General features: G+C 71.7%; 99 protein-coding genes, 2 tRNA genes, 1 other RNA gene, 2 pseudogenes and 1 riboswitch (1 of these 105 running past the window's edge). Of the genes and pseudogenes, 31 read left to right on the top strand and 73 right to left on the bottom strand.

The features are described 5' to 3' along the window. The first annotated feature begins 48 nt into the window (after positions 1-48). Positions 49-1,524, top strand: coding sequence for a glycoside hydrolase (locus AC0665_RS05495; protein ID WP_478704475.1), 1,476 nt, complete (start codon positions 49-51; stop codon positions 1,522-1,524). Positions 1,525-1,672: 148 nt separating this feature from the next. Continuing rightward, a complete protein-coding gene (locus AC0665_RS05490) occupies positions 1,673-2,686 on the top strand; it encodes an SEC-C metal-binding domain-containing protein (RefSeq protein ID WP_478704474.1) in 1,014 nt (337 codons plus the stop codon). Here AC0665_RS05490 and AC0665_RS05485 read toward each other — a convergent pair. The 4 genes and pseudogenes from AC0665_RS05485 to AC0665_RS05470 form a co-directional block, all read right to left on the bottom strand. Continuing rightward, positions 2,659-3,021, bottom strand: a pseudogene (locus AC0665_RS05485) (dihydrofolate reductase family protein); the annotation flags it as partial. The gene AC0665_RS05490 and the pseudogene AC0665_RS05485 sit on opposite strands and share 28 nt — an antisense overlap. A 27-nt stretch (positions 3,022-3,048) precedes the next feature. Then, positions 3,049-4,164, bottom strand: a complete 1,116-nt coding sequence (locus AC0665_RS05480; protein WP_478704473.1) for an MrcB family domain-containing protein — start codon at positions 4,162-4,164, stop codon at positions 3,049-3,051. 493 nt (positions 4,165-4,657) lie between these two features. Continuing rightward, positions 4,658-5,116, bottom strand: a complete 459-nt coding sequence (locus AC0665_RS05475) for a DUF2267 domain-containing protein (protein WP_478704472.1) — start codon at positions 5,114-5,116, stop codon at positions 4,658-4,660. A 114-nt stretch (positions 5,117-5,230) separates the two neighbouring features. Then, positions 5,231-5,653 carry an Hsp20/alpha crystallin family protein gene (locus AC0665_RS05470; RefSeq protein WP_363122027.1) on the bottom strand — a complete coding sequence of 141 codons (423 nt, stop codon included), beginning with the start codon at positions 5,651-5,653 and terminating at the stop codon, positions 5,231-5,233. A gap of 170 nt (positions 5,654-5,823) precedes the next feature. Between AC0665_RS05470 and AC0665_RS05465 the strand changes: the two genes are divergently transcribed. Then, the gene (locus tag AC0665_RS05465) at positions 5,824-6,126 is read left to right on the top strand and encodes a hypothetical protein (protein WP_478704471.1); all 303 of its coding nucleotides are present in this window, start codon (positions 5,824-5,826) and stop codon (positions 6,124-6,126) included. A 453-nt stretch (positions 6,127-6,579) separates the two neighbouring features. Next, a pseudogene (locus AC0665_RS05460) lies at positions 6,580-7,996 on the top strand (alginate lyase family protein). Positions 7,997-8,166: 170 nt separating this feature from the next. Here the strand turns inward: AC0665_RS05460 and AC0665_RS05455 are convergent. The 5 genes from AC0665_RS05455 to AC0665_RS05435 all read right to left on the bottom strand — a co-directional run bounded on the left by AC0665_RS05455 (position 8,167) and on the right by AC0665_RS05435 (position 13,981). Then, positions 8,167-9,279: a sensor histidine kinase gene (locus tag AC0665_RS05455; RefSeq protein WP_478704470.1), complete on the bottom strand. Its 1,113-nt coding sequence runs from the start codon at positions 9,277-9,279 to the stop codon at positions 8,167-8,169. Beyond that, a complete protein-coding gene (locus AC0665_RS05450; RefSeq protein ID WP_478704469.1) occupies positions 9,272-9,976 on the bottom strand; it encodes a response regulator transcription factor in 705 nt (234 codons plus the stop codon). The genes AC0665_RS05455 and AC0665_RS05450 overlap by 8 nt, the downstream gene beginning before the upstream one ends. 286 nt (positions 9,977-10,262) lie before the next feature. After that, positions 10,263-10,967 (bottom strand): VanZ family protein, encoded by a 705-nt coding sequence (locus AC0665_RS05445; RefSeq protein WP_478704468.1) that lies wholly within the window; start codon positions 10,965-10,967, stop codon positions 10,263-10,265. Between the two features lie 100 nt (positions 10,968-11,067). Beyond that, positions 11,068-12,543 carry an MFS transporter gene (locus tag AC0665_RS05440; protein WP_478704467.1) on the bottom strand — a complete coding sequence of 492 codons (1,476 nt, stop codon included), beginning with the start codon at positions 12,541-12,543 and terminating at the stop codon, positions 11,068-11,070. A gap of 94 nt (positions 12,544-12,637) precedes the next feature. Continuing rightward, the gene (locus AC0665_RS05435) at positions 12,638-13,981 is read right to left on the bottom strand and encodes a DUF445 domain-containing protein (protein WP_478704466.1); all 1,344 of its coding nucleotides are present in this window, start codon (positions 13,979-13,981) and stop codon (positions 12,638-12,640) included. 195 nt (positions 13,982-14,176) lie between these two features. Here AC0665_RS05435 and AC0665_RS05430 point away from each other — a divergent pair, with 195 nt between their 5' ends. After that, positions 14,177-15,511, top strand: coding sequence for an SGNH/GDSL hydrolase family protein (locus AC0665_RS05430; protein WP_478704465.1), 1,335 nt, complete (start codon positions 14,177-14,179; stop codon positions 15,509-15,511). A 40-nt stretch (positions 15,512-15,551) separates the two neighbouring features. Here AC0665_RS05430 and AC0665_RS05425 read toward each other — a convergent pair whose 3' ends face one another. Genes AC0665_RS05425 through AC0665_RS05410 form a run of 4 tightly spaced genes read right to left on the bottom strand, consistent with a single transcriptional unit; the run spans position 15,552 to position 18,928 of the window. Further along, the gene (locus AC0665_RS05425; protein WP_468409580.1) at positions 15,552-16,277 is read right to left on the bottom strand and encodes a DUF1707 SHOCT-like domain-containing protein; all 726 of its coding nucleotides are present in this window, start codon (positions 16,275-16,277) and stop codon (positions 15,552-15,554) included. A 33-nt stretch (positions 16,278-16,310) separates the two neighbouring features. Then, complete coding sequence (locus AC0665_RS05420) at positions 16,311-17,312, bottom strand: ABC transporter ATP-binding protein (protein WP_478601953.1); 1,002 nt, start codon at positions 17,310-17,312, stop codon at positions 16,311-16,313. A 1-nt stretch (position 17,313) separates the two neighbouring features. After that, positions 17,314-18,078: an ABC transporter permease gene (locus AC0665_RS05415; RefSeq protein ID WP_478602789.1), complete on the bottom strand. Its 765-nt coding sequence runs from the start codon at positions 18,076-18,078 to the stop codon at positions 17,314-17,316. Positions 18,079-18,127: 49 nt separating this feature from the next. Then, positions 18,128-18,928 carry an ABC transporter permease gene (locus AC0665_RS05410; protein WP_478602787.1) on the bottom strand — a complete coding sequence of 267 codons (801 nt, stop codon included), beginning with the start codon at positions 18,926-18,928 and terminating at the stop codon, positions 18,128-18,130. Between the two features lie 481 nt (positions 18,929-19,409). Here AC0665_RS05410 and AC0665_RS05405 point away from each other — a divergent pair, with 481 nt between their 5' ends. After that, complete coding sequence (locus AC0665_RS05405; protein WP_478601952.1) at positions 19,410-21,818, top strand: transglycosylase domain-containing protein; 2,409 nt, start codon at positions 19,410-19,412, stop codon at positions 21,816-21,818. A gap of 12 nt (positions 21,819-21,830) precedes the next feature. On the opposite strand, the gene AC0665_RS05400 is transcribed toward AC0665_RS05405, so the two are convergent. The 3 genes from AC0665_RS05400 to AC0665_RS05390 form a co-directional block, all read right to left on the bottom strand. Beyond that, entirely contained in the window at positions 21,831-22,151 is a 321-nt protein-coding gene (locus AC0665_RS05400; RefSeq protein ID WP_356447652.1) for a DMT family transporter, read from the bottom strand. 34 nt (positions 22,152-22,185) lie between these two features. Beyond that, positions 22,186-22,253, bottom strand: a riboswitch (guanidine-III (ykkC-III) riboswitch). A gap of 62 nt (positions 22,254-22,315) precedes the next feature. Next, positions 22,316-22,672, bottom strand: a complete 357-nt coding sequence (locus AC0665_RS05395; RefSeq protein ID WP_031140106.1) for a GroES family chaperonin — start codon at positions 22,670-22,672, stop codon at positions 22,316-22,318. A gap of 44 nt (positions 22,673-22,716) precedes the next feature. Further along, positions 22,717-23,046, bottom strand: a complete 330-nt coding sequence (locus tag AC0665_RS05390; RefSeq protein WP_363122014.1) for a DUF3618 domain-containing protein — start codon at positions 23,044-23,046, stop codon at positions 22,717-22,719. 96 nt (positions 23,047-23,142) lie between these two features. Between AC0665_RS05390 and bcp the strand changes: the two genes are divergently transcribed. Together bcp and AC0665_RS05380 are read left to right on the top strand one after the other, a co-directional pair. Beyond that, positions 23,143-23,610 carry a thioredoxin-dependent thiol peroxidase gene (gene bcp, locus AC0665_RS05385; protein WP_468409586.1) on the top strand — a complete coding sequence of 156 codons (468 nt, stop codon included), beginning with the start codon at positions 23,143-23,145 and terminating at the stop codon, positions 23,608-23,610. Between the two features lie 39 nt (positions 23,611-23,649). Then, positions 23,650-23,736: transfer RNA gene (locus tag AC0665_RS05380), tRNA-Leu, on the top strand. A gap of 4 nt (positions 23,737-23,740) precedes the next feature. On the opposite strand, the gene rdgB is transcribed toward AC0665_RS05380, so the two are convergent. From rdgB to AC0665_RS05360, 4 genes are all read right to left on the bottom strand, one after another. After that, positions 23,741-24,343 carry an RdgB/HAM1 family non-canonical purine NTP pyrophosphatase gene (gene rdgB, locus AC0665_RS05375; protein ID WP_468633315.1) on the bottom strand — a complete coding sequence of 201 codons (603 nt, stop codon included), beginning with the start codon at positions 24,341-24,343 and terminating at the stop codon, positions 23,741-23,743. Between the two features lie 133 nt (positions 24,344-24,476). Next, positions 24,477-24,875: a hypothetical protein gene (locus AC0665_RS05370; protein ID WP_468409594.1), complete on the bottom strand. Its 399-nt coding sequence runs from the start codon at positions 24,873-24,875 to the stop codon at positions 24,477-24,479. Between the two features lie 144 nt (positions 24,876-25,019). Beyond that, the gene (gene rph / locus AC0665_RS05365) at positions 25,020-25,757 is read right to left on the bottom strand and encodes a ribonuclease PH (protein ID WP_468409596.1); all 738 of its coding nucleotides are present in this window, start codon (positions 25,755-25,757) and stop codon (positions 25,020-25,022) included. Between the two features lie 121 nt (positions 25,758-25,878). Then, positions 25,879-26,112, bottom strand: a complete 234-nt coding sequence (locus AC0665_RS05360; protein ID WP_363122008.1) for a PTS sugar transporter subunit IIB — start codon at positions 26,110-26,112, stop codon at positions 25,879-25,881. A gap of 176 nt (positions 26,113-26,288) precedes the next feature. Between AC0665_RS05360 and AC0665_RS05355 the strand changes: the two genes are divergently transcribed. Next, the gene (locus tag AC0665_RS05355; protein ID WP_478508085.1) at positions 26,289-27,602 is read left to right on the top strand and encodes a PTS transporter subunit EIIC; all 1,314 of its coding nucleotides are present in this window, start codon (positions 26,289-26,291) and stop codon (positions 27,600-27,602) included. Positions 27,603-27,778: 176 nt separating this feature from the next. Continuing rightward, positions 27,779-29,041, top strand: a complete 1,263-nt coding sequence (locus tag AC0665_RS05350; RefSeq protein ID WP_478704464.1) for a PTS transporter subunit EIIC — start codon at positions 27,779-27,781, stop codon at positions 29,039-29,041. 65 nt (positions 29,042-29,106) lie between these two features. Here AC0665_RS05350 and AC0665_RS05345 read toward each other — a convergent pair whose 3' ends face one another. Next, entirely contained in the window at positions 29,107-29,859 is a 753-nt protein-coding gene (locus tag AC0665_RS05345) for an MBL fold metallo-hydrolase (protein ID WP_363122005.1), read from the bottom strand. 211 nt (positions 29,860-30,070) lie between these two features. Here AC0665_RS05345 and AC0665_RS05340 point away from each other — a divergent pair, with 211 nt between their 5' ends. Next, positions 30,071-30,520, top strand: a complete 450-nt coding sequence (locus AC0665_RS05340) for a type II toxin-antitoxin system PemK/MazF family toxin (RefSeq protein WP_468409604.1) — start codon at positions 30,071-30,073, stop codon at positions 30,518-30,520. Between the two features lie 66 nt (positions 30,521-30,586). Here AC0665_RS05340 and AC0665_RS05335 read toward each other — a convergent pair whose 3' ends face one another. The 7 genes from AC0665_RS05335 to clpS all read right to left on the bottom strand — a co-directional run bounded on the left by AC0665_RS05335 (position 30,587) and on the right by clpS (position 35,444). Next, positions 30,587-31,537 carry a PLP-dependent cysteine synthase family protein gene (locus AC0665_RS05335; protein ID WP_468409606.1) on the bottom strand — a complete coding sequence of 317 codons (951 nt, stop codon included), beginning with the start codon at positions 31,535-31,537 and terminating at the stop codon, positions 30,587-30,589. Between the two features lie 6 nt (positions 31,538-31,543). Then, on the bottom strand, positions 31,544-31,822 hold the full coding sequence (locus AC0665_RS05330) for a MoaD/ThiS family protein (protein ID WP_363122002.1): 279 nt from the start codon (positions 31,820-31,822) through the stop codon (positions 31,544-31,546). A gap of 116 nt (positions 31,823-31,938) precedes the next feature. After that, complete coding sequence (locus tag AC0665_RS05325; protein WP_363122001.1) at positions 31,939-32,034, bottom strand: putative leader peptide; 96 nt, start codon at positions 32,032-32,034, stop codon at positions 31,939-31,941. A gap of 98 nt (positions 32,035-32,132) precedes the next feature. Further along, positions 32,133-32,555: a M67 family metallopeptidase gene (locus AC0665_RS05320; RefSeq protein ID WP_031140077.1), complete on the bottom strand. Its 423-nt coding sequence runs from the start codon at positions 32,553-32,555 to the stop codon at positions 32,133-32,135. 132 nt (positions 32,556-32,687) lie between these two features. Beyond that, positions 32,688-34,115 (bottom strand): amino acid permease, encoded by a 1,428-nt coding sequence (locus AC0665_RS05315; RefSeq protein WP_478704463.1) that lies wholly within the window; start codon positions 34,113-34,115, stop codon positions 32,688-32,690. A gap of 364 nt (positions 34,116-34,479) precedes the next feature. After that, entirely contained in the window at positions 34,480-35,094 is a 615-nt protein-coding gene (locus tag AC0665_RS05310) for a DUF2017 domain-containing protein (protein WP_468409610.1), read from the bottom strand. A 32-nt stretch (positions 35,095-35,126) separates the two neighbouring features. After that, positions 35,127-35,444: an ATP-dependent Clp protease adapter ClpS gene (gene clpS, locus AC0665_RS05305; protein WP_020270284.1), complete on the bottom strand. Its 318-nt coding sequence runs from the start codon at positions 35,442-35,444 to the stop codon at positions 35,127-35,129. 107 nt (positions 35,445-35,551) lie between these two features. On the opposite strand from clpS, the gene AC0665_RS05300 reads away from it, so the two are divergent. Then, positions 35,552-36,898, top strand: coding sequence for a nicotinate phosphoribosyltransferase (locus AC0665_RS05300; protein WP_468409612.1), 1,347 nt, complete (start codon positions 35,552-35,554; stop codon positions 36,896-36,898). A gap of 113 nt (positions 36,899-37,011) precedes the next feature. Continuing rightward, a complete protein-coding gene (locus AC0665_RS05295) occupies positions 37,012-37,602 on the top strand; it encodes a nicotinamidase (RefSeq protein ID WP_363121997.1) in 591 nt (196 codons plus the stop codon). A 27-nt stretch (positions 37,603-37,629) separates the two neighbouring features. Here the strand turns inward: AC0665_RS05295 and AC0665_RS05290 are convergent, their stop codons facing one another. Both AC0665_RS05290 and AC0665_RS05285 read right to left on the bottom strand, forming a co-directional pair. After that, positions 37,630-37,974 carry a hypothetical protein gene (locus AC0665_RS05290; protein WP_468409615.1) on the bottom strand — a complete coding sequence of 115 codons (345 nt, stop codon included), beginning with the start codon at positions 37,972-37,974 and terminating at the stop codon, positions 37,630-37,632. Positions 37,975-38,096: 122 nt separating this feature from the next. After that, positions 38,097-40,445, bottom strand: a complete 2,349-nt coding sequence (locus AC0665_RS05285) for an immune inhibitor A domain-containing protein (RefSeq protein WP_478704462.1) — start codon at positions 40,443-40,445, stop codon at positions 38,097-38,099. A gap of 417 nt (positions 40,446-40,862) precedes the next feature. Here AC0665_RS05285 and AC0665_RS05280 point away from each other — a divergent pair, with 417 nt between their 5' ends. Beyond that, the gene (locus AC0665_RS05280; RefSeq protein ID WP_478704708.1) at positions 40,863-41,141 is read left to right on the top strand and encodes a hypothetical protein; all 279 of its coding nucleotides are present in this window, start codon (positions 40,863-40,865) and stop codon (positions 41,139-41,141) included. 41 nt (positions 41,142-41,182) lie between these two features. Here the strand turns inward: AC0665_RS05280 and AC0665_RS05275 are convergent, their stop codons facing one another. Next, positions 41,183-41,926, bottom strand: a complete 744-nt coding sequence (locus AC0665_RS05275) for an RDD family protein (protein ID WP_468633299.1) — start codon at positions 41,924-41,926, stop codon at positions 41,183-41,185. A 60-nt stretch (positions 41,927-41,986) separates the two neighbouring features. Then, the gene (locus AC0665_RS05270) at positions 41,987-43,879 is read right to left on the bottom strand and encodes an RDD family protein (RefSeq protein WP_478704461.1); all 1,893 of its coding nucleotides are present in this window, start codon (positions 43,877-43,879) and stop codon (positions 41,987-41,989) included. Positions 43,880-44,124: 245 nt separating this feature from the next. On the opposite strand from AC0665_RS05270, the gene AC0665_RS05265 reads away from it, so the two are divergent. Beyond that, positions 44,125-44,535 carry an SsgA family sporulation/cell division regulator gene (locus AC0665_RS05265; RefSeq protein ID WP_478508089.1) on the top strand — a complete coding sequence of 137 codons (411 nt, stop codon included), beginning with the start codon at positions 44,125-44,127 and terminating at the stop codon, positions 44,533-44,535. An 11-nt stretch (positions 44,536-44,546) separates the two neighbouring features. On the opposite strand, the gene AC0665_RS05260 is transcribed toward AC0665_RS05265, so the two are convergent. Then, a complete protein-coding gene (locus tag AC0665_RS05260) occupies positions 44,547-45,962 on the bottom strand; it encodes an FAD-binding oxidoreductase (RefSeq protein ID WP_478601938.1) in 1,416 nt (471 codons plus the stop codon). A gap of 92 nt (positions 45,963-46,054) precedes the next feature. Between AC0665_RS05260 and AC0665_RS05255 the strand changes: the two genes are divergently transcribed. Further along, complete coding sequence (locus tag AC0665_RS05255; RefSeq protein ID WP_478704460.1) at positions 46,055-47,488, top strand: tetratricopeptide repeat protein; 1,434 nt, start codon at positions 46,055-46,057, stop codon at positions 47,486-47,488. Positions 47,489-47,585: 97 nt separating this feature from the next. Here AC0665_RS05255 and hppD read toward each other — a convergent pair whose 3' ends face one another. Next, positions 47,586-48,731 carry a 4-hydroxyphenylpyruvate dioxygenase gene (hppD, locus tag AC0665_RS05250; RefSeq protein ID WP_468409629.1) on the bottom strand — a complete coding sequence of 382 codons (1,146 nt, stop codon included), beginning with the start codon at positions 48,729-48,731 and terminating at the stop codon, positions 47,586-47,588. 123 nt (positions 48,732-48,854) lie between these two features. Between hppD and AC0665_RS05245 the strand changes: the two genes are divergently transcribed. The 7 genes from AC0665_RS05245 to AC0665_RS05215 are packed head-to-tail and all read left to right on the top strand — an operon-like array spanning position 48,855 to position 53,837. Further along, on the top strand, positions 48,855-49,325 hold the full coding sequence (locus AC0665_RS05245; protein WP_031140050.1) for an Lrp/AsnC family transcriptional regulator: 471 nt from the start codon (positions 48,855-48,857) through the stop codon (positions 49,323-49,325). Between the two features lie 18 nt (positions 49,326-49,343). Beyond that, positions 49,344-49,991 (top strand): ABC transporter permease, encoded by a 648-nt coding sequence (locus AC0665_RS05240; protein WP_478508093.1) that lies wholly within the window; start codon positions 49,344-49,346, stop codon positions 49,989-49,991. After that, positions 49,984-51,243 carry a betaine/proline/choline family ABC transporter ATP-binding protein gene (locus AC0665_RS05235; protein WP_366051981.1) on the top strand — a complete coding sequence of 420 codons (1,260 nt, stop codon included), beginning with the start codon at positions 49,984-49,986 and terminating at the stop codon, positions 51,241-51,243. Before AC0665_RS05240 ends, AC0665_RS05235 begins: the two co-directional genes overlap by 8 nt. After that, positions 51,240-52,064: an ABC transporter permease gene (locus AC0665_RS05230; protein ID WP_478704459.1), complete on the top strand. Its 825-nt coding sequence runs from the start codon at positions 51,240-51,242 to the stop codon at positions 52,062-52,064. Before AC0665_RS05235 ends, AC0665_RS05230 begins: the two co-directional genes overlap by 4 nt. Further along, the gene (locus tag AC0665_RS05225; protein WP_478704458.1) at positions 52,061-53,026 is read left to right on the top strand and encodes a glycine betaine ABC transporter substrate-binding protein; all 966 of its coding nucleotides are present in this window, start codon (positions 52,061-52,063) and stop codon (positions 53,024-53,026) included. The genes AC0665_RS05230 and AC0665_RS05225 overlap by 4 nt, the downstream gene beginning before the upstream one ends. Before the next feature lie 51 nt (positions 53,027-53,077). Beyond that, complete coding sequence (locus AC0665_RS05220) at positions 53,078-53,653, top strand: helix-turn-helix domain-containing protein (protein WP_468409638.1); 576 nt, start codon at positions 53,078-53,080, stop codon at positions 53,651-53,653. Positions 53,654-53,666: 13 nt separating this feature from the next. Then, positions 53,667-53,837 carry a hypothetical protein gene (locus AC0665_RS05215; protein WP_478601919.1) on the top strand — a complete coding sequence of 57 codons (171 nt, stop codon included), beginning with the start codon at positions 53,667-53,669 and terminating at the stop codon, positions 53,835-53,837. Here the strand turns inward: AC0665_RS05215 and AC0665_RS05210 are convergent. The 6 genes from AC0665_RS05210 to AC0665_RS05185 form a co-directional block, all read right to left on the bottom strand. Then, positions 53,834-54,625, bottom strand: coding sequence for a S16 family serine protease (locus AC0665_RS05210; RefSeq protein WP_478601916.1), 792 nt, complete (start codon positions 54,623-54,625; stop codon positions 53,834-53,836). The genes AC0665_RS05215 and AC0665_RS05210 overlap by 4 nt on opposite strands. 260 nt (positions 54,626-54,885) lie before the next feature. Further along, positions 54,886-55,527, bottom strand: coding sequence for an IclR family transcriptional regulator (locus tag AC0665_RS05205; RefSeq protein WP_363121981.1), 642 nt, complete (start codon positions 55,525-55,527; stop codon positions 54,886-54,888). Between the two features lie 333 nt (positions 55,528-55,860). Next, positions 55,861-57,660, bottom strand: a complete 1,800-nt coding sequence (locus AC0665_RS05200) for a DEAD/DEAH box helicase (protein ID WP_468409644.1) — start codon at positions 57,658-57,660, stop codon at positions 55,861-55,863. A gap of 136 nt (positions 57,661-57,796) precedes the next feature. Next, positions 57,797-58,180 carry a type II toxin-antitoxin system death-on-curing family toxin gene (locus AC0665_RS05195; protein WP_478704457.1) on the bottom strand — a complete coding sequence of 128 codons (384 nt, stop codon included), beginning with the start codon at positions 58,178-58,180 and terminating at the stop codon, positions 57,797-57,799. After that, positions 58,177-58,377 (bottom strand): hypothetical protein, encoded by a 201-nt coding sequence (locus tag AC0665_RS05190; protein WP_478704456.1) that lies wholly within the window; start codon positions 58,375-58,377, stop codon positions 58,177-58,179. The genes AC0665_RS05195 and AC0665_RS05190 overlap by 4 nt, the downstream gene beginning before the upstream one ends. A gap of 624 nt (positions 58,378-59,001) precedes the next feature. After that, positions 59,002-60,660 (bottom strand): MFS transporter, encoded by a 1,659-nt coding sequence (locus AC0665_RS05185; RefSeq protein WP_478704455.1) that lies wholly within the window; start codon positions 60,658-60,660, stop codon positions 59,002-59,004. 189 nt (positions 60,661-60,849) lie between these two features. On the opposite strand from AC0665_RS05185, the gene AC0665_RS05180 reads away from it, so the two are divergent. After that, positions 60,850-60,921: transfer RNA gene (locus AC0665_RS05180), tRNA-Cys, on the top strand. A 6-nt stretch (positions 60,922-60,927) separates the two neighbouring features. Here AC0665_RS05180 and AC0665_RS05175 read toward each other — a convergent pair. Beyond that, the gene (locus tag AC0665_RS05175; RefSeq protein WP_468409652.1) at positions 60,928-61,335 is read right to left on the bottom strand and encodes a hypothetical protein; all 408 of its coding nucleotides are present in this window, start codon (positions 61,333-61,335) and stop codon (positions 60,928-60,930) included. Positions 61,336-61,608: 273 nt separating this feature from the next. Here AC0665_RS05175 and AC0665_RS05170 point away from each other — a divergent pair, with 273 nt between their 5' ends. Continuing rightward, entirely contained in the window at positions 61,609-62,898 is a 1,290-nt protein-coding gene (locus AC0665_RS05170) for an LAETG motif-containing sortase-dependent surface protein (protein WP_478704454.1), read from the top strand. A 10-nt stretch (positions 62,899-62,908) separates the two neighbouring features. On the opposite strand, the gene AC0665_RS05165 is transcribed toward AC0665_RS05170, so the two are convergent. From AC0665_RS05165 to AC0665_RS05135, 7 genes are all read right to left on the bottom strand, one after another. After that, on the bottom strand, positions 62,909-64,078 hold the full coding sequence (locus AC0665_RS05165) for an SUKH-4 family immunity protein (protein ID WP_478704453.1): 1,170 nt from the start codon (positions 64,076-64,078) through the stop codon (positions 62,909-62,911). A gap of 334 nt (positions 64,079-64,412) precedes the next feature. Further along, positions 64,413-66,731, bottom strand: a complete 2,319-nt coding sequence (locus AC0665_RS05160; RefSeq protein ID WP_363121970.1) for a xanthine dehydrogenase family protein molybdopterin-binding subunit — start codon at positions 66,729-66,731, stop codon at positions 64,413-64,415. Next, positions 66,728-69,124: a 2Fe-2S iron-sulfur cluster-binding protein gene (locus AC0665_RS05155; protein ID WP_478704452.1), complete on the bottom strand. Its 2,397-nt coding sequence runs from the start codon at positions 69,122-69,124 to the stop codon at positions 66,728-66,730. The genes AC0665_RS05160 and AC0665_RS05155 overlap by 4 nt, the downstream gene beginning before the upstream one ends. After that, entirely contained in the window at positions 69,121-70,014 is an 894-nt protein-coding gene (locus AC0665_RS05150) for an FAD binding domain-containing protein (RefSeq protein ID WP_468409658.1), read from the bottom strand. The genes AC0665_RS05155 and AC0665_RS05150 overlap by 4 nt, the downstream gene beginning before the upstream one ends. A 259-nt stretch (positions 70,015-70,273) precedes the next feature. Beyond that, positions 70,274-71,896, bottom strand: coding sequence for a beta-N-acetylhexosaminidase (locus tag AC0665_RS05145; RefSeq protein WP_478704451.1), 1,623 nt, complete (start codon positions 71,894-71,896; stop codon positions 70,274-70,276). 205 nt (positions 71,897-72,101) lie between these two features. Beyond that, positions 72,102-72,383 carry a DUF3039 domain-containing protein gene (locus AC0665_RS05140; protein ID WP_010039914.1) on the bottom strand — a complete coding sequence of 94 codons (282 nt, stop codon included), beginning with the start codon at positions 72,381-72,383 and terminating at the stop codon, positions 72,102-72,104. A 29-nt stretch (positions 72,384-72,412) separates the two neighbouring features. Next, a complete protein-coding gene (locus AC0665_RS05135; protein WP_352119173.1) occupies positions 72,413-72,985 on the bottom strand; it encodes a YqgE/AlgH family protein in 573 nt (190 codons plus the stop codon). 252 nt (positions 72,986-73,237) lie between these two features. Between AC0665_RS05135 and murA the strand changes: the two genes are divergently transcribed. Then, positions 73,238-74,578, top strand: coding sequence for a UDP-N-acetylglucosamine 1-carboxyvinyltransferase (gene murA / locus AC0665_RS05130; RefSeq protein ID WP_356445774.1), 1,341 nt, complete (start codon positions 73,238-73,240; stop codon positions 74,576-74,578). Positions 74,579-74,737: 159 nt separating this feature from the next. Here the strand turns inward: murA and AC0665_RS05125 are convergent, their stop codons facing one another. From AC0665_RS05125 to AC0665_RS05055, 15 genes are all read right to left on the bottom strand, one after another. Further along, the gene (locus tag AC0665_RS05125) at positions 74,738-75,019 is read right to left on the bottom strand and encodes an HU family DNA-binding protein (RefSeq protein WP_003990598.1); all 282 of its coding nucleotides are present in this window, start codon (positions 75,017-75,019) and stop codon (positions 74,738-74,740) included. A gap of 339 nt (positions 75,020-75,358) precedes the next feature. After that, positions 75,359-76,792: an NAD-dependent malic enzyme gene (locus AC0665_RS05120; RefSeq protein ID WP_363122182.1), complete on the bottom strand. Its 1,434-nt coding sequence runs from the start codon at positions 76,790-76,792 to the stop codon at positions 75,359-75,361. Between the two features lie 342 nt (positions 76,793-77,134). Continuing rightward, a complete protein-coding gene (locus AC0665_RS05115; protein ID WP_478601886.1) occupies positions 77,135-79,432 on the bottom strand; it encodes a HelD family protein in 2,298 nt (765 codons plus the stop codon). A gap of 125 nt (positions 79,433-79,557) precedes the next feature. After that, positions 79,558-80,385 carry an anti-sigma factor family protein gene (locus AC0665_RS05110; RefSeq protein WP_468409665.1) on the bottom strand — a complete coding sequence of 276 codons (828 nt, stop codon included), beginning with the start codon at positions 80,383-80,385 and terminating at the stop codon, positions 79,558-79,560. Next, entirely contained in the window at positions 80,385-80,906 is a 522-nt protein-coding gene (locus AC0665_RS05105; protein WP_010039908.1) for a sigma-70 family RNA polymerase sigma factor, read from the bottom strand. The genes AC0665_RS05110 and AC0665_RS05105 overlap by 1 nt, the downstream gene beginning before the upstream one ends. Before the next feature lie 352 nt (positions 80,907-81,258). After that, positions 81,259-81,852: a CGNR zinc finger domain-containing protein gene (locus tag AC0665_RS05100; protein ID WP_478704450.1), complete on the bottom strand. Its 594-nt coding sequence runs from the start codon at positions 81,850-81,852 to the stop codon at positions 81,259-81,261. Between the two features lie 203 nt (positions 81,853-82,055). Next, positions 82,056-83,207: a uroporphyrinogen-III synthase gene (locus AC0665_RS05095; protein ID WP_468409669.1), complete on the bottom strand. Its 1,152-nt coding sequence runs from the start codon at positions 83,205-83,207 to the stop codon at positions 82,056-82,058. A gap of 115 nt (positions 83,208-83,322) precedes the next feature. After that, a complete protein-coding gene (locus AC0665_RS05090; protein WP_468409671.1) occupies positions 83,323-84,708 on the bottom strand; it encodes a nitrate/nitrite transporter in 1,386 nt (461 codons plus the stop codon). Positions 84,709-84,863: 155 nt separating this feature from the next. Then, a complete protein-coding gene (locus AC0665_RS05085; RefSeq protein WP_478704449.1) occupies positions 84,864-85,814 on the bottom strand; it encodes a hypothetical protein in 951 nt (316 codons plus the stop codon). A 101-nt stretch (positions 85,815-85,915) separates the two neighbouring features. Continuing rightward, positions 85,916-87,205, bottom strand: a complete 1,290-nt coding sequence (locus tag AC0665_RS05080) for an acyltransferase family protein (RefSeq protein WP_468409674.1) — start codon at positions 87,203-87,205, stop codon at positions 85,916-85,918. Next, complete coding sequence (locus AC0665_RS05075; protein WP_468409676.1) at positions 87,202-89,400, bottom strand: polysaccharide deacetylase family protein; 2,199 nt, start codon at positions 89,398-89,400, stop codon at positions 87,202-87,204. The genes AC0665_RS05080 and AC0665_RS05075 overlap by 4 nt, the downstream gene beginning before the upstream one ends. A gap of 451 nt (positions 89,401-89,851) precedes the next feature. After that, complete coding sequence (locus AC0665_RS05070; protein WP_478704448.1) at positions 89,852-90,763, bottom strand: hypothetical protein; 912 nt, start codon at positions 90,761-90,763, stop codon at positions 89,852-89,854. Positions 90,764-91,034: 271 nt separating this feature from the next. Further along, a complete protein-coding gene (locus AC0665_RS05065; protein WP_478508133.1) occupies positions 91,035-92,000 on the bottom strand; it encodes a LysR family transcriptional regulator in 966 nt (321 codons plus the stop codon). 544 nt (positions 92,001-92,544) lie between these two features. Next, entirely contained in the window at positions 92,545-93,387 is an 843-nt protein-coding gene (locus AC0665_RS05060) for a hypothetical protein (RefSeq protein WP_478704447.1), read from the bottom strand. A gap of 12 nt (positions 93,388-93,399) precedes the next feature. Beyond that, entirely contained in the window at positions 93,400-93,645 is a 246-nt protein-coding gene (locus tag AC0665_RS05055) for a hypothetical protein (RefSeq protein ID WP_363122194.1), read from the bottom strand. Between the two features lie 249 nt (positions 93,646-93,894). Here AC0665_RS05055 and AC0665_RS05050 point away from each other — a divergent pair, with 249 nt between their 5' ends. The 3 genes from AC0665_RS05050 to AC0665_RS05040 all read left to right on the top strand — a co-directional run bounded on the left by AC0665_RS05050 (position 93,895) and on the right by AC0665_RS05040 (position 98,435). Next, positions 93,895-95,100, top strand: a complete 1,206-nt coding sequence (locus AC0665_RS05050) for an MFS transporter (protein WP_478704446.1) — start codon at positions 93,895-93,897, stop codon at positions 95,098-95,100. A gap of 75 nt (positions 95,101-95,175) precedes the next feature. Beyond that, positions 95,176-97,425, top strand: a complete 2,250-nt coding sequence (yicI, locus tag AC0665_RS05045; protein WP_478704445.1) for an alpha-xylosidase — start codon at positions 95,176-95,178, stop codon at positions 97,423-97,425. Beyond that, a complete protein-coding gene (locus AC0665_RS05040) occupies positions 97,425-98,435 on the top strand; it encodes a LacI family DNA-binding transcriptional regulator (protein ID WP_478704444.1) in 1,011 nt (336 codons plus the stop codon). Before yicI ends, AC0665_RS05040 begins: the two co-directional genes overlap by 1 nt. Here AC0665_RS05040 and AC0665_RS05035 read toward each other — a convergent pair. The 6 genes from AC0665_RS05035 to ftsE all read right to left on the bottom strand — a co-directional run bounded on the left by AC0665_RS05035 (position 98,415) and on the right by ftsE (position 102,812). Beyond that, entirely contained in the window at positions 98,415-98,834 is a 420-nt protein-coding gene (locus AC0665_RS05035; RefSeq protein WP_478601862.1) for a hypothetical protein, read from the bottom strand. The two genes, AC0665_RS05040 and AC0665_RS05035, sit on opposite strands and share 21 nt — an antisense overlap. Before the next feature lie 74 nt (positions 98,835-98,908). Then, positions 98,909-99,297: a transfer-messenger RNA gene (ssrA, locus tag AC0665_RS05030) on the bottom strand. A gap of 100 nt (positions 99,298-99,397) precedes the next feature. Beyond that, positions 99,398-99,880, bottom strand: coding sequence for an SsrA-binding protein SmpB (gene smpB / locus AC0665_RS05025; RefSeq protein ID WP_468409690.1), 483 nt, complete (start codon positions 99,878-99,880; stop codon positions 99,398-99,400). 46 nt (positions 99,881-99,926) lie between these two features. Further along, positions 99,927-101,096: a S41 family peptidase gene (locus AC0665_RS05020; RefSeq protein ID WP_468633240.1), complete on the bottom strand. Its 1,170-nt coding sequence runs from the start codon at positions 101,094-101,096 to the stop codon at positions 99,927-99,929. Between the two features lie 68 nt (positions 101,097-101,164). Then, positions 101,165-102,082, bottom strand: a complete 918-nt coding sequence (gene ftsX / locus AC0665_RS05015; protein WP_363122201.1) for a permease-like cell division protein FtsX — start codon at positions 102,080-102,082, stop codon at positions 101,165-101,167. Between the two features lie 40 nt (positions 102,083-102,122). Beyond that, positions 102,123-102,812 carry a cell division ATP-binding protein FtsE gene (gene ftsE, locus AC0665_RS05010; RefSeq protein WP_003990615.1) on the bottom strand — a complete coding sequence of 230 codons (690 nt, stop codon included), beginning with the start codon at positions 102,810-102,812 and terminating at the stop codon, positions 102,123-102,125. Between the two features lie 257 nt (positions 102,813-103,069). Here ftsE and AC0665_RS05005 point away from each other — a divergent pair, with 257 nt between their 5' ends. Continuing rightward, entirely contained in the window at positions 103,070-103,261 is a 192-nt protein-coding gene (locus tag AC0665_RS05005; RefSeq protein ID WP_363122202.1) for a hypothetical protein, read from the top strand. Between the two features lie 108 nt (positions 103,262-103,369). Here AC0665_RS05005 and AC0665_RS05000 read toward each other — a convergent pair whose 3' ends face one another. From AC0665_RS05000 to AC0665_RS04985, 4 genes are all read right to left on the bottom strand, one after another. Continuing rightward, positions 103,370-104,014, bottom strand: coding sequence for an LPXTG cell wall anchor domain-containing protein (locus AC0665_RS05000; protein WP_478601856.1), 645 nt, complete (start codon positions 104,012-104,014; stop codon positions 103,370-103,372). 290 nt (positions 104,015-104,304) lie between these two features. Beyond that, the gene (gene prfB, locus AC0665_RS04995) at positions 104,305-105,408 is read right to left on the bottom strand and encodes a peptide chain release factor 2 (RefSeq protein WP_363122204.1); all 1,104 of its coding nucleotides are present in this window, start codon (positions 105,406-105,408) and stop codon (positions 104,305-104,307) included. 58 nt (positions 105,409-105,466) lie between these two features. Further along, complete coding sequence (locus AC0665_RS04990; RefSeq protein ID WP_468409697.1) at positions 105,467-106,714, bottom strand: serine/threonine-protein kinase; 1,248 nt, start codon at positions 106,712-106,714, stop codon at positions 105,467-105,469. Between the two features lie 122 nt (positions 106,715-106,836). Then, positions 106,837-108,549 (bottom strand): serine/threonine-protein kinase, encoded by a 1,713-nt coding sequence (locus tag AC0665_RS04985; protein WP_468633233.1) that lies wholly within the window; start codon positions 108,547-108,549, stop codon positions 106,837-106,839. Between the two features lie 362 nt (positions 108,550-108,911). Between AC0665_RS04985 and AC0665_RS04980 the strand changes: the two genes are divergently transcribed. Further along, positions 108,912-112,336, top strand: partial view of an FHA domain-containing protein gene (locus AC0665_RS04980; RefSeq protein ID WP_478704707.1) — the 5' portion only. 679 nt of this gene lie beyond the right edge of the window; only the first 3,425 of its 4,104 coding nucleotides appear in the window; its start codon is at positions 108,912-108,914; the stop codon falls past the right edge of the window.

Raw genomic sequence — 112,336 nt, 5'->3', positions numbered from 1 at the left:
GCCGGGCCGGGGACCGGCGTGCGCCCTCATCTCCCTTACGGAGGAGCCGTGATCCGACGCAGAAGTCTGCTGGCCGCAGCAGGCGGAACGTTCCTCGGCAGCGCCCTGGCGACGGGCACCGCACGCGCGGACGCCACGATCGCCGTCAACCCGTCGACGACCTACGGCACCTGGGAGGGCTGGGGCACCTCCCTCGCCTGGTGGGCCAACGTCTTCGGCGCCCGGGACGACTTCGCCGACCTGTTCTTCACCACCAAGTCCGTGACGTACAACGGCCGTTCCCTGCCCGGTCTGGGTCTCAACATCGCCCGCTACAACCTCGGCGCGTGCAGCTGGAACAGCGTCGGCGGCGAGACGATGGTCAAGTCGCCCAACATCCCCGCCTTCAAGCAGATCGAGGGCTTCTGGCAGGACTGGAACAACGAGGACCCCACCTCCTCGGCGTGGAAGTGGACGGCGGACGCCAACCAGCGCGCGATGCTGGTGAAGGCGACACAGCGCGGCGCGATCACCGAACTGTTCGCCAACTCCCCGATGTGGTGGATGTGCGCCAACCACAACCCCTCGGGCGCCTCCGGCGGCGGCAACAACCTCCAGACCTGGAACTACCGCCAGCACGCGAGCCACTTGGCCGCGACGGCCCTGTACGCGAAGAACAACTGGGGCGTGAACTTCGCGACGGTCGACCCCTTCAACGAGCCGGCCTCCACCTGGTGGACCGCGACCGGCACCCAGGAGGGCTGCCACATGGACCCCGCGGTCCAGGCGGCCGTCCTGCCCTACATGCGCAGCGAACTGGACAAGCGTGGCCTCACGGGCCTGCGCATCGCCGCCTCCGACGAGACGAACTACGACACGGCCCGCTCCACCTGGTCGTCGTTCAACTCCACGACCAAGGGCCTGGTCTCGCAGGTCAACGTGCACGGCTACCAGGGCTCGGGCGGCCGCCGCGACCTGCTCTACACGGACGTGGTGACCACGTCCCGCAAGAAGCTGTGGAACTCCGAGACGGGCGACAGCGACGGCACCGGCCTGACCATGGCCTCGAACCTCTGCCTCGACTTCCGCTGGCTGCACCCCACGGCCTGGTGCTACTGGCAGGTCATGGACCCGTCGACGGGCTGGGCGATGATCGCCTACGACGCGAACACCCTCCAGCCGACCACCGTCCAGACCAAGCACTACGTCATGGCCCAGTTCAGCCGCCACATCCGCCCGGGCATGACGATCCTGACCACGGGCGTGGACAACGCGGTGGCGGCGTACGACGCGACGGCCCGCCGCCTGGTGATCGTCGCGGTCAACACGGCGACCTCGGCCCAGAACCTCACCTTCGACCTGTCCCGCTTCTCGACGGTCACGGGCGGCTCGGGAGGCCTGGTCCCCCGCTGGAACACGGTCACCACGGGCGGCGGCGACCTCTACACGGCCCGCTCGGACATCCGCCTGTCCGGCAAGTCCGTGAGCGTCCCCTTCGCGGCGAAGTCGGTCCAGACCCTGCAGATCGACGGCGTGACCCCGTAGTCACGCTGCGGTCCGGCCGCGGTCCCGCGGCGGCGGTTCGGGACGAAACGTGAAGCCCGGGGTGGCGAGCGGGGGAAAGTCGGGAGGCCGAGTGGTCTGGCCTGCGCATCTCTCACGCTCGTCACCTCCCGGCAGTACGGTGTCCCCCATGCGCCCCGACACGCCTGCCGAAAACGTCGACCACACCGCCGAGGCGGCACGCCTGGAGCGGACCGCCGGCCTGTATCCCGAGGACGCCGAGGCCCTGCTGCTGCGGGCAGCGGCCCATCTGGAGCTCTCCGGCGACCGCCCCACCGCGACGAAGCTCTACGACCGCCTCCTCGCCTCCCCCGAGGCCCTGGACAACCCGCTCCTGGTACGGGCGCTCAAGGCCTCCAACCTCTGGGAGTACGGTCACGAGGCCGAGGCCCGCGCGATCATCGAGGGCGTCCGGGCGGCGTCCCCCAAGGACCCGGCCGCCTGGGTCATCGTGGCGGAGTCCCTGGAATCCCACGACGAACTGGAAGCGGCCCACGACACGTTCACGGAGGCCGTACGCCACCTCCTGACGGACGTCCCGGAACCCCCGCAGCCGACCCACCCCCTCCTCTTCGGCCGCCACCGGGTCCGCCGCATGCTGGGCCGCTCCCACGACGAGTGGGACGCCCTGGCGGACTCGGTGCACTCCCTGCCGATCTCCCTGGACGAGCTCCACGACCCCAGGCGCGTGTGGTCCCTGGGCTCGGAGAACCCCGCGGAACTGGAGGCGGAGATCCTGCGCCTGCGAGCAGAGGTCGGCGCGTACCGGGAGGCCCTGTCCCGCCCGTTCCCGGTGGCGATCCTGCACTGGCCGGCGGGCGAGCTCACGGAACTCCTGGAGGCGTACCCCGCCCTGTCGACGGAGTACCCGTCCCACGCCGACCACCTGACCTCGATAGAGCAGTCGCTCCGCGAACTGTCCACCTCCGGCACCCCGAACCTGGGCATCGTCACGGGCACGGTCCCGTCCTACGAGGCCTTCGCAGCTTCGGAGGGCGCGTCCCCGAACGACCCGACGCTCCTGCCGCAGTACGCGACGACACTGGCGGCGCGGGGGCGGGCGGTGGCTTGGCCGCCGCAGCGGGGGGCGGCTTGCTGGTGTGGGTCGGGGTTGGGTTATGGGGAGTGCCACGGGGCAGCCTGAGACACACACCGCTTCCATACAAGTACCGGGGAGAGCTTCCGCCAGAACAGGTGGTGCGTTACGCCGCTGGGCTGGGCACCACCTTCAGGTGGAACTGGTCGCGCAGTTCCTCCGGTGGCTCCGAGAGCTGCGGCCAGGACCTGATTTTCACCGGCGAGACCGCCACGTGCAGGGGTGTCTAGGAGGTCGGCGTCGAGGAACTCACCGATGGTGATGCCCCACCCGCAAGCCTCCCGTCCCTCCCTTGCGCGGATTTCCGGACTACTCAAGAACCAGTAGGCCAGATCATCCTCGACGAGGTGCAAGGTAGCGCCGGAGAGCGTGTACGAGGGCCGCGTGGGTCAATGTCACTGGGCGTTCAGTCACGTACAGATGTTATCCACTAGCCCCCACGCCGTGGCCTTAGGCGAACCACCCCAACCATCACCGGAGCGCCAGATTGAGGCGATTCCATGGCCTTCCAGGTACTCAGCGTATTGCCCTATGTCGTCAGTGAAGAGAGCTATGAGGTGAGGTCGGGGTTCCCCTCGTAGCTCATGCCAGAAGTAGCTGTACTCGAAGAGCTGACCGACGGCCTGACGCACCGCGTGGGTGGTGTTGCCGTTTTTCACCGTCTTACCCTCGACAAGCCAACTAGATTGTGAGCTTCCATCACCACGGCGCAGAACCAGGTCACGTGGATGCATCCCGGCAATCACGGGTGTGTACCCACAAGTTACGGAGTGGTAGCCGAAGTCCTTGATGAGTTCTTCATGGACCCTCGTCCTCCGCTGCCTGCCCCCTTGTAGACGCACGTAGTAGTCACCACTGTCCTTGGGGCAAAAATCGTCGAGAGGGTCGCCTGGTGGGCGTTCCTCGGGGAGGTACTCCACGCGAAGATCGTCTTCGCCTGGCGTCTGAAGATGGATCCGCTGTGCCACAGTCACGTCCCGAAGGAGCTTCGACGCTTCCAGCAAGTCGGCGCGAAGCGTCTCTTCTGTCGGGAGGTTCGCTATTTCATAGCACCTAGCTACCACGCTGCCGGCTTCGTACGACCGAGGGCGCCACTCTTTAGATCCGAGATCCAGTCGATGCCTCCAACTCGGTGCCAGGGCTGGCGGGAGCGCGGCTCGCAGTCGCCGCGCACGCGCCCGCAACTCACGCCGAAGGTCTTGGCGCCGAGGGAAGCTCTTCTTGAGGCCAGTCACACCCTGTTGTAGCGTCAGCGTCACAGTGGAGAGATCGGCGCTGAAGATATAGGCGAGATATAGACCATCATGCGGTTCCGTGTTGATCGCGGGGTCATAGACGCCGATCCATGGGGTGCTACTAGCGAAGCCTTGGCCCCCGTGACCATCTGCGGTGAAGCCAGGAGGCAATGGGAGGTCGCCCCTGTCCTTCACGCCACGGAGCAGAGTCTGGCCCGGCACGTCATTGGAAGCCAAGGCAGCGGCATCGTAGGTATCTGCGATCCGGGTGAGCAAATCACGAAGTGGCATGCGTCAAAAGCTAACCCCTTCCGTCACCCATGATCCATGCCGATGCGGCAACCCACTTGGAGACGCGCAACTTTGTCCGGTACGCCGCATGCCCGCTCGCTGGCCCGCGCCACTCGTGCTAGGAACTGACTTCGGGATAGAGATGGCGCCTAGTAGGGCGCCCGACGCCCAACAGGACTGCGCATCAACCGTCGTTCCGATCGTCGTCGACCTCTCCAAGATCGTTACCATCGAATGAGCGCGCGGTGTCTGTCGTACGCGTCAATCTCACCGATATCGGGCCCGGTCTGGCCTTCGCGTTCCGCCTCGGCAAGGAGGCCCCTGTGTGGCGTGGGCGACTGCGCACATCGACGCCCTCCTGGTTCAGCTCGGTGGCTTCCGACCGTAGGCGTTGTCGCGCGCTCGCGCTCCGGGTTATCGCCTCGGCTGCGGCCACCCCCTGGGCAGCTGTCACAAGGGGTGGCCGTCCGCCATGCCGATCCGGCTCAGGGGCTCACGACGCCGGCGTCAGGTCCGCTCGGCCGAACAGGAGGGCGTAACCGGGCGGGAGTTGGGTGAGGACGCGGGTGACCAGGTCGTCGCCGACCAGGGACGACAGGACGCCCAGGACCGAGCTGACGTCCCAGCGGGCCGTGGCGGGGGTGGCTCCTGGTGTGCGGGACGCGACCTCGTCGACGAACTGCGCGGCTGTCAGGCGGCGCGTGGCCGGGAGCTGCGAGGCGATCAGGCGGGCGGCTTCCCCGGGCAGGGCGCGGGCCAGGTCGACCCGTTCGTCGCCGGTGACGTGGGTGCCGAGGGCGGCCAGGACGGTACGGGTGACCTGTTCCGCCTTCGACCGGGTGGGGTAGAGGCCCGACTCGCGGACCGCGTCGATCAGTCGGGGCCAGCCGTCTACGTCGTCGGGGCGGGGGGCGTGTCCTGTCGTCACACGGGGCACCGTCGGCGTGCTCATGTGTGGGGTTTTCCTCCGGGTGTGTGCGGGGGCGTGGGTGTGGGTGTCGCGCCGCCGGTGGGATCGGACCGGCGGCGCGACCTGCGTACGGGCGGTTGTCGCGTGCCGTGAGGTTCAGCCGCTGATCTGCCTACGGCTGTCGCCGCCCGAGATCTGGATGCGGCGGGGCTTGGCCTGCTCGGCCACCGGGATGCGCAGGGTCAGGACGCCGGCCTCGTAGGAGGCGTCGATGCGCTCGGTGTCGAGCGTGTCGCCGAGGAAGAGCTGGCGGGTGAAGGTGCCGGTGGGACGCTCGGCGACCAGCGGTTCCGCGCCCTCGGGGGCGGGGGACCTGCGCTCGGCTCGCACGTTCAGGACGTTGCGCTCAACGTCCAGCTCGATCGTCTCGGGGTCGATGCCGGGGAGGTCGAAGTGGACGAAGAAGTCGTCTCCGGAGCGGTAGGCGTCCATCGCCATCGCGGACGGGCGGCCGGCGGAGCCCAGGACCTGCTGGGTGAGGCGGTCGAGTTCACGGAAGGGATCCGTGCGCATGAGCATCACTGGTCACTCCTCTCTTCGGGTGCAGTGGGTGCGATGCCATACGGTCTGCGTCTTCTTATATAGCTCGGAGGAGGAAACTTGACAAGCCCAGGCTCAGGTTCGGGTTTCGGGGGTCTACGGGGCTAGCCTCAAGATCCCGAGCAGGGCGTAGAACGCAGGAGGCAGGCATGGCGAAGGTTCCCAGTGCGGTGGTCGCCGCGAGCGGGCTCGTGGGCGGGTACGGCGTGGCCCGCTGGACCAGGCAGCGACCGCTCGGCGGGGTCGTGCTGGCCGCGGCCGGAGTGGCGGCGGCACGCCAGTGGCGGCAGCAGGCGGGCGGGGTGACCGCCGGGGCGTTGTCGGCCGCGTACGTCGCCGCCTTCGCCGGGTCTCATCCGCTGGCGAAGAAGGTGGGTGCCTGGCCCGCCGTCTTCGGGGTGGCGGGGGCCGTGGGTCTGGCGTCGTGGGTGGCGGCGGACCGGCGCGGCTGACCGTCGATCGACCGGCGGAACGGCCGGCCTGGCGGCCGAGGGGACTGGTGACCCGTCGGCCGGTAGGGCGGTGGGACGGTTGACCGGCCGATGGCCGGCCGGTGTGAGGGTCCGCCGTCTGCGTGTCTGCCGTCTGCCTGCCTGCCGGGTGGGCGATGACCGGCTGTCTCCGCACAGACAGCAAAGAACCCGGCCCTGAGATCAGGGCCGGGTTCTTGTCAGAGCGCCGGGCAGGCCTTGCACCTGCATCTCCCCACAGGAAGTGGGGCGTCTTTCCTTGGACCACCAACGCATCGTCCGTCTGCCGGAGTCCCGGCGACCGGATGCAGATCAACTATAGCGCAGTTTCTGTTATCGCCCCGCCACCCGGCCGTCTCCTCACCGTCCCCCGCAGGTACGCGACTTACGACGCTGAGGTACGACGACGTGACACAACGGATCAGCCGCCGGAGCATGATGAAGGCAGCGGGCATCGGTATCGGTGCCGGTGTGGGTGCCGCTATGGGTGCCGGTATGGGTGCGGCCGTGCTCGCCACCCCGGCTCACGCTGCCGGCGCCCCCTTCGCTCATCCCGGGCTGCTGCACACCCGTGCCGATCTGGACCGTATGGCGGCCAAGGTGAAGGCCGGTGCCAGACCGTACGCCGCCGGGTTCGCCAAGCTCACCGCCAACCGGCACGCGCAGAGCGGCTGGCAGGCGAATCCGCAGGCCGTCGTGTACCGGGGGTCGGGCTCGCCCGAGAACTACAGGCTCCTCTACAACGACCTGCACGCCGCCTACCAGAACGCCCTGCGATACCACGTCAGCGGCGAGGAGGCCCATGCCGACACGGCCGTCGCGATCCTCAACGCCTGGTCGGGGAAGCTGACCCGGCTGGAGGGCAGCGCCGACCGGTTCCTCGCGGCCGGGTTGTACGGGTACCAGTTCGCGAACGCCGCCGAACTCGTGCGGGGTCACGCGGATTTCGAGCTCGGGCGGGCGCGGGAGTTGCTGCTCGGCGTGTTCCATCCGCTCAGTGACGACTTCCTGACCCGTCACAACGGCGCGGTCGTCACCAACTACTGGCCCAACTGGGATCTGGCGGCGCTCGCCTGTGTGCTCGCGACCGGGATCTTCTGTGATCAACGGGCTGTCGTGGAGCGGGCCGTGGAGTACTTCAAGCACGGCGACGGGTTGGGGTCGGTGAAGCACGCCATTCCGGTCGTGCACGAGGACGGGCTCGCGGAGTGGGTGGAGGCCGGGCGCGACCAAGGCCATGCGCTGCTCGGGGTCGGGCTGATGGGCACGGTGTGCGAGATGGCGTGGAACCAGGGGATCGACCTGTACGGGTACGACGACAGCCGGTTCCTCAAGGGGGCGCAGTACGTGGCCAAGTGGAGCCTCGGCGGGGACGTGCCGTACACGGCGAACACGCGGAAGAAGGGGGCGATCGGGGGGTGGTCGGGGAGCGAGACCGCCTCCGGTGTGGCCGGGGTGGACCCGGGGATGACCCGGCCGATCTGGGCGATGATCGCCAACCACTACACCAAGCGGCGGGGGTTGCCGGCCTCGTACGTCACACGGGCTGCGGCCAAGGCGGCGCCTGAGGGCGGGGGCGGGGACTACGGGCCGAACAGCGGGGGGTTCGACCAGCTCGGCTTCGGGACGCTCGCGTTCAGCCGGGAGCGGCAGGAGGCGCCTGCCGGAACGCCGAGTCCCGGTCCGGCCGGTGGCGGTGTCCGGACCGCGGGCTTCGGCGTCTCCGACGGCGGCGGGAGACGACCTCGCCGCCACCGGGACCGGCGATGCGGCGGGGTGGATCGCGGCGGCGGGCGTGAGTGCGGTGGCCGGTGGGCTGCTGATGCTGCGGCGCCGGGGGCGGGCCGGATAGCGGCCGAGCGTCTGCGGGGTGGGCCGCCGACCTCGTCGACGGGGGCGGCCCGGGTAGCGGCTGGCGTGTGCGGGGCGGACCGCCGACCTCGTCGACCGGGGCCCGCGCGGCTGGGACCGCACGCCGGGCCCGCACAGCCGGGACCGCACGCCGGGCCCGCACGGCCGGGATCACCTGCCGTCACCCCCGCGCACCCCAGCCGGAGGCGACGCGGTGGGGAGGCGGACCGTGACAAGGAGGCCGCCTCCGGGGCGGAGCGTGAGGGTGAGGGATCCGGCGTGGGCGCGGACGACGCTGTGCACGATGGCCAGGCCGAGGCCGACGCCGGCGTGTCCGTCGGTGCGGACGCGTTCCGTTCCGCGCTGGAAGGGCTCGGTGAGGGTCGGTACCAGTTCCGCCGGCACCGTAGGGCCGGTGTTCTCGATCCGCAGCACGCTCGCGTCGTGCCGTGTCTCGGTGTGGACCGTCACTGTGCCGTCGGCGGGGACGTTGTGGACGATGGCGTTCTGGACGAGGTTCGTCACCATCCGCAGCAGGAGTTCGGCGGAGCCGCTGGTCGGGGCGGCCCCGCCGGTGACGTCGAGGATGATCCGGCGCTGTTCGGCGAGGGGAAGCAGCGTTTCGGCGGCCTCTTCGGCGACGAGGGAGAGGTCGACGCCGACGCGGGTGAAGGTGCCGCGGTCGCTGCGGCTGAGCAGCAGGAGGGCCTCGGTGAGGCCGATCGCGCGGGTGTTGACGGCCTGGAGGCGGGCGAGGAGTTCGTCCCGGTCGCGGGTGGGGTCCTTGCGGGCGACGTCCAGCAGTGTCTGTGAGATGGCGAGCGGGGTGCGCAGTTCGTGGGAGGCGTTGGCGGCGAACCGCCGCTGTTCGGCGACGTGCGACTCGAGTTGTTCGAGCATGGTGTCGAAGGCGTCGGCGGCTTCGCGGAATTCGTCCCGGCGGCCTTCCAGTCGGATCCGGTGGGACAGCGATCCGTTCCCGGCCGTCCGTGCCGCGGCGGCGATCCGCGTGAGGGGCGCGAGCATCCGGCCGGCGAGGAGCCATCCCCCGACGAGTCCGAAGAGGAGCAGGAAGCCCATCGCCACGGCCGCGGCGGGGACGAAGGTGCGCACCAGGAGGTAGCGGTTGGGCGAGATCCCGAGCAGACCCTGGGAGTTGTCGGGTACGTAGCGCAGCAGATACGCCCACACCACGGCCAGCAGGAGCGCCCCGGCGACGGCGAGGAACCCGGCGTAGCTGAGGGTGAGCCTGAGCCGGACGCTGAGCCCAGGGCGTCTACGCATGCCCATGCCCATGCCCATGCCCGGGGCCGGAGCCGTGGTCGCCGTCGATGCGGTAGCCGACGCCCGGCACCGTGGCGATGATCCAGGGTTCGCCGAGCCGTTTGCGCAGGGCGGAGACGGTGATGCGGACGGCGTTGGTGAAGGGGTCGGCGTTCTCGTCCCAGGCCCGCTCCAGCAGTTCTTCGGTGCTGACGACCCCGCCCTCGGCGGCGACGAGGACGTCGAGCACGGCGAACTGCTTGCGGGTGAGCGCGACATAGCGGCCGTCGCGGAAGACCTCCCGGCGGAAGGGGTCGACGCGCAGGCCCGCGATCTCGCGGACCGGGGGGCGGGCGTAGGCGCGTCTGCGGTCGAGCGCCCGCAGCCGTATGACGAGTTCCCGCAGCTCGAACGGCTTGGTGAGGTAGTCGTCGGCGCCGAGGCGGAAGCCCGACTCCTTGTCGTCGATCCGGTCGGCCGCGGTGAGCATGAGGATGGGGATGCCGCTGCCGGAGGCGACGATGCGCCGGGCGACCTCGTCGCCGGAGGGGCCGGGGATGTCGCGGTCGAGGACCGCGAGGTCGTAGGAGTTGACGCTCAGCAGTTCCAGAGCGGCGTCGCCGTCGTTCGCGATGTCGGCGGCGATGGCCTCCAGCCGCAGACCGTCACGGACGGCTTCGGCCAGGTAGGGCTCGTCCTCCACGATCAGTACGCGCATGTCGGCAGCCTAGGCAGCACGGCATACCGCCGGCGTATGCAAAGACGGGGCCCGTGCCTCAGCCCGCCGGCGCCGGCTCGGGGCGCGGCCGGTCCGAGGGCACCTCAGCCCGCCGGCGCCGACCCGGGGCACGCCCGGCCCCACGGCACCTCAACCCGCCGGCGCCGCCCCAGGACACCCCGGCCCCACGGCACCTCAACCGCCGCTGCCAGCCCTGGACACGCCCCGCCCCACGGCACCTCAACCCGCCGGCGCCGCCCCAGGACACCCCCGGCCCCACGGCACCTCAGCCCACCGCTGCCGGCTCGCGACACGCCCCGTCCGACGGCGAAGCCACCCCGGTGCGCCACCAGCGGCGTGACGCCAGCGCGGCCAGGGCGGCGCCGGTGGTGTTGACCAGGACGTCGTCGACGGAGGACACCCGGTCCAGCCGCAGGACGTACTGGGCCGTCTCGACCAGGGCCGAGCAGCCCGCCCCGAGGGCCACGATCCGCGGCACGGACGCCAGGGCCGCCCACCGCATCGGGCCGAAGAAGCCCAGCGCGGCGAAGACCAGCAGGTTGCCGGCGATGCCGAGCGCCCCCATGGTGGCCAGGTCCCGCAGCGGTACCAGGCTGACCCGGGCGGGCGCGGTGCCGGCCGCGCCGCCCGGCATCATGGTCAGCCACAGGAACGGGACCGTGCCGTGCACCATGCCCACCTCGGCCAGCGACTTCGGCCAGGCCCCGGGGACACCGGCTGCCCGTCGGCGGTGGGCCAGCGCCCACGCCACCAGCGCGGACAGCGGCAGGGCGACCAGTGTCATGAGCACCACGCCGTTGAAGGTGTCGAAGCAGCCGTGCCACCGCCCGGCCACGCAGTCCGGGGCGGACATCATGAGCGGCCGCCGCAGGGTGAACGCGGCGGCCGCCAGGCCGGTCAGCAGCAGCACGGGGATCACGATGCCGCGTGTGCGGCGGGGTGGTGCCGTCAGGTCGGTGTGGGGTGTCATGCCTCCATTGCAGAGGGGGAGCCGTTGCGGGGGCGTATGCGGTTTCGCATACGCCCCCGATACACCGTCCGCGGCGGACGGACGCTCCGGCCGGCTGTCCTCAGGTGCCGGCGCCCGCCCGCTTCTCCCCCGCCGTGAGCGGCTTGGCGATGTCCTCGAGGGAGCGGCGTTCGGCGTTGACCGCGAGCAGCGCCGCGACCAGGCCCGCCAGGCACATCAGCGTCGCGCCGATCGAGAAGGCGAGGACCGTGTCCCCGACGACACCGGTCTCGGTGAGCTTGGCGAAGAGCAGCGGGCCGCTGATGCCGCCGGCCGCGGTGCCGATGGCGTAGAAGAAGGCGATGGACATGGCGCGGGTCTCCATCGGGAAGACCTCGGAGACCGTCAGGTAGGCGCTGGAGGCGCCGGCCGAGGCGAAGAACAGGACCGCGCACCAGCAGGCGGTCATGGTGGCCGCGCTCAGCGAGCCCTGGTCGAAGAGCCAGGCCGTGCCGAAGAGGAGCAGGCCGGACAGGATGTAGGTGCCGGAGATCATCACGCGGCGGCCGACCGTGTCGAACAGCTTGCCCAGGATCAGTGGTCCGACGAAGTTGCCGATGGCGATGACGGCGAAGTAGTAGCCGGTGTTGCCGCTCGGGACGTCGAAGAACGTCGTCAGGATCGCGCCGAAGCCGAAGGTGATCGCGTTGTAGAGGAAGGCCTGGCCGATGAAGAGGGAGAAGCCGAGGACGGCGCGCTTGCGGTAGTCGGAGAAGACCGTGCGGCCGATCTCCAGGAAGGAGACGCTGCGGCGCTGGTGGATGGTGATCTCGCCCTCCGCGGGCGGCAGCGGCTCGCCGTTGTCCCGTTCGATCTTCTGCTCGATGGAGGAGACGATGCGTTCCGCCTCGTCGTCGCGGCCGTGGATCAGCAGCCACCGGGGGCTCTCCGGGACGTGCCGCCGGACGAGGAGGATCACCAGGGCGAGGACGGCGCCGAGTGCGAAGGTGAGGCGCCAGCCGACGTTCGCCGCGAAGATGTCCGTGTCCAGCGCGACGATCGACAGCAGCGAGCCGAAGACCGCGCCCAGCCAGAAACTGCCGTTGATCATCAGGTCGGTGCGGCCGCGGTACTCCTTGGGGATCAGTTCGTCGATCGCGGAGTTGATGGCCGCGTACTCGCCGCCGATGCCGAAGCCGGTGAGGAAGCGGAAGAGGAAGAACCACCAGGTGTCGAAGGAGACCGCGGTCAGGGCGGTGGCCGCGAGGTACACCGCCAGGGTGATCATGAAGAGCTTTTTACGCCCCCAGGTGTCGGTCAGGCGGCCCCAGAAGAGGGCGCCCAGGCAGGCACCCGCCACGTACAGGGCGGCCGCCATGCCGGTGACCTCGCCGGACGTGATGGGCAGACCGCTGCCGGGCTCCGACAGGCGGCTGGCGATGTTGCCGACGACGGTGACTTCGAGACCGTCGAGGATCCACACGGTGCCGAGGCCGAACACGATCGTCCAGTGCCAGCGCGACCACGGCAGGCGGTCGAGGCGGGCGGGAATGTCGGTGGTGATGGTTCGGCCTCTTTCGGCCTGCGCGGTGCCCATGGGCTCCCTCCTCGTCGAGCGGAACCCGGTTCTAGTGCCCTGAGCGGTTTCTCTTACGCCCTGAGCCACCTCGCCCACGCCGTGATCCGGCCTCTCACGCGCCGAGCGCGTGAGACACCGTGTAGATGAGCAGACCGGCCAGTGAGCCGACCACGGTGCCGTTGATGCGGATGAACTGCAGGTCGCGGCCGATGTTGGCCTCGATCTTCTTCGTGGTGTGCTCGGCGTCCCAGCTCGCCACGGTGTCGGTGATCAGGGAGGTGATCTCCTTGCGGTAGGTGGTGACGACGTAGACGGCCGCGTCCTCCAGCCACCGGTCGACCTTGTCCTGCACCTTGCGCTCGGCCGCCATGCGCGAGCCCAGCGACAGCAGGGAGGCGCGCACCCGCAGCCGCAGCTCGCTGCGCTCGTCCTCCGCCGCCGCGACGATCATGGACCGGACGGCCGTCCAGGCGCTGGCGATGAGGTCCTGCACCTCGCCGCGGCCCAGCACCTCGCCCTTGAGCCGTTCGACGCGGGCGCGGGTCTCGGTGTCGGACTGGAGGTCGGCGGCGAAGTCGGTGAGGAAGCGGTCGAGGGCGCCGCGCGCGGGGTGGCCGGGCATGTCGCGCATCTCGGTGACGAAGCGCAGCAGTTCCTTGTAGACGCGCTCGCCGACCTTCCTGTCGACGAACTTCGGGGTCCAGCCGGGCGCGCCGCCCTGCACGGCGTCCATCACGGAGTCGCCGTGCAGCACGAGCCAGTCGTGGGCGCGGGTGACGACGAGGTCGACGACCCGTTTGTGGCCGCCGTCGGCGACGACCTTCTCCAGCATCTTGCCGATGCCGGGCCCGATCTCCTGGGCGTTCGCGCGGCGGGTGATGGCCTCGCCGACCACGGCCTGGACGTCGGAGTCGCGCAGGACCCTCAGGGCGCCGCGCAGGGCGGTGGACAGCTCGGCGGTGACCCGGTCGGCGTGCTCGGGGACGGCGAGCCAGGCGCCGAGCCGGCTGCCGATGCCGACGGCGCGCAGCCGCTGCCGTACGACGTCCTCGGAGAGGAAGTTCTCACCGACGAACTCGCCCAGGGAAACGCCGAGCTGGTCCTTCTTGGTGGGGATGATCGCGGTGTGCGGGATGGGGATGCCGAGGGGATGCCGGAAGAGGGCGGTGACGGCGAACCAGTCGGCGAGGGCGCCGACCATGCCCGCCTCGGAGGCCGCGGCGACATAGCCCGCCCAGGGCCCCGCGCCGGAGTTCTGCGCCCACTTGGCGAGGACGTAGACCACGGCCACGAACAGCAGGAGTCCGGTGGCGGTGAGCTTCATCTGCCGTACGCCACGCCGCTTTTCCTCGTCCGCCGGGCTGAAGGTCGTCATCGCACGGTTCACGGCGGCTCCGGGCCGGGCATGCTGCCCTCCGACACCGGCACCCTTTTCTTCCACTTTCGTCCGTTCCATCCGCTCCACCCGCTTGGTGATCCCGCACACATTGTCCCTTCCTGACCGACTCCTGGAACGGAACAGGAGTTCCCGGCGTCTGTCAGGAGGGGGTATTTGCCACGGGGTCCTGTGAGCTTCCCCCGGTCCATGACGCATCATGGGCACATCAGATCGGAGCCTTGGGCTCCCATCGCCCGAGGAGAACAACACAGCATGACCCGAGGACGTGGTTACGCCCTCCTGGGCGTGGTCGTCGCAGCGATCATGGCCCTTTCCGCCGCCATATACATCGGAGTGGCATCCGACGACGGCACACGCGACCGGACCGCCCTCGGCGACGGCCGTGTCCCGCACAACTCCGCGGCCCCGGCCTCCACCGGCACCTGGGTCGGCACCTGGTCCACGTCCCCGGCCGCCGCCGAACCCGGCACCGAGACGACGGGCATGGCGGACCGATCGGTGCGCAACGTCGTCCACACCAGCGTCGGCGGTACGAGTGCCCGCGTGACGCTGTCCAATCTCTACGGCCAGGCGCCGCTGAACATCACGCGGGCGTCGATCGCCGTCTCCGCGGGCAGCGGCACGGCGGCGGCACTCGCGGACACCATGCGGCAGCTGACCTTCGGCGGCGGCCCCTCGGTCGTCGTCCCGCCCGGCCGGCAGGTGATGAGCGACGCGGTCCGGGTCGTCGTCCCGCACGACTCCGACGTCCTGGTGACCACGTACACCCCGACCAGCTCCGGCCCGGTCACCTATCACCCGCACGCCCGGCAGACCTCCTACGTCGCCCAGGGCGACCACGCGCAGGACACCACGGGCACCCCGTACACCGAACAGAGCGTCTACTGGCGCTACCTGACCGCGCTGGACGTGCTGAGCAACGAGTCCGACGGCACGCTCGTGGCCCTCGGCGACTCGCTCACCGACGGCATCACCTCCACCCCGGGCGCCAACAACCGGTGGACCGACGTGCTCTCCGACCGGCTGCGCGCGCAGATCGCGGCCGGACGGGACCTGCCCCGCTACAGCGTCGTCAACCAGGGCATCAGCGGCAACCGGGTCCTCACCGACGGCCTGGGCCGCCCCGCGGACAACCCCAGCGCCCTCAACCGCTTCCAGCGGGACGTGCTGGAGCGGACGAACGTCAAGGTCGTCGTCATCGACCTCGGCGTCAACGACATCCTGCGCAACCCGCGCCTCGCCGACCCGAACGCGATCCTCGCCGGACTGCGCACCCTGGTCGGGCAGGCGCACGCCCGGGGCGTCAAGGTCGTCGGGGCGACCCTGATGCCGTTCCACGGCCACCGCGGGTACACCGACGCGCGTGAGGCGGTACGCCAGACGATCAACGCGGAGATCCGCGCCGGGAAGGTGTACGACGCCGTGGCCGACTTCGACAAGGCGCTGCGCGACCCGTACGACCCTCGGCGGCTGCGCCCCGACTACGACTCGGGGGACCATCTGCACCCCAGCGACAAGGGGTACACCCGCATGGCGGAGTCCTTCGACCTGGAGACGCTGAAGGGGTCGGCTCCGGCGGAGCTGTAGCCCCCGTCCGCTGCCGGGCGTCACAGCCCGGCAGCAGCCCTCAGTGCTCCCAGTGGGAGTCCCGGCGGCGGGACCCGTCCAGCTCCCGCCGCCCCGCCTCGCGCTCCAGCTTCTCCTGGCGGCGCTCCTCGCGGACGCGCAGCTTCTCCGCCCGGGTGAGCTTCCGCTGCACCCCGACGCCGCCCCAGAACGCGAAGCCCGTGACGACGACCCGCGGGGCGCCCGGCTCCCCCGCCACGCCCTCCTCGCGGTGGTCGAAGCCGCCCATGACGCCGATACCGCGGACGACGACCTCGACCCCGGGCGGCACGATCACATCCACCCCGCCCATGATCGCGATAGCGTTCACCTCGACCTCGCGGTCCGCGAAGTTCGCCTCGCGCAGGTCGATCTCCCCGCCGCCCCAGAAGGCGAAGCAGGTGAACCGCCGGGGCATCGTCCAGCGCCCCTTACGCTGGAAGCCGGACATCACGGCGACCGCCCAGCTGGAGGACCCCTCGCCGCCGACGATCCGCCCGGACCAGTCCGGGCCGGCCGCGGGGTCCTTCGTCAGGGACACCGCCGGAGCAGTGACACCCGCGGCCGGCAGGTCCCGGGTGATCGGCTCCAGCTCCCCGTAGGTCCGCGCCCGGTACGTCGCGTCCAGCCGCTCCTCGAACTCCGCCATGTCGAGACGGCCCTCGGCCACGGCGTCCCGAAGGATCTCGGCGACCCGTTCACGGTCGGCGTCGGAGGCGCGGAGGTCCGGGACTGCGTCGTCGGTCATGCACAGCAGATTACGAGTTCACCCCGCCGGGGGCTACGAGATCGACCGCTCGGCCTGTTCCGCGTACATCTTCGCGATCACCGCCTCGATGTCCGGCTCCCGCACCGACAGGTCCACCAGCGGGTAGTCGGCCGCGATCCGCGCCACCAGCGGCGCCGCCGACTCCGACGCCGGGAACGCCAGCCACTGCCGCGGACCGTCCACCCGCACCACCCGCGCGGGCGCGGGCGCCTCGATCGGCGGCAGCTCCCGCTCCAGGTCCACCACCAGGGTCCGTTCGCCCTCCCCCGCCTCGTGCAGCCCGGCGAGCGGACCGTCGTACATCAGACGCCCGTGGTCGATGACCATCACCCGCTTGCACAACTGCTCGATGTCCTGCAGATCGTGCGTGGTCAGCAGCACCGTCGTGCCGCGCTCGGCGTTCAGCTCCCGCAGGAACTCCCGCACCCTCGACTTGGAGACGACGTCCAGCCCGATGGTCGGCTCGTCCAGGTACAGCACCTCCGGGTCGTGCAGCAGCGCCGCCGCGATGTCACCGCGCATCCGCTGCCCCAGGGAGAGCTGCCGGACCGGCACGTCCAGCAGGCCGCCCAGGTCCAGGAGATCGACCAGCCGGCCGAGGTTCTCCCGGTAACGGGCGTCCGGGATCCGGTACATGCGGTGCATCAGCCGGTAAGAGTCGATCAGCGGCAGGTCCCACCACAGCGTCGTGCGCTGCCCGAACACCACGCCGATCCGGTGCGCGAGCCGCGTCCGCTCCTCGGAGGGGTTGATACCGGCCACCCGCAGCCGTCCCGCGCTCGGCGTGAGGATGCCCGTCAGCATCTTGATCGTGGTGGACTTGCCGGCCCCGTTCGGCCCGATGTAGCCGACCATCTCGCCGCGCTCCACCCGGAAGGAGATCGAGTCCACGGCCCGCACCCGCCGCCGCTCCCGCTTCATGAAGCCCGTCTTCTTGCGCACCTCGAAGACCTTCTCCACACCGTCGAGTTCGATGAACCCGCCGTGCGCGGTCCCGCTCGCCGAATCGGTCAACTCAACTCCCTGTACTCCGGTACGAACGAAGCCCCGTACGCCACGCCAGCCCGGCGAGCACACAGCAGGCCACTGCCACCAGCGGCGAGGCGAAGGCCGCCCACCCGGGCAGCCCGACCGGGTACGGCCGCCCCAGCACATAGGAGGCGGGCACCCAGTTGACGAAGGCCAGCGGCACCATGAAGGTCACCCCCCGCACCAGGTCCTTGCCGAACACCGACGGCGGATACTGCAACAGCGTGGTCCCGCCGTAGGTGAAGGCGTTCTGCACCTCCGCGGCGTCCTGCGCGTAGATCTGGAAGGCCGCCCCGGCCACGAACACCGCCGAGAAGATCGCCGCGCCGCTCACCACCATCACCGGCACCAGCAGCACCCTGCCCGCGCCCCAGTCGACGTCCACCGACACCAGCGCCCAGCCCAGCACCACCGCGCCCTGCGTGATCCGGCCCAGCCGCCGCAGCGCGAACCGGTCGGCCCCGACCTGGGCCAGCACCGGCGCGGGACGCACCAGCAGCGTGTCGAACGAACCGTCGCGTATCCGGGCCCCCAGGACGTCCATCGAGCCCAGCGCCAGATCGGCGATCCCGAACGACGTCACGGACAACCCGTACAGGAAGGCCACCTCCGGCAGCGACCAGCCGCCCAGCGAGTCCACCTGCGAGAACATCAGCAGGATCCCCACGAAGTCCAGGCAGGTCACCGTCAGGTTCCCGATCACCGTGACCACGAAGGAGGCGCGGTAGGTCATGCTGGAGCGCACCCACATCCCCGCGATCAGCCGGTAGGCCCGCAGCCCCTCGGCGACCGCACCGCGCTCACCCACCCTGCACCACCACCCGCCGCGTCGCGGCCGACTGCACCAGCCGGCCCACCCCCAGCAGCGCCACCGCCCACGCCGCCTGGAAGGCGAACGCCCCCAGCGGGTCCGTCTCCCCCATCAGCACATCCGCCGGCATCTGGATCTGCGCCGCCCACGGCAGCACCCGCACCACCTCGCCGAGCACACCGGGAAAGGCGTTCAACGGCAGCACCATGCCCGAGAAGAAGACCCCCGTGACCATCAGCACCTGATTGACGCCCATGCCGTCCATCAGCCAGAACACGCTCAGCGCCGCCAGATAGCGGATCGCGAAGCTCACCACCGTCGCCAGCAGCAGCGTGACCACGAAAGCCGCCCAGCGCGTGACGTCCGTCGGCAGCGCCATCGTGAAGAACACCGCGCCGAACAGGAACGGAACCACCCCCCGCCCCAGCATCTGGAACAGCGCCCGCCCCACGTCCCCCGCCAGCCACCACACCTGAAGATCGGCCGGCCGGTACAGATCGACGGCGATCTCACCGGTGCGGATGCGCTCCATCAGCTCCTTCTCCGCGCCCCCGCCCTGGATCGCCAGCGTCGCGTACAGGCACTGCCCCAGCCACACATAGGTCACGGCCTGCGCCTGGTCGTACCCCCCGAGGTGCGGCTTCTCCTCCCACAGCGCCAGATACGTGTGGACGAGGATGACGCCGAAGACCGTGTTCGTGAACACCCCGGCCAGCGTCGCCGCCCGATACGTCGCGTACCGCCGGAAAGCCCCCGCCGTGACGGCCGCGTACAACCGTCCCGAGCCCACATCCACCGCCCTCCTCGCCACCCGGCACCGAAGCGCAGGAGCCTAGTGGCCCGGCGAACGGGCGTGCCACGCAATTTCACGGACCCGCGCAGGCGGCGCACGGCGAGCGGGCACCGGCCCAGACGGTACGATCCGTTGCGTCCGCGCGGGCCGAGGCGCCCGTGGTCAGGGCGAGCAGCGTGGCGGCGGTGCCGGCCGGGCGGAGCGCGAGAGCCGTCACGATCCACGGTCGTGTCACCCTGCGGGCCGGTGCCGCACGGAAGAGTGGCCCTGCGGGCAGGCGTACGGAACAGCGCGGTTCACCCCGAGCCCGCCCCTCACGCGCTCACCCGCACACGGCCCACCGCACCACACGCCTCACAGCCCGGCCCTCGATCAGGGAACTGATCAACGAATGGGACAGTCTTCATCCCAGGGGCACAAGAGCGAGCAGAGACGTACGGGAACGACGTACGACGCGAAACAGGAGTCCGTGCACGACATGAGTGACGAGCCTCAGCCGCAGCAGCCGAACCCGGGCTGGGCACCGAGCAAGCCGCAGGCGGACGCCGGCGGCGACCCGGGCACGCCCGCGGCCACCGCGGCCGGGAAACCGAAGCGGACCGGCTGGCGCCGGCTGATCCCGACCTGGCGCATGACGCTCGGCGCGTTCATCGTCGCCGGGCTCCTGCTGGTCGGCGGCTTCTTCCTCGGCTACTCGCTGGTGCAGATCCCGCCCGCCAACGCGCTCGCCACCAAGCAGGCCAACGTCTACCTCTACGCGGACGGCTCCGTGATCGCCCGCGACGGCGAGGTCAACCGGGAGAACGTCACCCTCCCGCAGATCTCCAAGGACGCCCAGCACGCCATCCTGGCCGCCGAGGACCGCGACTTCTACACCGAGTCCGCCGTCGACCCCAAGGCCATGGTCCGCGCCGCCTGGAACACCGCCCTCGGCAAGGGCAAGCAGTCCGGCTCCACCATCACCCAGCAGTACGTGAAGAACTACTACCTGCGCCAGGACCAGACCGTCACGCGCAAGGCCAAGGAGTTCTTCATCTCGATCAAGCTGGACCGCGAGGTCAGCAAGGACCACATCCTCGAGGGCTACCTCAACACCAGCTACTTCGGCCGCAACGCCTACGGCATCCAGGCCGCCGCCCAGGCCTACTACGGCAAGGACGCCAAGGACCTCGACCCGGCCCGCGCCGCCTACCTCGCCGCGCTCGTCAACGCCCCCAGCCAGTACGACGTCGTCGCCCACCCCGAGAACCGGGGGGCCGCCGAGTCCCGCTGGAACTACGTCCTGGACGGCATGGTCAAGAAGGGCTGGCTCAGCGAGTCCGAGCGGACCGGCATGAAGTTCCCCATGCCGAAGGAGTCCACCCTCTCCACCGGCATGTCCGGACAGCGCGGCTACATCGTGCGGATCGTCAAGGACTACCTGGTCCAGAACAAGATCATCGACGAGAGCAAGCTCGACGCCGGCGGCTACCGCATCACGACCACCCTGCAGAAGGGCAAGCAGGACGCGTTCGTGAAGGCCGTCAACGACAAGCTGATGTCCAAGCTCGACAAGAAGAACAAGGTCGACACCTACGTCCGCGCCGGCGGCGCCTCCGTCGACCCCAGGACCGGCAAGGTCGTGGCGATGTACAACGGCATCGACTACGTCAAGCAGTACACCCCCAACGCCACCCGCAGGGACTTCCAGGTCGGCTCCACCTTCAAGCCGTTCGTGTTCACCTCGGCCGTCGAGAACCACTCCGAGACCCAGGACGGCCGCGTCATCACCCCGAACACCATCTACGACGGCACCAACAAGCGCCCCGTCCGCGGCTGGACCGGCGACCCCTACGCCCCCGAGAACGAGGACCAGCACTCCTACGGCGACATCACCGTCACCGAGGCCACCGACAGCTCCGTCAACTCGGTCTACGCACAGATGGCCGCCGACGTCGGCCCCGCCAAGGTCAAGCAGACCGCGATCGACCTGGGCGTCCCCGAAAGCACCCCCGACCTCGCCGACGGCCCCGCCATCGCGCTCGGCACCGCCACCGCCAGCGTCCTCGACATGGCCGAGGCCTACGCCACCCTCGCCAACCACGGCCGGCACGGCACCTACACCATGGTCGAGAAGGTCACCAAGGAGGGCACGCCCATCGACCTGCCCGCCCGGCGCACCCGGCAGGCCGTGAGCCGCGAGGCCGCCGACACCACCACCTCGATGCTGCGGAGCGTCGTCCAGAACGGCACGGCCTCCGCCGCGCAGGCCGCCGGCCGCCCCGTCGCCGGCAAGACCGGCACCGCCGAGGAGGACACGGCCGCCTGGTTCGCGGGCTACACCCCCGACCTCGCCACCGTCGTCTCCGTCATGGGCCAGGACCCGGTCACCGCCGCCCACAAGTCGCTGTACGGCGTCATGGGCCTGCCCCGCATCAACGGCGGCGGCGCACCCGCCGAGATCTGGACCCAGTTCACCCAGGACGCCCTCAAGGGCAAGCCCGCCAAGGAGTTCGACCTCAGGCTCCAGCCCGGCGCCGACGTCTCGCAGGCCCCCAGCAGCGAGGCCCCGGCCGACCCCACCACCGGCGGCACCACCGACGGCGGCACGACCACCGGTGGCGAGGAGACCGCCACCCAGACCCCCGAACAGTCCCCCAGCGCCCCCGAAGGCCAGACCGAGGGCCAGACCGACGGCGGCACCACCGACGGCGGCACCGACGGCCAGTCCCCCACCGGCGGCGGCACCGCGGACGGCGGAACCACCGACGGCGGCACGACCGACGGCGGGACCACCGACGGCGGCGCGACGGACGGCGGAGGCGGCGACGCGAGCGACGGCGGCGCGACAGGCGGCCCGACCGGCCCCGGCTGGGGCGTCGTCCCGCAGGGCGCCCGCCGCGAATAGCCCGACGCCCGCTCAGTGCCCGCTGGTCGCCTTCAGCCCCACCACGGCGACCAGCAGCAGGCACACGAAGAAGATCCGGGCGGCGGTCGCCGGCTCCCCCAGCACCACCATGCCGAACACCGCCGCCCCGGCCGCACCGATGCCCACCCACACGCCGTAGGCGGTCCCGATGGGCAAGGTCCTCGCCGCCTGCGACAGCAGCAGCATGCTCGCGACGATCCCGGCACCCGTGAGGACACTGGGCACCGGACGCGTGAAGCCGTCGGTGTACTTCATGCCGACCGACCACCCCACCTCGAGCAGACCGGCGACGACGAGCAGAACCCAGGCCATGACGGGCACCTTTCGGAAACGGGCTGACGGTGAAGGTGCGTCGTCTTTGCCTTGATCCCGGTACGGCGCGTCTCGTCGGGGGTCCCTCCAACGTAGCAAAGCCGCACGACACGGCGAAGGGGCCGGTGACCCGGGTCACCAGCCCCTTTCCACTGCCGCCGGTCCTACAGGTAAAGGCCCGTCGAGTCCTCGGCACCCTCGAACCGGTCCGCGGCCACCGCGTGCAGATCACGCTCGCGCATCAGCACGTACGCGATCCCCCGCACCTCCACCTCGGCCCGGTCCTCCGGGTCGAACAGCACCCGGTCACCCGCCTCCACAGTCCGCACGTTCTGCCCCACCGCCACGACCTCGGCCCACGCCAGCCGCCGGCCGACCGCCGCCGTGGCGGGGATCAGAATGCCACCGCCGGAACGCCGCTCGCCCTCGCTGGTGTCCTGCCGCACGAGGACCCGGTCGTGCAACATCCGGATGGGCAGCTTGTCGGGATGGGTGCTGTGCTCGTTTCTCTTGGCGCTCACGCCCTGAAACCTACCTGTCTTCCCGGCGAACGTCCGCAGTCGGGTCAGCCCTTGCGCCGCCGCGCACTGACCGCGAGCAGCCCGACCACGCCCACGACGACGAGCGCCACCGGCACGACCCTCTCCAGCCGGGGCGCGCCGTCCTCGTCCACGAACCGGGCCCGCACGTCGGTGACGGCCTTGTTGACCCCCACGTAGGCCCGCCCGAGGGTGTGGTCGATGTTCGAAGCCACCTTGGCCTTGGCATCCCCGACGATCGTCTTCGGGTGCACCCGCACCCCGATCTCGTCGAGGGTCTCGGCCAGGGTCGCGCGGCGGCGCCTGATGTCCGCCTCGATCTGCGCCGGGGTCCTGGTGTCCGCCGTGTCCGCCACCGTGTCGCCTTTCGAAGTCGGTGTGAAGCCTGTGCCGGACAGTCTGTCAGCTCCACGGCCCGTCGCACTGCCCCGACCCCCGGTTACGCTGGTCCGATGAGCGAGCGACTCCAGCCGGGGGACGTGGCCCCCGCCTTCACCCTGCCCGACGCCGACGGCACCGAGGTGTCCCTGTCGGACCACAAGGGCCGCAAGGTCATCGTGTACTTCTACCCGGCCGCCCTCACGCCGGGCTGCACGAAGCAGGCCTGCGACTTCACGGACAACCTGGAGCTGCTGGCGGGCGCGGGCTACGACGTCATCGGCATCTCCCCCGACAAGCCGGAGAAGCTGGCCAAGTTCCGCGAGAAGGAATCCCTCGAGGTCACGCTGCTGGCCGACCCGGACAAGCGGGTCCTGGAGTCCTACGGCGCGTTCGGCGAGAAGAAGCTCTACGGCAAGACGGTCGTCGGCGTCATCCGCTCCACGATCGTCGTGGACGAGGAGGGCAAGGTCGAACGGGCCCTGTACAACGTCAAGGCGACGGGCCACGTCGCCAAGATCATCAAAGACCTGGGAGTCTGAGGACGTTGCCCGACCAGTAGCATGGCCGGGCAACGCCAGGCGGCCGTGGTGGAACTGGCAGTCACGCTGGGTTTAGGTCCCAGTGGGGTAACTCCCGTGAGGGTTCGAGTCCCTCCGGCCGCACCAGACTTCAGCCGAGCAGCTCACGCACGACGGGCACCAGCGCCCGGAACGCCTTCCCCCGGTGGCTGATCGCGTTCTTCTCCTGGGGGGTCAGTTCCGCGCAGGTGCGGGACTCGCCCTCCGGCTGGAGGATCGGGTCGTAGCCGAAGCCGCCCGTGCCGGCCGGCTCACGGCGCAGCACCCCGCGCAGCTGTCCCTCGACCACCCGCTCGGTACCGTCGGGCAGGGCGAGCGCCGCCGCGCAGGCGAAGTGGGCGCCGCGGTGTTCGTCGGCGATGTCGGAGAGCTGGGCGAGGAGGAGGTCGAGGTTGGCCTTGTCGTCGCCGTGGTGGCCGGACCAGCGGGCGGAGAAGATGCCGGGGGCGCCGTTGAGGACGTCGACGCAGAGGCCCGAGTCGTCGGCGACGGCGGGGAGGCCTGTGGCCTGGGCGAGGGCGTGGGCTTTGAGGAGCGCGTTCTCGGCGAACGTCACGCCCGTTTCCTTGACGTCGGGGATGTCGGGGTAGGCGTCGGCGCCGACGAGTTCGTGGGGCAGCCCGGCTTCGGCGAGGATGGCGCGAAGTTCGGTGATCTTCCCGGCGTTGCGGGTGGCGAGGATCAGGCGACTCATGCCCCCAGTATTGCCGGGGCGCAGTCGCGCCCCGTCAGGGGCGCGGGGAACTGCGCGATCAGCCCCCGCACACCCGCACGCACCCACCGTCAGGAACCCGGCACATGAGATGCCCTGCCCAGTCGGCGCGGTGTTACGGCGTGCAGACCTTGGTCAGTTCGCCCGCCGCGTCCGTGACCGGGCTGATGTCGGGTGTCTCGTCGCCGTTCTTGATCGACGTGCGGACGTTGTCGACGGCCTTGTTGAGGTCGTCGACGGCCTTGCTGACGTCCGCGTTGTCGGTCTTGTCGCCGATGTCGCCGAGGTTCTTGTCGATGGAGTCGAGGGACTCGTCGAGCTGCGTGGGGTCGTTGGCCGCGCTGTCGACCGCCTGCTGGAGTTCGGTGACGCTGTCGGCGATGGCGTCGGCGGTCTGGACGCAGTCCAGTGCTTTGTCGACGGCGGCGCAGCCGGTGGTGAGTCCGGCGGTCAGCGCGATGGCCGCCAGGGTGGCGGCGACGGCTGCGGTGCGGCGTCGGCGGCTCGCGGCCATGGAGCGGTCCCTCTCGTTCGGTGGGGCCGGTCGGGCCCGCGTGGCTGGCCGGGCGCACAGGGATGAGCCGTGCGCCCGTACTCCTTCAGACGCGAGTGTGCTCGGCGCGGTTGCCCGCACCGAGCGCTCTTCTTGGTGTGCCCTTTACTTTCCGAGGACGGTATCAAGGGCGGTGCGCTGGTGGGCGGCGAGTTCTTCGCAGCCGGCGACGGCGAGGTCGAGGAGGGCGTTCAGTTCGTCGCGGGCGAAGGGTTCGGCTTCGGCGGTGCCCTGGACCTCGACGAAGCGGCCGTCGCCGGTGCAGACGACGTTCATGTCGGTGTCGGCTTTGACGTCTTCCTCGTAGCAGAGGTCGAGGAGGGGGACGCCGCCGACGATGCCGACGGAGACGGCGGAGACGGTGCCGGTGAGGGGCTTGCGGCCGGCTTTGATGAGCTTCTTGCCCTGGGCCCAGGCGACGGCGTCGGCGAGGGCGACGTAGGCGCCGGTGATGGCGGCGGTGCGGGTGCCGCCGTCGGCCTGGAGGACGTCGCAGTCGAGGACGATGGTGTTCTCGCCGAGGGCCTTGTAGTCGATGACGGCGCGCAGGGAGCGGCCGATGAGGCGGCTGATCTCGTGGGTGCGGCCGCCGATGCGGCCCCTGACGGATTCGCGGTCGCCGCGGGTGTTGGTGGAGCGGGGCAGCATGGAGTATTCGGCGGTGACCCAGCCTTCGCCGCTGCCCTTGCGCCAGCGGGGGACGCCTTCGGTGACGGAGGCGGTGCAGAAGACCTTGGTGTCGCCGAAGGAGACGAGGACGGAGCCTTCGGCGTGCTTGCTCCAGCCGCGCTCGATGGTGATGGGGCGAAGCTGCTGGGGGGTGCGGCCGTCGATTCGAGACATGGCGCTGAGCCTATCCGTACGTGCGGGACGGGCCCCTTCCGCGGTGGGGAGGGGCCCGTGCGGGTGACGTCGGGTGGCGTCAGGGTCCGTCAGGGGTGAAGCCCGGCACGATTCCCGCTCTTCACATCATGTCTTCGATCTCGGCCGCGATGGGGTCGGCGTCGGTACCGATGACGACCTGGATCGCGCTGCCCATCTTGACGACGCCGTGGGCGCCGGCGGCCTTCAGTGCGGTTTCGTCGACCTTGGAGGGGTCCACGACCTCGGTGCGGAGGCGGGTGATGCAGCCTTCGACCTCTTCGATGTTGTCGATGCCGCCGAGCCCGGCAACGATTTTCTCAGCCTTGCTGGCCATGTTCGTTCTCCCTGATCCGAACCGCTTTGTCGCAGTAACCCACAGTTGGCCCATCTTCGCGAGCGGTCGTGCCGTGTGTGCCGAAGGATGGCGTCACGTCTGCGCGACCGTGCGTTCGACTGGTCTACACCACGAGCCCGTGTCTCGACAAAAGTCTCTCGGTGAAGGGGACCGGAATGAGTGCCGACAGCTCTGCCGGCGCCGGGGCCGCCGAGGGTCCGGCGCGGGTGCGCTGGAACCGGGTGTTCCAGGGTTTGCAGAAGATGGGGCGCAGTCTGCAGCTGCCGATCGCGGTGCTGCCGGCGGCGGGGATCCTCAATCGGCTGGGGCAGCCGGATGTGTTCGGGGAGGACGGGCTGGGCTGGACGAACGTCTCGAAGGTGATGGTGGGGGCGGGCGGGGCGCTGCTGGACAGTTCGCTGGGGTTGCCGCTGCTGTTCTGCGTGGGCGTTGCGATCGGGATGGCGAAGAAGGCGGACGGTTCGACGGCGCTGGCGGCGGTGGCCGGGTTCCTCGTGTACTTCACGGTGTTGCGGCAGTTTCCGGAGGGGTGCCCTGAGGGGTCGGTGGCGGTGCCGAACGTGGGGTGCCAGGTGACCGACGGGGACCGGGCGGTGACGGCGTTCACGTTCCAGAATCCGGGGGTGTTCGGCGGGATCGTGATGGGGCTGCTGGCGGCGTTCTTCTGGGCGCGTTTCCACCGGACGCGGTTGGTGGACTGGCTCGGGTTCTTCAACGGGCGGCGGCTGGTGCCGATTCTGATGGCGTTCGTGGCGATCGCGTTCGCGGCGTTGTGTCTGTGGGTGTGGCCGCCGATCGGTGACGCGCTGGAGGGTTTCAGCGACTGGATGAGTGGTCTGGGCGCGTGGGGCGCGGGTGTGTTCGGGGTGGCGAACCGGGCGTTGCTGGTGGTGGGGCTGCATCAGTTCCTGAACGTGCCCATCTGGTTCCAGTTCGGTTCGTTCACGAAGCCGGACGGCACGGTGGTGCACGGTGACATCAACATGTTCCTGGCGGGTGACCCGGACGCGGGGCAGTTCACCTCGGGTTTCTTCCCGATCATGATGTTCGCGCTGCCGGCGGCGGCCCTGGCGATCACGCATTGCGCACGGCCGGAGCGGCGCAAGGAGGTCGGCGGTCTGATGCTGTCGGTGGCGCTGACGTCGTTCGTCACGGGCATCACGGAGCCGATCGAGTACTCGTTCCTGTTCGTCGCGCCGGCGTTGTACGTGGTGCACGCGTTGCTGACGGGTGTGTCGATGGCGTTGACGTGGGGGCTGGGGGTGCATGACGGGTTCAGCTTCTCGGCGGGGCTGATCGACTACGTCATCAACTGGAATCTGGCCACGCGGCCGTGGCTGATCGTCCCTGTCGGGCTGGGTTTCGCGCTGGTCTATTACGTGATCTTCCGGTTCGCGATCACGAGGTTCGACCTGAGGACTCCGGGGCGGGAGCCGGCGGAGGACGTGGAGGACAGCGCCAAGGCGTGATCGCCGCGGGGGGCGGAATTGGCGGGTTCCACTCGTTCGGCCTACCGTGCTACAACTGGTCTACACCACTCACCGGTGGAGGTCGCGCGGCGATGTCCGCGTTCCCCTTTCTTTGAGACGCCGCCGTCCCCCTTCGCATGCTTCCTGGGCGGCGCCGTGCCCCCTGGAGGAAGTTCATGTCCACAGACACAGCCGCGCCCGCGGGCCCGAGCAGAGGCTCGGCCGTGATGGCCGTCCTGCAGCGCATCGGCCGCAGCCTGATGCTGCCGGTCGCCGTGCTGCCCGCCGCCGCCCTGCTGGTCCGACTCGGCAACACCGACATGCTCGGGCGCGAGTCGTTCCCCGCCTTCATCACGAAGATCGCGGGCTTCATGGCGGCCGGCGGCAACGCGATCCTCGACAACATGGCGCTGCTGTTCGCGGTGGGCATCGCGATCGGCTTCGCCAAGAAGTCGGACGGCTCCACGGCCCTGGCCGCCGTCGTGGGTTACCTGGTCTTCAAGAACGTGCTGGCCACCTTCACCGACAAGAACCTGCCGAAGGTCGCCACGGCGGTCGACGGCAAGGTCGTCATGGTCGACGCCCCCGTGGACGCCAAGGTCCTGGGCGGTGTGGTCATGGGCATCGTCGTGGCCCTGCTCTACCAGAAGTTCTACCGGACCAAGCTGCCCGACTGGGCGGGCTTCTTCGGCGGCCGCCGCCTGGTGCCGATCCTGTCCGCCTTCGCGGGCCTGGTCATCGGCATAGTCTTCGGTTACATCTGGCCGGTCCTCGGCACGGGCCTGCACAACTTCGGTGAGTGGCTGGTCGGCTCCGGCGCGGTCGGCGCGGGCATCTTCGGTGTCGCCAACCGTGCGCTGATCCCGATCGGCATGCACCACCTGCTGAACTCCTTCCCCTGGTTCCAGGCCGGCACCTACGAGGGCAAGAGCGGCGACATCGCCCGGTTCCTGGCGGGCGACCCGAGCGCCGGACAGTTCATGACCGGCTTCTTCCCGATCATGATGTTCGCCCTGCCGGCCGCCTGCCTGGCGATCGTGCACTGTGCCCGGCCCGAGCGCCGCAAGGTCGTCGGCGGCATGATGTTCTCCCTCGCCCTGACCTCGTTCGTCACCGGCGTCACCGAGCCGATCGAGTTCACCTTCATGTTCATCGCCCCGGTGCTGTACGCGATCCACGCGGTGCTGACCGGTGTCTCGATGGCGCTGACCTGGGCCCTGGGGATGAAGGACGGCTTCGGCTTCTCGGCCGGCGCGGTGGACTACTTCCTCAACCTGGGCATCGCGACCAACCCGTGGGGCCTGGCCCTGGTCGGTCTGTGCTTCGCGGCGGTCTACTACGTGGTGTTCCGCTTCGCGATCACCAAGTTCAACCTGCCCACGCCGGGCCGGGAGTCCGACGAGGAACTCGCCGAGCTGCGGAAGGCGGAGGCGAAGTAGCCCGCTGACACGTGAAGGGGCCCCGGAACCGATCGGTTCCGGGGCCCCTTCGCGTGGGTCGGGCCTCAGATCTCGTACGTCTGACCCGGCGCCGCCAGGTCCACCCGGCCGTCGTAGACCTCGCGGGCGTCGGCGAGGTTGACCTGGGGGTCCGTCCACGGCGGGATGTGGGTGAGAACCAGGCGCCGGGCTCCGGCCCGGGCCGCCGTCTGCCCCGCCTCGCGGCCGTTGAGGTGCAGGTCGGGGATGTTCTCCTTGCCGTGCGTGAACGCCGCCTCGCACAGGAACAGGTCGGCGTCGCGGGCGAGTTCGTCGAGGGCGGGGCTCACGCCGGTGTCCCCGGAGTACGTCAGCGTCCGGCCGCCGTGCTCGATCCGGATGCCGTACGCCTCCACGGGGTGGGCCACCCGCTCGGTGTGCACCGTGAACGGGCCGAGCTCGAAGGTGGACGGCTTGACCGTGTGGAAGTCGAAGACCTCGCTCATGGAGGAGGCGGAGGGGGTGTCCGCGTAGGCGGTGGTCAGCCGGTGTTCCGTGCCTTCGGGGCCGAAGACGGGCAGGGGGTCGCAGCGGCCGCCGTCGTGTCGGTAGTAGCGCGCGACGAAGTACGCACACATGTCGATGCAGTGGTCGGCGTGCAGGTGGCTGAGGAAGATCGCGTCGAGGTCGTAGAGACCGCAGTGGCGCTGCAGCTCGCCCAGGGCACCGTTGCCCATGTCGAGAAGCAGCCGGAAGCCGTCGGCCTCGACGAGGTAGCTCGAGCAGGCCGATTCCGCGGACGGGAACGACCCCGAGCAGCCGACGACGGTGAGCTTCATGAAGCAGAAACCTCCGCTGGCGGGAATGTCGGAGAGGGGCGTCGGGGGTCGTGCGGTCCGTCGAGGGTAAGGCGCGAAACCTCCGGTAGCTCCTCCACAAAGGCCTGTTGTGGGCGAACTCACCTGTGCTGTCACCGGTATGGCTGGCAGGGCCGGGAGTGATCCCTGCGAGGAGGGCGCGTGGCGGGGGCGGCGCCGGTAACGTCTCAGTATGGACACGTCCTGGTGGCTGGCGCTCGCCGCGGTGGTGCTGCTCGCGCTCATCGCCACACTCGTCGACGGCTGGGGCCGGGGGCGGCGGCCGTCGGCCCGGCGGGGGCGCACGGCGGCACCGGTGCTCACGCCGGAGAGCCGGCCGCAGCCCGCGGAGATCTGGTGGGCCGACGTGCCCTACGAGGACGAGGCCCGCACCCAGGACCGGCCCTGCCTGGTGCTGGCGGTGCGCGGGGAGCGCGCGACGGTCGCGAAGATCACCACCCGGTTCCGCGCCGAACGCGCCGGGGTGATCCCGCTGCCTCCGGGGTCGGTCGGTGACACGCAGGGCCGGGCGAGCTTCCTGGAGACGGACGAGCTGCGGGAGGTCCCGGTGTGGGGGTTCCGGCGGCGGGTCGGCGTGGTGGATCCGGCGCTGTGGGACCAGGTGCGGTACCTGGCGGGCTGAGCACGGCACAAGGGAAAGGGCTGGAGTCGTCGACCCCAGCCCCTTGTCGTCGGTTCTCGCCGTCGGCTACGCCCAGAGCTGGCCCTGGAGCGTGTCGATGGCCTCCTCCGTGGTGGCCGCCGTGTAGACGCCCGTCGAGAGGTACTTCCAGCCGCCGTCGGCAACGACGAACACGATGTCGGCGGGCTCCCCGGCCTTGACGGCCTTCTTGCCGACGCCGATCGCGGCGTGCAGCGCGGCGCCCGTGGAGACCCCGGCGAAGATGCCCTCCTGCTGGAGCAGCTCGCGGGTGCGGGTGACCGCGTCGGCCGAGCCGACCGAGAAGCGGGTGGTGAGCACGGACGCGTCGTACAGCTCGGGGACGAAGCCCTCGTCGAGGTTGCGCAGGCCGTAGACCAGGTCGTCGTAGCGCGGCTCGGCCGCGACGATCTGGATGTCCGGCTTGTGCTCGCGCAGGAAGCGGCCCACGCCCATGAGGGTGCCGGTGGTGCCGAGTCCGGCCACGAAGTGGGTGATCGACGGCAGGTCCGCGAGGATCTCGGGGCCGGTCGTGGCGTAGTGGGCGCCGGCGTTGTCCGGGTTGCCGTACTGGTAGAGCATCACCCAGTCCGGGTGCTCGGCCGCAAGCTCCTTGGCGACGCGCACGGCGGTGTTGGAGCCGCCCGCCGCCGGGGAGGAGATGATCTCCGCACCCCACATGCCCAGCAGGTCCCGGCGTTCCTGCGAGGTGTTCTCCGGCATCACGCAGACGATGCGGTAGCCCTTGAGCTTCGCCGCCATCGCGAGCGAGATGCCGGTGTTGCCGGACGTCGGTTCGAGGATGGTGCAGCCCGGCGTCAGGCGGCCGTCCTTCTCCGCCTGCTCGATCATGTGCAGGGCCGGACGGTCCTTGACCGATCCCGTCGGGTTGCGGTCCTCCAGCTTCGCCCAGATGCGGACGTCGGCGGACGGCGACAGCCGCGGCAGGCACACCAGGGGGGTGTTGCCGACCGCGGCCAGGGGCGAGTCGTAGCGCATGGTCGATCAGACCATGCCGCCGGCCACGGCCGGCAGGATCGTGACGTTGTCGCCGTCCGACAGCTTGGTGTCGATGCCGTCGAGGAAGCGGACGTCCTCGTCGTTCAGGTAGACGTTGACGAAGCGGCGCAGCTGACCGCCGTCCACGATGCGGGCCTGGATGCCGGCGTGCCGGGTCTCGAGGTCGGTGAAGAGCTCGGCGAGGGTGTCTCCCTTGCCCTCCACTGCCTTCTGACCGTCGGTGTAGGTGCGGAGGATGGTCGGGATGCGGACCTCGATGGCCATGGCTTCAGGGCTCCTGTCGGGAGTAGTCGATCGGGGCGCGCGGCAGCGCAGGAACAGCGGGGTGGTGCGTGTGTGCGGCGCCGCGGCTCACGGCCGTACGGCGGCAGGGTGCTGCGTCAACAGATGGCGCTGGCGAGCCTGCACAGGTCGACGTGCAGCCGCGCCACGAGCAGATCGCCCGGCGTCTTTTCGCTCACGTCAAGGAAAACCATGGGCTCATCGTATCGATTCCCGGTCCGGGTCCTGGAATGTGATCCCACATGGCGGACGCTTTCGGGCCGGAGAGTGAGACCGCCCTGCTCAGACGCCCTCAGTAGGCCTCGACGACCTGGACTTCCTCCTCCGTGACCTCGCCCTCGACGATGCGGAAGGAGCGGAACTGGAACTCGCCGGCGCCGTCGGTGTCGGCGGTGGAGACCAGGACGTAGTGCGCGCCGGGCTCGTTGGCGTAGGAGATGTCGGTGCGCGAGGGGTAGGCCTCGGTGGCCGTGTGGGAGTGGTAGATGACCACCGGCTCCTCGTCGCGGTCGTCCATCTCGCGGTAGAGCTTGAGCAGGTCGCCGGAGTCGAACTCGTAGAACGTGGGCGACATGGCCGCGTTGAGCATGGGGATGAAGCGCTCGGGGCGGTCCGAGCCCGCCGGGCCGGCGACGACGCCGCACGCCTCGTCGGGGTGGTCCTTGCGCGCGTGGGCGACGATCTGGTCGACGAGGGCCTGGGTGATGGTCAGCATGCTCGCCAGGATAAGCAGAAGGGCCGTTCCGTACCGAGGAATGGTACGGAACGGCCCATATGCCGGACGCCCTGAGCGGCAGCCGCAGGGAGTGCCACGAGAACTCCCTGCGGCGGACGTCCCGCGGGTTGGTCAGCCGACCTTCTCGAACTCCGCGTCACCGCGGCGCTCGGCGATCTGCGGGTTGCGGCTCTTGAGGACCGCCCAGCCGACGCCGAGGGCGACGGCCCAGCCGGCCGCGACGTACAGGCAGACCCGCGCGTCCTTGTCGTACGCGATCATGCAGGTCACGCCGATGAGGAAGAGCAGCGCGACCCAGCTGAAGAGGGCGCCGCCGGGAGCCGGGAAGGACGAGGCCGGCAGCCGGCCCGTGTCGACCGCCGCGCGGTAGCGGATGTGGCTGACGAGGATCATCATCCAGGTCCAGATGCCGGCCGCGGTGGCGACGGAGGTGACGTAGAGGAACGCCTTCTCCGGGACGACGTAGTTCAGGACGACGCCGATGCCCATGAGTGCCACGGAGACGGTGATGCCGACGGCGGGCGTCTTGCGGGCGTTGAGCTTGCCGAAGACCTGCGGCGCCTCGCTGTTGGCGGCCAGGTCGCGCAGCATGCGGCCGGTGGAGTACATGCCCGAGTTGCAGGACGACAGGGCGGCGGTGAGGACCACGAAGTTCACGATGCCCGCGGCGAGCGGGATGCCGATCTTGCCGAAGGCGTGCACGAAGGGGCTCTCGCCCGCGTGGAACTCGGTCCACTTCACGACGGAGAGGATCACCAGCAGGGCGCCGACGTAGAAGACGATGATGCGCCAGGGCAGGGTGTTGATGGCCTTGGGCAGGGTCTTCTCGGGGTTCTCGGACTCACCCGCGGTGACGCCGACGAGCTCGACGGCGAGGTAGGCGAACATGACGCCCTGGAGCGTCATCAGGCTGGAGCCGATGCCGTTCGGGAAGAAGCCGTCGTGCGCCCAGAGGTTGGAGACGGTGGCGGTGTCACCGGCGTCGGAGAAGCCGAGGGTGAGCACGCCGAGGCCGATGACGATCATGCCGATGATGGCGGTGACCTTGATCATCGAGAACCAGAACTCGACCTCGCCGAAGATCTTGACGGAGATCAGGTTGACGCCGAAGAGCACCACCAGGAAGACCAGGGCACTGACCCACTGCGGGATCTCCGGGAACCAGAAGTGGATGTAGATCGCGGCGGCGGTGAGCTCGGCCATGCCGGTCACCACCCACATGAGCCAGTACGTCCAGCCCGTGACGAACCCGAAGAACGGGCCGAGGAACTCACGGGCGTACTCGGCGAAGGAGCCGGAGACGGGCCGGTAGAGGAGCAGCTCGCCCAGGGCCCGCATGATGAAGAAGATCACGACGCCCGCGAGGGCGTACATGAGGATGATGCTGGGGCCGGCCTTCGCGATGTTCGCCCCGGCGCCCATGAACAGGCCGACGCCGATGGCACCGCCGATCGCGATCATCTGGACCTGGCGGCTGCCGAGTCCGCGCTCGTATCCCTCTTCGGAGACGTTTTCCGATTCGACCTGCGCAGAGGTCATGTGTGGTGCGCCTTTCTCCATGCCGACCCGGGCCTCTCGTCGGCCTCGGATCGGGTTTCGATCCCCCCGGAATGATGGAGCTGAGCGGGCCCGGAGGCCGCTCGTGCCTGGCCGGCGGTCGCCGGCTCGGTGGCGCACCCGGCGGAACATTCGGGTGGTGTTCTGCCGGGCGGTCGTGAAGATTTATCACGCCCGCAACACTGATCACAGAGGTGGGATGTGGCGCACCGCACAGGGAAAAGCGGACAAAGCGCTCTCGAAGCGGCCATAGGCGGCGGGTGCGGTGACGGGATCGTTATCCGGATTTGAGTGTCCTCTGAGCGAACACCGATCGGTCACCCGCCGGTCACAAAACCTGCACTGATCAGGCCATAAGGGTTCCGACCAGCGTCTCCTGGAGTCCACCGAGCCAGAGGTAGGCCATCACCATCGGCTTGCGCGGGTCGTCGTCCGGGAGGCGGTAGAGCAGGTCGGTGTCCTCGTCGTCGGTGATCTCCAGCCGGGAGCCGATGGCGAGTCGCAGGTCGTTCAGGGCGCCCAGCCACTGCTGCGACTGTGCCGGTGACAGCTTCAGCACCGCGCCGCCCTCACCGGCCGACGCCGACGCGAGCGCGTCGAGGGCGCGGATCACGGCCAGGGCGTTGTCACGCTTGCCGGCCCGCAGGTCGTTCTCGGTGTAGCGGCGGAACTCCGCGGAGTGGGCCCGCTGCTCCTCGGCGTCCTGCGGCGAGGCGGGCTGCTCGGGGTCGGGGTCGCTGTAGGCGTCCGGGAAGAGCCGGCGCAGCACCGGGTCGGTGGGCGGCTCGCTGGGGCCCTCGGCGAACAGCTCGGCGAGCGGGTCGCCGGAGGCGTCCTCGGCGGGGCCGGGGCCGATGAGCTCCAGGAGCTGGACGGCCAGCGACCGGATGATGGAGATCTCGACGTCGTCGAGGGCGACGGCGGCGCCGCCGCCGGGGAGCGGTTCGAAGGTTCCGGGCATGAACGCCTTTTCGCTGCTGGGCGGGGTGCTGGCTACTTGCGGTCCTGCTGGAGGGTGGCCCACAGGCCGTAGCCGTGCATGGCCTGCACGTCGCGTTCCATCTCCTCGCGGCTGCCGCTGGAGACGACCGCCCGGCCCTTGTGGTGGACGTCGAGCATGAGCTTGGTGGCCTTGTCCTTGGAGTAGCCGAAGTACGTCTGGAAGACGTACGTCACATAGCTCATGAGGTTGACCGGGTCATTGTGGACGATGGTGACCCACGGGAGGTCCGGCTCGGGTACGGCGAAGACCTCCTCCGCCGACTCGGTGCGTTCGATCTCCAGGGGCGCGGGTGACGTCACACTGCCCATGCTGCCACCCGAGGGGGGTAGTCGCACAAACGGGCCTGGCCGCAAGGCGATCGCGTGTCCGCGGACCGCAATCGTCAGACTGACGAAATGGGGGTACGCTCCTCATCATGAACACAGCGGACCTTGGGCTGCCGGTGGATGTTCCCTCGACGGCGCTCTTCACGGATCAGTACGAGCTGACGATGCTGCGGGCCGCCCTGACGGCGGGCACGGCCGAGCGGCGGAGCGTGTTCGAGGTCTTCACCCGGCGGCTGCCGGACGGGCGGCGCTACGGCGTCGTGGGCGGCACCGGACGGGTGCTGGACGCGGTGGAGAACTTCCGCTTCGACACGGCCGTGCTGGCCTTCCTGCGCGAGCGGGGCATCGTGGACGAGGAGACGCTGGACTGGCTGGCCGGCTACCGGTTCAGCGGGGACATCTGGGGTTATCCCGAGGGCGAGGTGTACTTCCCGGGCTCGCCGATCATGCGCGTGGAGGGCACCTTCGCCGAGTGCGTGCTGCTGGAGACCGTGATCCTGTCGATCCTCAACCACGACTCGGCGATCGCCGCGGCGGCCTCGCGCATGGCGGCCGCCGCGGGTGACCGGCCGCTGATCGAGATGGGCGCCCGGCGCACACACGAACTCGCCGCGGTGGCGGCCTCCCGGGCCGCGTACGTCGGCGGCTTCGCGACCACCTCGGACCTGGCGGCGGGTTTCCGCTACGGCATCCCCACCGTCGGCACCTCCGCCCACGCCTTCACCCTGCTGCACGACAGCGAGCGCGACGCCTTCCAGGCCCAGGTGAACACGCTGGGCCGGGGCACCACGCTGCTGGTGGACACCTACGACGTCACCGAGGCGGTCCGCACGGCCGTCGAGGTCGCCGGGACCGAGCTGGGCGCGGTGCGCATCGACTCCGGCGACCTGCTGCTGGTGGCGCACCGGGTGCGCCGGCAGCTGGACGAGCTGGGCGCCACCGACACGAAGATCGTCGTCACCTCCGACCTGGACGAGTACGCGATCGCCTCGCTGGCCGCGGCGCCGGTGGACGCCTACGGCGTCGGCACCCAGCTGGTGACCGGCTCCGGCCACCCCACCTCCTCGATGGTCTACAAGCTGGTCGCGCGTGCCGAGTCCGCCGACCCGAAGGCGCCGCTGGTGCCGGTGGCGAAGAAGTCCAGCGGCGGCAAGACGTCCGTCGGCGGACGCAAGTGGGCCGCGCGGCGGCTGGACGCCCACGGGATCGCCGAGGCCGAGGTGATCGGCACCGGCCCGGTACCGGGCGAGCTCGCGGACCGGCAGCTGCTGGTGGAGCTCGTCAAGGGCGGCGAGGTCGTGGCGCGCGAGCCGCTGGACGCGGCGCGCGAGCGGCACACGAGGGCGCGCGCGGGTCTGCCGATGTCGGCCACGCAGCTCTCGCGCGGGGAGCCCGTCCTGCCCACGGAGTACCTGTACGAGACCCCGGGTAGCTAGGGGGTGTGCCGTGACGCGCCGACCCGTGCCCCCTGTCGTCCGCTCTCCTCTGTCAATAGGCTCGGTGGTTCACCGGCCGGGCTCGCCGACCTCCTAGCCGAAGGACACCGACCATGCGCCGCGCCTTGATCGTCGTCGATGTGCAGAACGACTTCTGCGAGGGGGGCAGTCTCGCGGTGTCCGGCGGTGCCGATGTGGCCGCCGCCGTCACGGAGCTGATCGGACAGGCGGCCGGGTCCGGCTACCAGCACGTCGTGGCCACCCGCGACCACCACATCGCCCCCGGCGGCCACTTCTCCGCCAACCCGGACTACGCCCGCTCCTGGCCCGCGCACTGCGTCGCCGGCACGGAGGGCGTCGGCTTCCACCCGAACTTCGCCCCGGCCGTCGCCTCCGGCTCGGTCGACGCGGTGTTCGACAAGGGGGCGTACTCGGCGGCGTACAGCGGTTTCGAGGGCACCGACGAGAACGGCACGTCCCTGGCCGACTGGCTGCGCTCGCGCGAGGTCACCGAGGTGGACGTGGTGGGCATCGCCACGGACCACTGCGTGCGCGCCACCGCCCTGGACGCCGCCCGGGAGGGCTTCCGTACCCAGGTCCTGCTGGACCTGACGGCCGGGGTCGCCCCTCAGAGCACCGAGCGGGCCCTGGAGGAGCTGCGCGAGGCGGGGGTGGAGCTGTCCGGCAAGCCGGTCGTGCAGTAGCCCCGCGCCTCGGCGGGCCCCCGCGGGTCAGGTCCGGGCCGTCGGGCGGCGCAGGAGGGCTCTGATCGGGCGCCACAGCTCCTGGACCAGGTCCGGGCCGGCGGCGACACCGTTGTCAGGGGCCGTGCGCCATATGAGGCCGTCGGGGTGGTGCAGGACCGCGGTGATCTCGTCGGGGGTCGGCGGGGCCGCGTTGCCGCGCAGGTACACCGACCGCAGACCGAGGTTGCGGAGCCTGGTCAGGGCTCGGGCGCGGTTCACGGAGTGCACGAGGACACGGACGGCGCCGGGGCCGTCGGCGGCGGGACTGGGCAGGTTCAGTGCCACCACCACCATGCCGTTCGGCAGCTTGCAGAAACCTCCTGCGGCCATGCGCTCATCCCCCCGTGTCGGTCGGTGTCAATAAGAGAGCCACAGGACGCACCTAAACACGGATCGGCGGTGACCCGCCAGTGGGTCACCGCCGATCATGTTCTGACCTGCAAGGATGCGGATTACCTACCCGCGGGGCCGACCTCCAGCTCGATCGTCGAGCCGTTCTTGGCCTCCTTGAGGATCTTGATCTTCGTGTTGGTGTCAGTGATCTTGACACCCGCGGTCGGGTTCGACTCGTCGTAGTAGTCGTTCTTCCGGTCGTTGAAGACCGAGACGCCCTTCGAGCCCGGGATGTACTTCGCCACGTCCGCCTTGTGCAGCGTCATGCCGTCGGTGCGGTAGAGGCTGAACGGCGAGTCGTAGGCCTGGATGCGGTTGCGCATCAGCGTGCCGTCGGCCCACTTCAGCTGGTCCGGGTGCGAGTCGATCGGCAGGACCAGGCCGGTGCCCTTGTGCTGGCTGGTGTTGTTGTCCGCCTGGGAGGTGTCCCACTTCCAGATCAGCAGACCGTTCTGGTACGCGTAGTGCTCCACCCAGTCCGGGCGCGCCGTGAAGCCGAAGTTGTACGGGCCGACCTTCAGCGTCTTGTCGTACGACACGTACTGCCGGTTCTCGGCGATGTAGTACTGCGCGTAGTCCTTGGTGAAGGACGCGCCGATACGGGAGAAGCCGGTGGCCTGCCAGGCGGCCTCCGCGGTCTCGGCGTTGTCGGTGAAGACGGGGGCGCCGTCGGCGGTCACCGTGATCGAGTCGGCCGCGAAGCCCTTCATCGCCAGGCCGCCGTCGGTCTGGTAGCGGAAGCGCAGGTCGATCTTCTTGCCGGCGTAGGCGTCGAGCGGGAAGGCCAGCTTCTTGTAGCCGTCGACCGTGCCGGTCAGGACCGGCTTGTCGCTGCCGTCACGCGGGATCGGGTTGCCGTCCACCGTGCCGTCAAGGGCGGTCCAGTTGGCGCCGCCGTCGGTCGAGACCTCGGTGTAGAGGTAGTCGTAGTTGGCCTCGATCTCGTACCAGCCGTCGAGGGTCAGCTGCGCCTTCGACTTGCCGGTCAGGTCGACGGAACGGGTCAGCGTGTTCTTCAGGTTGTTGCCGCTGCCGCTCCACCACTGGGTCTTGCCCTCGGCGGGGGTCACAAGCTCGGTGGTGACCGCCTTCTTGGGAAGGTCGACGACCAAGGCCTGCTTGTGCTTGGTGTTGTACTCGGCCACGCCCAGCTTGTGCCAGGAGTTGACGCCGGCCTTGGCCTTGTCGTAGTTCAGCCAGCCGAGCTGGAGCTTGTCCCAGGCGGTCATGTCGCCGGGCAGGTCGCCGATCTCGTTCTTGCCGGTGCCGAGCCAGGACCCGGACGACATCAGCGTCCAGAAGCCGGTGGAGTTCTCGCCGCCCGAGGTGTCGTAGTGGTCCGGCAGACCGAGGTCGTGACCGTACTCGTGGGCGTAGACACCGAGTCCGCCGTTCTCCGGCTGGACGGTGTAGTCGCCGACCCAGATGCCCGTGTCGCCGATCTTGGCACCACCGAGCTTGTTGTTCTCGGGGCCGGTGGCGCCGGCGTCGGTGCCGAACGCGTACCAGCGGTGGGCCCAGATGGCGTCGGTGCCCTGGGCGCCGCCGCCCGCGGACTCGTCCTCGCCGGCGTGCACGATCTGGAAGTGGTCGATGTAGCCGTCGGGCTCGTTGAAGTCGCCGTCGCCGTCGAAGTCGTAACGGTCCCACTCGTCGAAGCGCGCGACGTCCGCCTTGATCTGCGCGTCGGTCCTCCCCGCTGCCTTCTGCTGGGAGACCCAGGCGTTCAGACCGTCGCTGACGACGTTCCACACACTCGGGCAGTTGGTGTCACCGCAGGCGTTGTTGCCGTAACGGGCCTCGTTGTAGGGGACCTTGACCCAGTCGGAGACCTCGCCGTCGACCGAGTAGCGGCCCGAGGACTGCTTCTCGTAGTAGGTCTTGACGGAGTCGACGCCCTTGCCGTGACCGAAGTACAGGTCCTGGAAGTACTCCTGGTCGTAGTCGGCCCTCCACGCCGTGGAGTTGTCCTTCTTGCGGTCGGGCTTGGGTATCGCGTTGTGCAGCGGGCCCGCCGTGCCGCCGTAGCGGCTGTCGACCTTGTCGCCGAACTCGACCAGGATCGTGAAGATCTTGTCGGTCTTCTCGCGGCCGAGCTCGACGTACTTGTCGTCGCCCTTCTTGCTCTTGAGCTGCACGACCTTCGAACCGTCGCGGTTCTTGACCTTGTTCTTGCCCGATATGACCTGCTTGAGGGCTTCCTGGCGCTGAGCCTCCTGGGTCTTGCTCAGCGGGCCTTCGAGGTCGTGCTCGCCGTGGTGACGCTCCGCCGGGTCGTGCCGGTCCACGGTGGTGGTCCGGGGGGCCGAGGCGTCGTCGGCCACCGCGTACGTGGATGCGGTGGCGGTGGCCGCCGCGAGCGCCACGCTGATGGCGGCCGCTCTGAACGTCCAGGGTCTACTGGTCACTTGAGATCCTCCCCCGCGTTCGGGCGCGCGGCAGGCAGGGTCCCGGTCGTGGAAGTCCGCGCGCGCGTGATCAACGCGTGTAGTCAAGTGACGACATTTGACTAGAGGTTTGAAAGAAAAGACAGACCTTGACTTGAACAAGTCAAGTGCACTATGCGGAGACGACGTTCGTTTTACGAACAACCAAACGGTTGTGCTGAGGGCCCCCACCACCGGCCGTGCGGGCGCGTGCATATGTCCACCAGGTGGACGTCATGACTCCGTGCGCCCCCTGTGCACCGCCCTTGTTGATGAGGTCACGCTTACCGCCGGTTCCGGTCGGGCACCCTGCCCGAGAGAATGTCGTTCGGCGGAACGCCTGGAAGCCGGCGCCATGCCAGGCCGACACCCCCGTGGACCCCCACTTTCGAGGACATGATGGCCATGCCCCGTCCGACTGCCGCACAGCTCGCCTACGGTTCCTGCACCGTGATCCTCTCGACGCTCGCCATGCTGCTGCTGTCGCAGACGAGTTCGGGCGCGGGAATCGCGTTCATCGCCCTCGCGGGGCTCGCCCTCGGGCTGCTGGTCGCCCTGACGGTGCCGTTGCCCGGGAAGCGCCCGAGCGCGGTGGAAGAGCCCGCGCCCCGGGAACCGGTCCGGGCGTCCGTCCCGGCTCCCGCCCCGGAGCCGATGCGCGAACGGGCGGCCTCCTGACCGCCTGATCCTCCGGTACCGCCTGCCGGTCTCCGGCTGCCTCAATCGGTGCGGACCACGACCGTTTTGGCCGCCTTGTCGTGCAGGCCCTGCTTGTAGGGCCGGTCGAAGAAGCTCCAGCCACCCGCGATCGCGGTCCACAGGCAGGCGCAGCAGAAGGCGAAGGGGATCCACAGCACCGCGGCGCGCGCGAACGCGGTCTGCACGGAGGGTGTGGCGCCGTTGTCCAGGTTGGCCACGCGCATGCGCAGCAGCTTCTTGCCGAGGGTCTGGCCGGTCCTCGCGGTCATGAGGGTGTCGTAGGCGATGTAGAGGACGGCGGCGACGGCCGACTGCCAGAACGACTTGCCGGCCTCGATGCGGTCGCTGTCCACGTCGTACTCGTTCACGCCGAAGCCCCAGGTGAGCAGCCAGACGACCACACCCACCAGGATCATGTCGATGATGCGGGCGAGCGTGCGCTTGCCGCTGTCGGCGAGCGGGGGCATGCCGGAGAGGGGGTCGGTCGGGTAGGAGCCGCCGCCGTACGGATCACCGCCGTAGGGGCCGCCGCCGGGAGGCATGCCACCGCCGGGAGGGCCGCCCCCGAACCCGCCGCCTCCGAAACCGCCGCCTTGACCGCCGGGGCCGCCCGGGCCGCCGAAGCCACCGCCCCCGTACGGCGGGGGTTCGTCGCCGTAGGGCGAGCCCGCGCCCTCGCCGGGCGGCTCGTTCGGGGGGCGCTTCCTGAACGGGTCGTCTTCCGGGGGCTGCTGTCCGGAGCCGGGGGGCGGTTCACTGCTCATGGCCCGAGTCGACCGCGAACGCCCCGCCACCGCATCCGGCAGACGGCCGTCCGAGGGAGCTCAGCCCGCCACGAAGGTGTGCGCGGCCTTGTCGTGCCAGCACTGGCGCCACGGCCGGTCGAACAGGCACCAGGCGACGCCGACGAGCCCCACGACGAGGAGCCCGGGCACGCTGTAGACCAGCCAGCGGCGCAGGGCCGCGCCGAAGTCGGGCGAGTCGTGGCCCTCGATGTCCCGGACTTCGAGGCCCATCAGCTTCTTGCCGAGGGTGCGGCCCCACTTGGCGGTGGGCAACACCTCGCAGAGGACACCGGCGAGCAGCAGCACGGCCAGGATGATGCCGAGGCAGACCGAGGTGGTGCCGTCGAGCAGCCAGACCGTGACGGTCTCACCGGAGAGCTTCGCCGCGTCGATCTTCTCGTTCACGTGGTCGACGGCCTTGGTGCCGAGCGGTACGGCGGCCACGGCGGTGAGGGCGGCGAGGACGACGGTGTCCAGCAGCCGGGCGACCAGCCGCTTGCCGAGCCCGGCGGGGCGGGCCTCCGCCTGGCGCCGGGCGGCCGCCTGGAACACGTCCTCGACGGGAGGCTTCCAGGGCGCGACGGGCTGCTCGTCGCCTGCTTCGCCGCCTCCGGCCAGCCGGTGCACCTGCTGGGCCCAGGACGACTGACCGCCGCCGGGGCCCGGGCTGAGGGGAGCGGCGGCGCCGGGTCCGGCGGACTGCGCGGGAACGACGGGGGCCGGGGCCGCCTGCGGCCCGGACAGCCCGCTCGGGGCGGCTCCGGAGGCCTGGGCGGCGGCGCTCGCGGCCCCCGCCTGTGCGGCGGAGGCCCGGGCGGCCGCCGCCTTCCCGGCACCGAAGCCGGGTCCTGCGGAGCCGCTACCGGAGCCGGTCGGCTCGGCCTGCGCGCCGAACGCGGGCCCCGACGGGCCCGCGCCGAAGGCGGCCGGCGCCGCACCGCCGCCCGAGCCGGCCGGTCCGAACCCGGAGCCCGCCGCGGCTGCCTGCCCGCCGAAGGGGGACGCCCCCGAGCCGCCGCCCGGGCCCGCCGCTGCGAAGCCGGAGCCTGAGACTGAGCCGGAGCCGCCGGAGTCGCCTTGCCCGGCGGCACCGGACGCGGCCGGACCGAAACCGGAGCCTGCGGCCCCGCCCTGCCCCGCGCCACCCGGCGCGGCCGAACCACCACCCGGCCCGCCCGAACCCGCCGGACCGAAACCGGAGCCCGCGGCCCCACCCTGCCCCGCGCCACCCGGCGCGGCCGAACCGCCACCCGGCCCGCCCGAACCCGCCGGACCGAAACCGGAGCCCGCGGCCGAGCCGCCGCCGGATGGGCCCGGGCGCGGGGACACCGCGCGGAACGTCATCGTGCCGTCGTCGGGCGCGTCGGCCGCCGCCCCTCCCCCGCCCTGGCCCGTCGGACGGCGGAACACGAACGTGCCGGCCCCGGCCGCGGCGTTCGCCTCCTGGCCGGACGGCGGGGTGTTCGCCGTGCCGTCGGCGCGGGCGGACTCCCCGTCGGGCCGGCGGTCGGCGTGCGACAGCCTCGGGTCGGCACTCCGGGCACCCTGCTGAGCCGGGCCCTGCGCCCCCTGCGGCGCGCCCCACGAGACACGGCGGTCCTGGTCGCCGCCGAAGCCGGACTGGTGGGCGCGGTCGGCGCCCCAGGCGGACGCGGGCTCGGGACGGCTGCCGTGCTGGGCGTCGGCGGGGGACGGCTCCTCGACCGGGTCCTCGTCGAAGAAGTGCGGGCCGGTCTCCTCGACCGGGGCGGGCTGCGCCGCCCCCGCTCCGGGCGGCGGCGCGAGCGACTCGCCGTCCTTGGGCGCCGGACGGCTGGTGCCCGGCACCCAGGAGGCGCCGTTCCAGTACCGGACGTATCCAGGAATGGACGGGTCCGGGTAATACCCTTCGCGGGGCCTGTCGTCACCGGGGGCCGGGGTTGGGGCGCTCATGTCCGTCGTCCCGTATCTGCTCGGGGGCCAAATGGGGGCCTCCACATCTATCAGACGAGCGCAAGCCCCACCGCCGCTCCCACGGGACCCGCCCCTTTCGAGCACCGATGTGCTACGCGCCGCGCCGCTCCGGCGGGTACGCCTGCGAAAAAACTTCCGGGAAGGCGCGTAATGCCACGGCCCCCGCCCGCTCTCTCCACCTGACCGGCCCTCACGGGCAGCCGTCGGAAGAAGGGAAGACCGCCATGCACACCGTGGTGGAGCGGGAACTGGAGCTGGAACTCGTCCTGTCCCCGGAGCGCAGAATCCCGGTGCCGGCCCGGCTCGGGTATCTCACCGACGACCCCTATGCCGTCCACATCACCTTCCACATCGACTCCGAGCGCCCCGTCTACTGGACGTTCGCGCGGGAGCTGCTGGTGGAGGGCGTGTTCCGGCCGTGCGGGCAGGGGGATGTACGGGTGTGGCCGACGAAGACCGAGGGGCGCGGCGTCGTGCTGATGGCGCTGAGTTCACCCGACGGGGACGCCCTGCTGGAGGCCCCGGCCGCGGCGGTGTCGGCCTGGCTGGAGCGGACGCTGCGGGTGGTGCCGCCGGGGACGGAGGGTGAGCAGCTCGGCCTGGACGACGAGCTGGCCCACCTGCTCGCCCAGTGAGGGCCCGGACGTCAGAAGAGCTTGCCCGGGTTCAGGATGTTCAGCGGGTCGAAGGCCTGCTTGACGGCCCGCTGCATCTCCATGCCCACGGGACCGATCTCGCGCGCCAGCCACTCCTTCTTCAGGACGCCGACGCCGTGCTCGCCGGTGATGGTGCCGCCGAGTTCCAGGCCGAGGGCCATGATCTCGTCGAAGGACTCGCGGGCCCGGTGGGACTCGTCGGGGTCCGCCGGGTCGAAGCAGACCGTCGGATGGGTGTTGCCGTCGCCCGCGTGGGCGACGACACCGATGGTGAGCCGGTGCTTCTCGGCGATCCGGTCGACGCCTTCGAGCATCTCGGCGAGCCGGGAGCGCGGCACGCACACGTCGTCGATCATCGTCACGCCCTTGACCGCCTCCAGCGCGGTGAGCGACAACCGCCGTGCCTGGAGGAGCAGTTCGGACTCGGCGGCGTCGTCGGCGGGCACGACCTGGGTGGCGCCGGCCGCCTCGCACAGGGCGCCGACGGCGGCGAGGTCGGCGGCCGGGGCGGTGGTGTCGAACGCGGCCAGGAGCAGGGCCTCGGTGCTCTCGGGCAGGCCCATCCGCGCCATGGCGTTGACGGCCTTGACCGTCGTACGGTCCATGAGTTCGAGGAGTGACGGGACGTGGCCGCCCTCCATGATCCGGCACACGGCGTCGCAGGCCGCGGCGGCGGAGGCGAACTCGGCGGCCAGCACCAGCTGCTCGGGCGGTTTGGGACGCAGTCCGAGGACGGCCCGGACGACGATGCCGAGCGAGCCCTCGGAGCCGACGAACAGACGGGTGAGGTCGTAGCCGGCGACGCCCTTGGCGGTGCGGCGGCCGGTGGACATCAGACGGCCGTCGGCGAGGACGACGTCGAGGCCGAGGACGTACTCGGCGGTCACGCCGTACTTGACGCAGCACAGGCCGCCGGAGGCGGTGCCGATGTTGCCGCCGATGGTACACATCTCCCAGCTGGAGGGGTCCGGCGGGTAGTACAGACCGTGTGCGCCGACGGCGCGGGACAGCGCGGCGTTGACCACGCCGGGTTCGCAGACGGCGATGCGGTCGACCGGGTTGATCTCCAGGATCCGGTCCATCTTCGTCAGGGACAGGACGATGCAGCCCTCGGAGGCGTTGGCGGCTCCGGACAGGCCGGTGCGGGCGCCCTGCGGGACGACCGGGACGCGCAGGGCGGTGGCGGTGCGCATCACGTGCTGGACCTGCTCGGTCGTGCGGGGCAGGACGACGACGGCCGGGGCGCCGGCCGGGCAGAAGCTCGCCATGTCGTGGGCGTAGGAGGCCGTGACGTCGGGGTCGGTGAGGACCGCTTCGGCGGGGAGGCCCCCGAGCAGCAGCTCCACCAGGTCGCCGGTCGCTGCGGTGTCCTCGGAGCGTGGCGCTTCGATACGGCTCATGATCACAGGTTCGCACCCGGGGCCATCGGTGTGAACCCCGTCGGCGGCGGCCTTCACCTGCCCGGGTGGGGTCGCCGTACTGACGCACAGTGAGCGCCATGGACAACGAGCAGGAGGGCCGGGTGTGGTGGGAGCGCCGCTCGAAGCCTCGCGTACGCGCCCGCCCGGTGCTGATCGCCTCCGTCGCGGGGTGTGCGGTGCTGGGCGGGGTGCTGGTGCTGCTGCCCGGGGAGCGGTCCGCCGGGCCCGCACCGAGTCCGGGTGCGCCGGCCCTGGCAGCGGTGAGCAGCGGGGTGCCGGCGGCGCTGCCCGGCCTGGCGGAGCTGATCGGCGAGCGGGAGCGGGCCGTGCGGACCCGGCCGCGCGACGCCGTGTCCTGGGCGGTGCTCGGGGCGGCGTACGTGGAGCGGGGGCGGCGCCTGGCGGACCCGGCCTCCTACCCGCGCGCGGCAAGGGCGCTGCGGACGTCGCTGAAGGTGCGCCCGCGGCGCAACACCCGGGCTCTGGCGGGGCTGGCCGCGCTGTCGAACGCCCGCCAGGACTTTCGCGCGGGGCGCCGGTGGGCGGAGGCGGCGCTGAAGCTGGAGCCGCGGCGGTGGACGACGTATCCGCTGCTCATCGACGCCCACCTCGGGCTCGGTGAGCACAAGGCGGCCGAGCGGACGCTGGAGCGGCTGACGACGCTGCGCTCCGGCCCGGCCGTGCTCGCGCGGGCCGCGGCCGTGTACCGGGACGGGGGCCGGTGGGAGGACGCGGCGGCCTCGCTGGCGGACGCGGCGGCCGGCGCGCGGGCCGGTGCCGAGCGGGCGGCCTATCTGGAGCGGGCCGGGCAACTGGCCTTCGAACGCGGGGAGGCCGAGGTCGCGCTGCGGCACTTCCGGGAGGCGGTCCGCCTCGACCCGGACCAGCGGGCCGCGCAGGCCGGGCAGGGCCGGGCGCTGGCGGCTCTGGGCCGCACGACGGAGGCCCTGAACGCCTACCGGACGGCCCTGGCCGGGCAGCCGTGCCCGCAGTACGCCCTGGAGCTGGGCGAGTTGTACGAGTCGCTGGGCATGCCGGACGCGGCCCGGGTGCGGTACGGCCTGGTGCGGGAGCGGGTGCGGGCCGCTGCGGCGGGCGGGGCCGACGAGGAGCTGGTGCTGGGCCGGTTCGAGGCCGACCACGGCGACCCGGAGGCGGCGGTGCGGCGGTTGCGGGCGCAGTGGAGACGCCGGCCCGCCACGGAGGTCGCCGACGCGCTGGGGTGGGCGCTGTACCGGGCCGGGAAACCTTCGGAGGCCCTGCGGTTCGCGCTCTTGGCGACGGATCCCGAACGCGGGGGCGGGGTGCGCGACGCGGTGTCCATGTACCACCGGGGCGTGATCGAGCGAACCCTGAAACGCCCCGGCGCGGCCCGCCGCCATCTGGCGGAGGCCCTGCGGATCAACCCCCGCTTCTCCCCTCTGCACGAGCCCGCGGCCCGCGCGGCGCTGGAGGCACTGGGCGAGCCCCCGGACGTGGCGGTGCCGGAGACGGACGCCGGGGCGGGCTGACCGGCGTCGAACGTACGCGCCCTGACCCACCCTCCAGCGGTTGCCGCTCGTGCGGGTGCCCCGTGACACCCGCACGGCCGGTCCGTGCCGCCGGGCCCTACAGGTTGCCGCGGCGGGCCTGCTCGCGCTCGATCGCCTCGAACAGGGCCTTGAAGTTGCCCTTGCCGAAGCCCATCGAGCCGTGGCGCTCGATGATCTCGAAGAAGACGGTCGGACGGTCCTGGACCGGCTTGGTGAAGATCTGGAGCAGGTAGCCGTCCTCGTCGCGGTCGGCGAGGATCTTCAGTTCGCGCAGGGTGTCGATCGGTACGCGCGTCTCGCCGACCCACTCGCCGAGCGTGTCGTAGTAGGAGTCGGGCGTGTTGAGGAACTCCACGCCGGCCGCGCGCATCGTGCGGACCGTCTGCACGATGTCGTTGGTGTTGAGCGCGATGTGCTGGACGCCCGCGCCGCCGTAGAACTCCAGGTACTCGTCGATCTGGGACTTCTTCTTCGCGATGGCCGGCTCGTTGATCGGGAACTTGACCTTGAGCGTGCCGTCGGCGACGACCTTGGACATCAGCGCGCTGTACTCGGTGGCGATGTCGTCGCCCACGAACTCCTTCATGTTCGTGAAGCCCATGACCTTGTTGTAGAAGCCGACCCACTCGTTCATCCGGCCGAGCTCGACGTTGCCGACGCAGTGGTCGATCGCCTGGAAGGTGCGCTGCGCCGGCGGCTCGACGATCGGCTTGGCCGTGACGTAGCCGGGCAGGTAGGGGCCGTCGTAGCCGGAGCGCTCGACGAGGGTGTGGCGGGTCTCGCCGTAGGTGGCGATCGCGGCCAGGACGACCGTGCCGTGCTCGTCCTTCACCTCGTACGGCTCGGCCACCGAGCGGGCACCGTGCTCCAGGGCGTAGGCGTACGCGGCGCGGGCGTCCGGGACCTCGATGGCGAGGTCGACGACCCCGTCGCCGTGCTCGGCCACGTGCCGGGCGAGGAAGTGGCCCCAGTCGGTGGAGGGTTTGACGACGGAGGTGAGGACGAACCGGGCGGAGCCGTTCTCCAGCACGTAGCTCGCGGTCTCGCGGCTGCCGTTCTCCGGTCCGGAGTAGGCGACCAGCTTCATGCCGAAGGCGGTGGAGTAGTAGTGCGCCGCCTGCTTGGCGTTGCCCACGGCGAAGACGACCGCGTCCATTCCCTTGACCGGGAAGGGGTCGGCCTGCCGGGCGGTGTCGGGAGTGTGGTGAGTGGTCTGCGTCATAGCCGCAGGGTCTACCCGACCGGCAAGGTGCGCAATAGTTTCCGTTTCGGCTGGGCAATGTGTTCAGCAATACGGCCGTATCTCCGGCCTTTCTGTACAGGATGACCATGCCGGGAGGCTGCTGTGGCGATCGATCATCTGGACGGCCGGATCATCCTGCTGCTGGCCCGGGAGCCGCGGATCGGGGTGCTGGAGATGTCCCGGCGGCTGGGCGTGGCCCGGGGCACCGCGCAGGCGCGGCTGGACCGGCTTCAGTCGAACGGAGTCATCCGCGGATTCGGTCCGCAGGTGGATCCGGCCGCTTTGGGCTACCCGGTCACGGCGTTCGCGACCTTGCAGATCCGCCAGGGCCAAGGGGCCGACGTGCGGGCCCACTTGGCGACCGTCCCGGAGGTGCTGGAGCTGCACACCACCACCGGCACCGGGGACATGCTGTGCCGGCTGGTGGCGCGCTCCAACGCCGATCTCCAGCGTGTGATCGACCGGGTCGTCGGTTTTGATGGCATCGTCCGGGCCTCCACGGCGATCGTCATGGAGAACCCCGTTCCACTGCGGATCATCCCGCTCGTGGAGCAGGCCGCGGAGGAGACCTGAATCGTGGGGTGAGCGCGTGTGAACTTCTGGGAGTACCTGGTCAGCCGGCACCAGCAGCTGCTCACGGACGCCTACCAGCACGCCAGCGCCGTCTTCCAGTGCATGGTCGTGGCGACCCTGCTCGGGGTGCTGATCGCCGTCGCCGCCTACCGCAGCGAGTGGGCCGGGAACCTCGCGACGACGACCACCGCCACCATCCTGACCGTGCCGGCGCTCGCCCTGATCGGTCTGCTCATCCCCCTCGTGGGCCTCGGCGTGCCGCCCACGGTGATCGCGCTGACGCTGTACGGGCTGCTGCCGGTCGTGCGCAACGCGATCGTCGGACTGCGCGGGGTCGATCCGACGCTGGTGGACGCGGCCACGGGCATCGGGATGTCCCGGCCGGCCCGGCTGCTGCGGATCGAGCTGCCGCTGGCCTGGCCGCCGATCCTGACCGGGATCCGGGTCGCCACCCAGATGCTGATGGGCATCGCGGCCATCGCGGCCTACGCCTCGGGCCCCGGTCTGGGCAACGTCATCTTCCGCGGCCTGGCCTCGCTGGGCAGCGCCAACGCGCTGAACCAGGTCCTCGCGGGCACGCTCGGCATCATCGTCCTGGCGTTGCTGTTCGACGCCGCGTACGTCCTGATCGGACGGCTGACCATTCCCAGGGGGATCCGTGCCTGAGACCGGCGGCCACGGCGCCTCCATCGAGCTGGAGAGCCTGACGAAGCGCTACCCCGGCAGTGCGCAGCCGGCCGTGGACAACGTCAGCATGGAGATCAAGGCGGGCGAGGTCGTCGTCTTCGTCGGTCCCTCGGGCTGCGGGAAGTCGACCACGCTCAAGATGATCAACCGGCTGATCGAGCCGACCGGCGGCCGTATCCGCATGGGCGGCGAGGACGTCACCGACATGGACCCGGTGAAGCTGCGCCGCAAGGTGGGCTACGCGATCCAGTCCGCCGGGCTCTTCCCGCACCTGACGGTCGCGCAGAACATCGGGATCGTCCCGAAGATGATCGGCTGGCCGAAGGCGCGGATCAGGGAGCGGACCGAGGAGCTGCTCGACCTCGTCGGCCTGGACCCGGCCGAGTTCCACGGCCGCTACCCGCGTCAGCTCTCCGGCGGGCAGCAGCAGCGCGTGGGCGTGGCCCGGGCCCTGGCCGCCGACCCGCCGGTGCTGCTGATGGACGAGCCGTTCGGGGCGGTGGACCCGATCACCCGTGATCACCTCCAGGACGAGCTGATCCGGTTGCAGCACGAGCTGCACAAGACGATCGTGTTCGTCACGCACGACTTCGACGAGGCGATCAAGATCGGTGACCGGATCGCCGTGCTGCGCGAGCGGTCGCACATCGCGCAGTTCGACACCCCCGAGGCGATCCTGACCAACCCGGCGGACGACTTCGTGTCCGGGTTCGTGGGCGCCGGGGCGGCGCTGAAGCGGCTGAACCTGACCCGCGTACGGGACGTGGAGATCACCGACTATCCGACGGTCATGGTCGACGACCCGTTGCAGCAGATCTTCAACCGGCTGCGGGCCAGCGGCACCAACGAGATCCTGCTGCTCGACCGGCGGGGCCGCCCCTACAAGTGGCTGCGGCGCGGCGACCTGATGCGGGCCCGGGGCTCGCTGGCCCGCGCCGGGACCCTGGTGCACGACACGGTCACCCGGGACGCCACCCTGCGGGACGCGCTGGAGGCGGTGCTCACCGACAACGCGGGGCGGGTGGCGGTGACCGGGCGGCGCGGCGAGTACACGGGCGTCGTCGACATGGAGACGCTGATGAACTCCGTGCACGAGATGCTGGAGGCCGACCGGCTCGACGCGATGGAGCACCAGCACGAGCTGGAGTCGCTGCGGGCCGCGCAGACGCACGCGGAGCAGGAGGGAGCCGGCGGCCCGGCGGGCGTGAGCGGCCCGGGAGGGGCACGGTGACGGCCACGGAGGTCGAGGAGACCTCCGAGCCCGCCGACGAGACACCCGTGGAGACACCCAGGGAGACATCCGCACCGGCGGCCCGGCCCGCCCGCCTCACCTGGCAGAAGCTGACGTTGCTGCCGGTCGCCCTGATCGCCGTGCTGCTCGCCACCTGGCTGTGGTTCCAGCAGGCCGACCTGGACGCGCTCACCCGCAACGCCCTGTCGGGCGGCCAGGTCAGCAAGGCGCTGTGGCAGCACATTCAACTCACGGTGATCTCCACCTTCTTCGTGCTGATCATCGCGATCCCGCTGGGCATCCTGCTGACCCGCGGGGCGGTGAGCAGGGCCACCCCGGTGGCGATGGCGTTCGCCAACACGGGCCAGGCGACCCCGGCGATCGGTCTGCTGGCCCTGCTGGTGATCTGGCTGGGCATCGGCCGCCGGGCGGCCCTGATCGGCATCATCGTCTACGCCATCCTGCCGGTGCTCTCCAACACCATCACCGGCCTGAAGGCGAACGACCCGACCCTGCTGGAGGCGGCCCGCGGCATCGGCATGTCCCCGCTGGGGGTGCTGACCCGGGTGGAACTGCCGCTCGCGGTCCCGCTGATCCTCGCGGGCGTGCGTACGGCCCTCGTCCTGAACGTCGGTACGGCGACGCTGGCGGTCTTCGGCGGGGGCGGCGGCCTCGGCGTGCTCATCACGACCGGCATCACCAACCAGCGGATGCCGGTGCTGGTGCTGGGGTCGGTCCTCACGGTGGTGCTGGCGCTGCTGGTGGACTGGCTGGCGTCGATCGCCGAACTGCTGCTGCGCCCGAGGGGGTTGCAGCCGTGAGGCGCCGGACCCGCCTGCTCGCGGCGGGCCTGCTGCTGGCGGCCGCCGGCTGCGGCCTGACCAGCGGCTCTCCCCTGACCGACGACGTGGAGCCGGGGTCGATCGGCCGCGGGGAGCCACTGAAGGGCGCCCAGCTGACCGTCACGTCGAAGTCGTTCACCGAGCAGCTGATCCTCGGCGCGATCATGGGCATCGCCTTCGAGGCCGCCGGCGCGGACGTCATCGACCGCACGGGCATCCAGGGGTCCATCGGCAGCCGCGAGGCGGTGCGCAAGGGCGACGCGGACGCCGGGTACGAGTACACCGGCACGGCCTGGATCACCTACCTCGGGCGCAGCAAGCCGATCACCGATCCGCGGCGGCAGTGGGAGGCGGTGAAGAAGGCGGACGCGGGCAACGGGCTGGTCTGGCTGCCGCCGTCGGACCTCGACAACACCTACGCCCTGGCGATGAACCAGCAGAACGCGAGGAAGTACGGCACGAAGACCACGTCGGACGTGGCGAAGCTGGCGAAGTCCGACCCGGGGGCCGTGAAGCTCTGCGTGGAGGTCGAGTTCGCGAACCGGGCGGACGGGTTGCCGGGCATGCAGAAGGCCTACGGCATGAGCGTCCCGGCCCGGAACATCACCCAGATGGACACCGGCATCATTTACACCCAGACCGACAAGGGCAGTTGCACGTTCGGCGAGGTGTTCACCACCGACGGGCGCATCAAGTCCATGAACCTCGCGGTCATGGAGGACGACAGGAAGTTCTTCCCCAACTACAACGCCGCGCCGATGATCCACGCGAAGACGCTGAAGGAGTGGCCGGCGATCGCGGAGGTCCTGAACCCGGTGACGGCGAGGCTGAACAACTCCGTGGCCCGGACGCTGAACGCGAAGGTGGACGTCGACGGCGAGGATCCCCACCAGGTGGCGCTGGACTGGCTGGTGGAGGAGGGGTTCGTCAGGGAGGAGTGAGATACAAAGAAGCTGTTGCAAAAGAAGCTTTGCAAGGCTACCTTTGCATGCATGAGCGACGAACCGGCTCCCCGACTGCTCGACGCCCGCTCCCTGCGCGGCTTGGCGCACCCCCTGCGCATGCAGCTGCTCATCGCACTGCGGCGTGGCGGACCCGCCACAGCCTCCCAACTGGCAGAGAAACTGGGCGAGTCGAGCGGCGCCACCAGCTACCACCTACGGCAACTCGCCGCGCACGGCTTCGTCACCGACGACCCGGAGCGCGGCAAGGGCCGGGAGCGCTGGTGGAAGGCGGTGGACCAGGGCGTCCGACTCGACGAGACGCTGATCCAGAACCCGGACCCCGCCGTGCGCGGAGCCGTCGCCCTCTTCCGCTACGAAGTCGCGAACGTGCACACGCGGGAGGTCGCGACCTATCTCGGCAACACGAGCGAATGGGCCGCGGAGTGGGACGGCGCGACCGATCTGAGCGACTTCACGCTGCGGCTCACTCCCGAACTCGCACGGGAGCTGATCGGCAAGATGCACGAGCTCGTCCAGAGCTACCGCCCGCTGCCCGAGGGCACCCCGGACGCCGAAACGGTACGCGTCCACACGCACGTCTTCCCCAGCCAGACGACGATGTGAGAGGCCATCACCCATGCACCCGGACATCCACCTCGCCCTGCACCACGCCCGCGCCGCGGAACTCCGCGCCGAGGCCGGACCCCGCCCGACACCCCGGCAGGACCTCCGTACCCGTCTGGGCTGGACCCTCATAGAAGTCGGGCTGAAGCTCACCAGCCGGCCCGGGCCGGTGCCCGTCCACTAGCAGCTGGGGACGGAGCCCTTCCCGGTCTCCAGGGCCACCAGGGAACTCACCGTGCCCTTCAGCGTGGTCACCGGAATCAGCCGCAGGCCCTTCGGCAGTTCGGCACGGGCGTCCCCGCACTCCGCCTTCGGGACCAGGAACACCGTCGCCCCGTCCCGCTTCGCCGCCTGGGTCTTGAGGGCGACGCCCCCCACCGCACCGACCCGGCCGGTCGCGTCGATCGTGCCCGTGCCGGCGATGACCCGGCCGCCCGTCAGGTCCCCGCCCGTTCCGTCGCCGTCGAGCTTGTCGACGATCCCGAGGGAGAAGAGCAGCCCCGCACTGGGCCCGCCCACATCCGCGAGCTTCAGGCTGACCTCGATGTCCTTGCCGTCGAGGTCGAGGTAGCCCAGCGCGGCCTGCGTCGCCGCGTCCTGGGACTCCTTCATCTGCTTCTCGTTGTGCCGCTCGATCTCCTTGACGCTGTTCCCGCTCGGGTAGACGGAGTCACGCGGCATGACCGCCTGGTCCGTGCGGAACCAGCTGTCGATGACGTCGGGGAGCGAGACCCGGGTGTCCGGGGAGGTCGCCTCGATGGTGGTCATCCGCAGCTGGCCGGAGGTCTTCCGGACGGGCGCACCGGAGATGGTGATCACCTGGGTGCCCTTGTTCTCGCCCAGCACGTTCGCCGTCAGCCCCGGCTGCGCCACCGAGAACGGCAACGGCGCGAGCACCGCCGTGGCGAACAGGGCCACGACGGGAAGGGCGCAGACGGCGATGGCCTGGGGGCGCGTGAGGCGAGAGAACACGGGATCAATCTAACGCGGGGCCGCGGTACGGCCGGGATCAGGGCGTCCGGCCGACTCCCGTGACACGGGATGGGCCGGCGCGGCGCCTCGCCCTGGGTCCCCTACGTGACACGGCCGTATGTCCGCGCGGCACCTCGCCCCGGGCCCCTCCCGCGACACGGCGTATGTCCGCGCGGCACCTCGCCCCGGGGCCCCTCCCGCGACACGGCGTATGTCCGCGCGGCGTCTCGCCTCGGGCTCCTCCCGCGACACGGCGTACGTCAGCGCAGCGCCTCCGCCACTTCCCGGGCCGCGTCGAGGACCCGGGGCCCCACGCGTTCCGGTACCGCCTCCGCCAGCATCACCACGCCCACGCTGCCCTCGACGCCCGTCACACCCAGCAGCGGCGCCGCCGCCCCGCACGCGCCCGCCTCCAGCTCCCCGTGGGTCAGCGTGTAGCCGGGGCCGGTCATCGGGTGCTGCCGGGCCGCGAGGATCGCCTTGCCCGCGGCGCCCCGGTCCAAGGGGTGCCGGAACCCGGCCCGGTAGGCGACGTGATAGTCCGTCCAGGTCGGCTCCACCACCGCCACGGCCAGCGCGTCCGCGCCGTCGACGAGGGTCAGGTGCGCCGTCGCGCCGATGTCCTCGGCCAGTGACCGCAGCGCCGGCATCGCGGCCTCCCGCACCAGCGGATGGACCTGCCGCCCCAGACGCAGCACGCCGAGCCCGACCCGGGCACGCCCGCCGAGGTCACGGCGTATGAGGGCGTGCTGTTCCAGCGTGGCGAGCAACCGGTACACAACGGTCCGGTTCACGCCGAGCCGGAGGGACAGCTCGGTCACGGTCAGCCCGTGGTCGGTGTCGGCGAGCAGCTTGAGGACACGCAGTCCCCGGTCGAGCGTCTGAGAGGTCTCCGCGGTCACGACGCCCACTCCTTAGTGGTGAGGTCGGCGGCCCCTCGATCGGCGGATGCGTCACCGAGTCCCGTCGGTCACGCGCTTCAGAGGCCGCCGATCGGCCGGCGGCCCGGCCTGTCCGGGCCGCGTCGCTTCACGGCTGCGCTCCGCGGCGGCGCTGCCACGGGGCGTGTGCGTAGCCGGACAGTAGCGAAGCAGGTTCGCTGAGCGGAAGGCTCCGTCCAGAATCCGGGCACCGGCAGGCACGGCGTGCCGCCCTTTGCGGTGGTATGTGCCTCGTGCGGGCGCGCGGAAGCGCACGACCGGCCACACGGGTCACGCGGGCAACGGACGCCCGCGTCACTTCATGCGCGTGGCCCACTCCTGCACCTTGGCGATCCGCTGCTTGAGCTGCCCCGCCGTCGCCTCCGCCGCCGGAGGCCCCCCGCACACCCGCCGCAGCTCCGTGTGGATCACTCCGTGCGGCTTGCCGCTCTGGTGGACGTACGCGCCGACCATCGTGTTGAGCTGCCGGCGCAGCTCCATCATCTCCTTGTGGGAGACCACCGGACGCCGCTCGGCGGGCACCTCGAGCAGGTCGGCCTCCTCGTCCGGCTTCTTGCGGCTGTGCGCGATCTGCCGGGCCTGCCGTTTCTGGAGCAGCAGCTGCACCTGGTCGGGTTCGAGCAGCCCCGGGATGCCGAGGTAGTCCTGCTCCTCCTCGCTGCCCGGGTGCGCCTGCATGCCGAACTCGGCGCCGTTGTACATGACCCGGTCGAAGACGGCCTCGGACTCCAGCGCCTCGAAGGAGAACTGCTCCTGCTCGCCGGTGTCCTCGTCCTGCTCCCGGTTCGCCTCGTCCATCTCCTTCTCGGACTCGGCGTAGGGGTCCTCCTCGCCCTCCTTCTTGGGCTTGTCGAGGACGTGGTCGCGCTCACGCTCCATCTCGTTGGCGAAGGAGAGCAGGTCGGGCACGGTCGGCAGGAACACGGACGCCGTCTCGCCGCGGCGCCGGGACCGCACGAAACGCCCCACGGCCTGCGCGAAGAACAGCGGCGTGGAGATGGTGGTGGCGTACACCCCGACCGCGAGCCGGGGCACGTCGACGCCCTCGGACACCATCCGCACGGCGACCATCCACCGGTCGTTGTTCGCGCTGAACTGGTCGATCCGCTCGGAGGCGCCGGAGTCGTCGGACAGCACGAGGGTCGCGCTGGTGCCGGTGATCTCCCGGATGAGCTTGGCGTACGCGCGCGCGGAGTCCTGGTCGGAGGCGATGACGAGGGCACCGGCGTCCGGGATGGCCTTCCGCACCTCGGTCAGCCGCTGGTCGGCGGCGCGCAGCACGGACGGCATCCACTCACCGCGCGGGTCGAGGGCGGTCCGCCAGGCCTGGCTGATGGCGTCCTTGGTCATCGGCTCGCCGAGCCGGGCGGCGATCTCGTCACCGGCCTTGGTGCGCCAGCGCATGTTGCCGCTGTAGGAGAGGAAGATGACGGGCCGCACGACGTTGTCGGCGAGCGCGTTGCCGTAGCCGTAGGTGTAGTCGGCCGACGACCGCCGGATGCCGTCGTTGCCCTCCTCGTACGTGACGAAGGGGATGGGATTGGTGTCGGACCGGAAGGGCGTACCGGTCAGGGCGAGCCGTCGGGTCGCGGGCTCGAAGGCCTCCAGACAGGCCTCGCCCCAGGACTTGCTGTCACCGGCGTGGTGGATCTCGTCGAGGATGACGAGGGTCTTGCGCTGCTCCACGCGGTTGCGGTGCAGCATGGGCCGCACGCCCACACCGGCGTACGTCACGGCGATCCCGTGGTACTCCCGGCCGAGCGGCCCGGCGCTGTACTCCGGGTCGAGCTTGATCCCTATCCGGGCGGCTGCCTCGGCCCACTGCTTCTTCAGGTGCTCGGTCGGGGCGACCACGGTCACCTGCTGCACGACGTGGTGGTGCAGCAGCCAGGACGCCAGCGTCAGCGCGAAGGTCGTCTTGCCGGCGCCGGGGGTGGCGACCGCCAGGAAGTCCCGCGGCTGCTCCTGGATGTACTTCTCCATCGCACCCTGCTGCCAGGCGCGGAGCTTGCTGGCGGTGCCCCACGGGGCGCGGCCGGGGAACGCCGGGGAGAGGTGGTGCGAGGCAGTGCTGGTGCCGGCGGTGGTAGTCACGGTCTCCGTTGGGGGTCGGGCGGCTCGTGCGAGGAGCCTGACGGCTCGGCTACGTATGACAACCGGGCCACCCTACCGGCGCCCCGAGCCGGCCCACGCGCGGACCGGGCCGGGTCGCCCGTGGGTGGGACCGACGTCACAGCCCCCGCAAGCGCCCCGCGATCCTTCCGACCTCCCCCTCGGCCCCGGACGCGACGTCGACGACCAGCGCGTAGGCCGCGTCCTGGTCCGCCCCGGCCGTGTCGACGCCGTTGAGGGCGAGGAAGGTGGCGGTGGCCAGCCACGCGGTGCGCTTGTTGCCGTCGACGAGGGGGTGGTTGGTGGCGAGGGCGTGGAGCAGGGCGCCCGCCTGCTCGTACAGGTCGTCGTAGGCGGCCGTGCCGAACATCCGTGCGCGGGGACGGTGCACGGCGGAGGCCAGCAGCCCGGGGGCGCGCGCCTCGGGCGGCCGTCCGCCGAAGGCGATCTCGGCGATGGCGGTGACCTCGTCGACGGTCAGGTACCGGGTGTCCCTGGTCATTCGCCGAGCCTCCTCAGCAGTTCGGCGTGGTGGCGCGCGAGCCCTTCCGCGACGGCCCGCACGCGTCCGTCCTCCTGCCGCAGGTGGGCACGTACGGCCGCGAGCGCGACCTCTTCGGGCGTACGGCCCTGTGCGTCGGCGAGGTCGTCGAGGGCCGCGCGCAGGGCGGGGTCGAGGGACAGCACGAGCGGGGACATGCGCCGAGGCTACGGCGGGCGACGGCGGGTGACGACCGCTTTTACCGGTGCCGGAGCGCGCGGGGGGTGCCCCGGGGTCGGCCGCCGGTTCATGGCCGGCGGCAATGGCCGGTGGCAGGGGGGCGGCGCGGGGTCCGCCGCTGGTCTGCGGCCGGTTCATGGCCGGTTCCAGGGGCGCCGCGCAGGGTCCGCCGCCGGTCTGCGGCCGGTTCCAGGGGGGCCGCGCAGGGTCCGCCGCCGGTCTACGGCCGGTTCCAGGGGCGCCGCGCAGGGTCCACCACCCGTCTACTGCCGGTTCCAGGGGCGCCACCCCGGGTCCACCACCCGTCTACTGCCGGTTCCAGGGGCGCCACCCCGGGTCCGACCGCCGGTCCGGGCCCGTTCCAGGGGCACCGCCCCAGGTCAGCCGCGGGTCCACAGCCCCTTCCAAGGGCACCCGCCCCGGGGCCGTCGCCGACCTACGGCCCGTTCCGGGTAGCCGCCCCGGGCCCGTCGCCGACCCACGGCCCGGTCCTAGGACGTCGCCCCGCGGTCCGCCGGTCCACGGCCCGTTCCAAGGACGCCGCCCGCGGTCCGCCGATCCACGGCCCGTTCCAAGGACGCCGCCCCAGATGCGCCACCGCTCTACGGCCGGTGTTCGCGTAGACGCGTCGACACCCAGGCGCCGGCCAGCGCCACCACCGCCATCGGCAGGAACACCGCGGTGAAGGCGGCCGGGTGGGAGCCGGAGGCGTGGGCGGCCGTGTGGGTCACCGTGCCACCTCCCAGCGCGGCGAAGGCGGCGCCCCCGGCGGACAGCAGGACGACGTTGGAGAGGCCGTCGGAGATCTGGAGGGCGGCGGAGTTGGTGCCGGCCTCCTCGGGGGCGGACAGCTTGAGCAGCAGCACGCTCGTGGAGGAGATCACGAGACCCATCCCGAAGCAGCCGAAGGCCCAGGCGACGGCCACGGTCCACACGGGCACGGAGTCGATCAGCACACTCGGCGCCGTCGCGATGGCCGAGGCAACGAGCAGCATCCCGACCGTGGCCAGCCGCTCCCGGTACGGTTCGGCCCGCGAGCGCGACTGCACCCAGGAGCCCAGCGCCCACGTCCCGCCGCCCGCGGCGAGCGAGAACCCGGCCAGGGTCGGACTGAGTCCCCGCTGTGTGACCAGCATCAGCGGCACGAACGACTCGGCGGCGATGAAGGACCCGGCGGCGACGCCGCGCAGCAGCACGACGGACGGCAGCCCGCGCGCGGCCCGGTACGTGCCGCGCGGCAGCAGCCCCAGCACGGCGGGCACGAGCAGGGCCACCCCGACGGCGCCGGGCAACAGCGAGAGCGGACGCAGATCCTGGGCGGCGTACTGGAGCAGTCCGGCCCCCAGCGAGATGGCCAGGGCGAGCCGGATGCGCCGACGGTCGAAGGAGGGGGGCGGGGTGTCTTCCGGGACAGGCGGGTCCACCGTCCTGCCCGGATCCGCCGTGACGGGCCGGTCGGCCAGGGCGGTCCTCTCGGCCGGGACCGGCAGATCCGACGGCGGCACGGGCGGATCCGCCGGGGCGGCACTCTCCGTCGGGGTAGAACCCTCCACCGGGGCGGAACTGTCCACGGGCGACCGCTTCGTGACGGTCTCTCCCGTCGGTCCGCTCGCCGCCGGCCCGGCCGCCCGCCGCCGTATCTGCGGCAGGGCGAGCGCGAGCGGGAGGACGACGAGCACGGGTATCCCCACGAACACCCACCGCCAGCCCAACTGCTCGGTGACCGTGCCGGCGGCCAGCGGGCCGACGATCGACGGCAGCACCCAGCTCGCGGCGAACGCGGCCATGATGGCCGGCCGCAACCGCTCCGGATAGGCCCGTCCGACGACGACGTACAGCGCGACGATCACCAGCCCGCCGCCGAACCCCTGCACGGCCCGCCCCAGGATGAACACCCACATCGTCCCCGCGGTCCCCGACAGCAGCAGCCCGGCCGCGAAGGAGGCGATGCCCGTCGTCAACGGCCCGAGGGGGCCGCGCCGGTCCGACCACTGCCCGGACAGCACCATGCCGAACAGGCTGGTCGTGAAGTACCCGGAGAACGCGAACGCGTACAGGGACACCCCGTCCAGCTCCCGGGCCGCGACCGGCATCGCCGTCCCGACGGCGGTCGCCTCGAAGGCGATGAGCAGCACGACGGAGACGATCCCGACGCTCAACGCCCGGTACGCCGCCCCCAGTACGCCCTCGTCACGCTGGGACACGGAGGGCGGTTCAGCGGCTTCCCCGACATCGGCATCACGCGGCTTCGAGACGGTCATGCCCGCCAGCGTAAGGTGCACGCCCCGCTTTGACCCCTGTCCCGAGACGGTCCCGGCCTGGGACCTTGGTCGTAGGCCCCTCCTCGACTCCCCCTCTATGAACCGCGTATGGCAGTCACGTTGCAGCCCACCCCGGATCCTTGAGGCCCCACCCCGCCCCGGCCTACGGTCGACCCAGCTCGACAACACGGCCGTGTGCCCGAGTGGTTCAGGGGCTCGCCTGCAAAGCGAGTAACGCGGGTTCGAATCCCGCCACGGCCTCCGACGTCAGCCCGCCGAGCACAGACCTTCGTTCGGGCAGAACATGACCCACGTGTAGTTGTAACCCGTGTGGATCGTCACGGGGTTCGGGGAGGGGCCGTCGTTGACGGAGGACCCCGTGTCGGGTGTGGCGGTGAAGGTGACCGTCGTTCCGACCACGAAGCTCGCGGTGCACGTGCCCGTCGGGTTCGGCTGCGGGTCGTTGGAGGCGTACGGGTCCCACGCCTCCTGGTGGCAGTTGATCCCGGCCGGCTGGCTGGTGATGGTGCCGCCGCCCCAGCCGTCGCTGACGTACGCGGACAGTTGAGCGGTGGTCTGCGCCTGGGCCGGTGCCGCGGAGGCGATCGCGGCGGCCGTGGCGAGTGCGGTGAGGACGCCTGTCACGCGCCAGGCGCCGGCTGTGTTCTTCCTCATGGGAGGCTCCTCGGATCGATCCATGTCGACCCCTGCGACCAGCCTATGGGCCGTCTCGGGGATCTGCTACGGGAGTGGGTCGCGCGGCGTCAACCGGCGCTCGGTGAGGGGACGGTGCTCGGCTCGTCGGTGTCCCTCCACGGACCGAGCATGGGCGCCCGCCCGGGAGGGGGGAAGAGCGCGGGGCGCTCCATCGCGGGCTCCGGCGCGCCGCCCCGGCTGCGGCCCGGCGAAGTCGTGCACAACCCCGAGCCCCCTTCAGGTGTCCAGGACATGACCGGTAGCGGACGCTCCGGTCGTCGTGCCTGCGGGCCGACGAGGAAACCCGACGAGGAGAACACCGTGCACCTCCGCCCCTCGGCAGCCGTCCTGGCCGCTGCCGTGATCGCCGTCGCCGGTCCCGCTGTCGCCGCGCCCCTGGCGCACGCGGAGGAGGGCGGGCCGGACCTGGTCGTGTCCGCGCTGCCGAGCGCGACGCCCGAGCCGGGCGAGGTGTACGACAAGTCCGTCACCCTCACCAACAAGGGCACGGCCGCCGTGGACGGGGTCACCTTCCGGGTGCGTCTGACGCGGGGGCTGGACTTCCCCGAGCAGGTGAAGGGCTGCACCTACTCGACGGTCCAGGACAAGGTGCGGCAGGCGGTCTGTGAACTCGACACGGTCATCGAGCCCGGTGCCTCCGTCACCACGCCCGTCCGGTTCAAGGCGCTGGACAGTGCCCTGATGGAGGCCGTCGAGTACGGCACGGGCGCGAGCGGTGAGGCGCCAGGTGAGGGGTTCGACGACAGCTACCGGCGGCTGACCCTGACCGCGGACAACACCGCCGACCTCGTCGCGGTCGGTGAGTCGACCGAGGCGCTGGCCGGTGATAAGCAGTCGGTCACGGCGACCTTGCGCAACGACGGCCCCGGCTGGGTGCGGAACCAGGAGAGCGACGACCTCCCGGCGCTGCTGGTGCAGATCCCGCCGGGCACCGTTGCCGTGGGTGTGCCGAAGGACTGCGCGCCGTTCGGGATCGACGGCCCCAGCGCGCCGCGGGGGACCACGGGCAAGCCGAAGTACGTCTGCTGGCCGCAGGACGGGACCCTCGACGTCGGTCAGTCCCTCCTGTACACCTTCACGCTGAAGATCAAGGAGTCGGCGCAGGACACCGAGGGCCAGGTGAAGGCGTCGTCCGTCTACGACATCGCTCCGGTGTACGACAAGAACCGCGCCAACAACACCGCCCTGATCAGCATCGACCTGCCGAGCGACTACGAGCCCGAGCCGAGCCCCTCGGACGGCGCCGACGGTGGCTCCGGCGACGGCGGGAACGGCAACGACCCGGAGGGCCAGGCCGCCGGCGGCACGGGCGTCACGGCGTCCCCCTCGGAGTCGTCCTCGACCGGCACCACGACGGGTGGCTCCACCGGCACCACGACCAACGGCACCACGGGCGGCAACCTCGCCACCACCGGCTCCGACGGCACCCCGCTCCTCGCCGGTGCGGCTGCCGCCGCCGCGGTGATCGGCGGCGGCCTGGTCTTCGTCGTACGCCGCCGCACCGCCTCCACGTCGGCCTGACGGCAGCCCGTCAGAGCACGCCGCCCGCCTCGTCCTGGAAGGCGTCCGTCCAGTAGTGGCGGACCGAACGGCCGTTGGCGGTCGCACCCGTCGGGTCGACCGTCGACAGGACCTGAAGCATCGTCATGGCCAACTGGTCGTAGGTGTCGGTCGTCAGCTCGTGTGACGACCCGGCGTCTATCGCGCGCTCGCGGTGCAGCAGCCAGAGGGTGAAGGCGAGGGTCGACACGTCCGTGTTGAGCGGGTGGAGCGTCGCCTCGGGCTCGCTCCAGTCGAGGACCGCGCCCGTCGCCCCGTCGATGACCAGGCTGTTGTCCTCGACCAGATGCCCGAGGCGGATCAGACGGTGGGCCCCGGCGGGCAGTCCGGCCGGGGCGGCGGCGTCGGCGTGGTACTCGGCGAGCGTCGCCAGGGGGACGTCCGTGTCCAGGGAGAAGACGTGAGCGTCCTCGGGCAGGCCCACCTCGCGCAGGAAGCGACGGGTCGGCTCGTGGGTGAGGGCCGCGGGGAAGTCGACGTCCTCGAAGCGCGCCACCTTGCCGGGGCCGAACTCCTGGTCCAGGAGGCGGTGCGGGAGGTCCAGGGAGAGGCCGGACGCGCCGCCGCGGCCCGCCACCAGGGACAGCGGGCGGATCAGGGCCGCCATCTTCCAGAACGGAGCCGGTTCGCCGTCCGCGCCGTCCCGGAACACCGCCAGCAGGTGCTGGGACGCCTCCGCCACCGCCTTGAGGCCGTAGCGGCCCGCGTAGGAGGCGAACTGACCGCGCAGGCCCGCCAGTTCGTCCGTGGCCTCCGCGAAGCGCACCAGCGTACGCAGCGAGGGGGCCAGAGGGCGGCGGTCCATCAGGCCGGGGCGGTCGTGCGAGACGTACGTCGTGGAGATCTCGCCCGTCGCGCCGTCCAGCAGGACCGATTCGGTCTCCAGGCCGACCGGGCCCAGCAGTCCGCCTATCACCAGCTGCTCGCGCAGCTCGGCCGGGAGGAGGTCGTCCGGGTCGCCGGTGGAGTCGGCGACCGTGCGCAGGCCCTCGCGACTCAGCTCCGCGAAGCTCAGCACACCGCTGTCGCAGGGCAGTCCGGGGCCGGTCAGCCAGTGCCGTGTGGACGCGTGCGTCACCCACGGGTCCAGCTCGGACTCACTCAGGGTGATCACCGCGGAACCGGCGTCGGTCGTACTCATGGGCTCCCCCGCATGCGCTCGCTCACCGTCCCCTGGCGGAGCACGGCAGACCGCCCGGCGCAGCCCGGCAGCCTTTCCCCACTGCCCGGAACAGTACGCCCCACCACTGACAACGCCCCGGAACAGCGACGCGCGCCGACGACCGCGCCGCGTCACCCCGTCAGACGCTCCGAGCACCCTCGCGCGTTCCCTCGCCGCCGCATCCGCTCCGGTCTCCGGCGCACCGCCGGTTCCGCCGCGCCCCGGACCGAAGCCCGACACGCGCCCCACGGCCCGCGACCCACGGCACACAACGCATGGCTCACGGCTCACGCCCCACGGCACCGAGCGGTCCTCAGGCCCGTTCGGTGACCACCGCGGCCTGGGGGCGGATCGGGAGGCGGTTCACCGGGCGGCCCGTCGCGGCGCGGACGGCGGACGCCACGGCCGCCGGGGACGTCACCACCGGCACCGCGCTGACCGCCTTGGCCCCGAAGGGGGCGACCACGTCCCGTTCCTCGACCAGCCGGACGATGCGGATGTCGGGCGCGTCGAGGGCGGTCGGCAGGGCGTAACCCGTCAGGTCGGGGTGGCGGATCAGGCCGCGCGGCGTGCGGAGGTTCTCCGTGAGCGCGATGCCCACGCCCTGGGTGACACCCCCCTCGATCCGGGCGGCGAGCTGGGCGGGGTTCAGGACGCGGCCCACGTCCTGGGCGACCGCCAGCTCCACGACCCGCACGGAACCGATCTCGATGTCGACGTCCACCACCGCGCGGATCGCGCAGAAGGCCATGCCCACGAAGGCGTCGCCCTGGCCGGTCTCGTTCAGCGGCTCGGTCGGGTGCGGGCGGCACTGGGCGGTGGCCCACAGCTCCTTGCCGTCCAGCGCTTCGGTGACGGTCGTGGACAGGACCCCGTCGTACGACGTGATCTTGCCGTCGGTGATCTGGAGCAGCTCCGTCGACATACCGAACTTGTGGGCGAGCGGCTGAAGGAGCTGGGTGCGGACCATCTTGGCCGCGCGCTCCACCGCGCCGCCCGAGACCCAGGTGTGCCGGCCGCGGCACCCCGCGCCCGCCGGGGGCTGATCGGTGTCGACCGGCGCCACGTGCACCTCGTCGATGCCGAGCGTCTCCTGGACGATCTGCCGGGCCAGCGTCGTGAAGCCCTGGCCGGTCTCGACGGCCGCGCACAGCACCGTCGCGACACCGTCGTGGACCTTCACGGTCGCCGTGGAGACCTCGTCGGCGCCCTCCGCGCCGAGCATGTGCACCATGCCCACGCCGTAGCCCACGCCCCGGCGCACCGCGCCCGGCTCGCCCGCGCCCTCGGGGCCGCCGGGCAGCAGCCACTCGTCCTCGGGGGTGTCCTTGGGCAGCGGCGGGAGGGGGAAGTCCCGGACCGCCTGGAGCAGTTCGGCGACGGGGGCCGGGCAGGTCACCGTCTGGCCGGTCGGCAGCACGTCGCCGGTCGCCAGGGCGTTGCGCAGCCGCACTTCGGCCGGGTCGAGGCCGAGCTTCTTGGCGATCTTGTCCATCTGCGCCTCGTAGGCGGCGCAGACCTGCATGGCGCCTTCACCGCGTACGTGGCCGGACGGAGGGTTGTTGGTGCGTACGGCCCAGCCTTCGATGAAGGCGTTCGGGACGACGTAGGGGCCGCAGGCGAACGCGACGGCGGCGGCCAGGGCCTCGGAGGAGGTGTCGGCGTAGGCGCCCGCGTCGAGCAGGATCTGCGCCTCGACCTTGACGAGTCTGCCCTCGCCGTCGGCGTGGTGGCGGTAGCGCAGCAGGGTGGGGTGCCGGTGGACGTGGCCGAGGAAGGACTCCTCGCGCGTGGCGGTGAGTTTCACCGGGCAGCCGGTGCGCAGCGCCAGCAGGCCGAGCGGAAGCTGGAAGCCCTGGTCCTCGCGGTCGGCGGTGGCGCCGGGGACGCCGGTCACGACGACCTTGACGCGCTCGGGCTCCAGGCCCAGGGCGGCGGCGGCCGCGTCACGGTCGGCGTGCGGGTCGGTGGAGGCGAGGTACAGCTCCACGCCGCCGTCCGGGCGCGGCACGGCCAGGCCCGCCTCGGCGCCGATGGGCGCGGGGTCCTGGCGGCCGATGCGGTAGAGGCCCTCGACGACGATCTCGCCGGCCGCCTCCGGGTCGCCGTGGCGCAGCGGGATGTGCCGGATCAGGTTGCCGTCGGGGTGCAGCGGCTCGGCCTCGAAGGCCTGCTCCGGGTCGGTCACCGGGTCGAGCACCTCGTACTCGACGATGACGGCGGCGGCCGCCATGCGCGCGGTGTCCGGGTGGTCGGCGGCGACGGCGGCGATGGGCTCGCCGTGGTGGCGTACGACCTCGGAGGCGAAGACCGGGCGGTCGGCCGTGCCGCGGCCGTGCAACGGGGCGCCGGGGATGTCCTCGTGGGTGACGACGGCGCGGACGCCGGGCATCTCGCGCGCGTGGCTGGTGTCGATGGACAGGATGCGCGCGTGCGGGTGCGGGGAGCGCAGCACGGCCGCCCACAGCAGGCCCTCGGCCCACAGGTCGGCGGCGTACGGGAAGGTGCCCTCGGTCTTGGCGCGGGCGTCGGCGGGCGGGAGCGAGGCGCCGATGCCGTGCGGAAGCGGTTCCGGGGCGGGGGCGGCCTCCGCGGCCTGTGCGGCCTGGGCGGTGGCTGCTTCGTTGCTCACGCGGGGCCTCCGTCCTGGCCGTAGGGCTGGTCATGCGGTTCCGGGGAGTGCGGTTCCGGGTGGTGCGGTTGAGGGGGCGCCCCGAAGGCCGAGGCGTTCACGCCACCGGCGCCCGGGCCGGCCTGGTGCGGGATGCGGGCCTCGTCGCCGGAGCCGTCGGCGGGCGCGGCGTGGGCCTCGCGTTCGGCGACGACTTCCTTGACGGCGTCGACCACGCCCCGGTACCCGGAGCAGCGGCACAGGTTGCCGCACAGGGCCTGGCGGGTCTCCAGCTCGGTGGGCGCCGGGTTGCCCTCCAGCAGGTCATGCACGGTCATCGCCATGCCCGGGACGCAGAAGCCGCACTGCACGGCGCCGCAGCGCGCGAGCGCCCGCTGCACGTCCGACGGCTGCCCGTCCTCGGCCAGGCCCTCGACGGTGCGGACCTCGCTGCCGGCGGCGGTCACGGCCGGGACGAGGCAGGACGCCACTAGGCGCCCGTCGACCTGGACGTTGCAGGCGCCGCACTCGCCCTGCGAGCAGCCGTCCTTGGCGCCCGCGAGTCCGAGCCGCTCGCGCAGCACGTACAGCAGGGACTCGCCGATCCAGGCGTCGCCGACGGGGCGGTCGGCGCCGTTGACGCGCAGGACGTAGGAGGCGAGCGGGTGTTCCTCCTGGGGGGCGGTGCCGGAGGCGGCATCGGACGGGGCGTCCGTGGTGCCGCCCGGGCCGGCCGCCGGGTCCTCGCCGGGACCGGGGTCGGCCGGGCTCTCGCCGTCGGCGGCCTCCGGACCGGTACCGGCGTCCGCGTCGATGTCCGCGTCCGCCGGGGCCTGCCCGGCAGCGGGCTCGGAGGGGCTGTCGGCGGCTTCCGGGGCCTCAGGAGCGTCCTGTGCGGGCTCGGCGGCCTCACCGGCCCCGGGGGCCGCCTGTGAGGCTTCCCGGGCCTCCTGGGCGCCCTGAGCGTCCTCGGCGTCCTGCGGGAGCGCGGCGGCTTCCTGGTGTGCTTCCGGGCCGGGCTCCCGCGGGTGGGGGCCGGGGGCCTCCTCGTACGACTCGTACGACGGCTCGGGCGCGTGGTCGGCGGGCGACGGATGACCGTCGGGGCCTGGCGCCTCCGGGGCGTGCCCTGCGAAGTCGGCGGGGTCGGCAGCGTGGTCGAAGCCGGCGGACTTCGGGCCGTGGTCGTCGAAGCCGGCGGACTGCGGCCCGTGTTCGGCGAACTCGGCGTACGCGGCCGCCTCGGGCCGGTCCTGGTCGGCATGGGCGGAAGGTGCCGCCGGGTGTCCGGCCGCCCCGAGGGCCTCCGGCGCGTACTCCGACGGCCGGGGCGCGACACCGGCACCGGCACCGTGCGTCTCCGGCCCGTGCCCGGCGGTCCCCGACGACTCCGGGGCATGACCGAACTCCCCCGGCCCGTGCCCGGTGTCCTCGTGCGGCCCGGGTGCGTACTCCGACGGCTGGGCTGCGACACCGGCGCCGTGCGTCTCCGGCCCGTGCCCGGCGGTCCCCGACGGCTCCGGGGCGTGACCGAACTCCCCCGGCCCGTGGGCGTCCCGCGGGTGGCCGGCGTCGTCCGGGCCCGTCTCCCGCGGCAGCGGCCCGGCCTGCTGCCCGGGCGCGTACTCGGCGGCCGGTCCGGCCTCGCCCTGCTGCCCGTGGCCGTGGCGCGGTTCGTGCCCGAACTCGTGGGGGTGGCCCGGCTGCTCGTGCCCGGCCGTGTCCTGCTGCCCCCACGGCGCCCCCGCGGCCTGTGTCGCCCAGGGCGCGGGCGCGCCGCCCGGCAGCGTGGCCGGCGGGGTGCCGCCCCACTGCTCGACCAGCGAGGACGTGGTGAACTCACCCGACTCGTCGGGAAGGTCGCCCCCGGCGACGGGGATGGACCACTGCCCTGTCACGTCGTGGCCGGGCGCGGCTTCGGCGGCCGCGGCCTCCTCGAAGTGCCACTGCCCGGTCGCCGCCGGGTTGTACGTGAACCGGTCGTCCCCGGTGGTCCGGCCCGCGCCCGCGCCGGAGCCGTAGGGCGTCCCGGGGTCGTACGGCGCGTCGGAGCCGTAGGGCTGCCCGGGCACGTCGTGGCCGTGCTGGTGCGCGCCGTGCTCGTGACCCTGCTGCTGGTGCGCGGCGTTCGGGTCGTGCCACTGCGCCCCGTCGACCGGCGCGCCCGGGACCGGCCACGCGCCCGTGGCGGCCGGGTCGGTGCCGGCGGTCGCCGCGGGGCTGACCGTTATCTGCGGCGGCACGTAGCCGTGGCCGGGCGCGGCGAGGGGGCTGTCGGCGGCGAGCAGGGCGTCGACGCCTCCCTCGGGGAGTTCGACGAAGGCCGTGGCGCCGTCGTCGTACTCGCCCTGTGGCAACGGGTCCCAGCGGCTGCCGCCCCGGGGCGTGCCCTCTCCGTGCTGGTCGTCGGTCACGACAGCGCCCTCCCCAGTGCTCGTCGGGCCAGCGCGGCGACGGTGCGCCGCAGGTGCAGAACGGCGGGCGGGAGCTGCGCGACCGAGCCGTCCTCGGCCGGCGCCGCGTCGGGGATGCAGGCCGCGGCGACGTACTCACCGAAGGCGCTCAGGGCCTCCGGGACGAGCGCGCGGTTGTTGTCCCAGTCGATGAGGCTGCCGACCCACTGCTCGGCCTCCAGGGGCCGCAGCGGCATCGGCGCTATGGCGCCCACCGCGCAGCGCACACCCCGGCGCGCGGGGTCCAGGACCAGGGCCACGGACGCCACCGCGCGCCCCGGGCCGGTCCGGCCGGTCGCCTTCAGGAAGACCTGCGGGGCGTGCAGCAGCGGCACGCGCACGTAGCCGATGAGTTCACCGGCGCGCAGCATGTCCACCCCGGCCAGCAGGTGCGACACGGGGATCTCCCGGCGGGCCCCGCCCGGACCCGCGATGATCAAGGTCGCTTCCAGGGCGGCCAGCACCGGCAGCGCGTCCCCGGTGGGGGCGGCCGAGGCGATGTTGCCGCCCAGGGTGCCCGCGTTGCGGATGTGCGGCGGGCCCGCGGCGCGCGCGGCGGCGGCGAGCGCCGGGATCAGGGCCGCGAAGTCGGGGCGGCCCATGCGCGCGTGCGTGAGGCCGGCGCCGAGCAGCGCGTGGCCGTCCAGGTACTGCCAGCCGCGGATCTCGCTGATGCGTCCGAGTCCCACCAGGGCGGCGGGCCTGAGCTGCCCGGAGTTGACGGCGGCCATCAGGTCGGTGCCGCCCGCGACGGGCACGGCGGCGGGCACCGCGGTGAGTGCCGCGACGGCCTCGTCCAGCGTCGTGGGCAGCGTGACGGCCTGCGCCGCCTGCGGTGCGTGCGTGGTCAAACCGGCTGCCCCTTCCCGCTGCCCCACCTGGTCCCACCTGTGCTGCCGTACGGTACGTGCTGACAGGGCGGACGTGGCAACTCTGGCACATCTTGGCGAGAGCCGAGGACACGGGTCCACTAGGAGGCATTCGCCCACCTCACCGGCGAGATGGTCCGTTTTCGCACAGGTTCAGCAGTGCATGCCGATTGGCACTTTCGGTGACCCTTGTGCGCTTTTTCCGTGGCCTGTTCGAGCTGTTCGGTCACGAGGGGCGCGCCTACCGGTTCGGCGGCGGGCCCTCGATCGGGCGACCCAGGACCCCGGGACGCCGCTGCCAGGGCAGCGGGCCCGTGGGAGGCCGGTAGGCCACGCCCAGGGCGTCGAGCCGCCGGTAGTGGGCGGTCATACGGCGCTGGAAACCGGCGAAGTCCCGGTCCGCCGGGGCCGGCAGGGCGCTCCAGGCGACCTCCGCGAAGGCCGCGAGGCGGGGGAACGCCTGGTAGTCCACGCGCGCCTGGTCCTCCATCACCTCGGTCCACAGGTTGGCCTGGGTGCCCAGCACGTGCCGGGCCTCCTCGGGCGTCAACTCCGGCGGCACCGGCTCGAACCGGTAGACGTCCTCCAGGGTGCGCACCCACCCGATCGGTACCGGCTCGTCGGGGCCCGGGTCCTGACGGTGGTCCAGGTACACGTGCTGCTGGGGGCACATGACGACGTCGTGGCCGGCCCGGGCGGCGGCGACACCCCCGGCGCGGCCCCGCCAGGAGGACACGGCCGCGCCCTTCGCCAGACCGCCCTCCAGGATCTCGTCCCAGCCGATCAGACGCCGCCCGCGCGCGGAGAGCCACGCGTCGAAGTGCCCGATGAACCAGGACTGGAGCTCGTCCTCGTCCGCGAGCCCCAGTTCGCGCATGCGCGCCTGGGCGGTGGCCGACCTCCGCCACTGCTCCTTGGGGCATTCGTCGCCGCCGATGTGGACGAACTCCGAGGGGAACAGGGCGAGCACCTCTTCGAGGACGCCCTCGTAGAAGCGCAGGGTGGTGTCGGTGGGGGCGAGGACGTTCGGGTTGATCCCCCAGGTGTCCCAGACGGTGAGGGCGGTGGTGTCGATGACGTCGGTGTTGCCGAGTTCCGGGTACGCGGCGATGGCGGCCTGCGAGTGGCCCGGTACGTCGATCTCGGGGACGACGGTGATGTGCCGCTCGGCGGCGTAGGCCACGATCTCCCGGATGTCGTCCTGGGTGTAGTGGCCGCCGTGCGGCTTGTCCTCCCACAAGGGGGAGGCCCGGTGGCCGGTTTTCGTGCGGGCGCGCCAGGAGCCGATCCCGGTCAGCCGGGGATGCCGCTCGATCTCGATGCGCCAGCCCTGGTCGTCCGTCAGGTGGAAGTGGAAGACGTTGAGTTTGTGCGCCGCCAGCAGATCGAGGAAACGCAGCACGCCGTCCTTGGGCATGAAGTGCCGGGCGACGTCGAGCATCGTGCCGCGCCAGCGGAATCGGGGGGCGTCCTCGATCGTCAGGTACGGCACGGTCCAGGCGCGGTCGCGGTCGATCGGGGCCCTGCGGCAGGCGTCGGGGCCGAGGAGCTGCCGCAGCGTCTGGGCACCCCAGAAGACCCCGGCCGCGTCACCGCCCTCGATGAGGACACCGGAGCCGTCGCTGACGAGGCGGTACTCCTCGGGGCCGAGGCCGGGGTCGCGGCGCAGTCCGATGCCGCCCTCGGCCTCGCCGAGCTCCCGCGCCTCGCGCAGCGGCAGGCCGGTGGCCTGCCGGAAGGCGGTGCTCAGCCAGTGGGCGACGCCCTCGGTCGCGGTGTCCGCGTAGAGCCGGGAGAGGCGCGTCAGCCGCAGCTCACCGGTGCCTGTGACGACGCTGCGGGGTTGCGGAATCAATTGGCTCACGTCAGTCGCAGCTTCATGGAGTCACCCTCCGGCGAGATGGTTGCAACATGCGCAATGACGGTTTCGCTATGCACAACACCTCGGAGGCTAGGGCCCGCGGGAACAGGCCACAAGAGGTCTGAACCACGCGGTGGCCCCGGACAGCACAAAAGCCCCCAGGGCACGTGAAGCGTGCTCCGGGGGCTTCACGCCCCGCGGGCCGGGCCTACTTGTCGCCCTTGCCCTTGTCGTCGTCGCCGGAGCCCATGGACTCGTAGATCTCCTTGCACATGGGACACACGGGGTACTTCTTCGGGTCGCGGCCCGGCACCCAGACCTTGCCGCACAGCGCCACGACGGGAGTGCCGTCGAGGGCGCTCGCCATGATCTTGTCCTTCTGGACGTAATGGGCGAAGCGCTCGTGGTCACCGTCACCGTGGGAGGTCTGCGGCGTCGGCTCAACGAGGGTCCCCGTACCAGTCCCGCGCTCGGGCTCGAGAGTGCTCATAGGGCCAAGGGTACTGAAGCTCACAGGCATCAGTTGAGCGAAGGGTCGTCCGGGTAGGTCGCGACCATCGCCAGCTCGCTGCGCTGGCGCCGCAGCACCTCGCGCCAGAGCCGCTCGGGGGACGGGGAGGAGACGTCACCGGGCTCCGACTCGACGACGTACCACGCGCCGTCCACCAGCTCGTCCTCCAGCTGGCCCGGGCCCCAGCCGGCGTACCCGGCGAAGATGCGCAGCGAGCCGAGGGCGGAGGCCAGCAGCTCCGGCGGGGCCTCCAGGTCGACCAGTCCGATCGCGCCGTGCACCCGCCGCCAGCCCAGCGGGGCGGCCTCGCCGGACGCGCCGCCGGGGACGACCGCGACGCCGAGGGCGGAGTCCAGCGACACCGGGCCGCCCTGGAAGACGACACCCGGCTCCACGGCGAGATCTCCCCAGCCCTCCAGGATGTCGCCCACGTCCACCGGGGTGGGGCGGTTGAGGACGACACCGAGGGAGCCCTCCTCGTCGTGGTCGAGGAGCAGCACCACCGCACGGTCGAAGTTCGGGTCCGCCAGGGCGGGGGTGGCCACGAGCAACCGCCCTGTGAGCGAGGACACCTCGGTCATGGCAGACATGATCCCGCATCTTGCCTCGGCATGGGGAGCCAATACGGGGAGACCCGTGCACGCAGCTCAGGGCGCACCGAAGCGTTGTACGCGCACGGAAGGAGCGGTGACCCCATGTGCCCGGCACGGAACCGTTCGTGTTGTGACAGAGCTATGACGTGGCTGGGTCCTGCTCAGGCTTACAGAAGGGGGGCGGTGGGCGATTACCCTTTCCCTCCTGGCCCCTGCCCGACTCCATGGAACGCGAGATTCATGACCGTCAACGACGATGTCCTGCTTGTCCACGGCGGAACCCCGCTGGAGGGCGAGATCCGTGTCCGCGGTGCGAAGAACCTCGTACCGAAGGCCATGGTCGCAGCGCTGCTGGGCAGCGCTCCGAGCCGGCTCCGCAATGTTCCGGACATCCGCGACGTCCGAGTCGTACGGGGTCTGCTGCAGCTGCACGGTGTGACGGTCCGTCCGGGTGACGAGCCCGGCGAACTGGTGATGGACCCGACCCGCGTGGAGAGCGCGAACGTCGCCGACATCGATGCCCACGCCGGTTCGAGCCGTATCCCGATCCTGTTCTGCGGCCCGCTGCTGCACCGCCTCGGCCACGCGTTCATCCCCGGCCTCGGCGGCTGCGACATCGGCGGCCGGCCCATCGACTTCCACTTCGAGGTGCTGCGGCAGTTCGGCGCGACCATCGAGAAGCGCGCGGACGGCCAGTACCTGGAGGCGCCGCGGCGGCTGCGCGGCACCAAGATCCAGCTGCCCTACCCCTCCGTCGGCGCGACCGAGCAGGTCCTGCTGACGGCCGTCCTCGCCGAGGGTGTCACCGAGCTCTCGAACGCGGCCGTCGAGCCGGAGATCGAGGACCTCATCTGCGTCCTGCAGAAGATGGGCGCCATCATCGCGATGGACACCGACCGGACGATCCGCGTCACCGGTGTGGACAAGCTCGGCGGCTACAACCACCGCGCCCTGCCGGACCGCCTCGAGGCCGCCTCCTGGGCGTCGGCGGCGCTGGCGACCGAGGGCGACATCTACGTCCGCGGCGCCCAGCAGCGCTCGATGATGACGTTCCTGAACACCTACCGGAAGGTGGGCGGGGCGTTCGAGATCGACGACGAGGGCATCCGCTTCTGGCACCCCGGCGGGCAGCTGAAGTCCATCGCGCTGGAGACGGACGTGCACCCGGGCTTCCAGACCGACTGGCAGCAGCCGCTGGTGGTCGCCCTGACCCAGGCCACGGGCCTGTCCATCATCCACGAGACGGTCTACGAGTCCCGCCTCGGCTTCACGTCCGCCCTGAACCAGATGGGCGCGCACATCCAGCTCTACCGCGAGTGCCTGGGCGGCTCGAACTGCCGCTTCGGCCAGCGCAACTTCCTGCACTCGGCGGTCGTCTCCGGCCCGACCAAGCTTCAGGGCGCGGATCTGGTCATCCCCGACCTGCGCGGCGGTTTCTCGTACCTGATCGCGGCGCTGGCGGCCCAGGGCACGTCCCGCGTCCACGGCATCGGCCTCATCAACCGCGGCTACGAGAACTTCATGGAGAAACTCGTGGAGCTGGGCGCGAAGGTCGAACTGCCCGGCAAGGCACTCGGGTAGTTCCGTATCGCACACGCCGAGGGGCGGCCACCTGATTCCAGGTGGCCGCCCCTCGGCATTTCCGTACGGCTCTGCGTGGCGCGCCCCTCAGGGGCGCGGGGAACTGCGCGACCGGCCACAGGCGGTCCGCAGTTGCCCACGGCGCACGCGAGGGGCCGCTTACTTGCCCTTGGCGGCTTCCTTGAGCTTCGAGCCCGCGGAGACCTTCACGCTGTAACCGGCGGGGATCTGGATGGGCTCGCCGGTCTGCGGGTTGCGGGCGGTGCGAGCGGCACGGTGGGTGCGCTCGAAGGTCAGGAAGCCGGGGATGGTGACCTTCTCGTCGCCCTTGGAGACGATGTCGCCGACGACGTCGGCGAACGCGGCCAGCACGGCGTCGGCGTCCTTGCGGGTCACCTCGGCGCGGTCGGCCAGCGCGGCCACCAGCTCACTGCGGTTCATGTTGTTACTCCCGTGTTCATCTTGCCGTTGAGGCGTCAGATCGAAGCCGATGCTGCCAGGGTCCTGTGTGAGTCCCCGGACCCGGGTCCGTCGTCAGACCCTCGCGCCCAGGGACGCATCCTGCCTCTACCTGCGGCGGGAAAGCCAATCCGGCACCCGCAGGAGTCGTGAGAACACCCTTGGGGAGTCACACGAAAAGAGGGCCTGAGCCTGGCGCCACGATAGCTGCGCTGCTGACAGGGGTCGTGCGACGCGCCGGGTTCCCGGCGGCCGTGGGGTTACTCACAGTCCGCGGATCCGGCGCCCCGGGCCCCCAGGCGGGCCCGGGCGGCCTGGGCCTCAGACGCCGGCCGTGCTGCCCGCCGTCGCGCCGGCCGCCTTGGCGGCGTCCCGGACGGCACCGGCGACCGCACCCGCGACCTTGTCGTTGAAGACGCTCGGAATGATGTAGTTCGGGTTCAGCTCGTCCTCGGTCACCACGTTCGCGAGAGCCGTGGCGGCGGCGAGCATCATCTCGGTGTTGACCGTCCGCGACTGCGCGTCCAGCAGGCCGCGGAAGACGCCCGGGAAGACCAGCACGTTGTTGATCTGGTTCGGGAAGTCGGAGCGGCCCGTGGCGACAACGGCGGCCGTCTGACGGGCGATTGCCGGATCGACCTCGGGATCCGGGTTCGCGAGCGCGAACACGATCGCGCCGTCGGCCATGGCGGCCACGTCGTCGCCGTCGAGGACGTTCGGGGCCGAGACGCCGATGAAGACGTCGGCGCCGCGCACGGCCTCCTTGAGGGTGCCCGTGAGGCCCTCGGGGTTGGTGTTGTCGGCGATCCAGCGCAGCGCCGAGTCCGGGGCGGCGTCCACCAGGTCCTCGCGGCCCGCGTGCACGACTCCGTGGATGTCGGCGACGACGGCGTTCTTGACGCCCGCGGCGAGCAGCAGCTTCAGGATGGCCGTACCGGCCGCCCCGGCGCCGGACATGACGACACGGATGTTCTCGATCGCCTTGCCCGCGACGCGCAGCGCGTTGGTCAGCGCGGCGAGGACGACGATCGCGGTGCCGTGCTGGTCGTCGTGGAAGACCGGGATGTCGAGGGCCTCGCGCAGCCGGGCCTCGATCTCGAAGCAGCGCGGGGCGGAGATGTCCTCCAGGTTGATGCCCGCGAAGCCCGGGGCGATCGCCTTGACGATCTCGACGATCGCGTCGGTGTCCTGGGTGTCGAGGCAGATCGGCCAGGCGTCGATGCCGGCGAACCGCTTGAAGAGGGCCGCCTTGCCCTCCATGACGGGCAGCGCGGCCTTGGGGCCGATGTTGCCCAGGCCCAGCACGGCGGAGCCGTCCGTCACGACCGCAACGGAGTTGCGCTTGATGGTGAGCCGGCGGGCGTCCTCGGGGTTCTCGGCGATCGCCATGCAGACGCGGGCCACACCGGGCGTGTAGACCATGGAGAGGTCGTCACGGTTGCGGATGGGGTGCTTCGACGCCATCTCGATCTTGCCGCCGAGGTGCATGAGGAAGGTCCGGTCCGAGACCTTGCCCAGGGTGACGCCCTCGATGCCGCGGAGTTCCTCGACGATCTCGTCCGCGTGCGCGGTCGACGTCGCCGCGATGGTGACGTCGATGCGGAGCTTCTCGTGACCGGACGCGGTGACGTCGAGGCCGGTCACCGAGCCTCCGGAGGACTCCACGGCGGTGGTGAGCTGCGAAACGGCGGTTCCGCTCGCGGGCACCTCCAGCCGGACCGTCATCGAGTAGGAGACGCTGGGCGCCGTTGCCATGGCCGACTTCCTCTGCTTTCACCTGACGCTGAGTTGTGCCGTCCGATCGTCGCACCTACCGCTGAGTAGCAGGTAGCCGCCCTCGATTGCGAACGTTTTGTTCGCGGAACGAGGGGCGAGGGGCCGGAAAAAAGAGACCCACGTCACGTGGACGTGGGTCTCTTTCTCAAGTAAGTGGCACCGACCCGCCATGCTCGCCTCGCGGCAAGTGGTCGCTCGTAGCGACGAAGGTTGGGCCCGGGGGCTTGGATCGAGCCGGTGCCACGTCCAGGCTAACAAACAGATCCCGTAAGGCCATTCCCGTACCGGTAGTTCATTTCGCCGGCAAGTGGGTATCGGGCCTCAGTCCCTGAGCAGATCCGGTACTCCCGCCGCGTCGGGCTCGTCCCGGTCCGCCGAGACGACCGTCAGCTGCTGGGTGGCGCGGGTCAGCGCGACGTACAGGACACGCAGGCCGGCCGGGGACTCGTCGGCGATCTCCGCCGGGGAGACCACGACCGTCGCGTCGTACTCCAGGCCCTTCGCCTCCAGGCTGCCCAGTGCCACGACCCGGTCGCCGAGACCGGCGAGCCAGCGGCGTGCCTCCTCGCGGCGCTGCATGGCGACGACCACGCCGACCGTGCCGTCGACCCGCTCCAGCAGCCGGGCCGCTTCGTCGCGGGCGGTCGCGCCCAGCGTGTCCTGCACGACGGTGAAGCGGGGCTCGACCCCGGTGGAGCGGACCGCCTTCGGCGACACCGAGCCGGGCATGGCGAGGGCGAGGACCTTCGCGGCCAGTTCGGCGATCTCGGCCGGGTTGCGGTAGTTCACGGTGAGTTCGAAGCGGCGGCGCGGGCGGCTGCCGAGGGCCTCGTCGCGCGCCTCGGCCGCCTCGTCCGGGTCGGACCAGGAGGACTGGGCCGGGTCGCCCACGACCGTCCAGGTGGCGTGCCGGCCGCGGCGGCCGACCATGCGCCACTGCATCGGGGTGAGGTCCTGGGCCTCGTCGACGATGACGTGGGCGTACTCCACGCGCTCCTGGGCGAGGCGCTCGGCGCGCTCGCGCTGCGTCTCCTCGCGCACCGGCATCAGCTCCTCCAGGCCGGTGAGCTGGTCGAGCGGGTCGAGTTCGCGCTTCTTGCGGGGGCGGGCCGGGGCGCCGAGGACGGCCTGGAGCTCGTCGAGCAGGGCGATGTCGTGCACCGAGCGGCCCTCGCGCTTGAGGGAACGGGCGACCTTGCGGACCTCGCCGGGGTTCAGGATGCGCCGGGCCCAGCGGCCGAGGCGGCGTTCGTCGGCCATGGCGTCCAGGACGGCCGCCGGGGTCAGCTCCGGCCACCAGGCGTCGAGGAAGGCGATGAAGGCGTCCTCGGAGGTGATGTCCTCGTCGAAGGAGGAGCGCAGCTCCGCCGCGAGCTCCGGGTCGCTGTGCCGGCCGGCCGCGCCCGACCGCTCCCACAGGGCGTCCAGCAGGAGCTTGCGGGCGCGGGGGCGCAGCAGGTTGACCGGGGCGGTGCCGCCGAGGGCGGCGCGGCGGATGCCGTCCAGCTCCCCGGCCTCCAGTTCCAGGCGGCGGCCGAAGGCGACCACGCGCAGCCGGGCCGGTGGGTCGTTCAGCTCCAGGGCGCCGCGCGCGGCCTTCCGCAGCACCCTCAGCATGCGGGAGGACCCCTTGGCGCGGGCCACGGACGGGGAGTCGTAGAGCGTCGCCTCGGCTCCCTCGACCAGGGAGCCGATGGCGCGGATGGCGACTTGGCCCTCCTCGCCGAGCGAGGGCAGCACGCCCTCGGTGTAGGCGACGAGCAGCGGGGTGGGCGAGACGATCAGGATGCCGCCGGCGTAGCGGCGCCGGTCCTGGTAGAGGAGGTAGGCGGCGCGGTGCAGGGCGACGGCGGTCTTGCCGGTGCCCGGGCCGCCCTCGACGTACGTCACCGAGGCGGCGGGGGCGCGGATGACCAGGTCCTGCTCGGCCTGGATGGAGGCGACGATGTCGCGCATGGTGTGGCCGCGGGCCTGCCCGAGCGCGGCCATCAGGGCGCCGTCGCCGATGACGGGCAGTTCCTCGCCGTCGAGGTACGCCGTCAGCTCGGGGCGCATCAGGTCGTCCTCGACGCCCAGCACCCGGCGGCCCTTGGAGCGGATCACGCGGCGGCGGACGACGCGGCCGGGGTCGACCGGGGTGGAGCGGTAGAACGGGGCCGCCGCGGGGGCCCGCCAGTCGATGACCAGCGGCGCGTAGTCCTGGTCGAGGACGCCGATACGGCCGATGTGCAGGGTCTCGGCGATGTCGGCGGTGGCGTCGGGGCGTACGGCGCCCTCCGCCGGCTCGATCGCGGTGTACGCCCCGTCGGGTCCCTTCTTGCCGTCCTTGCCGGTCAGCAGGTCGATACGGCCGAAGAGGAAGTCCTCGAACTCGTTGTTGAGCCGGCTGAGGTGGATGCCCGCGCGGAAGACCTGGGCGTCCCGCTCGGCCAGTGCGCCGGGGGTGCCGACCTGGCCGCGCCGGGCCGCGTCCTGCATGAGGAACTCCGCCTCGTGGATCTTCTCCTCGAGGCGCCGGTACACCCGGTCCAGGTGTTCCTGTTCGACGCGGATCTCCCGGTCACGAACCGAGTCGTGTACCGAACCGACCGCGTCTTGTCTGTGAGCCTGAGCGGCCACCGGGCCCCCTTCTGACGTGCTGGGCAGCCGTCAACCGTACGCGAAGGGGGCCCCTCGAAGCTACGGGCCGGCGGCAGGCGCGGGAGCTGTTGCCCCGATGGCGCCCGCCGTACGGCCGAACAGTCCTACGCGTCGACCTCGACCAGCCGCTTGCCGTCGAAGGTGACGACCTCGAAGTGGTCGATCTGGTTCGGGTCGAACGCGGCGCCGCCCTGGACGTACAGCGGCTGCTTGGCCTTCTCGGTCTCGGCGTCGGGGAGGCCGTAGCCCCACTCCGGGACGGACCAGGAGGACAGGGTCTCGCGCTCGCCGTTCTTGCCGACCGCGACGAGGGCGCACTTGAGCGGGCCCTTGACGTTCTTGATCTCGGTGACCACGCCCGTCCCCCAGTCCTTCTTCTGGAGGGCGACCGTCGCGGTGACCTTGGTGGTCGGGTCGGTGGCCGAGATCTTGTCGGAGATGCCGTCGAAGGCCTCCTTGGCGGGGCTCGCGGCGAGCGGGCGGTTCTCCGAGCCGCCGCTGTCGCCGCCGTTCGTCGCGACCGCGACGAAGGGGCCGCCGATGATCAGCGCACCGGCCGCGGCCACCATGTAGAAGCTGCGGCGGCGCTTCTGGGCGCGGCGGTCGGCGACCTCGTCGACCAGCTTCTCGACCAGGCGCGGGCGGGGCTTCGCGGACAGCGACTCGCCGATCGCCGGTGTGCTGCCGGAGCCGGGCAGGTCGGCGAGGGCGGCGAGCATGGGCTCCATGCCGGCCAGTTCGTCGAGCTGCTGGGCGCACCATTCGCAGGTCGCGAGGTGGGCCTCGAACGCGGTGGCCTCGGCGTCGTCGAGGATGCCCAGGGCGTAGGCGCCGACGGTCTCGTGTTCGTTCGGCACCGGAGATTCCTGCATGGGTCCAGACATACCCATGCCTCCCGTACCGAATCCCTGATTACCCCCGTAAACACTCATCACGCCGTCACCCCCCGCTCCTCCAGTGCCAGCTTCATCGAACGCAGGGCGTAGAACACCCTGGAGCGGACGGTGCCGCTGGGTATGCCCAGGGTCTCGGCCGCCTCGTTGACGGTACGCCCCTTGAAATACGTCTCGACGAGCACCTCCCGGTGGGCGGGGGTCAGGTCGTCGAGTGCGTCCGACAGAGTCATCAGCCACAGCGCCTTGTCGATCTCGTCCTCCGCGGGGATGACCTCCAGCGGCGACGGGTCGACCTCCTGCGGCCGGGCCTGCCGGCTGCGGTGGCCGTCGATGACGATGCGCCGGGCGACCGTCACCAGCCAGGGGCGTACCGATCCGGTCGCCCGATTGAGCTGACCGGCGTTCTTCCAGGCACGGATGAGCGTCTCCTGCACGACGTCCTCGGCGCGCTGCCGGTCTCCGGCGACCAGGCGCAGGACGTATGCCAGCAGGGGTCCGGCGTGTTCGCGATAGAGCGCACGCATCAGCTCCTCGTCGGGTTCCGAGGGCTGGGACATGCGATGTCGGGCCCTCGGTGCTCGTTCATTGGCCACGACGGAATCCTTGCGCACGCCCACCTCCGATGTCCGGGGGTTCCCCCAGTCGGTCGCTCCACAAGCCGTACGGACGGGAGCTGTTGGGCGTTCAAAGAGAGGTGACAGTTTTCTTCCGAGTGACGTGACGAGGTGGACATGGGTGCACATTCCCACCCCGCGTTCTTTACATTTCCGCCACATCGGCCAGATCAAGCCAGGCCTTCCCTACGGTGGCGTAGGTAAACGGCATGTAATCGAAATCACTTTGCTGTCGCGGTCTCAGAAGTCGCATTTAGGACAGGGGAATTGAGTGCACGGACCACTCAATTCCGTTTCAGGTGCGGGCGAGTGCCGCGCGGCGGCGATGACGGGCGACGCGTTCGCGGTTTCCGCAGACCTCGCTGGAGCACCAGCGCCTCCTGCGCCCCCGGGAGGTGTCGAGGTACACGATGGGGCAGTTGTCGCCTTCGCACTGCCGCAGGGCCGCGCGGGCGGCGGGGTCGGTCAGCATCTCCACGGCGTCCCGGGCGACGGCCGCGAGCAGGGCGGCGCAGCCGGGCGGGGCGTCCAGCCGCCGCAGCAGCTGACCGTCGTCGCCGCGGACCGCGCGCGGGGCCGGGGGCGCGGTGCGGGCCAGGTCGTTGACGCGGGCCAGCGCGAGGTCGTACGCCGCCGCTCCCGGTCTCGGCCGGCAGCGCACCAACCGGTCGATCTGGTCGCGCAGTTCGCGGAAGGCGGGCAGCCAGCCGGTGTCGGCGTGGGCCAGGGCGGTGTCCGCCGGGACGAGTCCGGAGCCGGTGATCCAGGCGCGCAGCACGTCCACGGAGTCGAGCCGCTCCTCCGGGTGCGTGGTGGAGAGCAGGTCCAGACAGATCCGCCCGGCGTCGAAGCGCAGCTCGTACGGGGTCGTGACCGTACCCAGTGCCATGTGCCTGTCACCGCCTAGGGGTTCACCCCGGTCGCGAGGCTTCGGCGAGACGCCGTGAGAGAGCCGGGAAACCGTTCCCTCTTACAGTGCCTGCCCACGCCGACGCCGGAAACCCCTCGCGCACGCCTCACCCCGGCGCCCCGGGCAGGCCACCACCCGGCACCCTCACGTTCGGCCTGTTCGCGCTCAACCCCCGGGCGGGATCACGCGTCCGCGTACTTCGTCTCCGCGCTGGGGTCCAAGGCCAGGCGGTAGCCGCGTTTGACCACCGTCTGGATCAGCTTCGGGGTGCCGAGGGCCGTGCGGAGGCGGGCCATGGCCGTTTCCACCGCGTGTTCGTCGCGGCCCGACCCGGGAAGGGCACGCAGCAGGTCGGCGCGGGCGACGACCCAGCCGGGGCGGCGGGAGAGGGCCCGCAGCAGGGACATCCCGGCGGGCGGAACCGGTTTGAGGTCCCCGTCGACCAGGACGGCATGGCCGCGGATCTCCAGGCGGTGCCCGGCGACCGGGAAGGAGCGTGCCCGGGCGGGGAGTTCCTGGCAGAGGAGCTGGACGAGAGGGCCGAGCCGGAAGCGTTCGGGCTGGATCGTGTCGATGCCGCGGGACTGCAGGGGCAGCGCGGTGACCGGGCCCACGCAGGCCGGCAGCACGTCGTGGCCCAGTGCCGCCAGGACCTCGTCGAGCAGTCCGCGCTCCTTCGCCCGGGAGAGGAGCGAGGCCGCGGCCGGGGCGCTGGTGAAGGTGACCGCGTCCAGGGCCCGGGCGACCGTCGCGTCCAGCAGCCGGTCCACCGGCGTGATGTCCTCCGGCGGCATCCAGCGGTAGACGGGCACCCCGAGCACCTCGGCCCCGCCCTCCTCCAGTGCCTCCACGAACCCGGGCAGCGGCTCACCGTGCAGCTGGATCGCGATCCGCAGACCGTCGACGCCCTCCTCCAGCAGCCGGTCCAGCACCTCCGCCATGGACTCCGACGACGGCGACCACTCCTCCGTCAGTCCGGCGGCCCGCACCGCGCCCTTGACCTTCGGCCCGCGCGCCATGATCCGTACGCCGCCCAGCCGCGCCAGCAGCTCCTCGCCCAGCCCCCAGCCGTCGGCGGCCTCGACCCAGCCCCGGAAGCCGATCGCGGTCGTGGCCACGACGATGTCCGGCAGCCGCTCGATGATCTCCTTCGTCGCGGCCAGCAGTTCGCTGTCGTCGGCGAGCGGCACGATGCGCAGGGCGGGGGCGTGCAGGACGGCGGCTCCCCGTCGCTGGAGCAGCACCCCGAGCTCCTCGGCCCGGCGCGCGGCCGTCACTCCCACGGTGAAACCCGCCAGGGGTCCGTGGTCCGGTCGCTGTTCTTCCTCGTACATGGCTCTCGTCCCGCATCCAGTCGTCGTACTTCGTGGTACGGCGTACCTACATGCCGATCGAGCCTGTCAACGGCTCGTGACAGGCTCGGATCGGCGTGATGTCGCTGGTGTTACGTCACACCTCGGCGTAGCTGAGCTGCGGCTTCGCCTCCGAGGTCGCCGTGGTGGCGGGTACCCGGGGAGCCGTACGGCGAAGGTATACGGCCCATGTCACCACGAAGCAGACCGCGTAGAAGGCGAGGAAGGCGACGAACGCCCCGGTGCCCGAGCCGTAGGAGAGGAACGACTGACGGAAGGCCAGGTTGATGGCGACGCCCCCGAGCGCGCCCACCGCGCCGATCAGCCCCATGGAGGCCCCGGAGAGCCGCCGCCCGTACGCCGCCGCCTCCTCACCCGTCAGTCCCTTGGCCAGCGCCTTGTTCTGGAAGATGCCGGGGATCATCTTGAACGTCGAGCCGTTGCCGAGCCCGCTGAGCACGAACAGCACCACGAACGCCCCGGTGAACAGCGCCAGCGACTTCTCCATGGAGGCGCCGATCAGGACCGCCGTGGCGACGCCCATGGCGACGTAGTTCCACAGGCTGATCCGCGCGCCGCCGAAGCGGTCGGCGAGACGGCCGCCGACGGGCCGGATCAGGGAGCCGAGCAGCGGGCCGAGGAAGGTGACGTAGGCGGCCTCCAGCGGGGTCCGGCCGAACTGGTTCTGCAGGACCTGGCCGAAGGCGAAGCTGTAGCCGATGAAGGAGCCGAAGGTGCCGACGTAGAGGAGGGACATGATCCAGGTGTGGCCGTCCCGCGCGGCGTCCTTGGCGGCGCCGGTGTCGTTCTTGACGTTCTCCAGGTTGTCCATGAAGAGGGCGGCCATCACGGCGGCCACGACGATCAGCGGGATGTAGATCCCGAGCAGCACCCGCGGACCGCCGCCCGCGCCGATGATCGCCAGCGCGACCAGCTGCGCCACCGGCACCCCGATGTTGCCGCCGCCCGCGTTCAGGCCGAGCGCCCAGCCCTTCTTCCGCAGCGGGAAGAAGGCGTTGATGTTGGTCATGGAGGAGGCGAAGTTGCCGCCGCCGACACCGGCGAGCAGGCCGACCAGCAGGAACGTGGAGAACGAGGTCCCCGGCTCCATCACGGCGAACGCGGCGACGGTCGGGATCAGCAGCAGCGAGGCGGAGATGATCGTCCAGTTGCGTCCGCCGAAGATCGCCACGGCGAAGGTGTAGGGGACGCGGACGACGGCGCCGACCAGCGTGACCATCGAGGTCAGCATGAACTTGTCGGCGGGGGTCAGCCCGTACTCCGGGCCCATGAAGAGCACCAGCACGGACCACAGGGTCCAGATCGAGAAGCCGATGTGCTCGGAGAGCACGGAGAAGAACAGGTTCCGGCGGGCGACCTTCTCCCCGGTCTCCTTCCAGAACGTCTCGTTCTCGGGATCCCAGTGCCGGATCCAGCGTCCGCCCTTGCTCGGGGGTACGGGTGCCGTGCCAGGGCCTGTCATGACGCCTCCACTGTGCTCCGGGGCTCGGTCGTACTCGTGACTGATCCCGAAGGTAGGGAGGATGCGTTTCCTGTCTGTGGCAGTGAGTGACCGCGAGGGAACGTTGCTCTCACCCCGCGCTCGGGCGGGATGAGAGGTTCCGCGAGGTTTCGGGGTCAGTGCTGCGGAGGCTGCCAGGCGGGGTTCTGCCCGGGCTGCGGCTGCGGCTGGTGGTGGGGCTGCCCGTACGGGCCCGGGGGCTGCGCGCCATAGGGGCCGGGCGCGGGCCGGCCGCCGTAGGGAGCCTGCGCGGGCTGACCCGGGTACGGCGCCTGCGCGGGCTGACCGCCGTAGGGAGCCTGCGCGGGCTGACCGGGGTAGGGCCCCGGCGCGGGCTGGGCGTAGGGGCCCGGCGCCGGCTGGGCGTACGGCCCGGGCGGCTGCTGCCCGTAGGCCGGCGGCGTTGCCGTCACCGGGCCCGGCGCGGCGCCGCCGTACGGCCCGCCCGCGAACGGATTGCCCTGCCCGGGCACCTGCGCCCCCGGCGGCACATACCGCAGCCGCCCGTTCTCGTCGTGCACCGGCGTGAAGCCCGCGGCCTGCAACCGGGCCGCGAACTTGGCGTTGCGCTTGCGCGTCACCGCCAGGCCGATGCCCAGGATCGCCATGACCACCAGCCACACCGCGCCGGCCACGATGAAGTCGGCGGACTCGCCCCCGAAGCGGAAGCCGAGGATCGCGCAGCCGACGGTGGCACCCAGAGCCGCGTACCCCATGCGCTTCTCGGCGTTCTTGCCGGTGAGGTCGAAGTTGATGCGGGCCTTGAGGAATTCGAAGGCGTCGGGCACGAGCGGCGGCAGGGAGACACCGTCCGCGGCGTTGGGGTAGTGGGCCCAGTTCTGCCCGGCCCGGGCCCGCGCCTGCGGGCTCGGGTCGGGCAGGATCAGCATGGTGAGCGCGCCGTTGCGGCCGCTGCTCTGCCGGACGTCGGCGTACTCGTAGCCGAACTGCTGGGCGACGAAGGCCAGCCGGGCCAGCTTCTTCACGGACGCCATCGGGCTGGTGAGTTCTACCGGTTCCCCGCTCGCCATCAACCGCAGCATTTTCTGCATCTGCCGCTTGCTCATCCCACCGCTCCCCCGGGTCACTTCGTTCACAAACGCAACCCGTGCAGTTTTCCACACCGGTACAGCCCGTGGAACGGGGCCTCCCCGCGTCGGCCCGCCCCCTACCGCCGGCGCCTCCCGCTCTTGCCGCCCTGCCCGTTCGGCCACCACCGCGGCGACCGCTTCGCCGCGATGTCCTCGACCCAGCCGAACAGGAGGATCGCCGCGCCGATCAGGGGCCAGACCAGGGCGAACATCCAGACGGTGTACGTGCTGTCCAGGGCGGACACCGCGCTGTCGCTCTGGAGGAACGGCAGTTCGTAGAGCAGGTCGAGGATCGGGACCGTGGCCATGATGAGGAGGTTGTGCCAGAGGTAGATCGTGACAGCGCGGTTGTTGGAGAGGGTCACGAGCTTGTCCCACCTGGCCAGGCGGCCCGGGAGTTCGCGCCAGGACGGGGAGTACTGGAGCAGGATCACCACGAAGCCGAAGGACCAGGCCGCCTGGGACAGGGGGATGTCGTTCAGGTCCCAGCCGTCGGGGCCCAGGTGGCCCGAGGCCCACCACAGGCCGAAGGCCATGAGCAGGGCCGCGCAGGAGATCGCCAGGTAGCGGGGGATCCGCTTGAGCAGGCCCTCGTGGTGGGCGAAGCCCAGGATCCAGCAGCCGCCGTAGACCGCGAAGTCGGTCACCGCGTTGCCCGTCTCGCCGGGGATCTTCACCAGGCCCGTGCCGACGACCGCCGTGAGGCCCAGCGGTGCCAGCAGCGTCGGCCACGGTGCCCGGCGGAACGCCCACAGCAGCAGCGGGGAGGCGATGACGAACCAGAGGTAGGCCCGCAGGTACCACAGCGGACCGGCCGCCTGCACCGCCCAGGTCTCCTCCAGCAGCCCGGACTTGGCGCCGAGGTGCCAGGGGAAGGGCGGGGCGCCGACGGGGAAGAAGTAGTTGGCCAGATCGACCAGGCCCCAGGCACCGCCGTGGTCCGGGTCCTTCAGCGGGTTCCAGCCGGCCGCGAACATCATCGCCAGCACCACCGCGCCGAACACCCAGAGCGGGGGCAGGAGCCGGCGGATCCGGCCCCGGATCACACCGAGCGCCGGGCGGTTCAGCGAGCGCGCCATCAGCGAGCCCGCCAGCGCGAACATCACGCCCATCGACGGGAACAGCACCGTCAGCCACGCCCAGCCGAACAGGTGGTAGACGACGACACGGACCAGGGCGATCGAGCGCAGCAGGTCGAGGTAGCGGTCACGGCCGCCGCCCTGGCGCGCCGGCGCGGTGGGGGCGGTCGCGGTGTCGGTTCCGCCCTCCGGTGCGGTGCCGGTCGTGCGCTGACGCGGCATGCCGTAGGACGCCCCCGGCATGCCGGACGCCGCCGATGACGTGGGGATCGGGTTTCCGTGGGTCATGCCACCGGCCTCCGGTCGGAGCTGTTCTGGGACCGCTGGCGCGGTACGGGGCCGCCGCCGGGCGCGTCGACCACGCCGGTGCGCCGCAGCTTCTGCCAGCGCAGCCGGCCGCCGGTGAGGGCGGTGATCCAGGACTGGAGCAGTACGACGTACATCAGCTGGCGGTAAAGGATCTGCTGCAGGGGCAGCGAGACGAGGTGGGTCATGCGCTCGCGGTCGAGCCGGAAGGCGTAGGCCGCGCAGACCGCCTGGATGGCCAGGACGCCGAGCCACGCCATGATCGTCTTCTGGGTGGGGCCGAACACGAGGCCGTAGACGAGGAACACGTCGATCAGCGGGGCCAGCAGGGGCGCCAGGACCATGAAGAGGGACACCAGCGGCAGGCCGACGCGGCCGAAGCGGCCCGAGGGGCCCTTGTCGACCAGGGCCCGGCGGTGTTTCCAGATGGCCTGCATGGTGCCGTACGACCAGCGGTAGCGCTGGGACCACAGCTGCTGGACGGTCTCCGGTGCCTCGGTCCAGGCACGGGCGTTCTCCGCGTAGACCACGCGCCAGCCGTCGCGGTGCAGGGCCATGGTGATGTCGGTGTCCTCGGCGAGGGTGTCGTCGCTCATGCCGCCGACCCGTTCCAGCGCGCTGCGGCGGAAGGCTCCGACCGCGCCGGGGATCGTGGGCATGCAGCGCAGCACGTCGTACATCCGGCGGTCGAGGTTGAAGCCCATCACGTACTCGATGTGCTGCCAGGCGCCGATGAGGGTGTCCTTGTTGCCGACCTTGGCGTTGCCCGCCACCGCGCCCACGCGCGGGTCGCCGAAGGGCTGCACCAGTTCACGCACGGTGGACGGTTCGAAGACCGTGTCGCCGTCCATCATCACGATCAGGTCGTAGCGGGCGTTGGCCACACCGCGGTTGAGCGCGGCGGGCTTGCCCGCGTTGAGCTGGCGGACGACCCGGACGTTCGGCAGGCCCATGGCCTCCACGATCCGTGACGTGCCGTCGGAGGAGCCGTCGTCGATGACGAGGACCTCGATGGGGTGGTCGCTCTCGGCGAGGGAACGGACGGTGTTCTCGATGCACTTGGCCTCGTTGTACGCCGGGACGAGGACCGACACCGGTTCGGTGATCGGCGCTCCCCAGCGGAAGCCGCGGCGGCGCACCCGGCGTGCGTGCACCCCGGAGAGCAGCAGCATCAGCACGAAACGGCCGATGACGAGGGTGCCGACGATCGCGAGTCCGACGACCAGCCCGTCGGTGAGGTGCTCGGAGACCTGGACCAGGAAGATCCACGCCGCGCCCTTCCACCGGTCGAGGCCGGTGACGCGGGAGTGCGCGCTCGGGGCGTCGAGGGCCTCGGTGAGGTTGCTGAACGCGTAGCCCTTCGCACGCAGGTCGGGCAGCATGCGGTCCAGTGCCGCGACGGTCTGGTGGCGGTCTCCGCCGGAGTCGTGCATCAGGACGATCGCGCCTTTGCCGCCCTTGGGCGTGGCACGTCGGACGATCTCGGCGACGCCGGGCCTGCGCCAGTCCTCGCTGTCGGTGTTGTTGACGACGGTGATGTAGCCGCGGTCGCCGATGTACTCGGTCACCGGCCAGGACCTGTTGTCCATGGCGTCGGCGAAGGAGGAGTACGGCGGCCGGAAGAGGGAGGTACGGATGCCCGCCGCGCCGGAGAGGGCGAGCTGGTTCTGGGACAGTTCCCAGTCGATGCGCTTCTTGGACTGGTAGGACAGGTCCGGGTGGTTGAAGGTGTGCAGGCCGACCTCGTGGCCTTCCTCGACCATGCGCCGGACCAGTTCGGGGTAGCGCGAGGCCATGGTGCCGGTGACGAAGAAGACCGCGTGCGCGTCGTGCTTCTTCAGGACGTCCAGGACCTTCGGCGTCCAGACCGGGTCGGGGCCGTCGTCGAAGGTGAGCACCAGGCGGTGGTCGGGCACACGCAGGCTCTCGGTGCGGCCGCTGCGGGTGTCGATGACGGGCCCGCCGCTCATGATCTTCTCCGGCACCTGGTCGGTGGCGGCGGGCGGCCGGACCCGGTGGTCGGCGAGGATCTCGCTGTGCACGTAGCCGCGCAGCATGAGCATCGCCATCAGGGCGACGAGGACGAGCAGGGGCAGGAGGAGGCGCAGCGGCAGGCGGCGCTTGGAACCGCCACGGGCTCGGGGCGCCGGCCCGGAACGGCGGGTACGGGATGCCATGGGTGGTGGTACTCCGGGGTGGTGCGGGATGGGGTGCTGCGGGGACGGTGGGTGGTGCGGGGACGTCGGTGCTGCGGGACGGCGGTTCTGCGGGGGCGGCGGTGCCGCCGGGACGGTGGGTGGTGCGGACGGTGCCGGCGGGTTTCGCGGCGCCGTCGGCGAGTCCCTCACCGCTCAGCGGGACCGGGAGCCCGGGGTCCGCGAGCGTGAGGCGCCGGAGCACCCTCCCCCGGATCTTCCTCCGGGGGCTGTGTGGCAGGCACCGCTCGCGCGGCCGGGACCAGTGCTGATGGCCGGGAAGGTCACCGGCTCGCGATGCTCGGCAGGGCACCTCGCCGCGTCATCGCATCACCCGGGTACCTCCCGTGCGCGGGCGATGCTCCGCCGTGCGCACCGCACCGGACGCCTGTCCGGCGAGCCTTTCCGGCCGTCGGCACTGAAGGAGTCGGCACTAAAGGGTGGGCGTCGGTTCGGCGCTCGGCGTCTCGACCGGGCCTTCGGCGACCGTGCCGGTGTCGTCGCTGTCGCCGGCCCCCAGGGTCTCGGTCGGCTCGGGCGTGGGCTCGCCCGTCGGCGTCGGGTCGGGGGCCGGTGTGGTCGGCGTATCGGCGGGCTTGGTCGGGGCGGGGGCGGTCACGCCGGTGCCCGGGGCCGGTGTGGTCCGGGTCGCGGTCGGCGAGGGGCGTTCCGTCGCGCCGCGGCGGCCGGGTTCGGCGGTGTCGGCGTGTTCGACGGTGCCGGCACCGGCCTCGGGCGAGGGTGACACGGCCTCGTCGGCCGTCGGCGCGCTGCTCGGAGCGGTGGTGCCGGTGTCGGCGGCCGGGTCCGACTGCTTGGGCAGCGGCGGGGTGTCGACCTGCCCGGCCGACGGATCCTGCTTCTGACCCGGTACGGGCAGCCAGGGCGCGTTGGAGTTGCCCGACAGCAGCGTGGCGACGATGACGACGGCGTACACCCCGCAGGCCAGGGCGATGACTATGCCGATCCGGCGGAAGCGACGGCTGCGCCGGCCCGACTCGTCGACGAAGACCGGCCGGTCGGCGGGGGCCGCGCCCGCGCCCATGCCGTCCTCGACCCGCCGCACGAACCCGTCCCCGAGTTGTACGGCGTCGAGCTGGATGGTGACCTCGTGCGGGTCGTGGGTGTGCCCGGCGGGGCCGGGGGGCACGGCCGGGGCGTCGGCGCGCCCGACAGCGTGGGCGTCCTCCTGCCAGGGGTCGCGGACCGCGGTCCGCGACTCGGTGCCGGAGTCGAACGAGCGGAACGAGTCGGCCTCGCCCTCGCTCTGCCGGGGGATGCCGCGCAGTATCTCCGTACCGGCGGGCAGCCGGTAGCCGCTCACCCGGTCGTCACCGTCGCGCACCTGGGTGGCTCTCCGGTCCCGGACGCTGCCGTCCGCAGGGAGTTCCCCGGTCGCCGCCGCGGCCTCGGGCCACTCGGGTTGGGCGTCTTCTCGCCAACTTTTCACAGGCACGTACTTCCCCCCACGGGATGGTTCGGGTGCGTCTACGACCTGAACACCCGCCGTCGGATCGGGCCCCCACCCGTCCGAACGCCCCCTACTACCACACCGTGCTCAGACGTTGAATGTAGCGCACGGGGAGGTTGTGTGTGAGCGCGGGTATCGAATCGTGTCAGTCGTGAGACGTCATGAGGACATCGTCACCGGCCGGAATCCATCCCCCGGCGGGCCGCCGCAGCCACCCCTCCTCGGCGGCGAGCCGGGCCGCCGCCTGCCGCAGCGCGTCGAACGCGGGGTGGGTCAGGCCCTTGCGCCACACCAGGGACAGCGGGGACAGCGGCACGGGGTCGACCAGGGGCCGCAACACCGTCGACGGCAGTTCCGGGAAGCCCACGACGGCCAGAATGGGGTTGCGTGTTCTGGCCATGACCCGCTGGAACTCCTCCTCCCCGACGGCCAGTGGCGCGGGTGGCGCGATCTCGATGCCCCGGCCCTCGAACAGCAGCCTGGCGAGGCCGGTCCACTCGGGCGTGCGCGGATTGCCGGCGCCCGCGTAGACGGTCTCGCCGGCCAGCTCGGCGAGTGGCACCGCCTCCAGAGCGGCCAGCCGGTGGTCCTCGGGCAGCACGACCGCCATCGGCTCGTACCGCACGGGCAGGTGGTCGAGCCCCGCCCGCAAAGCCGGGTCCAGCCCGGCGAACCGTCCGAACGACGCGTCCAACCGGCCCGCGAGCAGCTCACCGGCGGCTCCGGTCAGGCCGCTCTCGTAGCGGGCCATCAGTTCGTGACCCGGCGCGAGCTCCCGCGCCCGGTGCAGCACGCGGCGGGCGGTGACCAGGCCGGGGAAGTTGAGGTCGACCAACAGGGGGCGGGCCTGGTCGAAGGCGGCGAGCAGCTCGTCCTGCGCCCGGAGCATCCGACGGGCGTACGGCAGCAGCCGCTCCCCGTCGGGGGTCAGCGTCACCTGCCGGGTGGTCCGCACGAACAGCTCGGCCCTCAGCTCCCGCTCCAGCCGCCGCACGTCCCGGCTGAGCGCCTGCTGAGCCACATGCAACCGCACGGCGGCCCGTGTGAAGTGCAGTTCCTCGGCGACGGTGACGAAGCCACGCAGCAGACGGGGGTCGAGGTGGGCGGGCATGCGCCGAACTTACAACGGGCGGGGGGTGCGGGTGCCGGTGCCGTGAAGGACGGGGGCGGGGCCCGGCCGGGGCGCCTGGAACGGTGCCGGGCGGGGGCGCCAGGCAGGGCCGCAGGGTGTCCCGGGCCCGGGGTGCGCGGAAGGGTGCCGGGCCGGGGGCGTCAGGCGCGACCGCAGAGCGGGAGGACCCGGGCGGGGCCCGGTGCAGGGGCCCCGGGCCGGTGTGCTCAAGGCCGGGCGTCGACCCACATGGCGTGGGCGGGACGCCTGGACCGGTGCCCGGGCCGGGTGCTGCACCGCCTCCCGGGCCCGGGGCATCAGACGCGGCCCCAGGGCGGAAGGCCCCGGGCGGGGCCCGGTGCAGGGGCCCCGGGCCGGTTCGCTCAGGGCGCGGTCGGCCCGCGAGGACTCAGGCGGGGCCGGCCCGCGAGGACTCAGGCGGGGTCGGCCCGGCGAGGGCTCAGGCGGGGTCGGCCCCGCGAGGGCTCAGGCGGGGTCGGCCCGCGAGTGCTCGGGCGGGGGGGGCAGGGCCGGGGGCCCGGGCTCAAGGGCCCGTGTTCCTCGTGGTCGTCCCCGTCTCGCCCGGGCGGGCGTCCGCGCCCTGGTGGCCCTCCGTGCCGGACGGCGACAGTGCCTGTCCCACCCGGTGCCGCGGGACCGAGCGCATCGGTGGGCGGGTCAGGGTGATCTGGCGGACCACCTGCTGGAAGCAGGCGAGGGCGGCGAGCCCGGGCAGGGCCGCGGCCGCGGTGCCCATGATCGTCCGGGGCGCCTGGACGACGCACAGCAGCACGGCGATGCAGGAGAAGACCAGGACCACGCACCAGGAGTGCACGGCACGGCGCTGGTGCAGCGCGGCCCGCAGGACGGACAGGGAGCCCACCAGCCAGGGCCCGTACACCAGCAGGGGCCACCAGGTGCGCAGGCCACGCGCCGCGGGCGAGACCGCGACCAGGCGCAGCGGGTCGTAGGCGACGACCGCGCTCAGCAGACTCACGGCGAGGGCGATGACGGCCGCCATCGCGGCGACCAGGAAGCTCGTGGTGCGCAGCACGCCCGGGGCCTTGCGGGGCCGGACCTTGCGGTGCCGCCGGGGGAGCTCCCGGACGGGCGGCAGTTCCTCGGTGATGTCCTGGAGCCGCCGCATGTGGGTGCCCGGGGTGGGGGCCTGGGGGATCGGTGGGACCGGTGGTGCCGGCTCGGCGGCCTCGGCCAGGTCGTCGTCACGGGGTCCTGGGATCCTCGTCGCCTGCTCGCCGAGGGCCTCCTCGAGGATGAACGCGAGTTCCTCGGCGGGGTCCCAGGTCGGGTCCGGTGGCGTCAGGGGAGTGATGAAGTCCCGGGCCGGAGCCCGATGCCGGCCGGTGCCTTCGACTTTTTCGTACATGGCGCGCCCCGACTATTTCGAAAGCGCGAAAGCCGGCCAATCCGTCGCACTGATCCACCGCCGGGCGAGATCCTTTTCCAAGGTGCTCATGGCATCGATGAAATCGCGCAGCACCGACTCGGTCACCTGCAACGCGACCGGACAACCACCTCTGGTGAGCGTGCCGTTGACTGTTGCCGACGAGTGCGCCGGAGCCGGAATGTAGGTGTATGGGCCGAGCGTTACCGCCCAGCCGTCTTTCCTGGTCGCCTCGGTCATGTACCGACTAACCGTCGGCCCTCTTCGGCGGATGCGCGGCAAACGAGTGAAGGACTTTCCCGAATGAGCATCTTTTCCATGCGGCATGAGAAGCATTAGGAATCTCCATATCCCTGTATGAAGAACAGGCAGCGAACGTTTCCGGCCACCCCCCTTTCGGCCGTCTCGCGCGGATTCACAACGCAGGTGTGTGACTGCGTGCGGAACAGGTGTTGGACCGCTTGATCACCCCCGGGCGACGGTGGGCGCATGCCTCGGCTCCAGCCCTACCGCCGCCTGTTCCGTCTGCCGGGCACCCGCGCGTTCACCGCCGGGAACCTCATCGCCCGGCTGCCGATGGGCATGTTCAGCGTGAGCGCGGTCGTGATGATCGCCGGCACCCGGGGTTCGTACGCCCTGGCCGGCGCCGTCACGGCGACGGGACTCGCGGCGACCGCGCTGGTCGCGCCGGGGATCGCCCGGCTCGTGGACCGGCACGGTCAGGCCCGGGTGGCCCTGCCCGCCACGGTCGTCGCCGTCCTCGGCTCCCTGTCCCTGCTGCTGTGCGTGCGCCACGACGCCCCCGACTGGACCCTGTTCGCCTCCTACGCCGCCACCGCCACGACACCCAACACCGGCGGGATGTCCCGGGCCCGCTGGGCCCATCTGCTGGCCGGCGACCCGAAGGCACTGCACACGGCCAACTCCTTCGAGCAGGCGGCGGACGAACTGTGCTTCATGCTGGGCCCGGTGCTCGCGGCGTTCCTGTGCGGGACGTTCTTCCCCGAGGCGGGCACGCTGGTGGGCGCGGTGCTGCTGCTGACCGGCATGGTCCTGTTCACGACCCGGCGCGCGACGGAGCCCCCGGTCCGCGCGCACATACCCGGCAAGGCGCCCCTGCGCGCCCCCGGGATCCCCCCGCTGCTCGCGGTCTGCCTGGCGATGGGCGGCGTCTTCGGCGCGACGGAGGTCGTCACGCTGGCGTTCGCCGACGCGCAGGGCCGGTCGTCGGTGGCCGGAATCGTGCTCGCGCTCCAGGCCGCGGGCTCCTGTGCGGCGGGCCTGCTGTACGGCGCCGCGAAGCCCACCGGTCCGGCCGCGGCCCGGCTGCCCCGGTGCGTGGCGGCGATGGCCGCGCTGCTGCTTCTGCCGCTTGCCGCGGCCTTCACCGGTTCGCTGCTCCTGGTGGGGGCCACGCTGCTGGTCGCCGGGATGGCGACGGCCCCGACGATGGTCACCACCATGACGCTGGTCCAGGAGCGCACCCCCGAGGGCCGGCTGAACGAGGGCATGACCCTCGCCGTGACCGGTCTGCTCGGCGGCATCGCCTGCGGCAGCGCGCTCGGCGGCTGGACGGTGGAGCACTTCTCGCCGACCGCGGGCTACGCGGTCCCGGTGACGGCGGCGGCCCTGGCCCTGGCGCTGTCGCTGCGCCCCTCTTCGAATCGCTTCACCGAGTGCCTTACGCCCCATTGACGCCCTCACGCACCCCGCATACGTTCGATCGTCGAAGCGCTTCGACGTCATGCGCCGGGAAGTAGGGACACCCACATGAAGTTCACCGACGGCTACTGGCTCCTGCGTGAGGGCGTCACCGCCGCCCACCCGGCCCAGGCCCTCGACGTGACCGAGTCGGACGGCGGACTGGAGATCCACGCCCCGACCCGGCCCGTCCGCTCCCGCGGCGACCTGTTGACCGGCCCGGTCCTCACGGTCCGCGCGCACACCCCCATGCCGGACGTCATCGGCCTGACGCTGACGCACTTCACCGGCGGACCGTCGCGCGGACCCGATTTCGAGCTGACGAGGTCGGACGCCGCCGCGGAGATCTCGTACGACGACGAGCACGCGACCCTCACCTCGGGCGCGCTGTCGGTCCGGCTGGCCAGGGGCGGCCCCTGGCATGTCGAGTTCCTCGCGCACGGCCGCACGCTCACCAGCAGCGGCCACAAGAACACGGGCATCATGCGGGACGCCTCGGGCGCGCACCACCTGCGCGAACAACTGGTCCTGAAGGTCGGCACCTCCGTCTACGGCCTCGGTGAGCGCTTCGGCCCGCTGGTGAAGAACGGGCAGGTCGTCGACGTCTGGCAGGCCGACGGCGGCACGTGCAGCGAACAGGCCTACAAGAACGTGCCCTTCTTCCTCACGGACGCGGGCTACGGCGTCTTCGTCGACCACCCGGGCCAGGTGTCCTTCGAGGTCGCCTCCGAGGTGGTGTCCCGGGTGCAGTTCAGCGCGGAGACGCAGGAGCTGACGTACTACGTCATCCACGGGCCCACCCCGAAGGAGATCCTCCGCAAGTACACGGCCCTGACCGGCCGCCCGGCCCTGCCGCCCGCCTGGTCGTTCGGCCTGTGGCTGTCGACGTCCTTCACGACCTCGTACGACGAGGAGACGGTGACGTCCTTCATCGAGGGCATGCGGGAGCGTGAACTGCCGCTGTCCGTCTTCCACTTCGACTGCTTCTGGATGCGGGAGTTCCACTGGTGCGACTTCACGTGGGACACCCGGGTGTTCCCCGACCCGGAGGGCATGCTGGCCCGGCTGAAGGCCCGTGACCTGCGCGTCTCGGTCTGGATCAATCCCTACATCGCCCAGCGCTCCCCGCTGTTCGCCGAGGGCAAGGCGCTCGGGCACCTGCTGAGGCGACCGGACGGCGGTGTCTGGCAGTGGGACCTGTGGCAACCCGGCATGGCCCTGGTCGACTTCACCTCCCCGGCCGCCCGCGACTGGTACGCCTCCAAGCTGGAGGCGCTGCTCGACCAGGGCGTCGACTGTTTCAAGACCGACTTCGGCGAACGGGTGCCCCTGGACGTGGTCTGGTCCGACGGCTCCGATCCGGAGCGGATGCACAACTACTACACGTACCTGTACAACCGCACGGTCTTCGAGGTGCTGCGCAAGCACCGCGGGGAGCAGGAGGCCGTGCTCTTCGCCCGCTCGGCGACAGCGGGGAGCCAGCAGTTCCCGGTGCACTGGGGCGGTGACTGCGAGGCGACGTACGAGTCGATGGCGGAGTCGCTGCGCGGCGGACTGTCCCTCGGCCTGTCGGGCTTCGGATTCTGGAGCCACGACATCGGCGGCTTCGAAGGCACCCCCACCCCGGCCCTGTTCAAGCGCTGGCTGGCCTTCGGCCTGCTCTCCTCCCACAGCCGTCTGCACGGCAGCAGCTCCTACCGGGTCCCCTGGCACTTCGACGAGGAGTCGGTCGAGGTGGCACGCCACTTCACCCGGCTGAAGCTCCGCCTGATGCCCTACCTGTACGAGACGGCCCGCACGGCCCACGCCGAGGGACTGCCCATGATGCGGGCCATGGTGCTGGAGTTCCCGGACGACCCGGGGTGCGCGCACCTGGAACGGCAGTACATGCTCGGCCCGGACCTGCTGGTCGCCCCGGTGTTCAGCGACGAGGGCGACGTCACGTACTACGTCCCGGAGGGCACCTGGACCCACCTCTCGACCGGCGCGACGGTGACCGGCCCGCGCTGGGTGCGCGAGCGGCACGACTTCCTGAGCGCGCCGCTGCTGGTGCGGCCGGGCGCGGTGATCCCGGTGGGAGCGCGGGACGACCGGCCGGACTACGACCACGCCGACGGCGTCACCCTGCGGGCGTACGGCCTGCGGCCCGGTGACGAGGTGACGGTGCCGGTCGGGGACGTGACCTTCACGGTCGTCCGCGAGGGGAACACCCTGCGGGCGACATGCGGCGCCCCGACGGCGGCCTGGAGCCTGGCGGCGGGCGACCGCGATGTCCAGGCCCCGCCCGGCACGGGTGTGCTCACCCTGGAGCTGGACTGATGGTCACGATCACGGACGTGGCGAGACGGGCCGGGGTCTCCCCCAGTACCGTCTCCTACGCGCTGAGCGGCAAGCGCCCGATCTCCGACGAGACCAGGCGGCGCGTCGAGGCCGCCGTCCGCGAACTCGGCTACCGCCCCCACACGGGCGCCCGCGCCCCGGCCGCTCGCATGCCGAACGTCCTGGCCCTGGCCGCGCCGCTGCGCCCCGGCGTGCACGTCCCGGTGATCATGCGGCTGGCCGTGTCGGTGGTGACGACGGCCCGCGCCCACGGCCACGACGTCCTGCTGCTCACCCAGGAGGATGCCGAGGAGGCGCTGAGCCGCGCCCTGGACACGGCCTCGGTGGACGCGCTGCTGCTCACGGACGTCGAGCTCGACGACCCCCGCCTGCGCCGGCTCCGCTCCCTCGACCGCCCGTCGGTCCTGATCGGCCTCCCCGCGGAGCCACACGGTCTGACCTGCGTGGACCTCGACTTCGAGGCGGCCGGCGAGGCATGTGTGAACCACCTGGCGAGCCTGGGCCACCGCACAGTCGCCCTGATCGGCTCGCCCCCGGAGGTCTATCTCCGAAGGACGGCCTACGCCCATCACCTCATGCGGGGCTTCACCGCCACCGCGACCCGTCTGGGCCTGGCCTCGTCCGTCCATCCGAGCGGTCCGGACCCCGCCTCGGCCCGGCCGCTCGCCGAGCGGCTGCTGCGCGAACACCCGGCCCTGACCGGCGTGGTGGTGCACAACGAGGCTCTTCTGGATCCACTGCTCGCCGCCTTCGAACACCTCGGTCTGCGCCTCCCGGCCGACCTTTCCGTCACGGCCGTCTGCCCGGACGACCTGGCCGCCGCACTCCGCGTCCCGGTCACGTCCGTGTCCCTGCCGGCCGACGAGCTGGGCACCCACGCGGTGGAACTCCTGATGCGGAAGCTGCACGGCGCCCCGGTGCCGCAGACGACCCTGCTGCCACCCCGCCTGACGGAACACACCGGCTCCTCACCCCGGGGACCGGCCTGACAGCGCGGCCTCCAGCCGTTCCCCCGTCATCTCGATGACCACGGCGTCCTTCCGCATGCCGAGGGGCAGCTGCGCGTACTCCTGCGCGCGGCACACGATCCGGCCCTCGCCGGGATCGAAGGCGACCGCGCCCAGCCGCGACACCAGCTCGGCGATGATGCCGAAAACCCCGCCGGAATGCGGGCGCTCGACCAGGATGCCGGTGTCACCGGCGAAGATCTCGGCCTCGCTGCCGTCACCGGCCCGGATCCAGAACTGGAGGTGGCCGTCGAGGTCGAAACGCAGTCCGGGATCCCCGACATCGTGAGGTTCCAGTACGGCCCGGACCAGTTCGAGATCCAGCGGGACGGGAACGTCGGCGCCCCCGGCGAACTTGTATATAGACGGGCTGTAACCCACCCGACCTCCTCGACGACGGCCCATGACAAAGGCCCCGCCGCTCGAAAGCGACGGGGCCTTTGCCCACATGGGATGAGTGGAGATGGCGGGAATCGAACCCGCGTCCAACGGTGCAGAATCAGGGCTTCTCCGTGTGCAGTTCGCTGTGATTTTCTCGGCCCCGGCAATCACGCGAACAAGTCGCCGACGGGCCCAGTCACTGTTTGGTTTCCCATCGAACCCCGTGACCGGGCTCGATGGTTTAGTTCCCTAGATTATGCCAGGATCCGGGCCGGGAACACTCCCGGGCTGACACCCATTTAGGGTCCTTCAGTCACTGCTTATCAGGCAGCGAGGGCGAAGGACTGGGAATCGCGCTTGGTGTTGGCGATTATTTTTTGCGACATATGGTTTACGAGATCATTGCCGCTTCCTCGACACGCTTCCCCTGCTTCGACAGCCGCTGTCGAAACCGATCATCCCCATGTTGTGTTGACAATCCCCTCCGGCAGAGGGGCCCGCACCCGCCGTGGGGTGCACGCACCATCGTACGTGACCAACGCAGGTCGGTGCCAGCGCATTCCCTACGCCCCGCGCTGCTTGCGCCGCACCGCCGAGATCGCCCGCTCGGTCTCCCGCCGGTCCTGCTTCTCCCGGAGCGCCTGGCGCTTGTCGTACTCCTTCTTGCCCTTCGCCAGCGCGATCTCGACCTTGGCCCGGCCGTCCTTGAAGTACAGCGCGAGCGGCACGATGGTGTGGCCCGTGTCCGCCGACTTCGACTCCAGCTTGTCGATCTCGGCGCGGTGCAGCAGCAGCTTCCGCTTGCGCCGGGCGCTGTGGTTGGTCCACGTGCCCTGGCTGTACTCCGGCACGTGCACGTTGTACAGCCACGCCTCGTGCCCTTCGAGCTGCACGAAGCCGTCGACCAGCGACGCCCGTCCCTGGCGCAGGGACTTCACCTCGGTCCCGGTGAGGACCAGACCGGCCTCGTAGGTGTCGATGATGAGGTAGTCGTGCCGCGCCTTCTTGTGCTGCGCGATCAGCTTGCGCCCTTTTTCCTTAGCCATAGTGCCGACCATTTTCGCACTACGGAGGGGCCCTGCGGAAAGTCGATTACGAGGGGCTCGCCAGGCCCCGCAGCACGGCCCGGGCCCGCTGGAGGGCGTCCTCGTCGGTCTCCAGGTCGGGCGTGATGCCCCGGCCGTCGACCGCGCGGCCGGAGGGGGTGCGGTAATGCCCGACGGTCAGTTCCGCGACGGAGCCGTCGGGCAGCCGGCTCGGCATCTGGACCGAGCCCTTGCCGAAGGTGCGGGAGCCCACGACGAGCGCCCGTCCCCGGTCCTGCACGGCACCGGTGAGCAGCTCGGCCGCGCTCATCGTGCCGCCGTCGACGAGGGTGACCAGGGGTTTCGTGGTGTCGCCGCCGGGCTCGGCGTGCAGAACCCGCTGCTTGCCGTCGATGTCGTAGGTGGCGACCAGACCGCCGTCGAGGAAGGCGGAGGCGGCGGTCACGGCCTCGGTGACCAGGCCGCCGGAATTGCCGCGCAGATCGAGGACGATCCCGGCGCCGGACGGGGCCCGCCGGACGGCGTCGCGGACCTGGTGGCCGGAGTGCTTGGTGAAGGTGGCGACCTTGATGACGGTCACCGGGCCGGAGAGTTCCCGGACGGTGACGGAGTCCGTGGACAGCTGGGCCCGGCGCAGGGTCCGGGTCCACGCGCGCGTGCCGCGCTCCAGTCCGAGGCGGACGGTGGTGCCCGCGGTGGCGTCGGTGGCGTCCCCGCGCAGTAAGGAGACCACCTCGGTGACGGGCCGCCCGTCGGTCCGCTCGCCGTCGACGCTGCGCAGCAGGTCCCCGGGGCGGATTCCGGCGGTGGCCGCGGGCGAGCCGGCGCGCACCTTCGTCACCTCGATACGGCCGTCCCGCTCGCTGCGGGCCCACAGGCCCACGCCGGTGTACTGGCCGTCGAGCGCCTCCTCGAACTCCTCGTACTCGCCCCGGGAGTAGACGGCCCCCCAGCGGTCCCCGCTGCGGCTGACGGCGCGCTTCGCGGCCTCCATCGGGGACTTGCCGTCGGCCATGGCCTCCTCGGCCGCCCGGGCGACGTCCGCCTGGCGCCCTGCCGCACCGGCCGAACGGACCTCGTCCGGGGCGGAGTTCCGGTCGTCCCGCGGCAACGCCCCCGTGGCCGCACCGGCGACGAGCACGCTCGCGAACACCAAGGTCAGGGCGGCCCCGCGGCGGATGCGACGGGGCTGACAGAACGGGTCACGACCTGACATGCCGGTGAGTCTAGGACAAGGGGAAGGGCCGCACGGCCGGTTGACCGTACGGCCCCTCTTGGCATGCGTCACACCTTCAAGTACTTGCGCAGCGCGAAGAACGCGGCCAACGCGGGCATCAGAAGGCTCGTGGCGAGGATGAGCGGCAGCTTGGTGAGGACGGCGTCCCAGCCGATGAAGTTGATCAGTGTCAGCTGGTCGGCCAGGGCCAGTCCGTGGTCGATGAGGAAGTACCGGGCGATCAGCAGGAAGGCGCACGCGAGGGTGCCGCCGATGAGTCCGGCGACCGCGGCCTCCATGATGAACGGCGCCTGGATGTAGAAACCGGAGGCGCCGACCAGCCGCATGATGCCGGTCTCACGCCGTCGGCTGAACGCCGAGACGCGCACGGTGTTGACGATCAGCATCAGCGCGACGACCAGCATCAGCGCCATCACCGCGCGGGCGGCCCAGTTCATGCCGTTCAGCAGCTTGAAGAGGTTGTCCAGGATGCCCTTCTGGTCCTGCACGGACTGCACGCCGTCCCGGCCGTTGAAGGCGGTGGCGATGACCTGGTACTTCTCCGGGTCCTTCAGCTTGATGCGGTACGACTCCTGCATCTGGTCCGGCGTGAGGGAGCTGGCGAGCGGGGAGTCGCCGAACTGCTCCTTGTAGTGCTTGTACGCCTGGTCCTGCGACTCGTACGTGACGGCCTGGACGACGTCCATCTTGTCGAGGTCGGCCTTGATCTGCTTCTTCTGGTCGTCGGTCACCGCGCCCTTGGCGCAGTTGGGGTCGGACTCGGCGTCGCTCTTGTTGCAGAGGAAGATCGAGACGTTGACCTTGTCGTACCAGTAGCCCTTCATGGTGTTGACCTGGTCGCTCATCAGGAGCGACCCGCCGAACAGGGCGAGCGACAGGGCGACGGAGACGACGACGGCGAAGGTCATCGTCAGGTTGCGGCGGAGACCGACTCCGATCTCCGACAGGACGAACTGGGCGCGCATGGCGACGGGTTATGCCTTTCCGTGGATCTCGGGTGCGGTATCAGTGCTGGTAGCCGTAGACACCGCGGGCCTGGTCGCGGACGAGGCGGCCCTTCTCCAGTTCGATGACGCGCTTGCGCATCTGGTCGACGATGTTCTGGTCGTGCGTGGCCATCACCACGGTCGTGCCCGTCCGGTTGATGCGGTCGAGCAGCTTCATGATGCCGACGGAGGTCTGCGGGTCGAGGTTGCCGGTGGGCTCGTCGGCGATGAGCAGCTTGGGCCGGTTGACGAAGGCCCGCGCGATGGCGACGCGCTGCTGCTCACCACCGGACAGCTCGCCGGGCATCCGGTCCTCCTTGCCGCCGAGCCCGACGAGGTCGAGCACCTGCGGCACGGACTTGCGGATCTCGCCGCGCGACTTGCCGATGACCTCCTGCGCGAAGGCGACGTTCTCGCCGACCGTCTTGTTCGGCAGCAGGCGGAAGTCCTGGAACACCGTCCCCAGCTGGCGCCGCATCTGCGGGACCTTCCAGTTGGAGAGGCGGGCGAGGTCCTTGCCCAGAACGTGCACCTGACCGTGACTGCACCGCTCCTCGCGGAGGATCAGCCGCAGGAAGGTGGACTTTCCGGAGCCGGAGGACCCCACGAGGAAGACGAACTCGCCCTTCTCGACCTCCAGGGAGACATCCCTGAGGGCGGGGCGGGTCTGCTTGGGGTAGACCTTGGAGACATTGTCGAATCGGATCACGGATGCACCACGGGTCGCCGGGGGTAGATGAGCGTGACCATACGCGAACCGGGTAGGGCACCGCAGTCACCGACCGTGGTTGCGCCGTGGATGTGCCGTTTTGTTCCGAGCGCGGCGGGGCGCGGGCAGACTGTGCGTACCACCACAGAAAACGCGCAGCCGCGCGACGGGCGACGGAACCTGGCAAAGTGGAGGGGGGAACATTCCCACTCCCACGGACGTTGGACTCGTGGAACCGGCGCAAGGAGGGCAAGCGCATGACGTACGACCGGCTGGTGTGCGCGAACTGCGCGTCCCCCGTGAACGAGGGCCGCTGCCCCGTGTGCCGCGCGAACCGCGAGCGGCTTCAGCAGGAGAGCTTCCTCGCGAATATCAGCCCGACGGCTCTGATCGCGCTGCTGACGGTGCTGATCGCGGCGGTGGCCCTGCTGGCGCACCAGACCGCGTAAGGGCGAGGGCGGCCCGCCCGCCTCCGGACATGGGCCGAGGGCCCGGAGCGAAACGCTCCGGGCCCTCGGCGTGCGCTGTGTGCACGGTCCGTACGGACGCGGCCACCGTCAGACGGCAGCCCCGCCGCGGCCGCCCACGAGACGCGGCAGCAGACGGAAGCCGACACCGCCGGCGATCATCGTGGCGGCGCCGACCACCAGGAAGGTGGTCTGGGCGGCACCCGTCTCGGCGAGCTCCTCACCCTTGCCCTGCGCCTGCGCCTGCGGGGCCGGGGTGGAGTCCGAGCCGATCTCGGTGAGGGCCGAGGAGCCCTCCTCCTGCGGCGAGGTGCCGCCGTCGGGGTCGGTGTTGTTGCCCCCGCCGTTGTTGCCACCGCCGTTGTTGCCGCCGTTGGCGTCGCCGCCACCGTTGCCGCCGCCGTTGCCGCCGCCGGTGCCGTTGCCCGGGTCGCTCGGGGCGACGGTCGGGTCCTCGGTCGGCTCGGTGGGCTCCTCCGTGGGCTCGGTCGGCTCCTCGGTGGGCACGTCGGTGGACGGCGGATCCGTCGGGACCTCGGTCGGCGGGTCGGTCGGGACCTCGGTCGGCGGGTCCGTCGGCGTCGGGGCCGGGGACTCGTCGGCGCACAGGATGCCGAGCAGGCAGTCCTCGGTCTCCGCGGCGGATGCGGCACCGGCGGCGGTCAGCGAGGCACCGGCGGCGATCACGGCACCGGCCGCTATCCGCGCGACACGGATCCGCGTCTTCTTCGTCATGTGGTTGCTACCCCCAGTAGCTCATCGTCATTAGGCAGCGCTCGGGGCTGTGCTCGACGGGAAAAGCCACGGTGAAGGGCCCCCCGGTTCACATGCGCCCCAGAGACACGCATGCCGCGCTTCACCCTTCCCACTTTTCAAGTGCACGTCAAGGCCGTTTGCAGCCGCCATGTCCAACTACGGGGGCTATGCCGGGAGTCTGAGTCTGTGAGTGTGACGTAAAACCCAGACATGTGGGCACAGAAAAGGCAACTACCGCCCCGCGGGCGGCAGTTGCCTTGTCGACAAACTTACTTCTCCTGCTGCTTGCGCCAGCGAATTCCGGCCTCGATGAAGCCGTCGATCTCGCCGTTGAACACGGCCTCGGGGTTGCCGACCTCGAACTCGGTGCGCAGGTCCTTGACCATCTGGTACGGGTGCAGGACGTAGGAACGCATCTGGTTGCCCCAGGAGCTGCCGCCGTCCTTGAGGGCGTCCATCTTGGCCCGCTCCTCCTGGCGCTGCCGCTCCAGCAGCTTCGCCTGGAGAACGTTCATGGCGGTCGCCTTGTTCTGGATCTGCGAGCGCTCGTTCTGGCAGGAGACGACGATGCCGGTGGGAAGGTGGGTCAACCGCACCGCGGAGTCGGTGGTGTTGACGCCCTGGCCGCCGGGGCCGGACGAGCGGTACACGTCCACGCGCAGTTCGGACTCGTCGATCTCGATGTGGTCGGTCTGCTCGACCACCGGCAGGATCTCGACGCCCGCGAAGGAGGTCTGGCGCCGGCCCTGGTTGTCGAAGGGCGAGATGCGCACCAGCCGGTGCGTGCCCTGCTCGACGGAGAGCGTGCCGTAGGCGTAGGGCGCCTGGACGGCGAAGGTGGTCGACTTGATGCCGGCCTCCTCCGCGTACGAGGTCTCGTAGATCTCGGTCTTGTAGCCGCGCTGCTCGGCCCAGCGCAGGTACATGCGCTGGAGCTTCTCGGCGAAGTCGGCGGCGTCGACGCCACCGGCCTCGGCGCGGATGTTCACCAGGGCCTCACGGGAGTCGTACTCGCCGGACAGGAGGGTGCGGACCTCCATCTCGTCCAGCGCCTTCTTGACGGCGGTGAGCTCGGACTCGGCCTCGGCGCGGGTGTCCGGGTCGTCCTCCTCCTCGGCCATCTCGAAGAGAACCGCCAGGTCGTCGATGCGACCGCGCAGGGCCTCGGCCTTGCGCACCTCGGCCTGGAGGTGGGACAGCTTGCTGGTGATCTTCTGCGCCTCATCGGGGTTGTCCCAGAGGGACGGCGCGGCCGCCTGCTCCTCGAGCACGGCGATGTCTGCCCTCAGCTTCTCGAGGTCCAGAACGGCCTCGATCGACTCCATGGTCGAGGAGAGGGACTTGAGCTCTTCGGATACGTCGACGACTGCCACGCCCTCCAGCGTAACGGCTCCGCCCGGCGGCCATCGCCGGGCGGCCGGAGACGGCGGCTCAGGGGGCCTGGGGCGCCGAGTTCCTGGTGTCCTGGGGAGGGGCGCTGTCGTCGTCGCCCGAGGTGGTGAGCCAGGCGCCGACCCCGATCGCCGCCGCCAGGGCGACCGCGCCCGCCCCGAGCGCCATCCGGCGGCGCCGGGTCGCCGCGCGGTTGCGGGCCGAGCCAGGACGGGGGGCGCCCGGGGCACGGGGGGCCCGGGCGGTGCCGTGGGCGCCGCCGGCCAGCTCGTCGGGCGCGGGGACGCGCATCGAGGTGTGGGTGTCCCGGTTGGAGTCGGCCGGCTTCGCGCCCGGCACCAGCGGCACCGCGCCCCGCCGCCGGACCCGCTCCCGGGCCGGTGCCGGCCCGGCGGGCTGCTCCTCGCGGTCGGCCTCCTCGGCGGACTCGGTGTCGGGCTCGTCCACCTCCAGCGGGGGCATGCCCGCCAGCATCGGCAGCAGCTCCCGCAGCCGGGCCCCGAGCTCCGAGGCCCGCAGCCGCGAGGCCGGGGCCTTGGCCAGGCACTGCACCAGCAGCTGCCACAGCTCGTCCGGGATGCCGGGCAGCGGGACGACCGTCTCCGTGACGTGCCGGCGCAGGACCGCGCCGGGGTGGCCGCCGCCGAACGGGGTGAAGCCCGCGAGCAGCTCGTAGAGGACCGTGGCGAGCGCGTAGATGTCGACGGAGGCGCGCGGGGGCAGGCCCTCGACGATCTCCGGGGCGAGGTAGTCCGGAGTGCCGATGATCTTCGTGGCCTTGGTCCGGCGCGGGGTGTCGATGAGCTTGGCCACGCCGAAGTCGGTCAGCAGCGCGCGGTGGGAGCCGCCGGGGCCGAGCGGGCCCTGCATGTCCAGCAGGACGTTCTCCGGCTTGACGTCCCGGTGCACGACACCCGCGGCGTGGGCGGCCGCCAGTCCGTCGGCGATGTCGGCGGCGATGGCGACGGCCGCCTCGGGGGCCAGCCGCCGGTCCCGGTCCAGGCGGGTGCGCAGGTCCGTGCCGCGGACGAGGTCCATGACCAGGGCCAGGTCGTTGCCGTCGACGACCAGGTCGCGCACCGACACCACGTGCGGGTGCTCCAGGCCGAGCAGCGCCGTGCGCTCCTGCACGAAGCGCCCGACGAGCTCCTGGTCCGACGCGAGGTCCTCGCGCAGCAGCTTGATGGCGACGGGGCCCTCGGGGCCCTCGCCCAGCCACACCGTGCCGGCGCTGCCCCGCCCCAGGATCTGGTGGGCGGTGTACCGGCTGCCGATCTTCCGTGCCAAGGCTGCTCCTACCGACGCGTGTTGTCGCTAAAACTACGCGTCCGAAGAGCCAACCTTCACCTGGGAGGTGGAAATCACCCGCCAGGTGTCGACAAATCACCAACCCCGCGGGGCGGTTCCGGTCAGTTCGTGCCGGAACCGCTTCCGCCGAGCTTCTCGAGCCAGCCGGTCACGGTGCCGAACCAGTCGGTGAGCTGGTCCCAGTAGCCCTGGGTGGTGCCGATCCACTCCTGGAGGGGGCTCAGCTCCCAGATCAGCCAGCCCGCGACGAACAGGATGACGATCGTGAACAGACAGCCCTTCAGGCAGCCGAGCCCGGGGATCCGCATCGGGTTGGCGCTGCGCTGCCGGGGCTGCCGGGGCTCGCGCTGGGGCCGCTGCGGCTGCTGGGGCTGGGCCGGCGGCGCGGGCGGGGTGTAGCGCTGCGGCGGCTGGGGCCGCTGCGGCTGAGGCGGCTGGGGGGCGTACTGCTGCGGCTGGGGCTGCTGCTGGTTCGGGTAGCCGTAGCCGGGGCCGGGCGGGGGCGCCTGGCGGCGCGGGGGCTGCTGCTGCGGCCGGGCCACCTGGCGCTGGGGGCGGCGGCGCAGCGGGTCCTGGTCCGGGTCGAGGTACTGGACCTGCGTCTGCTCGTTGCGGTCGCGGGCCGCCCGCAGCTGGTTCTGCCAGGGGTGCGGGTCCTCGGGGCCGCCCTGCTGCCCCTGCTGTCCGGGGTGGCCGGGCGAGCCCGGCGGGACCGGCGGCATCACGGCGGTCGGGTCGGCCGCGCCCCGGTGCGGCAGGACGGCGGTGGGATCGGCGGCGCCGGCCGGGCCGCCGGTGTGCGGCAGCACGCTGGTCGCGGCGTTCGGGTCGTACGCGCCGGCCCCCTGCGGGAGGACCTGGGTGGGATCGGCGGCGCCGGGCGTGTCCGGCACCGGCGCGGGCGCCGGGTCGGGCACCAGGAGCGCGCCGACGCCCTCGGCCGCGGCGATCTGCGCGGAGTTCGCGTGCACGCCGATGCCCTCGGCGACGACGCGCAGACCGCGGGCGAGGTTCTCGGCGCTGGGGCGCTCGTCGGGGTTCTTGCGCAGGCAGCGCTCGATGACCGTCCACAGCGGCTCGGGGACGGTGGAGGGGCGGCGCGGCTCGGCGCTCAGGTGCTGGTGCAGCACCTCCAGGGCGGAGCTTCCGGAGAACGGCGGCCGACCGGTGACCAGCTCGTAGAGCAGGATGCCGGCGCCGTAGATGTCGACGGCGGAGGTCTGCGGGCGGCCCTCGGCGGACTCGGGCGCGACATAGGCGGGCGTGCCGACGAACTCCTGGGTGCGGGTCAGCCCCGGCGAGTCGGCCAGGCGGGCGATGCCGAAGTCGGTCAGCAGCGGGTGCATCCGCCCGTCGTACTGCTGGAGCAGGACGTTGGCCGGCTTGAGGTCGCGGTGGACGACGCCGTCGGCGTGGCTGGCGGCGAGCGCGTCGGCGATCTGGGCGGTGAGCAGGGCGGCGGCGACCGGGGTGAACGGCCCGTTCTCGCGCAGGTAGCGGTGCAGGTCCGGGCCCTCGACGAGGTCCATGACCAAGGCCAGCAGCTCGCCCTCGACGACCAGGTCGCGGACCCGGACGATGTTGGGGTGGGTGAGCCGGAGCAGGACGGACCGCTCGCGCAGGAACCGCATGACGATGTCGGGGTCGCCGGCCAGCTCCTCCTTGAGGACCTTGATGGCGACGGTCTCGCCGGGCTGTCCGGGCACGGCCGCCTCGGCGCCCGCCGTCTCGCGCTGGCGGGCTCGCCAGACGGTGCCCGTGGCGCCGCGTCCGAGCGGCTCCTCGAGCAGGTACTTGCTGCCTACCGGCCGCACGTCATGCGCTCCCTGGTGCTTGCCTTGCCTGCTGGCCTGTCCGAACCACTGTAGTGCCGGGCGGCCGAGGACCGGAGTGTCGTCTTTCTGTGGGCCCTACGTATCCGCTCTCACAGTCGTTCGAAGGAAAGACGCTGACCTCGGTCTTGTGGTTGCCGGGAACGAACGTGACCGATCCCAAGCGGTCACCCGTGGGTCTTCTCTCAGGCACTTTTGCGGGCAGAGCCGACCAATCAAGATCACTCTTTCCTGAGAGAGGGGCGCGGTGTCAGTGGCAGGTGCGAGGATGCGTGCAGTACTGGCCGACGTGCCGGGGCGGGGCGGGGGACTCCGCGCCCGGGCAGAAGGGACCGCTGACGGCGATGCAGATCCGGCTGACCGTCGTAGATCCGCTGGGCCCGTCGGCGCCGGCGCGGGACCGCGCCCCGCGCAGCGACGTGCTGGTCACCGCACCCGCCGGTACGGCACTGGCGGCGGTGGCGTCCGCGCTCGCCCAGGTGGTCCACGGCGGTGACGGCTCGGGCACGCCGGTGCTGTACGCCGGGGAGCAGCGGCTGGACGTCCAGCGCTGCACGCTCGGCGAGCCCCCGCTGACCGACGGTGCCGTGCTGGCCGTGGGCGCCCCCGGGGAGCCCGAGCCGCACCCCGAGCTGGAGGACGCCCCGGCCCAGCTCCAGGTCGTCGCCGGTCCCGACGCCGGTGGCGTCCACCTGCTGCACGGCGGTGAGATCCGCATCGGCCGCTCCGCCGACGCGGACGTGCCGCTGGACGACCCGGACGTCTCCCGGCTGCACTGCGCGGTGACGGTGAGCGCGGACGGGCGTGTCGCGGTCGCCGACCTGGACTCCACGAACGGCACGACGGTGAACGGCGCCCGGGTGGGCGGCCGGGCGGTCCCCCTCGCGCCGGGCGCGCTGCTGCGGATCGGCGAGTCGGCCCTGCGGCTGGCTCCCGCCGGGGGACCCGGGGGCGGCCGGGTGGAGACGACCCCGGACGGGGAGGGGCACGTGCGCGTGCCCGGGCCCGCCGCGGACGAGGCGGAACGCCCCGCGCGCGGGACGGAGCCGGGCCCGGCCCGGCCCTCGGGCCCCACGCATCATTCCCCCGGCTCGGCGCCCTGGGGCGCGCCGGGCCCTTCGGGGAGTGGTTCCGCCGACCCGGCCGTGGTGCCGGGGCAGGGTGGGGCACCGCGCATCGAGACGAAAGACGCGGGCGCCGACCGGACCCACGCGGGCGCCGACCGGACCCCTGCGGGCGGCAGCCGGAACCAGGTGCCGCCCGGGGCCGCGACCTACGCCAAGGAGACCCGGGGCGGGGCGCCCTCCCCGGGCACCGGGGGCGGCTGGAGCCGTGTGCCGACCCGGGGGGACGAGGACGCGGCCCGCGCGGGAGACGGCCGGGGCGATGCGCCTTCGCCGGGCGCCGGTGAGGCCCGGTCCGGCAGCAGCCGGGGGCCGGCCCGGGGCGCCGGAGACGCGGCCTACGCGGGAGACGGCCGGGGCGAGAGCCACTCCCGGGGCACCGGTGCCGAGGCCCGGCCGGGCGGCACCCGGAGCCAGGTCCCACCCCGAGACCCGGGTGGCACGGCACCCGGAGGAGACCACCGGGGCGAGGCGACCACCCGGGGGGCCCACCCGGCGGACAACCGGAGCGGGGGGCCGTCGGCGGGGAGCGGTGGATCGTGGTCCGGCACCCCCGGCACCCCCCGCGCCCCCGGCGACACGCGGGCCGCCTCCGAAACACATGGAACGCAGGGAGCGCAGGGAGCACAGGGAGCACAGGGCACACGCGGAACACACCCCCGCGCGCACGAGGGTGCCCAGGCGCACGCCGCCCGGCCGGGCGGCGGCGCCGGGGACACGCATGCCGGACGGTTCGGGGCCGGGGCGTTCGCCGGGTCCGGCCCGGTCGGCGCCGGGACGGCGTACGACGCCGGGGCCGCTGGCGGCGGGTCCCGCCCCGGAGGCCGGGACGGTGCCGGTGACCCGGCCCTCGCGGACGAACAGGCCGGACAGGTAGGACAGGGACGCAAAGGCACCCCCCTGCGCGGCACCGACGTGCCCCCCGGCACCCGCAAGCGCGGCGGTATCGGAGCGTGGGCCCGACGGCTGGCCGGAGGAGGACGCGGCGAGCAGGCGGCCGACCCCCATGGCGTGTACGAGGAGGAGCCGGTCGTCGCCGAGGTCGCGGCGGAGCGGCCCCCGGTCGTCGTGCCGGCCGCGCCGGAGACCTGGCCCGACCCGGCCACCCTGTTGCTGACCGCGCTGGGGCCCGGTCCCCGGCTGTGGGAGCGCGGCCCCGGGCACCCGGAGGCACTCGCCGTGCGGCTCGGTACGGCCGACCGGGCGGCGCCGGACGGCTCGGGCCTGCTGCCCGCCGTCCCCGTGACCGCCGGGCTGCGCGAGGTCGGCGCCCTGGGCCTGGCCGGGCCGCGGGCGCGGCTGTCCGGGCTGGCCCGTGCCGTGCTGGCCCAGCTCACCGCGCTGCACTCCCCCGACTCGCTGGAGATCGTCCTGATCGCCGCGGACCGCTCCCGCTCCCTGGAGGAGCGCACGGCCGAGTGGTCCTGGCTGGGCTGGCTGCCGCACGTCCGCCCGGGGCACGGGCAGGACTGCCGGCTGCTCCTGGCCTACGACCGCGAACAGGCCGCGGCCCGCACCGACGAGCTCACACGCCGCCTGGAGGACCACCTCGCGGAGGCGGTTCCGGGCGGCGCCGCGGCGACCGCCCCGAAGCCGGCGGATGTCCCGGCACTCGGTGGCGCCACGCCCACGGGTACCGGCTCGTCCCCGAGCGCCTCCGTCCCGGCGCCCCGCCGTCCCTCCTGGGCCCGCGAGGACGCCCCCGCCGCCGGCCAGGCCGGTCCCTTCGGCGGTCCGTACACGGTGCTCGTCGTGGACGGCGATCCCGGCGGTGCCGACCTGCGGGGCGCCGTGGCGCGACTGGCCCTGGAGGGCCCCCGGGCCGGGATCCACGTGGTCTGCCTGGCCGAGACGGCCGCCGCCTCCCCGGCCTCGCCGGTGACGGAGACGTACGAGGCGGCCTGCTCGGTGACGCCGACCTTCCGGCAGTGCGGCGCGGTCGCGCTGCTCAGCGGGGACGTGGCGACGGCCCTGCGGCTGATGCGCGTGGCCCGGGTCGGGGGCGACGGCGCTCCGGCCGCGCCCGTCGGGCACGGCACCGTCGCCACCGTCGACGCCGTCTCCGCGGCCTGGGCCGAGCGGTTCGCGCGGGCGCTGGCGCCGCTGCGGACGGACGGCCCGGCGAGCGACCGCCCGCCGCGTGTCTCCGCACCCCTGCCGCAGGCGGCCCGGCTGCTGGACGAGCTGGGCCTGGCCCGGGCCACCCCTGCGTCGCTGATGGCCCGCTGGGCGGACGCGGCCGACGACGCCGACGCGCTGGGCGGGCGGGTGCGCGCGGTGCTGGGCGCCGGACCGCGCGGCCCGGTCTGCGCCGACCTCGCCGCCCAGGGGCCGCATCTGCTGATCGAGGGCCCGCCGGGCAGCGGCCGTACGGAGCTGCTGCGGTCGATCGTCGCGTCCCTGGCCGCCGCCGAGCGGCCGGACCGCCTCGGCATCGTGCTGGTCGACGGCCGGGGCGGCCCGGGCGCGGGCGGCGGGCACGGCGAGGGTCTGCGGGTGTGTACGGACGTACCGCATGTCACCACCCTGCTGATGGCCCACGATCCGGTGCGGATGCGGGAGTTCGCGCAGTCGCTGAGCGCCGAGCTGAAGCGGCGTGCCGAGCTGCTCGGGCGGTCCGACTTCGCCGAGTGGCACACCGGGCG

The sequence above is a fragment of the Streptomyces sp. NPDC043685 genome (assembly GCF_056436585.1).
The sequence above is the reverse complement of the archived record's forward strand: the minus strand, read 5'-3'. Positions and strand labels throughout refer to the sequence as shown.

Excerpts from the sequence above, each read along its gene's own strand:
- AC0665_RS05490 (WP_478704474.1), top strand. The coding sequence starts at position 1,673 with ATGCGCCCCGACACGCCTGCCGAAAACGTCGACCACACCGCCGAGGCG.
- AC0665_RS05480 (WP_478704473.1), bottom strand. The coding sequence starts at position 4,164 with ATGCCACTTCGTGATTTGCTCACCCGGATCGCAGATACCTACGATGCC.
- AC0665_RS05475 (WP_478704472.1), bottom strand. The coding sequence starts at position 5,116 with ATGAGCACGCCGACGGTGCCCCGTGTGACGACAGGACACGCCCCCCGC.
- AC0665_RS05470 (WP_363122027.1), bottom strand. The coding sequence starts at position 5,653 with ATGCTCATGCGCACGGATCCCTTCCGTGAACTCGACCGCCTCACCCAG.
- AC0665_RS05465 (WP_478704471.1), top strand. The coding sequence starts at position 5,824 with ATGGCGAAGGTTCCCAGTGCGGTGGTCGCCGCGAGCGGGCTCGTGGGC.
- AC0665_RS05455 (WP_478704470.1), bottom strand. The coding sequence starts at position 9,279 with ATGCGTAGACGCCCTGGGCTCAGCGTCCGGCTCAGGCTCACCCTCAGC.
- AC0665_RS05450 (WP_478704469.1), bottom strand. The coding sequence starts at position 9,976 with ATGCGCGTACTGATCGTGGAGGACGAGCCCTACCTGGCCGAAGCCGTC.
- AC0665_RS05445 (WP_478704468.1), bottom strand. The coding sequence starts at position 10,967 with ATGACACCCCACACCGACCTGACGGCACCACCCCGCCGCACACGCGGC.
- AC0665_RS05440 (WP_478704467.1), bottom strand. The coding sequence starts at position 12,543 with ATGGGCACCGCGCAGGCCGAAAGAGGCCGAACCATCACCACCGACATT.
- AC0665_RS05435 (WP_478704466.1), bottom strand. The coding sequence starts at position 13,981 with ATGGAACGGACGAAAGTGGAAGAAAAGGGTGCCGGTGTCGGAGGGCAG.
- AC0665_RS05430 (WP_478704465.1), top strand. The coding sequence starts at position 14,177 with ATGACCCGAGGACGTGGTTACGCCCTCCTGGGCGTGGTCGTCGCAGCG.
- AC0665_RS05425 (WP_468409580.1), bottom strand. The coding sequence starts at position 16,277 with ATGACCGACGACGCAGTCCCGGACCTCCGCGCCTCCGACGCCGACCGT.
- AC0665_RS05415 (WP_478602789.1), bottom strand. The coding sequence starts at position 18,078 with ATGTGGGTGCGCTCCAGCATGACCTACCGCGCCTCCTTCGTGGTCACG.
- AC0665_RS05405 (WP_478601952.1), top strand. The coding sequence starts at position 19,410 with ATGAGTGACGAGCCTCAGCCGCAGCAGCCGAACCCGGGCTGGGCACCG.
- AC0665_RS05400 (WP_356447652.1), bottom strand. The coding sequence starts at position 22,151 with ATGGCCTGGGTTCTGCTCGTCGTCGCCGGTCTGCTCGAGGTGGGGTGG.
- bcp (WP_468409586.1), top strand. The coding sequence starts at position 23,143 with ATGAGCGAGCGACTCCAGCCGGGGGACGTGGCCCCCGCCTTCACCCTG.
- rdgB (WP_468633315.1), bottom strand. The coding sequence starts at position 24,343 with ATGAGTCGCCTGATCCTCGCCACCCGCAACGCCGGGAAGATCACCGAA.
- AC0665_RS05370 (WP_468409594.1), bottom strand. The coding sequence starts at position 24,875 with ATGGCCGCGAGCCGCCGACGCCGCACCGCAGCCGTCGCCGCCACCCTG.
- rph (WP_468409596.1), bottom strand. The coding sequence starts at position 25,757 with ATGTCTCGAATCGACGGCCGCACCCCCCAGCAGCTTCGCCCCATCACC.
- AC0665_RS05360 (WP_363122008.1), bottom strand. The coding sequence starts at position 26,112 with ATGGCCAGCAAGGCTGAGAAAATCGTTGCCGGGCTCGGCGGCATCGAC.
- AC0665_RS05355 (WP_478508085.1), top strand. The coding sequence starts at position 26,289 with ATGAGTGCCGACAGCTCTGCCGGCGCCGGGGCCGCCGAGGGTCCGGCG.
- AC0665_RS05350 (WP_478704464.1), top strand. The coding sequence starts at position 27,779 with ATGTCCACAGACACAGCCGCGCCCGCGGGCCCGAGCAGAGGCTCGGCC.
- AC0665_RS05345 (WP_363122005.1), bottom strand. The coding sequence starts at position 29,859 with ATGAAGCTCACCGTCGTCGGCTGCTCGGGGTCGTTCCCGTCCGCGGAA.
- AC0665_RS05340 (WP_468409604.1), top strand. The coding sequence starts at position 30,071 with ATGGACACGTCCTGGTGGCTGGCGCTCGCCGCGGTGGTGCTGCTCGCG.
- AC0665_RS05335 (WP_468409606.1), bottom strand. The coding sequence starts at position 31,537 with ATGCGCTACGACTCGCCCCTGGCCGCGGTCGGCAACACCCCCCTGGTG.
- AC0665_RS05330 (WP_363122002.1), bottom strand. The coding sequence starts at position 31,822 with ATGGCCATCGAGGTCCGCATCCCGACCATCCTCCGCACCTACACCGAC.
- AC0665_RS05325 (WP_363122001.1), bottom strand. The coding sequence starts at position 32,034 with ATGGTTTTCCTTGACGTGAGCGAAAAGACGCCGGGCGATCTGCTCGTG.
- AC0665_RS05320 (WP_031140077.1), bottom strand. The coding sequence starts at position 32,555 with ATGCTGACCATCACCCAGGCCCTCGTCGACCAGATCGTCGCCCACGCG.
- AC0665_RS05315 (WP_478704463.1), bottom strand. The coding sequence starts at position 34,115 with ATGACCTCTGCGCAGGTCGAATCGGAAAACGTCTCCGAAGAGGGATAC.
- AC0665_RS05310 (WP_468409610.1), bottom strand. The coding sequence starts at position 35,094 with ATGCCCGGAACCTTCGAACCGCTCCCCGGCGGCGGCGCCGCCGTCGCC.
- clpS (WP_020270284.1), bottom strand. The coding sequence starts at position 35,444 with ATGGGCAGTGTGACGTCACCCGCGCCCCTGGAGATCGAACGCACCGAG.
- AC0665_RS05300 (WP_468409612.1), top strand. The coding sequence starts at position 35,552 with ATGAACACAGCGGACCTTGGGCTGCCGGTGGATGTTCCCTCGACGGCG.
- AC0665_RS05295 (WP_363121997.1), top strand. The coding sequence starts at position 37,012 with ATGCGCCGCGCCTTGATCGTCGTCGATGTGCAGAACGACTTCTGCGAG.
- AC0665_RS05290 (WP_468409615.1), bottom strand. The coding sequence starts at position 37,974 with ATGGCCGCAGGAGGTTTCTGCAAGCTGCCGAACGGCATGGTGGTGGTG.
- AC0665_RS05280 (WP_478704708.1), top strand. The coding sequence starts at position 40,863 with ATGGCCATGCCCCGTCCGACTGCCGCACAGCTCGCCTACGGTTCCTGC.
- AC0665_RS05275 (WP_468633299.1), bottom strand. The coding sequence starts at position 41,926 with ATGAGCAGTGAACCGCCCCCCGGCTCCGGACAGCAGCCCCCGGAAGAC.
- AC0665_RS05270 (WP_478704461.1), bottom strand. The coding sequence starts at position 43,879 with ATGAGCGCCCCAACCCCGGCCCCCGGTGACGACAGGCCCCGCGAAGGG.
- AC0665_RS05265 (WP_478508089.1), top strand. The coding sequence starts at position 44,125 with ATGCACACCGTGGTGGAGCGGGAACTGGAGCTGGAACTCGTCCTGTCC.
- AC0665_RS05255 (WP_478704460.1), top strand. The coding sequence starts at position 46,055 with ATGGACAACGAGCAGGAGGGCCGGGTGTGGTGGGAGCGCCGCTCGAAG.
- hppD (WP_468409629.1), bottom strand. The coding sequence starts at position 48,731 with ATGACGCAGACCACTCACCACACTCCCGACACCGCCCGGCAGGCCGAC.
- AC0665_RS05220 (WP_468409638.1), top strand. The coding sequence starts at position 53,078 with ATGAGCGACGAACCGGCTCCCCGACTGCTCGACGCCCGCTCCCTGCGC.
- AC0665_RS05215 (WP_478601919.1), top strand. The coding sequence starts at position 53,667 with ATGCACCCGGACATCCACCTCGCCCTGCACCACGCCCGCGCCGCGGAA.
- AC0665_RS05195 (WP_478704457.1), bottom strand. The coding sequence starts at position 58,180 with ATGACCAGGGACACCCGGTACCTGACCGTCGACGAGGTCACCGCCATC.
- AC0665_RS05190 (WP_478704456.1), bottom strand. The coding sequence starts at position 58,377 with ATGTCCCCGCTCGTGCTGTCCCTCGACCCCGCCCTGCGCGCGGCCCTC.
- AC0665_RS05185 (WP_478704455.1), bottom strand. The coding sequence starts at position 60,660 with ATGACCGTCTCGAAGCCGCGTGATGCCGATGTCGGGGAAGCCGCTGAA.
- AC0665_RS05175 (WP_468409652.1), bottom strand. The coding sequence starts at position 61,335 with ATGAGGAAGAACACAGCCGGCGCCTGGCGCGTGACAGGCGTCCTCACC.
- AC0665_RS05170 (WP_478704454.1), top strand. The coding sequence starts at position 61,609 with ATGACCGGTAGCGGACGCTCCGGTCGTCGTGCCTGCGGGCCGACGAGG.
- AC0665_RS05165 (WP_478704453.1), bottom strand. The coding sequence starts at position 64,078 with ATGAGTACGACCGACGCCGGTTCCGCGGTGATCACCCTGAGTGAGTCC.
- AC0665_RS05140 (WP_010039914.1), bottom strand. The coding sequence starts at position 72,383 with ATGAGCACTCTCGAGCCCGAGCGCGGGACTGGTACGGGGACCCTCGTT.
- AC0665_RS05135 (WP_352119173.1), bottom strand. The coding sequence starts at position 72,985 with ATGACCGAGGTGTCCTCGCTCACAGGGCGGTTGCTCGTGGCCACCCCC.
- murA (WP_356445774.1), top strand. The coding sequence starts at position 73,238 with ATGACCGTCAACGACGATGTCCTGCTTGTCCACGGCGGAACCCCGCTG.
- AC0665_RS05125 (WP_003990598.1), bottom strand. The coding sequence starts at position 75,019 with ATGAACCGCAGTGAGCTGGTGGCCGCGCTGGCCGACCGCGCCGAGGTG.
- AC0665_RS05120 (WP_363122182.1), bottom strand. The coding sequence starts at position 76,792 with ATGGCAACGGCGCCCAGCGTCTCCTACTCGATGACGGTCCGGCTGGAG.
- AC0665_RS05110 (WP_468409665.1), bottom strand. The coding sequence starts at position 80,385 with ATGAGTGTTTACGGGGGTAATCAGGGATTCGGTACGGGAGGCATGGGT.
- AC0665_RS05105 (WP_010039908.1), bottom strand. The coding sequence starts at position 80,906 with ATGTCCCAGCCCTCGGAACCCGACGAGGAGCTGATGCGTGCGCTCTAT.
- AC0665_RS05100 (WP_478704450.1), bottom strand. The coding sequence starts at position 81,852 with ATGGCACTGGGTACGGTCACGACCCCGTACGAGCTGCGCTTCGACGCC.
- AC0665_RS05095 (WP_468409669.1), bottom strand. The coding sequence starts at position 83,207 with ATGTACGAGGAAGAACAGCGACCGGACCACGGACCCCTGGCGGGTTTC.
- AC0665_RS05090 (WP_468409671.1), bottom strand. The coding sequence starts at position 84,708 with ATGACAGGCCCTGGCACGGCACCCGTACCCCCGAGCAAGGGCGGACGC.
- AC0665_RS05085 (WP_478704449.1), bottom strand. The coding sequence starts at position 85,814 with ATGAGCAAGCGGCAGATGCAGAAAATGCTGCGGTTGATGGCGAGCGGG.
- AC0665_RS05080 (WP_468409674.1), bottom strand. The coding sequence starts at position 87,205 with ATGACCCACGGAAACCCGATCCCCACGTCATCGGCGGCGTCCGGCATG.
- AC0665_RS05075 (WP_468409676.1), bottom strand. The coding sequence starts at position 89,400 with ATGGCATCCCGTACCCGCCGTTCCGGGCCGGCGCCCCGAGCCCGTGGC.
- AC0665_RS05065 (WP_478508133.1), bottom strand. The coding sequence starts at position 92,000 with ATGCCCGCCCACCTCGACCCCCGTCTGCTGCGTGGCTTCGTCACCGTC.
- AC0665_RS05060 (WP_478704447.1), bottom strand. The coding sequence starts at position 93,387 with ATGTACGAAAAAGTCGAAGGCACCGGCCGGCATCGGGCTCCGGCCCGG.
- AC0665_RS05055 (WP_363122194.1), bottom strand. The coding sequence starts at position 93,645 with ATGACCGAGGCGACCAGGAAAGACGGCTGGGCGGTAACGCTCGGCCCA.
- AC0665_RS05050 (WP_478704446.1), top strand. The coding sequence starts at position 93,895 with ATGCCTCGGCTCCAGCCCTACCGCCGCCTGTTCCGTCTGCCGGGCACC.
- yicI (WP_478704445.1), top strand. The coding sequence starts at position 95,176 with ATGAAGTTCACCGACGGCTACTGGCTCCTGCGTGAGGGCGTCACCGCC.
- AC0665_RS05040 (WP_478704444.1), top strand. The coding sequence starts at position 97,425 with ATGGTCACGATCACGGACGTGGCGAGACGGGCCGGGGTCTCCCCCAGT.
- smpB (WP_468409690.1), bottom strand. The coding sequence starts at position 99,880 with ATGGCTAAGGAAAAAGGGCGCAAGCTGATCGCGCAGCACAAGAAGGCG.
- AC0665_RS05020 (WP_468633240.1), bottom strand. The coding sequence starts at position 101,096 with ATGTCAGGTCGTGACCCGTTCTGTCAGCCCCGTCGCATCCGCCGCGGG.
- ftsX (WP_363122201.1), bottom strand. The coding sequence starts at position 102,082 with ATGCGCGCCCAGTTCGTCCTGTCGGAGATCGGAGTCGGTCTCCGCCGC.
- AC0665_RS05005 (WP_363122202.1), top strand. The coding sequence starts at position 103,070 with ATGACGTACGACCGGCTGGTGTGCGCGAACTGCGCGTCCCCCGTGAAC.
- AC0665_RS05000 (WP_478601856.1), bottom strand. The coding sequence starts at position 104,014 with ATGACGAAGAAGACGCGGATCCGTGTCGCGCGGATAGCGGCCGGTGCC.